Genomic DNA, 114,646 nt, shown 5'->3' on the forward strand with positions numbered 1-114,646 from the left:
ACGTGCCGGGGTCAGTCGGCGTCGCTGAGGCCGATGGAGAAGGCGGAGTCCAGATCGTGGCGGGAGTAGGCGCGGAAGGCGATGTGGGTCTCGGTGTGCAGCACGCCGGGGACCTTGTTCAGCCGCCCCGGGATCACCTCGGCGATCTCCTCGTAGCCCTTCACCCGGACCATGGCCATCAGGTCGTACTCCCCGGTGATCGAGTAGACCTCGCTGACGCCGTCGAGATCGGCGATGGCCTGCGCGACCTCGGGGATCCGAGCGACATCCGCGTTGATGTGCACGATCGCGGTGATCATGTGATCTCTCCCGTTTCTGGCTGACGTGAGATCAACCTATCGCAGCGGCCTGCCCTCCCTCGGGCGGTGCTCCCGCAGGCTCTCGTAGGCGCGGTCGATCCGCCCCTTCAGGCGGCCCGCGCCGTACGCCGGGAGGCTCCAGGTGCCGCCTTCGACGCGGACCAGGCGGACGCCGGGGGTGTCCAGCCAGCGCAGGATGGTCTCGGTCTCCTCGGCGCTGGCCGCCGGGGTGGGGCCGGGGCCGGGGATGACCGTCTCCGCGGTGGCGACCAGGGCCTCCACGTACGGCACCGGGTGGGCGCCGCGGGGCATCACGCCGGCGGCGGTCAGGCGGCCGTGGCGGATGACGTGGATGTCCCAGTCGCCGTCGAAGGCGGGGCTGGCGGCGACCATCTGCTCGATGCGGGTGAGCGAGAGCAGGCGCTGCATGCGGGCGGCCGTCCGCACGTACGCGGCGAGGCGGTCGCGGTCGACGGCGGCCTCCTCGTAGCGCTGTTCGGCGGAGAGCCGGTCCATCCGGGCCTCCACGGCGGAGAAGACGAGGCCGGCGTCGTGCTCCATGGCGTGGCGGGCCTGGGCGACGTGCACGCCGTACGCCGCCTGGGACTGCCTGCCGTCGCAGGGGGCGCCGCATTTGCCCAGCTCGGCCAGGGTGCAGGCACTGCGGAAGACCGTGGCTGATAATCGTTCGCCGCACTGCCGGAGCGGGAGCGCCTCGTGCATGGCGGTGCGCGCGTCGTCGGCGGTACGGCTGCTGCCGAACGGGCCGAGGTAGGTGGCGCCGTCGTCCTTGAGGTCGCGGACGATACTGAGCCGGGGGAACGGCTCGTTGGTCAGTTTCAGCCAGACGACCCGCTCGGGGAAGCGGGAGCGCCGGTTGTAGCGCGGTTTGGTGGCTCCGATCATGCGCAGTTCGCGGATCTCGGCCTCCAGGCCGGTGGCGCAGACGATGGTCCTGACCCGTTCGGCGATGCCGATCATCTCGCGGACGCGGGGCCTGGTCTCGCTGGCGGTGAAGTAGCTGCGGACCCGGTTGCGCAGGTTGGAGCTCTTGCCGACGTAGAGGGCCTCGCCCGCGGCGTCCTCGAAGATGTAGACGCCCGGGCGGCTGGGCACGCCCTCGGAGAGGTGGCGTTTGCGCTGCTGCTCGGGGGTGGGCATGCGGACGAAGCCCCGCAGGTCCTCCAGCGTGTGCACGCCCAGGGAGCCCACGCGGCCGATCAGCCCGTGCAGCACGTCGACGGTGGCGCGGGCGTCGGCCAGGGCCCGGTGGCAGGGCTCGGTGCCGCTCCGGAAGAAGCGTGCCAGCGTGCCGAGCTTGCAGTTGGGCGTCTCGTCGCGGTTGAGCACCCGCCGGGCGAGGTCGGCGGTGTCCACCACCGGGTTCACCGGCGGGGGGTAGCCCTGGGCCGCGCAGGCGGCCTTGATGAAGCCCAGGTCGAAGGGCGCGTTGTGGGCCACCAGCGTGCAGCCCCGGATGAACTCCAGGAAGCTGGGCAGGACCTCGGTCATGCGCGGGGCGGCCACCACCATCGCGTCGGTGATCCCGGTCAGCACCGAGATGAACGGGGGGATCGGGCCGCCCGGGTCCACCAGCGTGGCGAACTCGCCGAGCATCTCGCCGCCGCGCACCTTGACGGCCCCGATCTCGGTGATGCCGTGCTCGGCCGCGGAGGTGCCGGTGGTCTCCAGGTCGAAGACGACGAACGTCACGCCGGCCAGCGGAGTCCCGAGATCATCTAGAGTGCCCTGTTCCACGCCCTAGACCATAGAGACGCGGACCGACACTTCCCGGGATTGCCGCCGCCCCGCGTGTCGTGTCTATACGAGTTCGTCCCATTCGCGACGCAGCATCGCGTAGATGATCTCGTCGGTCCACTCGTCCTTGACCATCTCGTTCTCGACCAGATGCGCCTCCTTGCGCATGCCGAGTCGCGCCATGACCTTCGTGGAGGCGGTGTTGCGACCGTCGCAGCGGGCGGCGATGCGGTGGAGTCCCAGTCCCTCGAAGCCCAGCCTGAGCATCTCCCTGGTCGCCTCGGTGGCGTAGCCCTTGCCGTGGAACGCCGGATGGAGGATGTAGCCGATCTCGCCCTGCCGGTGCTCGCGGCTGTGCCAGAACAGCAGGCACTCGCCCGCCAGCGCGCCGCCCTCCCGCTCGCAGACGGCCAGCGCGAGCGCCTGCCCCTCGTCGGTGAGCTCCGTGACCTGGATCTTCTTCTCCAGGGACTCCCGCACCTCGGCCAGGTCACGCGGACCCCAGTAGAGATACCTGGTCACCTCGGGCAGCGACTGGAAGGCGTGTACGGCGTGCAGGTCGCCGGCCTCGTAAGGCCGCAGGATCAGGCGGGGCGTCTCGATGGGGTACGCGGGCTTGAGCATCCGACCAGACTAAATCACCTGATTCCGCCCAAGCGGCCGTGCGATGGCGGTGCGGTGGCCGTGCGGTGGCCGTGTGCCGGCCGGGTGGCGGGCCTCCGCCGTGGCCGCAGCTGCGCACGACGGAGGCCCTATCTGCACGGTATGTGATAGATCGTCCCTGGTTGCCGGTGGGGTGGTGGTTAAGTAGTGGGGCGGTAGCTGGTGAAATCCACTGATTCGGGCAGTGGAGGCGGGCAAGTCGCGGAAAGTGATGTGGGGGCCCCGCTGAGCCGTACCCTTGAATGAAAGACCAGGACGAGGAGCGACCAGGGATGAGTTCAGCCGGAGAGGGCCTGTCTCGTCCCCTGCCCGAGCAGGTTCGGGCTCACGTCGTCGAACTGGCGGCGCAGGTGCTCGGCGCGATGCCCGCGGGGACGGTTCCGCCGCCGCTGCGCGGCATCGCCAAGTTCGACCCCAGGAAGCGGGCCCGGCTTGGGAGCGCGCCCATCGCGGCGCAGCTGGAGAACGACAAGGAGTTCCGGGAGCTCGTCGCGGAGGCACTGACCGCCGCGTGGCCCGAGCTGGTGGCCGCGCTGGCCGAGGAGACCGTGCCGCCCGCCGCCGAACCCGTGCTGGTGGCCGCGGCGGCGTACCTGACCAGGCCGCCCGGCTGGCCCGAGCTGGTGGAGCGGGCGCGCGAGGACATCGACCGGCAGGCGGCGCTGGGCAGCCAGCGCGAGCAGGCCGAGAGCAAGCTGCGCGAGCAGCTCGCGGCCCAGCGCACGGCGGCCAAGGAGGAGGTCGACCGGGTCAGGGAGCAGCTGCGGGGCGCGCGGGCCGAGAACGCCGAGCTGCGGCGCAAGCTGCACGACGCCAGGGAGCGGGCCAAGGCCGCCGAGCTGCGCGCCCAGGAGCTGGACGCCGCCACCGCCGACGCCCGCAACCGGGTGGCGGGCGCGGGCGCCGCCGCCGAGGCGGAGATCCGCAAGCTGAAGGAGCGGCTGGCCGAGGCGGAGCGCCACCTGGAGGCCAGCCGCCGGGCGGCCCGCGAGGGGCGCAGCGTCGAGGACGCGCGCATCCGGGTGCTCATGGACGCGCTGGAGGACGCCGCGAAGGGGCTGCGCAAGGAGCTGTCGCTGCCGACGTCCATCAGCAGGCCGGCCGACTACGTGACCGCGGTGACGCCGGGGCCGCCGAGCGTGCGGGCGGTGCCCGCGCGGGCGCTGGCCGACGACGACCCGCAGCTGCTCGACCAGCTGCTGGCCATCCCCAACCTGCACCTGGTGGTAGACGGCTACAACGTCACGAAGACGGGATACGGCTCGCTGACCCTGGTGGACCAGCGCAGCCGGCTGCTGACCGGCCTGGGCGGGCTGGCCGTGCAGGTCAAGGTGGAGATCACCTGCGTGTTCGACGGGGCCGAGCTGGACGGTCCCGTCCAGGTCTCCGCGCCGCGCGGGGTGCGGGTGGCCTTCAGCGCCCCCGGGCAGATCGCGGACGACCTGATCCGGCAGCTGGTCAGGATCGAGCCGCCCGGCCGGGCCATCGCGGTGGTCTCCTCCGACCGGGAGGTGGCCGAGTCGGTACGCCGGATGGGCGCCAGGCCGGTGCCGTCCACCCTGCTGCTCAGGCGCCTTGGCCGTTCGTGATCGAGTGATCACGATAGGTGATGAGCAGGGCAAATAGCCCGAATCGGTTGAGCGAGCAAGATCGCTTCACTAGAGTTCCCGACCAGGTCTGTCCGTCTGGAAGGGGTCCTTGTGCGTGGGCGAGTCTCGGTCGCGGCGGGTATGGCCGCAGCCGTCATCCTCCTCCCGGTAGTCGGCGCGCAGGCCGACCCGAAGCCCACGATCGCCGAGGCGCAGGCCAAACTCCGGAAGCTGAACAAGCAGATGGACGACATCGTCGACGACTACAACGGCGCCAACGAGAAGTGGAAGAAGGCGAAGAAGCAGTACGACAAGGTCAACCTCGCCTTCAAGGACAAGGACCGGCAGGTCCAGGCGTTACGGGCGGGCGTCGTCGGCGTCGCGGTGAGCAACTACCAGACGGGCGACTTCCGGACCCTGAGCGGGCTGTTCACCGCCGACAACCCGGACGCCATGCTCAACACGCTGGCGCTGATGGACCAGCTGGCCGTCGGCCGCTCCAAGTCGCTGGCCACGTTCGAGGACGCGATCAAGGGCCTGCGCGACCAGCGGGAAGCCAGGAAGAAGACGTACGAGGACGCGTCCAAGATCAAGGACGAGCTGGTCAAGAAGAAGAAAAAGGCCGACCGGATGGTCGAGGAGCAGGTGAAGCTGCTCCGGGAGCTCGGGGCGTACAACCCGGGCAACACCAACAGCGCCGGGCAGGTCTACACCGGGCCCGCGTCGGGCAACGCGCTGGCGGCCCTTGAGTTCGCGTACGCGCAGATCGGGAAGCCGTACCGGTATGGGGGCACGGGTCCGGGGTCGTGGGACTGTTCTGGGCTCGTACAGGCGGCCTGGCGCAAGGGTGGCGTGAGCCTGCCGCGGACCAGTTACGAGATGTGGGCCTGGGGGGCCAACCGGCGGGTGTCGGTGAGCTCGCTGGAGCCGGGGGACCTGGTGTGGCACAGCGGGTTCGGGCACGTGGGCATCTACGCCGGCGACGGCAAGGTCGTGCACTCGCCGCAGACGGGTGACGTGGTCAAGGTCACGCCTCTCAGCCAGTACAACCCCGACAAGGCTGTACGTCCCTAACCATCCTGGGCGTAGAGCCCGAAATCCCGAAATATCGGTGCTTGGGTAAGCGCTTGCCGTCCGGCGTTGGAACGATCTTGCGTACCCGTGGGGCCGGTGGGGCCCGTGGGACGGCATTCAGCCTCTGATTCCCGATGTGTGACCAGAGTCACATTCATCGGCGAAATACCAGTGTAAGCAGGGGTTTTCTCGCACATTCCGAGTTATCTGATCTTTATCTTTTGGAGAAAGCTTTGCCGAATCAAGGGAAAGCTCGGTAGTTTCTGGCCCGCGACGTGCAAGCCATGCCGTCGCGTCCCTGTCAGCCAAATGTGCTGATGTCTCCATAAAGATCCATGTGTCGCATGTCACAAATGCGGCCGGCCGAGTCCATGCAGTCAGGAGGCATGGAGCCGGGGACCCAATAGGCCCTGTACGCAGGCGCTCAGGGGTGAATCGGTGGCAATTCCACCGTAGGGCGACTTCCCCGCCCGAATCCGTCAGCTAACCCGGTAGGCGCAAGAGGAAGATCATAGGAGCGATCCTGTCCACCACCCCCGCATGCCTGTCCCGTCTTGCCCGTCTCTCCCTGAGCGGCGTCGCTCTCACGGCCTCGGTCGGAGTCTTCGCGGCGCAGCCGGTGGCGGCTGAAACGGCGGCAGTCACCCTCACGAAGATCGGCTCCACCGACCCGGCCATTGCCGGGAACGTTCCCATCAGCGGCGTTCCCGCGCTGGACCTCCCCGCCGGCCACCCCCAGGCCGGCGCCGCGAAGGTCCCGGCGAAGAAGCGCGCCACCGTCACGAAGGCCGCACGCCAGCGGTCCAAGGCCCAGCGGGCCGTCGCGGTGGCCAAGGCGCAGATCGGCGACCCGTACCGGTGGGGAGCCACCGGTCCCGGCTCGTTCGACTGCTCCGGCCTGGTCGTGTACGCCTGGCGCAAAGCAGGCGTGAAGCTTCCGCGAACCACCTACTCCCAGCGCAGGGCGGTGAAGAAGAAGGTGTCCTGGCGCAACCTGCGCCCCGGCGACCTGATCTTCACCAGCGGCGGCGGGCACGTGGGCATCTATGTCGGAAAGGGCAGGATGGTCCACTCCCCACACAGCGGCGCCCGGGTTCGCATCGACAAGCTGAACACCTACCGCAAGCGCACCTTCGTCGGCGCGGTACGACCCGGTCTCTGACCGTGATCTAGATCCATCCCTCATCGGTGCTCCGCCTGGTCCCTGGGCGGAGCACCGATGAGGTCTTTTCGTCCCCCGCGTTCCCCGACCAGCAGGAGGCGCACGAGCGGCCGGGGCAGCCACCAGTTCCCGCGGCCGAACAGCACCACCAGGGCGGGCACGAGCAGGGCCCGGACCACGGTCGCGTCCAGCAGGATGCCCAGCCCGAGCGCCGTCGCGAAGATCTTCACCTCGGTGCCGGGCGTGGCGGCCAGGGACACGAACGCCAGGAACAGGATCAGCGCGGCGCTGGTCACCAGCCGCCCGGTGCGCGCCACCCCGCGGACCGCCGCCTCGGCGGTGGAGCCGGTCGCGTCGTACTCCTCCCGGATGCGGGCCAGGATGAAGACCTCGTAGTCCATGGACAGGCCGAACAGGAACGCGAACACCATCACCGGCACCCATTCGGTGAGGGCGCCGGTGGCCTCGATGCCCCAGAGCGCCTCCGACAGGAGACCCTGCTGCCAGGCCAGCACGACCAGGCCGAAGGTGGCGGCGACGCTGAGCGCGTTGAGCACGACCGCCTTGACCGCCAGCAGGAGCGAGCGGAAGGCGCGGACCAGCAGGACCAGGGTGACCAGGAGGATCATGGCGAGGGGGAGCGGGGCGACGCCGTACACGGCCTCGACGAAGTCGCGCCCCTGAGCGGCGGCTCCGCCGACGCGCGCGCCTGGCACCTCGGCGAGGGCCGCGCGCAGACGCTCGCGGGTTTCGCCCGCCGCGGCCGGTTCGTCCACGAGAACGGCGACGAGGCTCGTCCCCGCCCGTCGCCAGGCGGGGTCGGCCAGGACGGCCCGCACTCCGGGAACTTCTCGCGCCGTCTGTACGGCCCGGGCCGGGTCGCCGCCTTCGACCAGGACGTACTCGGGGCTCAGCACCCCCTGGCCGAAGCCCGCGCGGCCGAGATCGTCCAGCGTGGCCCGGGCCGTACCGGACGAGGCCATGGACGCGGGGACGGGCGCGCCCAGCCGCAGGTCCCCGACGGGCAGGATCAGCGCCCCGAGCGCGACGGCCGCGAGCAGCGCGGCCGCCACCGGCCGCCGGACCACCGCCGCCGCCCACGCCGTCCACCGCCGCGCGGGCCGCGACGGCCGCCGGTTCCGGTACGGCCAGTCCAGCCGCGTCCCGAGGCTCGCCAGCAGGACCGGCAGCAGAGTGACCGTGACGAGCACGCTGAACAGGGGGATCAGCAGTCCGCCGACGCCCATGGCGCGCAGGAACGGCACCGGGAGGACGATCATGGCCGCGAGGGCGACGGCCACGGTGACCCCGCTCAGCACCACGGCCGACCCCGCCGTGGCCATGGCGCGTTCGACGGCGGCCTCGTTCCCGGCTCCCGCGGCGCGCTCCTCCCGCCAGCGGGTGGTGATCAGCAGCGAGTAGTCGATGGCGACGCCGAGCCCGATCAGCCCGACCAGGAACTGCACGACGAAGGACACCTCCATCACCCCGGTCAGCCCCCACACGGCCAGGAACGTCACCAGCACCGCCATGGCGGCCATGACGAGCGGCAGCACCGCCAGCACCGAGCCGAACACGACCGCCAGCACGACCAGGGCCCCGACCCCGGCGATCAGCGTCTCCGCCAGCAGCCCGGGCCCGCTCGCCTCGCTGGACTGGATGAACAGGGCGTCGGTGCCGGTCACCCGGACCGGCGCGCCGGCCACCCGGACGCCGGCCAGGGCCCGCTCCATGCGCGGGATCGCCGCCGCGTACGGCGGGAACTGCGCGCTCGCCGGGGGATAGACCAGGGCGAACGTGGTACGGCCGTCGGCGGAGACCAGGCCCCGGTCGCCGGTGGCGGCGTACGAGACGGCCCGCACCTCGCCGACCGCGCGTTCGACCAGGCCGAGGGCGCGGCCGAGGTCGGCTCCCGCCGCCGGGGTGTCCACCCGGACGCCGGGCGGCGCGGTCACCACCAGCAGGACGGGATCCGCCGCGCCGCCGTTGCCGTAGTCGCGCAGGACGCGCTGGTTGGTCTCGTAGCCCGGCCGTCCCGGCAGGGCCCCGAAGTCGGGGGTCATGGCCTCGGTGGCGGGTGTCACGGCGATCGCTCCGGCGACGGTCAGCAGGAGCCAGGTGAGCGTCACCAGCCGGCGATGCCGGAGGACCCAGCGGGTCAGGGCGCGAAGGATCACGGTGCCTTCCCTGGTAAAATTAGTAAGACCGTAAAATATCTCGACGATCTAAAGGTTAGAGTGTCAAGAGAATATTCGGAACCCCCCGGCGTACGGGACAGTTCGCCCGCGCACCGGGCGCTGGTGTTCGCCACGCTCGACCTGGCCGCCGACGTCGACACCGTCGGCCAGGCCGCCGCGGCGCGGATCGGCATCAACCAGACCGATCTGATCTGCCTGAACGCGCTGTTCCGCGACGGCCCGATGACGGCCGGGCAGCTGGCGGCGGCCATCGGCCTGACCTCGGGCGCCACCACCACCGCCGTCGACCGCCTGGTCCGCGCCGGGTACGTCACCCGCGAAGGCGACCCCGCCGACCGCCGCCGAGTTCTGGTGGTGGCCTCGGAGGAAGGCGCCCGCCACGCGTTCGCCCTCTTCGACGGGCTGCTGGAGGCGGTCGCCCGGCTGGCGACCACCTACACCGACGAGCAGCTCGACCTGCTGCGGAACCTGATCCACGACTTCCGGACGCTCGTCGCCGACTACACGGCCACCCTGCGCGAGAAGCCCGACTGACCGCCGGTTGATATGACGCCCTTGCGGCGAGAGCGCGATGCGAGCCGGCCGGCCGTTCCCCTCGGCCCGTGCCGTGACGCTCTTGTGGTGAGAGCGCTGCCCTCTGCCGAGAGCGCCAGGCGAGCCGGCCGGCCGTTCCGCTCGCCCGGGCCTCGCCCGCGCCATGCCGGAACGCGGCGGTCCCACGCCGCCGTCGCGCATACGATCCCTCCATGCGCCCACGGCTGACCGCCGCCCTCCTGGCGGCCGTGCTGATGGCGTCCGCGTCCGCTCCCGTGGACGACCTGCTGGCCCGCGCGCGTGTGACGGCCCGCGAGCACCCCGGGATCTGGACGGGCGCGACGACGGTCCGGGACGGTGGGTCGCTCCTGCTGATCGCCCCGAGCGCATCGGTCGCCGCGATCGTTCCCGGGACGGCCACGACCGCCTCCGATCAAGAGGGCGGTGCGGAAGCGGGGACCGGGGACGACCTCGCCGTCGCGTTCGCGCGGGAGGTGGAGGCCGCTCGGCGGCACGTGAACCGGGTGTGGCCGATCGCCGGGGTCGTGGTGCTGGTGCCGGGGTCGACCGAGGAGGCGGCGGTGCTGGCGATGCCCGCCGGGGTGCACGGGATGGCGGCCCTGGCGGACGTGGATCACGTGATCGTGGAGCCCGCGGGGTTCGCGCGGCTGTCCGAGGTCGGGCGGCGGGTCGTGCTGGCGCACGAGCTGACGCACGTGGCCACCGGAGCCGCGGTGAGCCCGGACATGCCGATGTGGCTGGTGGAGGGTTTCGCCGACTATGTCGGATACCTCGGCAGCGGGCTCACCGACCGTCGAGTGGCGGCCGAGCTGGCGGCGGAGGTGCGCGCGGGGGTCCTGCCGCGGGAACTGCCCGGCAGGGCGGCGTTCAAGGCCGGGGCCGCCCGGCTGGCGCACGCGTACGAGGAGGCGTGGCTGGCCTGCCGGTACGTCGCCGAGCGGTACGGCCAGGAGCGGCTGATCGCGCTCTACCGGGAGGCGCGGGACGGCGACCCGGAGGAGGCGATGGCGCACGTCCTCGGCCTGAGCACGGCGGAGTTCACCGAGGCGTGGCGGGACTATATGCGGCGGCGGCTTGTCGGGCCGGTGTGATACGAAGGGCAGCGGGTTTCTGGGGGAGGTGACCGGTGGAACGGTCGGGGACACGGGGGGCCGCGATCGCGCTGGCCGGCCTCGGCGTGCTGTTCATCGCCGTGGTCGCGGTGACGACGCCCTGGCGGGAGGCGGTGGGAGCGCCGGCGGCGGAACCGGATCCGGCGCGGGACTTCAGCGCCCGGGAGATCGCCCGCGCCCAGGCGTTCGACACGGCGACCAGCACGCCGGCCTACCTGTCGCTGGGCGTCACCCTGCTGGTGGCGGGCGTCCTGGTGGCCACGCCGCTCGGCGCCGGGCTGCTGGCCCGGCTGCGCGGTCCCTGGTGGGCGCGCACCCTGCTCGGCGTGCTCGCCGTCTACGCCGTCTCGCTGGTGCTCCGCTGGCCGCTCGGCATGTGGCAGGAGACCGTCTTCCGGGAGTACGGGCTGTCCACCCAGACGTGGGCCACCTGGACGGGCGACCGCCTCAAGAACTTCGCCCTCCAGGTCGCCCTGTCCGCGATCATGATCCTGGTGATCGTCGCCCTGGCCAGGAAGTGGCCGGCCCGGTGGTGGATCCCCGCGTCGGCGGGGGCCTTCGTGCTCACCGTCGGGCTGTCGTTCGCCTACCCGGTGCTGGTCGAGCCGGTGTTCAACGACTTCAGGCCGCTCCAGGCCGGGCAGCTCAGGAACGACCTGCTCGCCATGGCGGAGCGGGACGGCGTGCCGGTCGAGGACGTGCTCGTCGCCGACGCCTCCCGGCGCACGACGGCGCTCAACGCGTACGTGTCGGGGTTCGGGGCCACGCGCCGGATCGTCGTGTACGACAACCTGCTCAAGGAGCCCCCGAAGGAGACCGAGCTGATCGTGGCGCACGAGCTCGGCCACGCCAAGAACGACGACGTGCTGCACGGCACCCTGGTGGGCGCGCTCGGCGCCGCCGCCGGCACCTGCCTGCTGTTCCTGGCGGCCCAGGTCCTGCGCCGCCGGGCGGGCGTGCCCGCCCTGGGGGATCCGCGCGCGGCCGGCCTGCTGGTCGGGCTCGTCTCCCTCGGCACGCTCCTGTCCAGCCCCGCGCAGAACCTGGTGAGCAGGCAGATCGAGGCCCGCGCCGACCTGCACGCCCTGGAGCTCACCCGCGACCCGGCCACCTTCACCGCCATGCAGCGCCGCCTGGCCACCCGCAACATCTCCGACCTGTCTCCGGACACCTTCGAATACGTCCTCTACGTATCCCACCCGACGGCTCCGCAGCGCATCGCCATGGCCCGCTCCTGGGCCGTCGCGAACAGCGTGGCGGAGCCGTGACCGGGGCGCCGTGACCGGGCGGGGCGGCGCCGGACGGAGGTCCTCATGGGGCGCACGCTGATCGTCACCAACGACTTCCCGCCCAGGCCCGGCGGCATCCAGTCGTTCGTGCACTCCCTCGCGTCCCGCCGTCCGCCGGGTTCGGTGGTGGTGTACGCGCCGTGCTGGCCGGGGGACGGGGAGTTCGACGCGCGGCAGCCGTACCGGGTGGTCCGGCATCCGGGGAAGCTGATGCTGCCGACCAGGGACGTGGCGCGGCGGGCGGTCCGGCTGGTGGAGCCGGGCGACACGGTGGTGTTCGGGGCCGCCGCCCCGCTCGGGCTGCTCGCCCCGGCGCTGCGGGACGCCGGAGCCGACCGGGTGATCATGCTGACGCACGGCCACGAGGCCTCCTGGGCCCGCCTGCCCGTCGCCCGCGACCTGCTCCGCCGCATCGGGGAGCACGCCGACCTGGTCACCTACCTGGGCGCGTACACGCATGCCCGGCTTAGCACCCGCATCCCGGAGGACAAGCTGGCCCGGCTCGCGCCGGGCGTCGACACCGCGCTCTTCCGTCCCGGCGCGGGCGGCGACCGGGTCAGGGCGGCGCTGGGGCTGACCGGCCGTCCCGTCGTCGTCTGCGTCTCCCGCCTGGTGCCGCGCAAGGGCCAGGACATGCTGATCAAAGCCTGGCCGCGGGTGCTCGCGGAGGTGCCGGACGCGTGCCTGCTGCTCGTCGGCGGGGGTCCGTCCCGCAGGTCGCTGGAGCGCGCCGCCGCCGGGCACCGCGACAGCGTGGTCATCACCGGCCCGGTCCCGTGGTCGGAGCTGCCCGCGCACTACGACGCCGGTGACGTGTTCGCCATGCCGTGCCGTACGCGCCTGGCCGGAATCGACGTGGAGGGGCTCGGCATCGTCTATCTGGAGGCCGCGGCCACCGGGCTGCCCGTCGTGGCGGGCAGTTCAGGCGGCGCGCCCGACGCCGTCCGCCACGGCGACACCGGCCTCGTCGTGGACGGCGGTTCCGCCGCCGCCGTCGCCGAGGCCGTCACCGCCCTGCTCGGGGACCGGGACGCGGCCCGCGCCATGGGCGAGCGCGGGCGCGCCTGGATCGAGGCCGAGTGGACCTGGGACCGGGTCGCCGCCCGCTTCGCCGGCCTCCTCGACCATCCGGGGACGGCCGTCAGGAGCCGTAGAGCTCGTCGATCTGCTTGGCGAAGTCGCGCATGACCACGCCGCGCTTGACCTTCAGGGACGGGGTCAGGTGCCCGGTCTCCTCGGTGATGTCGGACTCCAGGATGACGAACTTCTTGATCTGCTCGGCCTTGGAGACCATGCGGTTGGCGTTGTCGATGGCGCCCTGCACCTCGGCGTGGAGTTCCTCGTCGGTCAGCGTGACCTGGGCCATGGCCTCCGGGTCGAGGGTGACCAGCGCGCCGATGAAGGGCTTGTCGTCGCCGACCACCATGACCTGGCTGATCAGGCGGTGCGCGCGGATGCTGTCCTCCAGGGGCGCGGGCGCGACGTTCTTGCCGGCCGCGGTGACCAGGATCTCCTTCTTCCGGCCGGTGATCTTGAGGTAGCCGTCCTTGTCCAGCTCGCCCACGTCGCCGGTGTGGAACCAGCCGTCGGAGTCGATCACCTCGGCGGTGGCCTTCTCGTTGTTCCAGTAGCCGTCGAAGATGTGCCGGCCCTTGACCAGGATCTCGCCGTCGTCGGCGATGCCGATGCTCACGCCCGGGAAGGGCTTGCCGACCGTGCCGACCTTGTTCGCGCCGGGGATGTTGACCGTGGAGGGCGCGGAGGTCTCGGTGAGGCCCCAGCCCTCGAAGACCTCGATGCCGACGCCGCGGAAGAAGTTGCCGAGGCGCTCGCCCAGCGCGGAGCCGCCGGAGACGGCCGCGGTGAGCTTGCCGCCGGTGGCGGCGCGCAGCTTGGCGTAGACCAGCTTGTCGAACGCGGCGTGCTTGAGCCGCAGGCCGAGACCGGCGCCGCCGGTCGACTCGGCCTTGCTGTACTCGATGGCCACGTTCGCGGCCGTGTGGAAGATCTTGCCCTTGCCGTCGGCGGTGGCCTTCTGCTCGGCGCCGTTGTAGACCTTCTCGAACACGCGCGGCACGCCCAGCAGGAAGGTCGGCTGGAACGACTGCAGGTCGGGGGCGACGTTCTTCATGTTCGGGGTGTGCGCGAGCACCGTCCCGGTCTCCAGCAGCACGATCTGCACCATGCGCGCGAAGCTGTGCGCCAGCGGCAGGAACAGCAGCGCGGCCCGGCCGTCCACGGTGAACATGCTCTCCAGCGGGCCGAGGGCCACGTTCCGCGCGGTGAACAGCAGGTTGTCGTGGGTGATCCGGCAGCCCTTGGGCATGCCGGTGGTGCCCGAGGTGTAGATGATCGTGGCCAGGTCCCGCCCGCCCCGCCCGGTCCTGCGCTCTTCGAGCGTCTCGTCGGTGACGTCCGCGCCGGACTCGGTCAGCGTGCCCAGGCCGCCGTTGTCGATGTTCCACAGCAGCGGCAGGTCGGGCGCGGCCTCCCGTACGGTCTCCTCGTGGGCGGAGGTCTCCACGATGGCGGCCTTGGCGCCGCTGTCGGAGATGATCCACTTGACCTGCTCGGCGGAGCTCGTCTCGTAGATGGGCACGCCGACGCCGCCGGCCGCCCAGATCGCGTAGTCGGCCACGGTCCACTCGTACCGGGTGCGGGACATCAGGGCGATCCGGTCGCCGGGTTCGAGGCCCGCCGCGATGAGGCCCTTGGCCACGCCCGCGACCGCGTCCCGGAACTCCGAGGCGGTGACCGCGATCCATTGGCCGGTCTGGCCGTCCTGGCGCCGGATGCTGACGGCGCCGGGTTCGTCCACCGCCCGCTGGAACACCGTGTCGGTGCAGTTGGCCGACAATGGGACGTCCACCAGCACGGGAACGCTGTACTCGCGCACGGTCACTCCTTCGTGGCACGGCTGGGTAAGTTTGCACCGGACGCTACCGCGAGAAGTTACGCGTTGGTAGATCCGTCACCCAGGCGTTATCCGGGCAATTTCACGCTATCAGCCAGCATGTGGATCAAGGGTCCGCCGCGCTGAGGGCCCAGGCAGGCGCGGGACGGCCGGTAAACGGCACGTAATATGACGGTATGCGGGTGAATGTCGTCAGCGACGTCCACGGGCGGGCCGACGCGCTCGCCCGCGCCGGCGAAGACGCGGACGCCGTGATCTGCCTGGGCGATCTGATCCTCTTCGTCGACTACGCCGACCACTCGCAGGGCATCTTCCCCGACCTGTTCGGCGCGGAGCGGGCCAAGGAGTTCATCGACCTGCGCACGGCCGGGCGGTTCACCGAGGCCCGCGCCATGTCGGCCGACCTGTGGGCCGCGCTCGGCGGCGACCCGCGCGAGCACATCGACAGGGCCGTCCGCGCCCAGTACGCGCAGATCTTCGCCGCCATGCCCACGCCCGCCTACCTCACCTACGGCAACGTGGACCTGCCCGCGCTCTGGCCCGACTACGCCCGCCCCGGCCACCACATCCTGGACGGGCAGACGATCGAGATCGGCGGGCTGACCTTCGGGTTCGTGGGCGGCGGGCTGCGGACGGCCTACCGCACGCCGTACGAGATAGACGACGAGGAGTACGCGCGCAAGGTCGAGGCGCTCGGCCACGTGGACGTGCTGTGCAGCCACATCCCGCCGGCCGTCCCCGACCTGCTGTACGACACCGTGGCCCGGCGGTTCGAGCGGGGGAGCGAGGCCACGCTGGCGGCGATCCGCCGTACCCAGCCGAGGTACGCGCTGTTCGGGCACGTGCACCAGCCGCTGGTGGCCAGGACCAGAATCGGCCGGACCGAATGCATAAATGTCGGCCATTTCAGGGGTCGTGGGACGCCGTTCGCTCTCGAATGGTGAAGTACGGTTAGCCCATGGCTGATCGCACCACGTCGAGCATCATGATCGGGGCCGACGGGCCGACCATCATGTCCGTGATTGCCGACTTCCCGGCGTACCCGGAATGGGCCGGCCAGGTGAAGTCGGCGCGCATCCTGACCGAGGACGCGGAGGGCCGCCCGGCCACCGTCCGCTTCGTCCTGGACGCTGGCGTGATCAGCGATGAGTACACGCTGGCCTACGACTGGGACGACGCCGCCGTGAGCTGGCACATCGTCGACAGCGGGCGGATGGTCTCCGGGCTCACCGGCAGCTACCGCCTCGCCCGGCGCGGCGACGGCACCGAGGTGACCTACGAGCTGGCGGTGGACCTCAAGGTCCCGATGATCGGCATGATCAAGCGCAAGGCCGAGAAGGTCATCATCGACACGGCCCTCAAGGGGCTGCGCAAACGCGCCGAGAGCCCATGAGGGTCCTGCTCTTCACCGGCAAGGGCGGCGTCGGCAAGACGACGGCGGCCGCCGCCACCGCCACGCTCGCGGCCAGGCGCGGCCTGAAGACCCTCGTGGTCTCCACCGACACCGCGCACTCCCTCGCCGACGCGCTGGACGTGGCCGCCGCGCAGGACCCGGTCGAGGCCGCCCCCGGCCTCTACCTCCAGCAGGTCGACACCCAGCGCTCCCTCGAACGGCACTGGGGCGAACTGCGCGACTACGCCAGGGCGGCCTTCCGCGAACTCGGCCTGGACGAGATCACCTCCGAGGAGGTGACCGTGCTGCCCGGCGCCGAGGAGGTCATCGCCCTGCTCGAACTGCGCGAGCAGGCCCGTACCGGCCGGTGGGACGTGATCGTGGTGGACTGCGCGCCCACCGCGGAGACGCTCCGGCTGCTGGCCCTGCCGGAGGCGCTGGACTGGCACGTCAACCGCCTGCTCCCCATCGGCAGGCGGCTGCTGAAGGCGTTCGGCCCGCTGGTCCGGCAGGTCGCCAAGGTCAGCGCCCCCGAGGACAAGGTCATCTCGGCGGGGGAGCGCCTGCACCGCGGCCTGATGGCCGTCCGCGAACTCCTCACCGGCGACAACGCCTCCGTCCGCCTGGTGCTCACCCCCGAGGCCGTCGTCGTCGCCGAGGCCCGCCGCACCCTCACCTCCCTCAGCCTGTACGGCTACCGCGTGGACGCCGTCGTCGCCAACCGCGTCTTCCCCGCCGACGGCGCCGACGAGTGGCGCTCCCGCTGGGTCGAGGCGCAGGCCAGGCAATTGGCCGAGGTGCACGGGTCCTTCGCGCCGCTGCCGATCCTGACCGTGCCGTACCTGCCGGCCGAACCCGTCGGCGTGGACGCCCTGGCCGAGGTCGGCGAGGTCCTGTACGCCGGCCACGACCCCTTCGCCCCGCCGGCCGCCGAACCCCCGATGCGGATCGGCGCCGACGAGCTGACCCTGTGGCTGCCGCTGGCCGACCGGTCCGAGGTGGATCTGGCCCGCAAGGGCGAGGAGCTGATCGTCACCGCCGGCTCCTACCGGCGGATCATCGCGCTGCCCGCGGGGCTGGCCCGCCGTACGGTCGCCTCGGCGGCGCTCCAGGACGGCCACCTCCGGGTAACGTTCGAGATATGACGGAAAGCAATGATCGGCCGGATCCGCTCGGTTCCGCGGCGGAAGAGGCGATGAAGTTCCTCGACTCGCTGCAGCAGCGGGTGGGCCGGGAGATCGGCAAGGGGTTCGTGAAGGGCGCGGGCAGCGGGCTCAGCAGCGGACTCAGCGGTTTCAGCGGCAGTACGGGCCGCAACAGGCGGGAAGATGTGTGGGGGGAGGCGGTTTCCGGGCATGATCATGAGGAGTACATCTGCCGGGCCTGTCCGGTCTGCCGCGTCATCGCCGCCCGCAAGGAGTCCGGTGGCGACGTCACCGACCACCTGATCGCGGCGGGCGGCGAACTGCTGGCCGCCTTCCGGCAGGCGGTCGACGCTCTGCAGCGCCCGGCCACGCCGCGACGGCAGGATGACTCGCGGGTAGAGCACATCGATCTGGGCTGAGCACCCGGGCACCCCCGGGGCTCTACTGCGGGAGGGGCGGCATGACGCTGACCATCGGCATCGACATCGGCGGGACGAAGGTCGCGGCCGGAGTGGTGGACGACGACGGCAAGATCGTCGAAAGCCTGCTCAGGCCCACGCCCGCCGACAACCCGGAGCTGGTGGCCGGCGTCGTGGCGGAGGCGATCAAGGAGCTGGCCTCCCGGCACGAGGTCGAGGCGGTGGGCGTCGGCGCGGCCGGGTTCGTGGACGAGACCCGCTCGGTCGTCCGGTTCGCCCCCAACCTGGCCTGGCGTGAGGAACCACTGCAGAAGAAGGTCGCCGACCTGGTCGGCCTGCCCGTGGTGGTGGAGAACGACGCCAACGCGACGGCCTGGGGCGAGTACCGGTTCGGCGCCGGCCGGGGCGAGACGCACGTCGTCTGCGTCACCGTCGGCACCGGGATCGGCGGCGGCATCGTGCTCGGCGGCGCCCTCTACCGCGGCCGCTGGGGCATGGGCGCCGAACTCGGCCACATCCAGAGCGTGCCCGAGGGCAAGCTCTGCGGCTGCGGCAACCTCGGCTGCTGGGAGCAGTACGCGAGCGGCAACGCCCTGGTCGCCGAGGCCCGCCGCCTGGCCACCGCCGACCCGGGACGCGCCGCCCTGCTGCTGGAGATCGCCGGCGGCACGCCGGAGGAGATCGAGGGCCGCGAGGTCACCGACGCCGCCCGGCAGGGCGACCCGGTCGCCCTGGAGGCCTTCGAGTCGATGGCGGGCTGGCTGGGCCAGGGTCTCGCCGACCTCGCCGCCGTGCTGGACCCCGGCTGCTTCATCATGGGCGGGGGCGTCTCGCAGGCGGCCGACCTGTGGCTCGACCAGGTCAGGGTGGCCTTCGCCGAACGGGTGACCGGGCGCGGCCACCGCCCGCTGGCCGACATCAGGATCGCGGAGCTGGGCGCGTCGGCGGGTCTGGTGGGGGCGGCCGATCTCGCGCGCCTGCCGTGAGCCCGCCGCGCTGGCTAGTGTGGATCGGTGATCAGGGTCGCGTCCTACAACGTGCGCGCGCTGTGGGATGACCGTCAGGCGCTGGCCCGGGTCATCGGCGTGCTCCGCCCCGACGTGCTGTGCGTGCAGGAGGCCCCGCGCGGGCGGCCCCGGGCGCTGCCCGGGGTCACCGGGCTGCGCCTGGCGGCGGGGGCGCGCACCAGCGGCGTCGCCGTGCTGACCGGCCCGCGCGCCGCCGTCGTGCACGCCGAGCACCATCGGCTGCGATGGTTCCCCGGCCTGGAGCGGCGCGCGATCGCCATCGCGGTGGTGGACGTCGACGGGACGCGCCTGGCCGTCGGCTCGGTTCACCTGGACCTGCACGCCGGGGCCCGGCTGTCGCACGTCAGGGAGGTCGCCGCCCGGATCGAGGCCGCCGCCGCGGAGCATGAGGCCGTCCCGGTCGTGGCGGGCGACATCAACGAGGAGCCCGCCGGACCGGCCTGGCGGTACCTGTCCGGCCGTTTCACCGACGGGTACGCCACCGCCCCGCGCGGCGACGGCCACACCTATAGCGCGAAAAATCCGCAGAAGCGGATCGACGGGGTTTTTGTCGGGCACGGGCTGACCGTGCACGCCTGCGGCGATTCCGACGAGGTCCCGAGCCTCGACGACCTGCGTACCGCCACCGATCACCGGCCCGTGGTGGCGGACCTATCCCGGATGGCGTGACGCCGTACGGGAAGGGGTGTCTCGGGCAATGTCACCAGAATTGGGTCTCTCGGCACCTTGCCGGGGTTCCGGCCCGTACGATTTGGTCATGGCCCGCTGCCTGATCCGGCGCGTGGTGCCGTTGTGTGGGCTTCTCGCCGGTCTCCTGACCGGCCAACTCCCCCAGGTCACAGCGGTCGCGCACGCCCAGCCACCACCGTCCCGCCCCAAGGCGGTCGCCGACGAGATCGTCCGGCAGGCGGCTTCGGCGCGCCTCGGCAACGGCAGTTCGCTCGCCGACGTGGCCGCGCTGTCCGAGAACGACGTGTGGGCGGTCGGCCAGGAGGGCATCTGGGACGTCTGGCAGAACCGGGGCGTGGTGACCCGCTGGGACGGCAGGTCCTGGACCGAGGTACGGGCCCGGGGCGACGTGACCGGCGTCGGGCCGCTGCGGTCGATCAGCGCGGTGTCGGCGAACGAGCTGTGGGTGGTCGGGGACGGGCACGACGGCGTGCCGTACATCGGCCGGGGCGGCCCGGGCGGGTTCGACCGGGTGATCGTGCCCGCGGTGCGCGGCGGTGACTGGCTGCGGTCGGTCGCGGCGCAGCCGGGCAAGGTCGTCACGGTCGGCAGCCGGGGCGGACGCAGCCTCATCGCCACCGGCTCGGGCAGCTGGACCGCCGTGATCGGCCCGGCGGGCGCGCTGCACGGGGTCGCGCTGTCCGGCAAGGACGGCTGGGCGGTCGGCGACACCGGTTCGCGGCCGCTGGTGATGCGGCTGACCGGCAGCGGCTGGAAGTCCGTCGCCGCGCCCGCGATCAAGGGCGGGTACCTGCGGGACGTCTACATCCAGAGCGCCAAGAAGGCCGTCGCGGTGGGCGGCGTGTTCCACGGCGACGAGGGCGTCGAACCGCTGATCCTGCGCTGGGACGGCAAACGCTGGTCCCGGGAACGCCTCCCCATCGCCGAGGCCGAGCTGTACGGCGTGACCGGCGACGGCGAGGGCGGCTTCTGGGCCTCCGGCCACGACCCGGCCCGACCCGACGAGGCGTTCCTGTTCAAGTTCACCGGCCGCCGCTGGGAGCCGCTGCGCGGCGAGCCCGCCGCCGAGCCGAGGACGGTACGGCTCCAGTCCGTGACCCGCGTCGGCGACCTGACCATGGCCGTCGGGCACGCCCTGGACGACGCCAACCACTACGGCGACCTGGTCGAGACCTTCGGGCCCGTCGCCAACCGCTGAGCGGGTCGGACCGTTCAGTTGTTCAGACGACGGCGCCGTCGTCCCAGCCCGAGTCGTTGGGCGGGCCGTCGCCCATGCGTACGACCAAGGTGACGAAGCCGCCGATGAAGGCCGCGACCGCGGCGAACACGATCCACGGGTCCATCGGCCAGCTCAGCAGGGCGGCCAGCAGCAGGTAGGCGGGGCCGCCGAACAGGGCCAGCCAGGAGGCCTTGGTGAGGGCGTCGGTCTTGGGGAGCGGGTCGGGCGGGGGCGGGACGTAGTGGTCGTTGTCTTCGTCGGTTCGGGTCTGGCCGGCGCCGTCGCCGTCGCTCTGCTCGGAGTCGTCGATCTCGGCGGGCTCGGGGTCGGCCGTCTCGGTCGCCGGAACGGCCGCGACGTTCTCCCGGTCCGGCCATGGCTGATCGGCCGAGCCGTTGTCGGGTGTCTCGTTGTAGGAGGCGACGATCTGACGCCAGACCTCGTCCTCATCACTCTGTGGCGTCACATCGATCCCAGGTCAAGAGTCCTTAGTCAAGGGTACAGACGCGTAACGGCGGATGAAGTCGAGGCTCCCCGAGAAGATGGCCGGAGCGTCGTTGTCCAGGGTCGCGACGTGGTAACTGTCCACGCACTCCCGGACCTCCAGATTTCCCCCCATTCGCGTCCGGAGTAGTTCCACGTTAGCCGGTTTCAGGACATGGTCCTCCGGGCTCCAGAAGACCAGCACCGGTTGCGTGATCTTGTCCAGCTCGGACTGGACCAGTCTCCACAGCCGGGGCAGGGTCGCGGCGGCCCGCACCGGCGTCCGGTCGTACGCGAGTTCGACGATGCCCGGCTTCTTGATGTCGCTGCCGAGCCCCGGGACGGACGGCATCACCCACTTCAGCAGCGGCGCCAGCACCAGGAGGGGATTGTCGTTGACCACGGACGGGTTGACGATCACCACGCCCCGGATGGACTGCCCGTGCACCTCGGCCAGGCGCAGCGCCATGCAGCCGCCCATGGACAGGCCCATCACGAAGACGTCGGCGCAGGTCGCCTTGAGCTCGGCGTACGCGCGGTCGAGCTCCGCGTACCAGTCCTCCCACCGGGTGCGGTTCATCTCCTGCCAGGTGGTGCCGTGGCCGGGCAGCCGGGGCAGCGACACGGTGATCCCGGCCTCGGCCAGGAACTCCCCCCATGGCCGCAGGGACTGCGGCGTCCCGGTGAAGCCATGACAGAGCAACACCCCGATCTGTCCGCCTTCGTGGTGGTACGGCTCAGCGCCCGGCAGCAGCGGCATGTCCCCTCCAAAATTGGAAAGATTGCCCGATAGTCGCACGTTACGCCTCAGTCGTGCGAGGGGGTCAGGCGTGCGAAGATGACTCCACTGGAAACAACCGAAGGAGAGCCCCGAGTGTTCTACTGGGTGGTGAAGGCCATCCTCTGGCCGTTCCTCCATTTCGTGTTCCGTCCGTGGGCGGAGGGAGTGGAGAACGTGCCGAAGGAGGGGCCGGTCATCCTGGCCGGCAACCACCTGTCCTTCGCCGACCACTTCTTCGGTGCCCTGTTCCTGCCGCGCAAGGTGATCTCGCTCGGCAAGTCCGACTACTTCACGGGCAGCGGCATCAAGGGCCTGGTCAGCAGGGCCTTCTTCTCCGGCGTCGGCACGGTGCCGATCGACCGCTCCGGCGGCAAGGCCAGCGAGGCGGCGCTCCGCACCGGCCTGCGCGTGCTCGGCGAGGGCAGCGTCCTCGGCATCTACCCGGAGGGCACCCGCTCCCCGGACGGCCGCCTCTACAAGGGCAAGACGGGCGTCGCCCGCCTGGCCCTGGAGTCGCGCGCGCCGGTCATCCCCTGGGCGATGATCAACACCTTCGAGATGATGCCCCCGGGCCGTCCCATCCCCAAGTTCGGCATCCGCCCCGGCGTCAAGTACGGCAAGCCCCTCGACTTCTCCCGCTACTACGGCATGGAGAACGACTTCCTGGTCCTGCGCGCGGTCACCGACGAGATCATGTACGCGCTGATGGAACTCTCCGGCCAGGAGTACGTCGACAAGTACGCGGCCAGCGCCAAGGTCGAAATGGTCCGCGCGGCACGCGAGGCCCGCGGCTCCTCGGCGGTATCGGGCAACTGACACCCGGGCAGGGAAGGCTGTGGCCGGACACCGACCTCCGGGCCGAGAAGCCTGCGGCCAGGCCCCGTCCGGAAACTGGCCCCCGGCTGGGAAGGGCGCGGCCGGGCCGTATCGGGGAACTGATTCCCGGGCTGCCACCAGGGGCGCGGTTCGGCCGGCAGGCCGTACCCGTGACCCCTGGTGCGCCTTCGTCATGATCGCAGTCTATGTGCGCTTCCAGAACGGGCGGCGGGTGCGGCCGGTTTCCGGCTCGGCGGGAGTGTCGGGAGCGCCCGCCGTGAGCCGGGCCAGCAGGTCGGTGGCCCGCTGCCAGAGCCCGGCCAGGTCCGCGTCCGGGCGCTCGGCCCTCTCCAGATCGGCCGCCAGCGCCGCCAGTTCGGCGTGTCCGCCGGCCATCTGGTCGATCACGCGCAGCCGGCTGGCCAGGTCGGCCAGGTAGCGGCGGCGTTCCTGGTCGGGACGTCCGGCCGCGGCGCGCAGCCGTACCAGCTCCTCGGTGAGGAGAGCGCGCACGCCGTCCAGGTTGGTCTGCGGGGGCCGCTGGTCCTTGCCGGGGTGCGGCCGCATCATGTCGGGGATGTACCCCTCCGGTGTGCGGCGACGGCTCGGCGGGACCGGCGCCGCGCTGGGCGGCAGGTTGAAGGGCGCGGCGGGCCGGGGCGCGACCGGCATGCGCGGCCCGGCGGCGGGCGGCGGCGGGGGAGGGGGCGAGCCGGGCGCACGGCCGGAGGCCTCGTCCGTCGCGAAGGAGGCCAGGGAGGCCATCCGCATCTTCGGGGCGGCCGCGACGGGCATGCCCGCCGGCATCTCCCAGCCGCTGGGCTGCTCGACCGGCTGGATCACGTGGTGCTCCGGCTCGCCGTCGGCGACCACCCGCGTGTCCACGGCGACGAACGCGGTGAACCGGCAGAGCACGCCGAACCTGAGCGACGTCGCCACGATCCGCGGCTCCAGCTGCCGTTCGCCGATCGTGTACCGGTCCTCCAGGCGGCGCACCTCGGCCCTGGCCCAGACCGCCCGAGCCGCGGGCGCGTCCGTCTCGCGTCCGTCGATCCTGCTCTCCCACGGCTTGCCGTCCGCGGTTCCCCGTACGGTGATCGCCGGGCGCTCGCCACGACACCGGTACCGGCCCGACACCACCAGCGGGACGCCGCTGAAGAGCGAGCCCACGTGGGTGAGCGTGTCCTCGACCAGGTCGAGGCCGGCGGCGTCCAGGGTGAGGTCGGTGACCAGCGGGGAGCCGATGCGGCGGTGGATGTGCTCCATCGCCTCGTCCAGCCGGTCCTCCGACTCGACCAGCTCGCACCGGCCGGAGCCGAGCAGCGCCAGCCGCCCGAGGAACCCGGCGTTCACGGCCCGGTCGATGCCGACCGCGTGGATGCGGATGCCGGAGGCGGCGTCGATCCGCGCCCCGACGCGCTCGACGATCTGGTCCTCGTTGCCGACCTGCCCGTCGGTCACCAGCACCATGACACGGTCCCGGGAGGTGTCTCCGAGCAGTCCCAGCGCCTCCTCCATGGGCGCGAGAATCTCGGTGCCACCGCGGGCGTCCAGCCGGGACAGGTGCTCGACCGCCCGGTACCTGTTCCGGTCACTCGCCTCGACCAGGCCGGACGGGAAGGCCCGCATGACGTCGTGGTCGAAGCAGAGCACGGCCAGCCGGTCGTGCGCGGTCAGCGTGTCCACGATCCGGGCGGCGGCGCGCCGGGCGGCGACCATCTTCCAGCCGCCCATGCTGCCGGAACGGTCGAGCAGCAGCACCACGTCCCGGGGGACCGGCACGGCGGCGACGTCGGCCGGAGGCGTCATGGTCAGCGTGAACGTGCCTTCCTCTCCCTCGTCGTCGGGCGTCAGCGTCAGCGACGTGGACGCGTCGAAGGCCAGGCGCAGAAGGAAGTCCCGGTCCAGCCGCTCGCCCGGCCGCAGCTCCACGATGACCGTCTCGCCGCCGCCGCCATCCGCAGCGATGCCCCCGCTGGTGTCCCCGCTGGTGTCCGCAGTGGCGTCCGCATTGGTGTCTGCGGCGGTGTCCGCGGCGGTGTCCCCGCTGGCGTCCGCAGTGGCGTCCGCATTGGCGTCCGCATTGGTGTTCACGGTGATGTCCGCGCTGGTGTCCGCGCTGGTGTCCGCGCTGGTGTCCGCGCTGGTGTCCGTGCTGGTGTCCGTGCTGGTGTCCGCGCTGGTGTCCGTGGTGGTGTTCACGGTGTGCAGGCTGGAGCGGATCTCGCGCAGGTCCAGGCCGGCGGGGTCGATGGTGGCGGACAGGGAGAGCCGTACCGGATTGGGGAAGCCGGGGAGCAGGACGGGCGGGGTGATGCGGGAGGCGTCGGGCACGGCGTCGGTGTCCTCGGCCACGCCCCCGCCCGCCGAGGCGCCTTGGAGGGGTACGCCGGGGATGTAGCGCGGGGCCACGACCAGCGGGAACCGGAACTCGGCCGCGCCGTCCCCGTACGGCAACGGCTGGCTGAGCGTCAGCCGGACGGTGACCCGCTCGCCGGGCAGGATGTTGCCGACCCGGATGGTGAACACGTCCGGCCGGTCCTCCTCGGCGATCGCGGCCCGGCGGCCCTGGGCCAGCGCCAGGTCGTAGTCCGCTCTGGCCTGGCCGCGCTCCTTGAGCACGCCCTCCACGACGCGGTCGTCGGCCTCCATGGTGAACGCGGTGACCGCGGCCCTGGGCGGCAGCGGGAAGACGTAGGTGGCCTCCAGGGACACCTCGTGCGGGTTGCGGAAGCCCTGGGCCATGCGCACACCCGCGGTCAGACCGCTGATCCGCGCGGTCACGTCCACGCTCTCCAGCGGGAGGTTGCCCTTCTCGGTCTCCAGGGCGCCGAATCCGGATTCGGGCACCGGCGCGTACTCCTCCGGGCGAAGCGGAGTGATGGGAACGGTCATAGCGGTGTCCCTTCGGAATTCGTGTCAGGGCGGCCCGGGTCGGTGAGGCCAGGATCGATGTGGCTCGGATCCAAAGGGCTCGGATCCTTGTGGCTCGGGTCGATGTGACTCGGGTCGTTGTGGCTCGGATCCAAAGGGTTCGGATCCTTGTGGCTCGGGTCGTTGTGGCTCGGGTCGTTGCGGCTCGGATGGCTGGGGCTCGGAGCGATGTAGCTCGGGCCGATCAGGCCGAGGTCGGTCAGTGCGGTCAGGAGCGGGCGGGCCGCAGCCGCGAGGGCGGTCAGGTCATCGTCCGACGGTGTCCGGCTCACGCCGTCCAGCACCAGGGCCACTCCGGGAGCGATCTTCACGCCGTGCACCCGCGCGGCCGGAAGCACTGGAGCCGTTGGGGCCACTGGTGCCGCCGCGGTTATGGGGGCTGCCGGAGCTGCCGGAGTTGCAGGGATTGCGGGAGCCGTGGGGGTTGCTGGAGGCGCGGGGGTTACGGAAGGTGCCGGAACTGGCGCGGTTGTCGGAGAGGTCGGGGTTTCGGGAGCTGCCGGGGTTGCCGGGGCTGCGGGAGCTGCCGGGGTTGCCGGGGCTGCGGGAGACGACGGGGTCACGGCCTGGGCGGCCCAGAAGCGGGGGCGTGCGGGTTCAGAGGCCGGTTGCTCGAAAACCGGTGGTTCGGGGACCGGTTCGGAAGCCGGTGGCTTGGGGGCGGGTGGTGCGGGGGTCGGTGGTGTGGAGGCTGGTGGCGTGGGGACTGGTGGCGTGGGGACTGGTGGCTTGGCGACCGGTGGCTTGGGGACCGGTGGCTTGGGAGTCGGTGATGCGGGGGGCCGTGGGTCGGGGTGGGTCGGGTAGGGGGAGGTGCGGGCGATGGTCTGGAGGGCCGAGTCGGGGGCTCCGGCCAGCCGGACCTGGATCTCCGCGATCGAGTGGCCGGCCGCTTGAAGGCGTTTGACGGAGATGAGTTGCAGCAGGTGGCGTGGGCCGTACACGGCGACCCGGCCGCGCCGGGCGAGGGGCGGGTCGAGCAGCCCGATCGTCACGTACCACCGGATGAGCCGCTCGTTGGGGACCTCTCTGACCCGCCCGTTGAGGCGTCCGTCGGAGCCCAGCGCCTCCGCCGCGTGCTCGGCCAGTTCGCCGATGGTCCAGGTCTCGCTCATACCTCCACAGTGACACTGTCACGATGACAGTGTCAACTTCGGAACAGGGTCCGTCTGTTTCGGGTTGTCCGTATTAGGTCCATCTCGATGGAAGGAACAAGCATGGCTCCGATTACCAGCCTTCTGACCGCCGAGAACAAGAAGATCACCGGAAATGCGCTGCAGGGCGCCCTGGTCGACCTGATCGATCTGGCGCTGATCGGCAAGCAGGCGCACTGGAACCTCACGGGGCGGTTCTTCCGCCCGATCCACCTCCAGCTCGACGACATCGTCAAGCTGGCCAGGAAGAAGGCCGACTCCGTGGCCGAGCGCGCCGTCGCCATCGGCGTCAACCCGGACGGCCGCGCGAGCACGATCGTCCACGACAGCCAGCTGTCCCACATGGACGCGGGGCCGATCGAGGACGGCAAGGTCATCGCCGTGATGACCGACATCCTGGAGTCGATCATCCGCAGGATGCGGGAACGCATCGACGCGACCGAGCGTGCCGACCCGGTCAGCCAGGATCTGCTCATCGGTCTCACCAGAGACCTGGAGATGCACCACTGGATGATCCAGGCCCAGCGTTAGAGCAGGCGCCGGGCCAGCCCCGCGACCGGGGGGCCGGAGGCGAGCAGCGCCCGCAGCGGGCCGCTCGCCTCCGCCGGCACCCCGGCCATCCGCGCCGCCTCCACCCACCCTTCCGCGCGTGCCACGTCCAGCCGCCCCTTGGCCGCAGCCATGTCCGGGCAGCCATTAATCACCGTCGTGCCCCCATGGCCGTGGGCCGCTGCCGTGTCCGGGCGGCCATTGGTCACTGTCGTGTCCGCGCGGTCGTCGGCCGCTGCCTTATCCCAGTGCCCATTGGGCAACGTCGTGTCCGCGCGGCCGTCGGCCGCTGCCGTATCCCGGTGACCATTGGGCGACGTCGTGTACGTGTGATCATTGGGCAACCTCGTGCCCTCATGGCCGTCGGCCGTTGCCGAATCCACCCCGCCGACCGACCGTGCCGCGCGTTCCAGCAACTCCAGGGCCGTCTCCCCCCGCTCCGGGCAGTCCCGCGTGAGCGTCGACAGCAGTTGCGGCCAGCGCACGGTGAGCGCGGCCAGCTTGGCCACCTCGGCGTCCCCGGCCGGCGGTTCCCCGGCCAGACGCCGCCGATACGTGACGAAGGAGTAGAAGCGGAACACGTTGACGTACCGCTTCAGTTCGCGTGGATTGGTGGCCGACAGAGCGGGGAGCGCGACCTCGATGGCCCGGCAGGCGTTCTCGTCGCTGTACAGGTCGTCGAAGACCCGGTCGGCCGCGGCGCGGGTCTCCAGCCAGAGGCCGCCCAGCATGCCCGCCTCCCCGGCAGGCGCGTCGACCACACGCTGGGTGGCGCGCGCGATCGAGTCGAGCGTGTCCGCCCGCGGCCGCCGCGCGCGGATGGCCTGCTCGATCCGGGCGACGAGCTCCTGATCGAGCGGCCGGTCCGGGGGACGATGCGCCGGAGCCTGGGTTTCGGTCATGCCTGGACTGTCCGGAAATCCCATCAGCGTACGGACGTAGCCGGGCAGGCGGGCGCCGTCGTCCAGGAGCGGCACCGACAGCGGCAGCTGCACGATCTTCTCCAGGAACCGCCAGCCGATGCCGTGCCGGAGGCTCTCCGGCATCGAGTCGGCAAGCTCGCGGTAGGCCAGCTCCACGTGCGCGGCCACCACGTCCGGCTCCATCGCCAGCACGAAGACGCAGTTCGGGAACTCCCCGGCCAGGAACAGGTTGATCGCCTCGATCACCTGGGCCACCGTGCCGGAGGAGCAGCGGTCCAGGTCGTCCACGAACACCAGCAGCGGGCGCTCCTCCGTCGCCACCAGGCCGAGCACGTGCCGCATGTCGGTCTGCACCAGGTGCAGGAAGCCGGTCCGCGCGCCGTACCCGGGTTCGGCGACGAGGTCGCCCGGGTCGGGGGCGGGGGCGAACATGTCCGGAGGGCGGACCAGGCCGGCGAAGGCGGTGTCGGCGGATTCGGTGAGAAAACGCGCGAGCCGTACCCAGCCGGCGGCGACGGCGGCCAGCGCGCCCGCCGAGGAGATCGCGGCCGCGGTGCCCTCCAGGGCCGGCAGCAGCGGCGTCGCCAGCTGCGACGCGCCCGCCACCACCAGCGCCATGACCAGGCCGAGCGCAGCCGGCGCCAGCCGCAGCGCCGCCAGCCGGTACGCCCTGCGCCGCACCGCCTCCCGGTCGATCCTGGCCAGGTTGAGCCGCAGCCAGAAACGTTCCCGCTCCGCCCGGGGCAGCCGGCCGGTCACCTGCGTGATGATCTCGTGCGCGAGTCCGGCCCAGACCTGCTCGCCGTTCTGGTACATCCACGGGTTGAACCACACCGTCGGCCGCCACCCGCTCAGCCCGGCCGCCGCCTCGGGCAGCGGCTCCGGCGGCCGTTTCGCCCAGGTACGGACCTCCGCGATGGTCACCCGATCGGACCCGCCCAGCACGCCCGGCCACATCCGCCCCGCGATCCCGAGCAGCCGGGACGGCGGCCGGGCCGGCAGCGGCCGGGGCAGCGTGATCGGCCCCGGCTCCCCGGTCGCCGCCCCCGGATCCAGCTCGTTCTGGATCATCCGCATCAGCGAGGTCTTGCCGGCGCCCCACGGGCCTTTGATCCCGATCGTCAGCGGCGGCCTGGTCTCCGGATGGCGGACGAACGCGGCGATGGCCTCCGCGTACACCCGGTGCCCCAGGTCGTCGTCGATGGTCCAGCGGTCGGGGGTGAGCCTGGCCCGCGGCGGCACGGTCCTGCGGCCGGCCCGCCAGCGGCGCAACACCCCGGGCACCTCGTCCAGTTCCGTCGCCGTGAGCCGGGCCCGGCCGGTCTCGGCCACGCTCGGATGGGCGAAGGGCGTGCCGCGACCAAGGAGGCCCCACTCCGCCAGCTCCGCGCGCCCGTCGGTCCGCCCGGCCAGCAGCTGGGCCACCTCCGGCGTCAGCTCCTCGTCGTCGGCCAGAAGCGAGGCCCGCCGCAGCAGCGTCTGCGCCTCCGCGCCGAGGTACTCGTCGTAGACCGTGCCGGCCAGCCGCTCCGCCGACGGCGCCCGGCCGCCCAGCCGCTCGTGCGCGTACGCGAGTTCGGCCGGGACGCCGGGCTCCGCGGCCGGGGCGGTGACCGCGACCGCGATGTCCAGGCCCTCGGCCGAGGTGAGCAGGTGCGGCTGGAACTCGGCGTCCGCGCCGAACACGGCCAGCGCGTGGCCGAGCAGGTCGGCGGCGGTGATCACGCCGTCCCCGTCCAGGTCGGCCGCGCCGTCGAGCAGGCCGCCGGCCACCACCTCGGTCAGCGAGAGGCTGCCGGGCCGTACCTCCTCGCCGATGGTGAGGCCGGTGGTGAGGGCGGCGGCGGCCACGCCCGGCGGGGTGAGCAGGGCGCTGACCGTGGGCTCGTCCACGGTCGCGCTGCCGATCCACCCGAAGTCGACCACCATCAGCAGCGCCGCCGCGGCGGAGTCCCCGGCCCCCGCCCCGAAGCGGCGGATCAGCGCGGTGAACTCGCCGCCGCTCCACCGGGCCGTGCGCGGCCAGCGCACCAGCAGCAGGTCGCCGGGCCGCCCGGAGTCCAGGAACGCGGTCAGCCGTTCGTGGTCCCGGCTGTCCAGGCTCTGCTGCGCGTCCACCTCGAAGCCGCGGGCGCGCAGCGCGCCGACCAGCCGCCGTGCCGGTTCCGGGGCACGCCGTCCGGGTTCGTCCGGATCGAGGAAGATCAGCGCCCGGCGTCGCGTGATCGTGGGCGAGCTGATCTTTTCGGAAACTGCGCTGGTCATCGAAGTGCTCCGCGGGAAGGCCTGGAGTCGATCACGATAAACGGCGTTCACCTGGGAGGAGACCATGGTTTGCGCAAAGTTTGAGCGCAAGAACCGTGCGGATTCCCCGGGCGTTCACGCGGATTCGATCGACTGGCGGGACCCGCCGCGCGTAGCGTGCCCAGTGGGAGGAGAATATGTTGCGCCGCACGTTCGTCCGTTCCGGGGCCCTGGCCGCGCTCACCGGGTCGCTCTGGCGCTCGGCCTGCGCCGCGCCCGCCGCCCCCGGTGCCTCCGGCGCCCCCAGCGTCCCGGCCTCGCCGATGCCGGCCGGCGACGCCGTCCGCGGCAAGGGGCCGTACGGCGCGCTGGGCAAACCGGACCGAAACTCGATCGCCCTGGCCGAGGGTTTCACCAGCCGGGTGGTCGGCCGCTCCGGGCAGCGGGTCGGCGGCCTGACCTGGCATCCCGCCCCCGACGGCGGCGCCTGCTTCGCCGACGGCGACGGCTGGATCTACGTCTCCAACTCCGAGGTGCCCGTGGTCGGCGGCGTCTCCGCGCTCCGCTTCGGCCCGGACGGCTCGATCAAGACGGGCTACCGCATCCTGTCCGGCACCGACCGCAACTGCGCCGGCGGCGCGACCCCCTGGAACACCTGGCTGTCCTGCGAGGAGACGGTCCGCGGCCGCGTCTTCGAATGCGACCCGTACGGCTACCGCGCCGCGGCCCCCCGCCTCGCCATGGGCCGCTTCAAGCACGAGGCCGCCGCCTGCGACCCCGACCGCGAGGTCGTCTACCTGACCGAGGACGAGCCGGACGGCTGCTTCTACCGGTTCCGCCCGCAGGACTGGGGCGACCTCACCACGGGCGTCCTGGAGGTCATGGTCGGCGACGGCGACGACCCTACCGGCCAAGTGCGCTGGCGGCGTATCCCGAACCCCTCCGCCACGTACGAGCCGACCCGCGACCAGGTCGAGGGCGCGATCCGCTTCAACGGCGGCGAAGGCTGCTACTACTCGGGCGGCTTCTGCTACTTCACCACCAAGGGCGACAACCGCGTCTGGGCCTACGACGCCGCCAACCGCGAACTCTCCGTCCTGTACGACGCCAACGCCCCGCTCAAGGGCGTGGACAACGTCTTCGTCTCCCGTTCCGGCGACCTGTTCGTGGCCGAGGACGGCGGCAACATGGAGATCAACATCATCACCGCCGACGGCGAGGTGGCGCCCTTCCTCCGCCTGGTCGGCCACCAGAAGTCCGAGATCACGGGCCTGGCCTTCGCCCCCGACGGGGACCGCCTCTACTTCTCCTCCCAGCGCGGCACCACCGGCTCCAACCGCTCCGGCGTCACCTACGAGGTGATGGGGCCGTTCCGCAGCTGAGCGGCAGCCCGTACCACTTCGGTGAGCCGGGAACAGGCGCACCGCCGCTCAGAGGGGGCGTTCCCAGAACTGTTCGTTGAAGGCGGCGGCGGGTTCCTCGGCCACGAGCTTGAAGCCGGCGGCCTCGTAGATCTTGCGGGCCGACACGAGGACGTCGCGGGTCCACAGCATGATCGTCTGGTAGCCGGAGTCCCGGGCGAAGCGCAGGCACTCCTCGACCAGCCGGGCGCCGATGCCGAGCCCGCGGGCGGACGGATCCACCAGGAGCAGGCGAAGCTGGGCGGTGGTGGCGTCCTTGCGCACGCAGAACACGCAGCCCACCCGGCGGCCGTCCACCTCGGCGATCCACCCCGCCTGCCCGGGGCTGCCCTGCGCGTCCAGGAAGTCGGCGCAGATGCGGGCCACCAGGGCCTCGAAGTCGGGTCCCCAGCCGTACTCGCGGGAGTACAGGGCGCCGTGGCGGCCGATCGCCCACCCCAGGTCCCCGGGGCGCGGCGGCCGGATCACGAAAGGCACCCGGTCGCGCTTCTCGCCCAGGACGTCCCGGATGACGCCCATGCTCGCGACCAGCCGGGACCGCTCCTCCTCCGGCAGCGCGTCCAGCAGGCCCCTGACCTCGGCGTCCGACTGTTCGTCCAGCTTCGCGAAGGTGGCCCGGCCGTCGTCGGTGAGCCCCACCACCTGCCGCCGGCCGTCGACGGCCGACCGCTCCCGCCGGACCAGACCATCCCCTTCGAGCCTGGCCAGAACCCGGCTGAGATAACCCGCGTCCAGCCCGAGCAGCCGCTTGACCTCCCCGACCTCCACGTCCCCCGCCGTTCGGTCGAGTTCGAACAGCACCCGCGCCTCGGTCAGCGAGTAGGGCGAGTCATGCATCCCGGCCCGGAGCATCCCGATCACCGCCGTGTAGAAGCGGTTGAAGGCCCGGACCTCTGCCACCATATCCATTGCTCTCCTCAACGAATCCGTTGACTGAGGCAACAATACTCCGCGCTGGCTTCCGGGGTGATCGAACCGTAGAGTCTGCTATCGGCCAACGGCAGGGGAGCTAAGCGTGGGTCTTTACGTCGGCGGCTACGAGCCGAAGGTCACCGTGGCGGACGACGCGCTGGCCGTCGTGGGGGAGATCCCCGTGACCGCGCCCTCGTTCCTCGCCGCGCATCCGAAACTTTCAGTCCTGTACGTGGTGAGCGAGATCGACGACGGCCGCATCTCGGTCGTCCGGGACGGCGAGGTCATCGAGTCGAGGTCCAGCGGCGGGGCCTCCCCGTGCCACGCGGCCGTGGACCCGTCCGGCGCCTGGCTGGCCGTGACCAACTACATGGACGGCGTGCTCAGTCTGCACCGCCTCGACGCGGAAGGCCGCTTCGACGGCCCGGCGCTGGAGTTCCCGCACCGGGGCTCGGGCCCGGACCGGGACCGGCAGCTCGGCCCGCACGCCCACCAGGCGGTCTTCGACCCCGACGACATCCTGCACGTCAGCGACCTCGGCACGGACGAGATCCGCCGCTACCGGCTGGACGCCGCCGCCGAAGGGGTCGAGATCCTGCCGCCGGTGAAGCTGACCCCCGGCTCCGGCCCCCGGCACATGGACCGCAGGGACGACCGCTGGTACCTGGTGGGCGAGCTGGACGGCCTGGTCAGGGCGTACGACACGGACTGGAAGGAGCTGGCCCGCGCGGCGGCGAGCGGGACGGGCGGCCAGAACCACCCGTCGCATCTGGAGCTGCACGGGGAGCATCTCTACGTGGGCAACCGGGGGCCCGACACGATCGCGGTGTTCGACCCGGAGACGCTGGAGCTGATCGCCGAGGTGCCGAGCGGGGGAGCCTGGCCGCGGCACTTCGCGTTCGCCGGCGGGAGGCTCGCCGATGGGAGGCTCGCCGATGGGAGGCTCTACGTGGCGAACCAGAACTCCGGCGAGGTCGCCGAGTTCCGGCTGGCCGGCGGCGTGCCCGAACCGACCGGCGCGGTCCTGCGGCTCACCTCGCCGAGCTGTGTGGTGGGGTCAGGCCCAGGCGCGTGAGCGCTCCACGGCGCGCTGCCAGCGGTCGTAGGCCGCGCCGTCCCCCTGGCCGGGGTCGAAGCGGCGGTCCAGGTGCCAGGTCTTGCGGAGCTCCTCGACCGAGGACCAGACGCCGGTCCCCAGCCCGGCCAGGAAGGCCGCGCCCAGCGCGGTCGTCTCCTGGATCACCGGGCGTTCCACCGGGATGCCCAGCTGGTCGGCCTGCAACTGCATGAGCAGGTCGTTGGCGCTCCCGCCGCCGTCCGCCTTCAGGACGGTGACCTCCATGGTCTCCACGATGTCGCGGACCTCGAAGGCGATCGCCTCCAGGGTGGCGCGGACCAGGTGCGCCCGCGTCGTCCCCCGGGTCAGGCCGAGGATGGTGCCGCGCGCCTCCGGGTCCCAGTGCGGCGCGCCGAGGCCGGTCAGCGCGGGCACGAACACCACCCCGCCCGAGTCGGGCACCGACCGGGCCACGGCCTCGGACTCGGCCGCCGTGTCCAGGATGCCCAGCCCGTCCCTGAGCCACTGCACGGCCGCGCCGGTGACGAAGATCGCGCCCTCCAGCGCGTACGTGCGGGTGCCGGCGGGGTCCTGCCAGGCCACCGTGGTGAGCAGGCCCGCGTCCGAGCGTGTGATCTGGTCGCCGGTGTTGACCAGGATGAAGGAGCCCGTGCCGTACGTGCACTTCACGTCGCCGGGGGAGAAGCAGGTCTGGCCGAACAGGGCCGCCTGCTGGTCGCCCGCCAGGCCGCTGATCGGCAGGTCCAGGCCGAGGAAGGCGTCCGGGTCGGTACGGCCGATCTCCCCCCAGTTGGGGACCAGCTCCGGCAGGGCGTCCATCGGCACGCCGAACAGGTCGCACAGCTCTTCGGACCAGGTGCCGGCGACGATGTCGTACAGGAGGGTCCTGGACGCGTTGGACGGGTCGGTCACATGCCGCGCGCCCCCCGTGAGCCGGGCGACCAGGTACGAATCCACCGTCCCGATCGCCGGGTTCCCGGGCACCGGGTCGTTCTCGGCGAGCCAGGTGAGCTTGGTGCCGGTAAAGTAGGGATCGAGCCGCAGGCCCGTGAGTTCGGTCACACGCGGCTCGTGCCCCGCCTCCCGCAGGCGGGCGCAGACACCTGAAGATCGCCGGTCCTGCCAGACGACGGCCCGTCGCGGCGCGGCCAGCGAACGCCGGTCCCAGAGCACCGCGGTCTCCCGCTGGTTGGTCAGGCCGACGCACCGGGGCGGGGTGCTTGCCTGGTCAAGCGCGGTTTGGCAGGCTGCCAGGGTCGCCTGCCAGATGTCCTCGGGGGCGTGTTCCACCCACCCGGGTTCCGGGAAGTGCTGGGCGAACTCCGCGTACCCGCGGGCCTCGATCCGCCCGTCCTCGGTCACCACGAGGGCGGTGACCCCGGTCGTACCAGCGTCTATCGCCAAAACACCCACGGAGCCTCACTTTTTGGTCTAGACCATTGTTGTCACGAGGAGGCAGAATGCCTCCCGTCAGCGTCCCGACTCAGTCTGGCCGCGTTATCCCATATGGAGGAACCCGACATGCGTATTGGAGTGCTCACCGGTGGTGGGGACTGTCCCGGACTGAACGCGGTCATCCGCGCGGTGGTGCGGAAGGGCGCCGGCGTCTACGGCCACGAGTTCGTCGGATTCCGGGACGGCTGGAGAGGCCCCCTGGAAGGGGACACGATGCCGCTGGACGTCCAGGCGGTGCGTGGCATCCTGCCGCGCGGTGGCACCATCCTGGGCTCGTCGCGCACCAACCCGATGAAGATCGACGGTGGCGTGGAGAGGATCAAGGAGAACCTTGAGACCCACGGTGTGGACGCGCTGATCGCGATCGGCGGTGAGGACACGCTGGGTGTCGCCAAGCAGCTGTACGACCGGGGCGTGAAGGTCGTCGGCGTGCCCAAGACCATCGACAACGACCTCAACGCGACCGACTACACCTTCGGCTTCGACACGGCCGTCAACATCGCGATGGAGGCCATCGACCGCCTGCACACCACCGCCGAGTCCCACCACCGCGCGCTGATCTGCGAGGTCATGGGCCGGCACGCGGGCTGGATCGCGCTGCACGCCGGCATGGCCGCCGGGGCCAACGTGATCCTCATCCCGGAGAAGCCGTTCGACATCGACAAGGTCTGCGAGTACGTCGAGTCCCGCTTCAAGACCCGCTACTCCCCGATCATCGTGGTGGCCGAGGGCGCGCACCCGATCGAGGGCCAGATGGAGGTCCAGACCGGCGAGCTGGACGCGTTCGGGCACGTCCGCCTGGGCGGCGTCGGCGAGCGCCTCGCGCAGGAGATCGAGCGCCGCACCGGCAAGGAGGCCAGGACCACCGTGCTCGGCCACATCCAGCGCGGCGGCACCCCCACCGCGTACGACCGGGTGCTGGCCACCCGCTTCGGCCTGGCCGCGATCACCGCCGTGCACGACGGCGACTTCGGCAAGATGGTCGGCCTGCAGGGCACCGAGATCGTCCGGGTCGGCCTCGACGCGGCGACCGCCGAACTCAAAACGGTCCCGCCGTACCGTTACGAGGAGTCCGAGGTCTTCTTCGGCTAGATCGAATACCTGGACCGAATACAGCGAGGCCTGCGCTCCGGAGAGCGCAGGCCTTTCCGTTTTTCCCTGTTGGTTTGGCGGTTATTGGTTTCGCGGCGTGAAAAGCGAGCCGTTCTGGCTGGGCTCCGGAGCCGGGGGCGTGGGGGGCGCGACCGGCATTCCGCCGTTCTGGCGGCGGCTCTCCAGCCGGGCCAGGATGGCGGCGTCCTCGCGCAGCTCCGCCGAGGACGGGGAGAGCAGCACCGCGAGCAGCAGGCCCACGGTCAGCAGGCTGATCCCGACCAGCAGCGGCAGCAGGAAGTCGATGGCCTCGGCCCCGGTCAGGTCCGGTCCGTCCTGGAGTTGCACGCTCATCGCGAACATGCCGGTGAAGTGCATGCCGCAGACCGCGACGCCCATCATCAGGGCGGCGCCCGTGGTGGCCAGCGCGCCCTCGACGCGGAGGGTGAACCAGAGGGCGACGGTGGCGGCCACGATGGCGATCAGCACGGAGATGGCCACGACCACCGGGTCGTAGCTGACCTGGCCGGACATGTTCATCGCGAACATGCCGAGGTAGTGCATGCCGGCCACGCCGACGCCGGTGATCAGGCCGCCCAGCAGCAGCGGGCGGAGCTTGGCGCCGCCGCGCGAGACCACCAGCAGGCCGCAGCCGACGACGGCGACGGCGACCACGAAGGACAGGACCGTGAGCGGCACGTCGTACCGGATGAGGGTGCCGGGCACGTCGAAGCCCATCATGGCGATGAAGTGCATGACCCAGATGGCGGTCCCGCCGATGGAGAATGCGCCGCCGATGAGCCAGCGCACCCGCGCCGCGCCCTCGGCGGAACGTGCCCGCGCCGTCAGCAGGAGTCCCAGGAGTGACCCGACCACGGACATCAGGTAGGCGAGCACGGGTGTCACCCAACCATGCGCAAAGTGGTTGATGTGGGACATAAGTGCTCCTTTTCTCGCTTGCTCTCGGGGATTATGGCAGGCCAAAGTCCTCGTTATCGCCGCGGTTGATTACGGTTTGTCATACTTCCGGATGACACGAGGTTTCCAGGTTTTATGTGATCTTTTTCGATTTGTTTGGATGATCTGTCGGAGTCGTAGATAGAGGACTGAGGGGGTGGCCATGGGGATCGAGAGCCCGTTCTGGCGCGCCATCGCGGTCTTCCGGATCGCGTCGCTGGGCTACGCGGCCGTGCTGCTGCTCCAGGCCGGCGGGTACGCCTATCCGGTGACCGGGTGGACCGTCGTCGGGGTGATGGCGGTCTGGACCGCCGCCGCGACGTACGCGTACTCGGTCGCCGCCTGGCGGGGCTGGCCGCTGCTCGCCCTCGACCTGCTGGTCAGCACCGGCTGCCTGCTGGCCACCCCCTTCGTCCAGGGTCCCCAGGCGGCGGTGGGCACCATGCCGATCACCGCGACCTGGGTGGCCGCCCCCGTCCTGGCCTGGGGCGTGTACGGCGGGCGGCGCGCCGGTGGCGTCGCGGCCGCCGTGATGTCGGTGGCCGACCTGTGGCTGCGCGGCGTACGCGGCTTCGACCTGTCCGCCGTGCCCGTCAACGGCGCCGTGCTGCTCTTCCTGGCCGGGATCGTCATCGGCCACGTGGCCCGGCTGGCCAAGCAGGCCGAGGCGCGCATGCAGCGGGCCGTCGAGATCGAGGCCGCCGGGCGGGAGCGGGAACGGCTGGCCAGGGACATCCACGACTCCGTGCTCCAGGTTCTGGCGCTGGTCCAGCGGCGCGGCGCGGAGATCGGCGGCGAGGCGGCCGAGCTGGGCCGCCTGGCGGGGGAGCAGGAGGCGGTCCTGCGCGAACTCGTGCGCTCGGCCCCCCGCCCGGCCCGCACCCTCGGCCCCCGCCGCCGCTTCATCCCGGCCCGCCGCCCCCGCGCCGAGAGCGCCGACCTGTGCGCCTCCCTCCGCCGGTACGGCTCCGCCCAGGTCACCGTGGCCACGCCCGCCGACCCGGTGCCCCTGGCTCCCCGTACGGTGGAGGAGCTCTCGGCCGCCGTCGGCAACGCGCTGGACAACGTGCGGCGCCACTGCGGGGAGCACGCCCGCGCTTGGATCCTGGTGGAGAGCGAGTCCGGCCGTGTCATCGTGACCGTACGGGACGACGGCCCCGGCATCCCCGAGGGCCGGCTGGAGGAGGCCGCGGCCGGCGGACGGCTCGGGGTCTCGCAGTCGATCCGCGGCCGGGTGGCGGATCTGGGCGGGAAGGTCACGATCCTGTCCTCCCCGGACGGCACGGAGATCGAGATGTCGGTGCCGACGGCGTTATCGTGACGGGCATGAGGGTCGCATGAGGGTCATGGTGGTGGACGACCATCCGATGTGGCGCGAGGGCGTGGCGCGCGACCTCGCCGAGGCCGGGTACGAGATCGTCGCGACGGCGGGCGAGGGGCGGCAGGCGCTGCGCATCGCGGCGGCGGTCCGGCCCGAGCTGGTGATCCTCGATCTGCAGCTGCCGGATCTGCCGGGGGTCGAGGTGGCGCGCGGGCTGGGAGCCTCCGAGAATCCGCCCCGGGTGCTGGTGCTGTCGGCCAGCGGCGAACAGGACGACGTCCTCGAAGCCGTCAAAGCAGGCGCATCCGGATATTTGGTGAAATCGGCGAGTCGGGAGGAGTTCCTGGAGGCGGTCAAGCGGACCGCCGACGGGGACGCGGTGTTCACCCCCGGCCTGGCCGGGCTGGTGCTGGGGGAGTACCGGCGGCTCGCCGCCCAGCCCAAGGCCGCCGAGGACGACGGGCCGCGCCTCACCGAGCGGGAGACCGAGATCCTGCGCCTGGTCGCCAAGGGCCTGTCCTACCGCCAGATCGCCGAACGCCTGGTGCTCTCCCACCGGACCGTGCAGAACCACGTGCAGAACACGCTGAGCAAACTCCAGCTGCACAACCGGGTGGAGCTCGTCCGGTACGCGATCGAGAAGGGCTTGGCGGACCTCGACTAAAGTAGGGAGGTCGCACCCCTCCGGAGGAACCCCGCAATGACCATGACCGCCCTGGGCGAGCCCTGCGTGCTCCTCAAACTCGGCGAAATCATCCTCAAGGGCCGGAACCGTGAGGTCTTCGAGCATCGGCTGCGGGCCAACATCAAGCATGCCCTGAAAGACTTCCCGGTGGACGTGCGCCAGCGGCACGGCGTCGTCGCGCTCTACCTGCCGGAGGGCACCGCCGTCGAGATCGCCGAAGCGGTGGCGGCCCGGGTCAGCGAGGTGCCCGGCATCGTCCTGGTGCACCTGGCCTGGCGCGTCGCCAAGGACCCCTCCGTGGTCACCAAGGCCGCCCTCGAACTGGTCAGGGACACCCCCGAGGTGGCCCGCAAGGCCCGCTTCGCCGTGCGCTCCCGCCGCCGCGACAAGCGCTTCCCGCTGCGCTCCAACGAGATCGACCGCCTCGTCGGCGGCGAACTCCACGACGCGTACGGGCTGCCCGTGGACCTGCGCAACCCCGAATTGACCGTCTCCATCGAGGTCGACAGGGACGAGGTCTTCCTCTACACCGGCGGCCGTCCCGGCCAGGGCGGCCTTCCGGTCGGCTCCAGCGGGCGCGGCCTGGTCCTCATGTCCGGCGGCATCGACTCCCCGGTCGCCGCGTACCGCATGATGCGCCGCGGCCTGCGCGTGGACTTCCTGCACTTCTCCGGCATCCCGTTCACCACCTCCGAGTCCATCTACAAGGCGTACGCGCTGGTCCGCCGCCTCGACGCGTTCCAGGGCAAGTCCCGCCTCTGGGTGGTCCCCTTCGGCAAGGCCCAGCAGTCCATCCGCGCCTCCGGCCAGGATCGCCTCGCCGTCATCGCCCAGCGCCGCCTCATGCTCAAGACCGCCGCCGAGGTGGCCCGCCGCCACAAGGCCAGCGCCCTGGTCACCGGCGACTCCCTCGGCCAGGTCTCCTCCCAGACCATGGCCAACATCGCCGCCCAGGAGAGCGCCGTCGACCTGCCGATCCTGCGCCCCCTCATCGGCCTCGACAAATCCGAGGTGATCGCCGAGGCCCGCCGCATCGGCACCCTCGAAATCTCCGAACTCCCCGACGAGGACTGCTGCACCCTCCTCTCCTCCCGCAACCCCGAACTCGCCGCCAAGATCGAGGACCTCAAACTCATCGAACGCCGCCTCGACGCCGAGGAACTCGCCTCCCAACTCGCCGACTCCATCCAGGCCTACAAACTGGACGCCTAGCCCCAGCCGTACACGTCCGCCAGGTCGAGCAGGACGACCTCGTCCGATGACGCGGCCGCCTCGTGGAGGTGGTCGGAGAAGCCGTACATGGAGACGATCAGGAGCTTGGCGTCGGCGGCCTGGTGATGAGCGGCGAGCAGGGACCGGATGTGCCTGAGGCGTTCCAGGTCCTTCAGCCCGCGGGGGCGGATGGTGGCCTTCGCCTCGCCGATCACGGTGATGGTCGCCCCACGCCGACCGGTTCTCGAATCCCGGCCCAGTCCGATGAAGTCGACCTCGTGTTTCTTGCCGGATTCCCGATCGGAGACGCAGGTCCAGCCTTGGCGGGAGATGTCCACGCCTCGGCGGATGAGGATTCGGAACGCGCTCTCGGCCGCGGCCTCCTCGAAGGCCGGGCCCAACACCTGGGATCCGAAGCGAGGGGTCGCTCTCGTCCAGATCTGCTGAGGCGAGATCTCGCCCAGGCGCAGTACGTCCATGTCCGGTTCCACCACGGCATGGTGGAACCGGAGCAACGGATCCCGCAGCCGCAGCATGGGATCGCCGACCTCGAAGAGGGGGCGGCGTTCGTCGACATAACCCATCGCGATCAGCCGGTCGACCACCGGTTCGACCGTTTTCTTGGTCTCGCCCAGAACGCCTCCGACTTGGGTGGCGGTGGTGGCTCCGTCGGCGATCGCCTTCATCGCCTGCTGGTAGATGATTTTGCCGCCCGCGCGGGGATCCTCTCTCAGCAGGTGCCTGGCCTCGGCGGCCGTGAAGAAGTCGTCACTGGACGTCAGCATCGTCGCCATGACCCAGGCGTCGAACTGGGCCGTGTCCTGCGGTGGGGGCAGTTCGGTGAGCTCTCCCAGCGCGTTCCGGTAGCCGGGAGAGCCGCCCAGAACCGCGTAGAGCTTCATCGCGGTCACGAGATCATCGACACCCCAGTAGCGGGCCATGTCGATGTGGTTGAACGGTGCGACCGTCAGCGTCCTGCTGATCCTCCCGAATAGCGGGCGTGATCCGTGGCCCAGCTCGTGCATGATCGACATGGCCGAGCCGCAGACGATCAGCTTGCCCTGGACCAGGCGTTTGTAGTAGCCGACCATGATCCCGGGAGGGGCGGTCTCCCCGGGCTTGAAGTGGCGGGAGTCGTAGATCGATTTGAGGATGGACTGGAGGTGGGGCGTGTCCCGCAGGAGGTAGGGGAACTCGTCCAGGACGACGGGTGGGATTCGCCCCTCGGAGCTCCTGGCGACGGTCGCGTCCATGGCGACCTGGAGCAACCGGTCCCAGCTGCCGCCCTCCCCGAGCGGAATCGCCGAGACTTCGCCCCTCCGCGCCGGGTCGTAGTCAATGATCACGTTTCGGAACCGCTCCTGGGACTGGACCAGCTCCTCCTCCAGAAAAGCCTCGAAGTAGATGCCTTCCGTCAGGGCGGTGAACCGCTCCAGGAGATGCGACTTCCCCGTCCTGCGCCGCCCGGAGAGCGCGATGAGGGAAGCTCCGTGGTCGATGTGGCGGCGGTCGCGCACGAACATCGACAGGACGTTCCACTCGTCCTCTCGGTCGATGATGTCCGCGGGTTTGGGCAGCACGACGGCAATGGTAGTTGGCAGGTCAGTGACGTGTCCGTCGAAATATCCGTACGGCCGCGCCTGGCGGGGCGGCCGTACGGAGGGGCGGTCAGGGGGTGGGGAGGGCGGTGGTGACCTGGGTGCGGCCGAGGAGGGGCGGGAAGAGGCGCATGATCTCGGCGAGGTCGTGGAGGTCGCCGTCCACGAGGGCCTGGGGGCCGTCGACGAGGGCCTGTTCCGGGTGCGGGTGCACGTCGATGATGACGCCGTCGGCGCCGGCCGCGATGGCCGCCCGGGTGAGCGGGAGGACCAGGTCGCGGCGTCCGCCGGAGTGGGACGGGTCGACGACGACCGGCAGGTGGGAGAGGCGCTGGGCGACCGGGACGGCGGAGACGTCGAGGGTGTTGCGGGTGGCGGACTCGAAGGTGCGGATGCCGCGCTCGCAGAGCACGATGTCCAGGTTGCCGCGCTGGGCGATGTACTCGGCCGACATCAGCCACTCCTCGATGGTGCCGCTCATGCCGCGCTTGAGCATGACCGGCTTGCCGGCCTTGCCGACGGCCTGGAGCAGCGCGAAGTTCTGCGTGTTGCGGGTGCCGACCTGGAGCATGTCCGCGTAGGAGGCGACCAGCGGCACGTCGTGCGCGTCCATGACCTCGGTCACGATCGGCAGCCCGGTCTGCTCGCGGGCCTCCGCCAGGATGCGCAGGCCCGCCTCGCCCAGCCCCTGGAACGCGTACGGCGAGGTCCGCGGCTTGTACGCGCCGCCGCGCAGCAGGGTCGCGCCCGCCGCCTTCGCCATCTCGGCCGCCTCAATCGTCTGCTCACGCGTCTCCACCGCGCACGGCCCGGCGATCAGCGTGACCGTGTCCGGCCCGATCGGCACCCCGCCCACCCGGATGGTCGACCGTTCCGGATGGTTCTCCCGGCTCACCAGCTTGTACGGCGTCGACACCCGCATGACTTCCCCGACGCCGCGTTGCCCGCCCAGATTGAGCGCCGCGAACCGCTCCACGTCCCCGATGAGCCCGATGATGGTACGGCTAACGCCGCGCGACACGAACGCCTCACCCCCGGCCGTGCCGACCAGCGTGACGATCTCCTCGATGTCCTCGGCGGTGGCCGTCGGGGCCATGACGATAACCATGATTTCTCTCCTCATACGCAGAAAGCCCCGGGTCCCATATGGACCCGGGGCTTTCGTTCGCCGTTGGCTGCTAGCGCACCACGCGGAGGCGAACGGTCCTCACGGGTCCGTCGCCATACCAAAACGAGAAAGCGCCACGCATGCCACGAAATATATCGCACCGCCTCCGGCCCCGGCCACCATGTTGATCAACAACCGGTCCTTGTTCACACAACGTTCCCCGAAGCGGTGCGGCGGGATGACCCAGTGGGCCGCGGGTTTCCGCCGGATGGCAGGATGGGCGGGTGCCGGAGTTTCCTGAGGAGGAGGATCGCCTGCCCCCCGGGCAGTACATCCCGCGCGGGCGGCCCGTCATCCATTACGGGAGAGTGCCGACATTCCGCCCGCAGACCTGGCGGTTCCAGGTGTTCGGGGCCACGGCCGGCGGCGAGACGTACATGTACACGTGGGAGGAGTTCTCGGCCCTGCCGCGCACCAGCGTGGTCGCCGACTTCCACTGCGTCACCAAGTTCTCGATCATGGGCAACGAGTGGGGCGGCATCCCCGCCCGCGCCCTCCTGGAAGCCGCGCCCCCCGCCGACAACGTCCGCCACGTCATGATCTGGGCCGAGTACGGCTTCAGCGCCAACCTCCGCATGAGCGACTTCGACCGCGACACCACCCTGTTCGCCACCGAACTCGACGACAAACCCCTCTCCCCGGAACGCGGCTTCCCCGTCCGCGTGGTCGTCCCCCACCTGTACGCCTGGAAGAGCGTCAAATGGGTCCGCGGCATCGAGTACCTGACCGAGGACCGCCGCGGCTTCTGGGAGGAACGCGGCTACCACAACATCGCCGACCCCTGGCGCGAACAGCGCTACTCATACCAGGAGGAGCCGGGCGAGGGCCCGCCCTGACGTGCCGTCAGGCGTTACGGTGGCGCGGGTGTCCGTCACCGTGTGGTTGCTCGTGTGCGCGCTCTGTGGTCTTTCGGGGTTCTGGGTGTCGCGGCGGCGGCCGCGGACCGGGGAGCCGGCCACGTTCGCCGCGTTCCGGCTGGCCGGGCGGGCGGCGCCGGCGTTGCGTACCGGGCTGAACCGGGATTCGGCGCGGCGGAGCGTACGGCATCTGCGGTGTCTGCTGGGGACGGCGTCGCTGGTGGTGACCTCGACCGACCAGGTGCTGGCGGGGGCGGGGGACGGGCGGCCGGGGGACGCGGAGGCGCTGGCGGGGGCGCGGGCGGTGGCGGCCAGCGGGCGGCCGTACCTGGCGGACGGGGTGGTGGCGGTGCCGCTGGTGGTGGACGGGCGCGTGGTGGGGGCCCTGCTGGCCTGCGACGCCGAGGTGACCGGGGGCCTGGTGCGTACGGTGGCCGAGGTGGGGCGGTGGGTGTCGGGGCAGCTGGAGCTGGCCGAGCTGGAGGTGTCGCGGCGGCGGGCGGTGGACGCGGAGACCAGGGCGCTGCGGGCGCAGATATCACCGCATTTCGTCTACAACTCGTTGACCACGATCGCGTCGTTCGTGCGTACCGATCCGGAGCGGGCGCGGGAGCTGCTGGTGGACTTCGCCGACTTCACCCGGTACTCGCTGCGCAGGGCCCGGGATTTCACCACCCTGGCCGACGAGCTGACCTGCGTGGACCGGTATCTGCTGCTGGAGCGGGCCAGGTTCGGCGACCGGCTGCGGTTCAGCGTGCAGGTCGCGCCGGAGGTGCTGGCGGTGCCGGTGCCGTTCCTCTGCCTCCAGCCGCTGGTGGAGAACGCCATCAAGCACGGCATGCCGGGCGAGGTCCGGGTCGTGATCAGGGACGCCGGGCCGGAGGCGCACATCTCGATCGAGGACGACGGCGTCGGCATGGAGCCCGCCCGGGTGCGGGACGTGCTGGGGGACGACCACGAGGGCGGCATCGGGCTCAGCAACGTCGACTCCCGGCTGCGCCAGATCTACGGCCAGGACTACGGGCTGGTGGTGGAGACCGCGCCCGGGAAGGGCACCCGGATCCGGCTGCGGGTGCCCAAGTACCGGCCGGAGCCTAGCCCGTTGTAGTCAAATGATTACCGAATGCTGGCGTGTCGCTTGCGGCCGGCTCGCGCGCGCGGCACGGTGTGCCCATGCTGCGAGTCCTGGCCGTTGACGACGAGGCGCCGGCGCTGTCGGAGCTGTCCTACCTGCTGCGCGAGGACGCCCGGGTCGAGCACGTGGCCACCGCCCCCGACGGCGTCAAAGCCCTGCAGGACATGGTCCAGATGATCGGCGCGGGGGAGCGGCTGGACGGCGTCTTCCTCGACATCCGCATGTCCGGCCTGAACGGCCTGGACCTGGCCCGGCTGATCGGCGGATTCCCCGCGCCGCCCAAACTGGTCTTCGTGACCGCGCACGACGACTGCGCGGTGCAGGCGTTCGAGCTCGAAGCCGTCGACTACCTGCTCAAACCGGTCCGCCCCGAACGCCTCGCCGAGGCCGTACGGCGGCTGTCGACGGCCATCGCCGCGCCCGCCGACGAGGGCGGCGGCGAAAAGGACGTCATCCCGGTCGAACTGGGCGGCCGGACCCGGTTCATCCCCCAGCAGGCGGTCTGGTACGCCGAGGCCCAGGGCGACTACGTGCGCCTGCACACCGCCGACGGCGGCTTCCTGGTCCGGATGTCGCTGAGCGCGCTGGAACGCCGCTGGGCCGGCTCCGGCTTCATCCGCGCCCACCGCAGCACGCTGGTCAACGCCCGGCACGTCAGCGAACTCCGCTTCGACGCCGGCCGCGCCCTCCTCAAGGTCGCCGCCGTGACCCTCCCGGTCAGCCGCCGCCACACCCGCCAGGTCCGCGAACAGCTCGTCCACCAGTTCCGCGGCCCGGCAGAGGGCCGCCCGTGAGCATGTCCGAGTCCGGGTACGGCCTGGCGAAGGGCATCGCCTCGGGTCAGGTCGCCTCAAGTCAGGTCGCCTCGGCTCACGTCGCTTCGGGCCAGGTCGCCTCGGGAGAACTCGCGCCCGAACGGCTCGCGCGGGGGCGTGCCGCGCTGGAAGATGCCGGGCCGGGATACGTCGCGAATGAGGACATCGGCGCGCTGACAGCCTCGATCATGCGCCGTCAGCTCCGCGAGGCCCTGCGCACGCTGGCGGTGATCGCAGCCGTCTTCGCCTGCATCCCGGCGCTGCTCACGATGATCCCGCCGGGATCGAAGGCCACCTGGGCGATCCTCGGGCTGGGCGTGCAGCCGGTATGGGTGGCCGTAGCCGTCTGGCACGTCCGCCGGGCGGAACGCGAGGAGCGCGTCCCGAAGGGGGTTGGGCAGGACTCGGGGCCGGGACCCGGCGCGGGAGTCAGCCGGGATCCGGTCCAGGAGGCTGCGCGGGGAGCAGGGCGGGGAATCGCGCAGGGATCGGGGCTGGCATCAGGCCAGAGACCAGGGCGGGGGGCTGCCGGCCCGGGAGCTGGGCGGGGGATCGTGCGGGAATCAAGGCGGGGGCCGGGCGAGAGCTGGTCCGGCCGGGAGGGCTGATGGGGACCGCGGTGGTGGCGACGCTCGCGGGTGTGGTGTTCGTGCTGCTGGGTTCCGCGCTGGCGGGCACGTTACGGCCCCGCCGCTACTCCACCCCGGCGGACTTCTACGTCGCCGCCCGCGCGGTCCGCCCCTGGTGGAACGCCTCGGCGATCAGCTCCGAGTACACCTCGGCCGCCGCGTACTTCGGCCTGGTCGGCCTGATCGCGGCGCACGGCGCGAAGATGCTCTGGTACTCGGTCGGGGCCGCCGCGGGATTCCTCGTCCTGCTGGTCCTCGTGGTGGCGCCGCTGCGCCGCTCCGGCACGTACACGCTCTCCGACTTCGCCCAGTGGCGGCTCGGTTCCGTGGTGGTACGGCGGGTGGTGACCGTACTCGTCCTGTTCGTCGGCCTGGTCTACCTGGTCGCCCAGCTGCACGCGGCCGGGATCGTGCTGCGCCTGCTGACCGGTTTCCCGCCGTGGGCCGGCTGGCTGGCCGTGGCCTTCGTCGTGCTGGCGGTGGCCCTGGCGGGCGGCATGGGCAGCAGCACCCGCGTGCAGTCGCTCCAGTTCTGGTTCAAGCTCGCCTCCCTCGCCGCCGTGGCGGGAGTGCTGGTGGCGATCTGGTGGAGACACCCGGCGCATCCGCCGTCCGGCCCGGTGTACACGACCCAGGTCCTCGCGGGGGCCGGCGATCCGTCCACGCTCGGGGTGGTGACGGTGCTGATCGCGTCCGCGCTCGGTGTGATGGGGCTGCCGCAGATCGTGGTTCGGTTCTACACCAACCCGGACGGGCGGGCGGCCCGCCGTACGGTGGTGGCGGTGCTGGGCATGCTGAGCGTGTTCTACGTGCTCCCCGCCGTGTTCGGGCTGCTCGCCCGCTGGTACGCCCCGCCCAGGACCCCGGTCGACCAGGTGCTCCTGCTGCTGCCGTCGCTGATGGCCCCGGGGTGGCTGGGCGACGTGCTGACCGGCCTGCTGGCGGCGGGGGCGTTCGCGGCCTTCCTGGCGACCTCCTGCGGCGTGCTGGTGGCGGTCGGCGGCACGCTCTCGACCTCCCTGTTCGGGGGCGGCGTGGGCGGGTTCCGGCGCGGGGCGCTGCTGGTGGTCGCGGGCGCGCTCGCCCTGGTCTGGTCCACCCCGCCGGGCGCCTCGATCCTGCTCGTGCTGCTCGCGTTCGGGCTGTCGGCGGCCACCCTGTGCCCGCTGCTGGTCCTCGGCGTGTGGTGGCGGGGCCTGTCGGTGCCCGGCGCGGTGGCCGGGCTGGTCACCGGGGCCGGGGTGACGGCCCTCCTGGTGGGGGTGCGATTCGCGGGCGGGGGTTTCACGCCCCTCCTGCGGTACCCGGCCCTGGTCGCGGTGCCCGCCGCGTTCGCGGTCATGGTGGCGATCTCGCTGGTCACGCGGCATCGGGTGCCCCCGGGGACGGACGCGCTGCTGGCCAGGATGCACCTGCCGGAAGAGCTCACCACTCCGGAAATCGACCGCTCGTCGCTCGGCGGCAGCCGCTCGTCGTGGTGACCGGACCCGCAGAGCGCGAACTACCGACCACTCGTCGGAAGCGGGTTTCACCGCTCCGATCACCCACCGTAATGTTTGGGCTCGTTCCGCTGGTGCGAGTCCGCGCCGCCGGCCCCGCTCGGGGGGGTGGGCCGGCGAGCGGCACGTGACGGGAGCGCCCGCGGCGGCAACCGCGATCCGGCCATACGGGGGGAGGCCGGATCCGGGCCGCGGGCCTCCCGTCACCACCCGTCTCAGCCGCGCAGCTTCTTCAGCACCTCGATGTCCTCACGGTGTTTGTCGGCCTTGCCGGGCGTCTCGATGCACAACGGCACGCCGTCGGCGACGGGATGCCGCATCAGGTCGGCGAACGGCTGGCTGCCGATGTGACCGGCGCCGATGCTCTCGTGCCGGTCCTTCTTCGAGCCGCACACGTCCTTGCAGTCGTTGGCGTGGATCAGCTTCAACCGGCCGGGCGCGACCCGGTTCAGCTCCTCCAGCATCTTCGCCATCCCGCCGGGCGCGGCCAGATCGTGCCCGGCCGCGAACATGTGGCAGGTGTCCAGGCAGATGCACGCCCGCGGATGGAACTCCAGCGCGGTCAGGTAGGGCTCCAGGTCCTGGACGGTCGCGCACAACATCTGCCCCTGCCCGGCCATCGGCTCCAGCAGCAGGTCGGGGCCGTCGTCCGGGATCTCGTCCAGGAGCGGCAGCAGGTTCTCCCGCACCTGCCGCAGCGCGGACTCCCGCGACTGGCTGACCGCCGACCCGGTGTGCACGACCACGCCGCGCGCGCCGATCTCGGCCCCGCGCCGCAGCGTGTGCCGGACCAGCGCGATCGATCCGGTCAGCGTCGCCTCGGTCGGCGAGCCGAAGTTCACCATGTACGGCGTGTGCGCGAAGACCGGCAGCCCGGCCTCCCTGAGCTTCGCGTCCTCGGCGGGCACGCCCCCGGTCACCGCCCACGCGCGTGGATTGGTGACGAAGACCTGGACCATCTCGGCGCCGATCTCGGCCGCGTACCGCAGCCCGCCGGTGGCCAGCCCGCCCGCGACGGACACGTGCCCGCCAATGGGATTGTTGGTCATAGTGCGCTCCAGCGTAGTTGGAGCAAGCTACAAAACCGGCCAGGTGACAGGCACGCAGGATCGGAGTTCCGGTTCCTGGCACCGGCCGCCGGTCGGGTGTCTACTTGCTCACATGCGCGAACCCGGCCGTCCCGACCTGCTCGCCTGCTGCGCGTCCACCCGGTGGGCGGACGCGGTGGAGGCGCTCGCGCCGTACCCGACGCTTGGTGAGCTGACGGCGGCGGGGGAGTCGGCGCTGGCCGGGCTGGGCTGGGACGACGTCCTGGAGGCGCTGGCCGCCCACCCCCGGATCGGGGACCGCGCCGCCGGTTCGGACCGGGAGTCGTCGTGGTCCCGCGCCGAGCAGTCCGGTACGGCTCACGCCGACCCCGCCCTGCTGGAGGCGCTCCGCCAGGGCAACGAGGCGTACGAGCGGCGGTTCGGGCATGTGTACCTGATCTGCGCGACCGGCCGTCCCGCCGGGGAGATGCTGGACCTGCTGCTGGCCCGCCTGGCCAACGACCCCGAGGTGGAACGGAAGATCGTCAGGGACGAGCTGGGCAAGATCGTCAAGCTCCGGCTGGCCAAGCTGTGGGAGGGCCGATGACACTCTCGACGCACGTGCTCGACACCGCGCGCGGCTGTCCCGCCGCGGACGTGTTCGTCCGGCTGTCCTGCCGGGCGGCGCACGGGTTCGTGCCGCTGGCCGAAGGCCGTACGGACAAGGACGGGCGGATCAGGGAGTGGTCGCCGCTCGGCCGGGAGTGGACCGGCAAGCTGGACGCGGCCACCTACCGGCTGGTCTTCGACACGGCCGGCTACCTCGGCGAGGACGCCTTCTTCCCCGAGGTCAGCATCGTCTTCACCGTCGGCGACGCCGGCGCCCACCACCACGTCCCGCTGCTGCTGAGCCCCTTCGGCTACTCGACATATCGGGGGAGTTAGTTTTGTTCGTCCTGGGCCCGAACCGGTACGGCAAGGCCGAGACCAGGGTGGTCCGCGTCACCAAGCACGGCGACGCCCACCACATCAAGGACCTCAACGTCAGCACGGCGCTCTCCGGCGACATGGCCGACGTGCACCTGTCCGGCGACAACGCGGCCGTGCTGGCCACCGACACGCAGAAGAACACCGTCTTCGCCTTCGCCAAGAAACACGGCATCGGCGCGGCCGAGGACTTCGCGCTGCTGCTGGCCCGCCACTTCGTCGACTCCCAGCCCACCATCCACCGGGCCAGGGTGGCCATCGACGAGTACGGCTGGGACCGCCGCGGCGGCCACTCCTTCGCCCGCAACGGCCGCGAGACCCGCACCTGCGTCGTGCACTACGACGGCGAGCGGTCCTGGGTGGTGTCCGGCCTGAAGGACCTGGTCCTGCTCAACACCACCGACTCCGAGTTCTGGGGTTTCGTCCGGGACGAGTACACGACGCTCAACGAGACCAGGGACCGCGTCCTGGCCACCGCCGTGACCGCGACGTGGCGGCACGCGGGCGTCTCCGACTGGGACAAGTCCTACGAGAAGGCGCGTGAGGCGCTGCTGACCGCCTTCGCCGACACCTACAGCCTCTCCCTCCAGCAGACCCTGTACGCGATGGGCTCCCGCGTCCTCACCGACTGCCCCGAGATCGTGGAAGTCCGGCTGGCGCTGCCGAACAAGCACCACTTCCTGGTGGACCTGTCCCCGTTCGGGCTGGACAACGACGGCGAGGTGTTCTTCGCGGCCGACCGTCCGTACGGGCTGATCGAGGGCACGGTGCTGCGCGAGGGCGCGCCCGGCGCCGGACCGGCCTGGGAGTGACGATGGACTTCCTGAGACCCGCCACCTGGGCCGAGGCGCTGGCCCTCAAGGCCGAACGCCCCGAGGCCACGCCCATCCAGGGCGGCACCGACGTCATGGTCGAGATCAACCTGGACAAGGGCCGCCCGGCCGCCCTGCTCGACCTCAACCCGGTCGCCGAACTGCGCGACTGGTCCGTCGGCGACGACGGCCGGCTGCGCGTCGGCGCCGGGGTCAGCTACACCCGGCTCATCGAGGAACTCGGCGATCGGCTGCCGGGCCTGGCCCAGGCGTCCAGGACGGTCGGCTCGCCGCAGATCCGCAACCGGGGCACGGTCGCCGGGAACCTGGGGGCGGCCTCCCCGGCGGGGGACAGCCATCCGCCGCTGCTGGCCACCGGCGCCGTCGTCGAGGCCGCGTCGGTCCGGGGCGTACGGATGATCCCGATCGGCGAGTTCTACACGGGCGTCAAGCGGAACGCCCTCGAACCCGACGAGCTGATCCGCGCCGTACGGGTGCCCCCGGCGGACGGACCCCAGTACTTCTCCAAGATCGGCACGCGGAACGCGATGGTCATCGCGGTCTGCTCGTTCTCGCTCGCCCTGCACCCGTCCCGGCGGGCGGTCGGCACCGGCATCGGCTCGGCCGCGCCGACCCCGCGCCGCGCGCCCGAGGCCGAGGAGTTTCTGGCCGGGGAGCTGGACTGGGACGGGCGCGCGCCCGTCTCCGAGGACACGGCACGGCGCTTCGGCGAACTGGTCGCGCGGGCCGCCGCGCCGATCGACGACGTGCGCGGCACCCGCGACTACCGGGTGCACGCGCTGGCCGTCATGGCGCGGCGCACCCTCGGCTGGGCCTGGCGGGACTACGGGAGGGCGATCTGATGCGGGTGAACTTGACCGTCAACGGCGAGAAGATGTCCGCCGACGACGTCTGGGAAGGCGAGAGCCTGCTGTACGCGCTGCGCGAGCGGCTCGGCCTGCCCGGCGCGAAGAACGCCTGCGAACAGGGCGAATGCGGTTCCTGCACGGTCTACCTGGACGACGTTCCGGTGTGCGCCTGCCTGGTCGCCGTCGGCCAGGCGGAAGGCCGCTCGGTGGTCACCGTCGAAGGGCTGGCCGAGGGGGAGACCCTCGACGAGGTCCAGCAGGCCTTCGTGGAGTGCGGGGCCGTGCAGTGCGGCTTCTGCACACCGGGACTGATCGTCCAGGCCCACTCCCTGATCGCGTCCAGCCCGGGAATCCCCGAGGACGCCGAGATCCGCGAGGCCCTGGCGGGGAACCTGTGCCGGTGCACGGGCTACGAGAAGATCCTCGACGCCGTACGGCTGGCCGCCGCCAGGAAGGCCGCCTCGTGATCGTCATCGAGAACGTGTACGTGGCCACGGTCGCCGGGCCCGAGATCCCGTCCGGGCACCTCGCCTTCGACGGGGACCGGATCGTGGCGGTGGGCCCAGGGGCGTACGAGGGCGAGGGGGAGCGGATCGACGGGCGTGGCTGCCTGGCGACGCCCGGGCTGGTCAACACGCACCACCACCTGTACCAGTGGGCGTCCCAGGGAGTGACGCCGGACGGCACGCTGTTCGAGTGGCTGACCGCGAGCTACCGGCTGTGGGCGCGGATGGACGCCGAGGTCGTGCACGGCGCGGCGACCGCGGCGCTCGGCTGGCTGGCCAAGTCGGGCTGTACGACCGCGTCCGACCACCACTACATCTTCCCGAAGGGGCGCGGCGACCTGTTCGACGCGGAGATCCAGGCGGCCCGGGAGGTCGGGCTGCGGTTCCACCCCGGGCGGGGGTCGATGGACCGCGGGCAGTCCCAGGGCGGGCTGCCGCCGGACGAGGTCGTCGAGTCCGGCGACGAGATCCTGGCCGAGACCGAAGCCGCCGTCCGGAAATATCATGATCCGTCGTTCGGGTCGATGCTGCGGATCGCGGTCGCGCCCTGCTCGCCGTTCTCGGTGAGCGGACGCCTGATGACCGAGTCGGCCGCCCTCGCCCGCTCACTCGGGGTACGGCTGCACACGCACGGCGCGGAGACGCTCGACGAGGACGAGCACTGCCGGGAGCAGTTCGGCATGCTGCCCGTGGAGTACCTGGAGTCGCTCGGCTGGCTCGGGCCGGACGTGTGGCTGGCCCACTGCGTGCACCTCACCGACACGGACATCCGCCGCTTCGCGGACACGGGGACGGGGACCGCGCACTGCCCCTCGTCCAACGGGCGGCTCGGCGCGGGCATCGCGCGGGTCAGCGAGCTGCTGCGGGCGGGCGCGCCCGTCGGCCTCGGCGTGGACGGCGCGGCCTCCAGCGAGATGACCCCGCTGGCCGGGGAGATCCGGATGGCCATGCTGCTCCAGCGCGCCCGGTACGGGCCGGACGCGCTGACCGCGCGGCAGGCGCTGGAGATGGCCACCATGGGCGGCGCCCGCTGCCTCGGGCGCGAGGCGGAGATCGGCTCGCTGGAACCGGGCAAACTCGCCGACATCGCGCTGTGGCGGGTGGACGGCTTCTACTCGGCGATCGACGATCCGGTGGTCGCCTTCGCCTACGGGCAGACCCCGCCGCTGGCGCGGCTGATCGTCGGGGGGCGGACCGTGGTCGAGGACGGGGAACTGCGCACCGTGACCGACCAGGCCGCCGCCGAGGGCGGGGCGATGGCGCATCGGCGATTGCGGCGAAGCTGATCGTGGCCGGCGGGACGGTGGATGGCCGGATGGGGCGACGGCGCGCTGACGGCGGCAGGGCCGGCAGCGCCGTGTCCGTGAACGTTCACCGGCTCGATCGTGCCGAGCGACCTCGAACCTCACGTGCCGTGAACCCCGCAGAGGTTCGCGGTCACCGCGAGAGCGGGGCCGCCGGCGGCGGGGCCGCCGCGGTGGGCTGGGTGAGGGCTTTCCCGGTGGGGGCGGGATGATGGGGGATCACCAGCCGCCGAGTCTGAGGTCGCCGTCATGAGAGATCACGTCGTCATCGCGCCGGACAAGTTCAAGGGGTCGCTGACCGCGCCGGAGGTGGCGGAGCACCTCGCCGCCGGGCTGGGGGTGCCGGCGGTGTCGCTGCCGGTCGCGGACGGGGGCGACGGGACCGTGGACGCCGTCGTGGCGTGCGGGTTCGAGCGGGTGTCCGTCGAGGTCACCGGGCCGACGGGGGAGCGGGTCCTGGCCTCGTACGCGGTGCGGGGGGAGACGGCGGTCGTCGAGATGGCCGAGGCGTCGGGGCTGCGCCGGCTGTCCGGGGGACTGGCGGCGCTGACGGCGACGAGTTACGGGACGGGAGAGCTGATCGCGGACGCGGTCCGGGGCGGCGCGCGGCGGATCGTGCTCGGGCTCGGGGGGAGCGCGTGCACGGACGGCGGAGCCGGACTGGCGCAGGCACTCGGCGCCCGATTCCTGGACGCTTCGGGCAACGAACTCCCCTCGGGGGGCGGGGCGCTCCGCGACCTAGCCCAAATCGACATTTCAGAATTTATGGCGGGGATTCGCGAAATTTCGGGACATGGGCATGGTCATGGGGACGGGCATCGGCATGCGAGTGACGCCGTCGCCGGGCTGGAGTTCGTGGTCGCCAGCGATGTGGACAACCCGCTCCTCGGGCCGTACGGGGCGGCCGCCGTCTACGGGCCGCAGAAGGGCGCGGACCCGGACCAGGTGAAGACGCTGGAGGCGGGTCTGGCCAGGCTGGCGGCCGTCGCCGCGCACACGCACGGGCTCGCCGGGTCCGTGGAACACGACGGGGTCGTGCGTAGCATGGGCGTGGCCGGGCAGCCCGGGGCGGGAGCCGCCGGCGGCGTCGGGTTCGCGGCGCTCGCCTTCCTGCACGCGGAGATCCGGCCGGGCATCGAGTACCTGCTCGATCTGCTCGACTTCGACCGGCATGTCCAGGGGGCCCGGCTGGTGATCACCGGGGAGGGTTCGCTGGACGAGCAGTCCCTGCGCGGCAAGGCGCCCATCGGGGTCGCCAACGCCGCCGCCCGGCACGGCGTCCCCGTCGTCGCCGTCTGCGGCCGGCGCACCATCGGCGACGAGGAACTGCGCAAGGCCGGCATCGACGAGGCGTACGCGCTGACGGATCTCGAATCCGACGTCCAGGTGTGCATGACCGAGGCGGGCGCGCTGCTGGAGCGTCTCGCCGTACGGATAGCGGCTACCAGGCTGGGGGACGTCGGTGAGTGAGTTCGACCTGGTCGTACGGTCGCGGCGGACGGTGGCCGAGGGCGGGGAGCGGGCGCTGGCGGTAGCCGTACGGGATGGGCGGGTCGCGGGGGTTTTCGACTACGGCGAGACGCTGGACGCGCGGGAGAGCGTCGATCTGGGCGAGGTGGCCTTGCTGCCCGGATTGGTGGACACGCACGTGCACGTGAACGAGCCGGGGCGTACGCACTGGGAGGGGTTCGCGTCGGCGACCCGGGCGGCGGCGGCCGGGGGAGTGACCACGATCGTGGACATGCCGCTCAATTCGCTGCCGCCGACGACCACGGTGTCCGCGCTGGAGATCAAGAAGAAGGCCGCTCTGGGGCAGTGCCACGTGGACGTCGGCTTCTGGGGCGGGGCCGTTCCCGCGAACATCGACGACCTCGAGCCGCTCTTCGACGCCGGGGTCTTCGGGGTCAAATGCTTCCTTTCCCCCTCGGGAGTGGACGAGTTCCCCGCCCTCGACTCCGATCAGCTCATCGAGGTCATGCGCCGGTTGGCGGCCATCGACGGCCTGCTGATCGTCCACGCGGAAGACCCGGCCACCCTCACCGACCCCATTGGCCCGACATATCCGGAATTTCTTGATTCGCGTACGCAGGATGCGGAGCTCAGGGCGGTCGAGCGGGTCATCGACGCCGCCGCGCTGACCGGTGGCCGCGCCCACATCGTGCACATCTCCGCCGGTTCCTGCGTCGAGCCGCTCCGCCGAGCCCAGGAGTCCGGCATCCGCGTCACCGCCGAGACCTGCCCCCACTACCTCACGCTCACCGCCGAAGAGGTCACCAGCCCGGCCTTCAAGTGCTGCCCGCCGATCAGGGAGTCCGCCAACCGCGACGCCCTCTGGTACGGCCTCGCCACCGGCACCCTCATGGGCATCGTCTCCGACCACAGCCCCTGCCCCGCCGACCTCAAGGGCCTGGCCGCCCACGACTACAGCTCCGCCTGGGGCGGCATCGCCTCCCTGCAACTCGGCCTCCCCGTCATCTGGACCGAGGCCCGCCGGCGCGGCCACACCCTCCCCGACGTCGCCACCTGGATGGCCTCCGGCCCCGCCGACCTCGTCGGCCTCTCCCACAAGGGCAGAATCGCCATCGGCTCCGACGCCGACCTGGTCGCCTTCGACCCCACCGCCGACTTCACCGTCACCGCCACCGACCTTCACCACAAAAACCCCATCACGCCGTACGACGGCCGCACCCTGACCGGCGTCGTCCACACCACCTGGCTACGCGGCACCCCCATCCAGGACACTCCGCACGGCACGTTCCTCAGATCCTCGGCCGCCCGCCCGTGACCAGTACCTCTGGACATGATCACGCAAACGAGGGCGATCTCGGCCAATCCGCGCGAGGGACATTGCGGCGTGTTCAACGCGTCAACGCGATGTCCGTGACAGGCGACAAATCCGGACGTTCCGGCCGTGAGTTCGCCGGCTGTCCGTTCGCGAGGCGTGGTTCGGGTGAGTGCGGGCCGGTTCGGCGTGGGTTCATCAGGCGTGGGTTCATCAGGCGTGGGTCGGCCAGATGCAGCCGGGCGGGTGTGGCGGGCGTGCGAGCACGTGTCGTGGGCTTGTGGGATGTGGGTTCGCCAGGCCATGTACCGCTGGGGACGGTGTCCGGTTTGGTGGGGCTGAATACGCTTGGAGGTAGCTGTGGCTGATTTCACGAAATTTCCGGATTTGGCGTTGCGGACCCATGGGGGTGCCGTCATCGCCGCCAATGACGAGTCCTTCGCCGAGCGGGAGGCGTTGATCCGTCCGGGGTCGCCTGCCTTCCGTACCCACACATTCGGGCCCAAAGGCCAGGTCTACGACGGCTGGGAGACCCGCCGCCGCCGCGCCCCCGGCTACGACTGGGCGATCATCCGTCTCGGCCTGCCCGGCGTGATCAGGGGAGTCGTGATCGACACCGCCTGGTTCAAGGGCAACTACCCGCCGTACGCCTCAGTGGAGGCCTGCGCGGCCGAGGGCCACCTGGCGCCCGTCGAGCTGACCGACTGGGTGGAGATCGTCCCGAAGACTCCGCTGGACGGCGACGCCGTACACGAACTGGAAGTCAGCAATCCCCGCCGCTTCACGCACGTCCGCCTCAACATCTTCCCCGACGGCGGCGTGGCCCGCCTCCGCGTCCACGGCGAAGTCGTCCCCGACCCGCGCTTCCTCACCGGTCTCACCGTCGACCTCGCCGCCCTCCAGAACGGCGCCTCCGTCGTCGCCTGCTCCAACGACTTCTACTCCACGCCCACCAACGTCATCGCCCCCGGCCTCTCCCGCAACCAGTCTGAAGGCTGGGAGACCGCCCGCCGCCGCGACGGCGGCAACGACTGGCTCATCGTCCGCCTCCCCGCCCCCGGCCGCGTCGCCATCGCCGAACTCGACACCACCAACCTGCTCTTCAATGCCCCCGGCTGGGCCTCCATCAGCGCCACCGACTCCCGCGCCGAACTCCCCCCGCCCACCGCCAAGTGGTTCCCCCTCCTCCCCAAAACCCGCCTCCAGCCCGACACCCCCCACCGCTTCCGCCTCGACAGCACCCGCAAAATCACCCACGCCCGCCTCGACATCTACCCCGACGGCGGCCTCGCCCGCCTCCGCCTCCTCGGCACCCTCACCGAAAAAGCCGAACGCGACCTGACCACCCGCTACACCGCCCTAACCCGCACCCCCCAACCCCGCAATCGCCCCTGACGCCGGTAGCGGAAAGTTCGGTCGGACGGAGTGGCAGCGCCGAGACGCTAGTCGGCTGACGCTCCTGACGAGCCGCTCTTGGCACTGGTCGTGGCGAGTGGTGTCACCTGCGCTACCGGCCCGGCTTTCATCGTTCTGATGTTTCTCGCCCAATCGGAAGGGGTCGAAGCCAGGCGGCCGAGTGCGGCAGGCGCGGGAAGCGGCGGGCTTGAATCAGCGCGAGCTCGCTCGGGCGGCAGGGTTGTCCCAGCCGACCCTGGCTCGTATCGAACTCGGCACCCGGCCCCGCCTGGCCGTCGCCGAACTCGACCGCATCGCCGCCGTCCTGCAGATTCAGCTCAGCGATCTGACCACCGGCAGCCGCGTGCGCGACCGTGTCCGCGTCGCGGCCCGAATGGCCGCCCGAATGGCCGCCCGAATGGCCGCCCGAATGGCCGCCCGAATGGCCGCCCGAATGGCCGAGGGCACGGCGGACCTGTGGGAAGCCGCCCTGCAACAAGCCATCGGCATTCTGATACTCGACGACCGGCTCGACCGCCTGGTGGGAAAGCGGCTCAGCAGGACGGTCCGGCTCGTCGCGAACCCGGCATCGGACGACCCGGGAATGCCCGCCGAGGAACAGGGCCGCGCGATGGCGAACGTCGCGCGGCGAACGCTGGACCTGGGCGGCGCCCCCCTGGCGGATCCGGCCGAGGCCGCCGAGTGGCTGACCGGCGCCGACACCGCCGCTCTGGACTTTCCCAGCGGAATCGACGGCCTCACCCTGACTGATCCCGCCCGCGACGTCACCCTGATCGCGGTCGGCTCGGGCAGCGTCAGCGAACGGCAGCGCTTCACCCTCGCCCACGAACTGGGCCACCTGCTGTCCGGCGACGGCGGGCACTGCGACACCGTCGACGGCAAGCGAACCGCCGCGGAGAAGCGTTGCGATTCCTTCGCCCGCCACCTGCTCGCTCCCCAGCGCGGGATCCGGGCCTGGCTCGGCGCCGACACCCGTCCGGACGAGCGTTCCACCGCCCTGCTCGCCCACCATTTCGGCGTCAGCCTCATGGTCATCCTCATCCAACTGGAACGCATGGGTCTCCTCACCCGAGACGAGAGCGAATCCATGCGCGGCTTGACCGGCGCCCAACTCGCGCGCCGCTACGGCTGGGGCCGCTCGTACGAACGTGAACAGGAGATCAGCCGAACCCGGCGGCCTCCCCGCTGCATTGTGGAACGGGCGACGACCGCCTATCGCGACGGCCGGCTCGGCATCGGCGTCCTGGCCGGCCTCGAAGGCCGCGACCCAGGCGAAACCGAAGCCGCCCTCGCCGACGCTGGCATCACCCCCACTCCCGTACGGCACGCCGACCTGAACCGGCTCCTCCAGCGCGCTCGGGGGGACAACCAGACGTGAACCCTCCGCCGGCCCCCGACGACGAGATATGCGTGCTGGACGCGGTCGTCCGCGATGACGCCTGGCGCTCTCCGGCGCCCGACCTTCAGGCGCGGTTGGTGGTCCAGGTGGCTTTGGTTAGGGCGTATTCGACGTCGCCGTGTTCGGAGCCTTCGATCTGGTACGGCCAGTCTTGGTGGAAGGTGCGTACGAGAGTGAGGCCGCATTTCTCCATTACGCGGCGGGAGGCGAGGTTGACCGCCATGGTCTCGGCGTAGACGCGGTCTACTTCTAGTTCGGTGAAACCTTTGTGGATCAAGGCGTGGGAGCCTTCGGTGGCGTAGCCCTTGCCCCAGGAGGAGGCTCGCAGGCGGTAGCCGAGTTCGATGTTCTCGGGGTCGTGGTTCTCGTCTGGGCGGAAGTGGAACCAGCCGATGAAGCGGCCGGTGGGTTTCTCGAGTGCGGCCCAGAAGCCGAATCGGTCGCCGTCGGTGTAGTAGTCGAGCCAGGCCGGGAGGATGTCGTCGCGGATCTCCTCGCGGGGAGTGGGGAGGCCGCCGGTGAGGAAGCGCATCACGGCTGGGTCGCTGTCCAGTTCGACGAGGGCGTCCTCGTCGTCGGGGGTGAAACGGCGCAGCGTGAGGCGCTGTGTTTCCAGATAGATGTGCATGTGGGGTGTTCCTCGGGCGCGTGGGTGTGGTGTGGGGGACGTCAGAAGCCGACGATAGGGTAAGGAAGATCCGGCGTTATCGGTCGCAGCCTGCTCGATTCTCGATCGTCGTCGAAGGGGGCCGCAGGTGAAGATCTCGGAAGACGGGTTTCATCGCATCCTGCATCAGGTGCGGAGTGGGTCGCTGTCGGGGCAGACGGCGCAGACGCACGGCATGCGGCGGCTGGAGGCGGTCTCCGGGCGTACGGTCGGGTCGGAGAACCTGTGGATGGGGCAGACTCATGTCGCGCCCGCCACCGCCTCCGCCGATCACCATCATGGTCGCTCCGAGACCGGGATTTACGTGGTCAGCGGTCATCCGCGGTTCGTCTTCCTCGATGAGAGCGGGGACGGGGAACCACGCGAGATCGTGCTGCAGGCTGGTCCCGGCGACTACATCTACGTTCCGCCCTGGGTACCGCACCGCGAGGAGAACCCCGACCCCGACGAGGAGGCCGTGGTCGTCATCGCGCGTACCACGCAGGAGGCGATCGTCGTCAACCTGCCGGATCTGCGCTGGACCGGCGCCACCGGCACCCCGTCCTCGGAGGGTTAAGAGCGCCCAACAGAACGACCCGAGACAACCGCTTCTCGCCGTCGTCCGGCGCCGTTAACGCAGGTACCCAGTTCGCGCCGTACCGGCGCCAAGAGTGACTGGTTCTGTCCGTCAGGGGGCTACGAAGGCGCCCGCCAGAATGACCCGAGGCAGCCGCTTCTCGCGCTATTCGGTGCCGTTGACGCAGGTGGCCAGTTCGCGCCGGGTCGGTGCCAAGGAGTGACTGGATCAGTCAGTCAGGCCCCCAGCGAGCGACTATCAGGATGGGGCCAGATGCCAGGTCTCGTTCCTTTCGGCGCGGCTGACCCAGGTGGTGCCGCTCGTCGCGCCAGCCACAAGATCAGTCGGCGCATTCATTTCCGTTGGTGGCCCTGGAGGCATCTTCCTGGATCTCCGGGATCGGCGTTCCACCGGTACGCGGTGTGGTGGCGGCGTGCTGCCGGAACCCGACGTGGGGTGGCGGGTAGCCGCCGGAGGCCGGCGTGGTGGGCGGGGAGCCGCCGTAGGTGGCGTGTCGGCGCGTTGTGAGGAGGGCGGTCGTCCACGCCGAACGAAAGAAGCAGGGAGGTCTGTGCTCCCTGCCACTTTCAACGTATAGCGCGGTGGGGGGCTTGCCGCAAGACCGGGGGCTTGTTGCAGAATCTCCGACCGGAGCCAGAGCCTGCGGAAATCAGCGATTTGTCCGTGCGTGTGCTGGGTTTCGACGGTGAGCATCGCTGAGCGTCGAAACCGATGGTGGGTCTCGCGGTGTGGGCGCGGGAACTTGGCGCGGAGGTGCGGGTGCGCGCTGCCGGACTGTGCGGGCGGCTGGCTGAAGCGACTTCGTTGGATGGGGGTCTTCGTGATTGACGTGATCATCGCTGGTGGCGGGCCGGCTGGCTTGATGCTGGCCGGGGAGTTGCGGCTGCGTGGCGTGGATGCGCTCGTGCTGGAGAAGGACGCGGAGCCGCCCAAGTATGTTCGTTCGCTCGGGCTGCACGTGCGCAGTATCGAGGTGATGGACCAGCGCGGTCTGCTGGAGCGGTTTCTCGCGCACGGCAAGCAGCACCCGCTCGGCGGCTTCTTCGCCGGCATCGACAAGCCCGCGCCCGAACGGATGGACACCGCGCATCCCTACGTCCTCGGTATCCCGCAGCCCGTCACCGAGCGTCTGCTGGCCGAGCGCGCAGTCGAGCTCGGTACCGATATCCGGCGTGGCCGCGAACTGGTCGGGCTGAGCCAGAACCAGGACGGGGTGACCGTCGACCTGGCCGACGGCACACAGATGCGCTCGCGCTACCTCGTCGGCTGTGACGGCGGGCGCAGTACGGTACGCAAGCTGCTCGGGGTCGGCTTCCCCGGTGAGCCGACCAAAGTCGAGACGCTGCTGGGCGAGATGGAGGCGACCGAGGATCCGGGGACGATCGCCGCCGTCGTCGCGGAAGTTCGTAAGACACAACTGCGGTTCGGAGCCATTCCCCTCGGGGGCGGGGTGTACCGAATCGGCGCGCCCGCCGCGGGGGTGGCCGAGGACCGTGCGATCGCGCCGACCTTGGAGGAGTTCAAGCAACAACTGCAGGCCTGCGCGGGCACCGACTTCGGCGTGCACTCACCGCGCTGGCTCTCCCGCTTCGGCGACGCCACCCGGCAGGCCGAGCGCTACCGGACCGGCCGGGTGCTACTGGCCGGTGACGCCGCGCACATCCATCCGCCGACCGGCGGGCAGGGGCTCAACCTCGGTATCCAGGACGCCTTCAACCTCGGCTGGAAACTGGCCGCCGAGATCGTCGGGTGGGCGCCGGAAGGGCTGCTGGACACCTACCACACCGAACGCCACCCGGTCGGCGCCGACGTGCTGAACAACACCCGCGCGCAGATGGAACTGCTGTCCCTCGAACCAGGTTCCCAGTCAGTACGCCGGCTGCTTTCGCAATTGATGGACTTCGAGGAGGTGAACCGCTTCCTCATCGAGAAGATCACCGCGATCGGAGTACGGTACGACTTCGGCGAGGGCCACCAACTGCTCGGCCGACGCCTGCGGGACATCCAGCTGAAGCGCGGCCGCCTCTACGAACTGATGCACAACGGCCGCGGCCTGCTCCTCGACCAGACCGGCCGGCTTTCGGTCGCCGGCTGGGCGGATCGGATCGACCACGTCATCGACACCAGCGAGGAACTGGACGTACCCGCGGCACTGCTGCGACCGGACGGCCACGTAGCGTGGACCGGCGAAGACCAGACGGACCTGCTCACCCGGATTCCCCAGTGGTTCGGCACCCCCACCGGCTGAATGCCCAATCCGCCGAAGGGCAGCCGGACCCGGCGGGACGCCCACTCCATCGCCGCCGCCATGGCGGCCATGAGCCGCAGCCCTGCTTCCATCTCCGCCGTCAGGGTCGCCGGGACCAGCAGCCCCCGCGTCAGCGCCGTGTGGCATCTTCAACGCCACACGGCCCGGGACCAGCGCCTTTCGCGTCAGCGCCATGCGGCATCGGCTGCATCGCCGTGCCTGGTCCACCAGTCCCGCTGGCACCGTGCAGCACTCGTGGCCCCGCCACGGCCTGCGACCAGCACCCCCCGTGTCAGCGCCATGCGGCACCCGCTGCATGGCCACGCCCAGGACCAGCAGTCCCGCTGGCACCGTGCAGCACTCGTGGCCCCGCCACGGCCCGGGACTAACAGCCCCGCCGGGCGCCATGCTGCACCCGCAGGACCCCAGCACGTACCGACGCGGGATGGGATTCCAGGAGGGTGGCGGCGATCCGGTCCTCGGCGGTCTGCCCCCGGACCGTTGTGACGGGACACGCGACGTCGTGGCGGGCCAGACCGTCCTGGGCTCCGGCAGCACTCCTTGACGAGTGGCAGGCGGTGGGACGTGGCTACCGGGTTGGTATCGGGTCGGTGGTGGTGGGGACGAAGCCGGTGCCGGCGCGGTAGTTGGGGGATTGGTGGCGGAAGTAGGTGTTGTAGACCTGGCAGTAGCGGCCGCCACGGGCCAGGAGCGTGGTGTGGTCGCCCTCTTCGACGATCTGGCCGTGGTCCAGGACGATGATGCGGTCGACGTGTTCGATGGTCGACAGCCGGTGGGCGATGACGATCGAGGTACGGCCCGCCAGGACCAGGTCGAGGCCTTCCTGGATCTGGGCCTCGGTCAGGGGGTCGACGCTGGCCGTGGCTTCGTCGAGGACCACGATGGCGGGGTCCTGGATGAGGAGGCGGGCGAGGGCGACGAGCTGGCGCTGGCCCATGGAGAGGGCGCGGCCGTGTTCGCCGACGTCGGTGTCCAGGCCGTGCGGGAGGGCGTCGAGCCAGTCGCCCCCGCCGACCGCCGCCGCCGCGGCGAGCACCTCGTCGTCACCGGCTTCCGGTCTCGGGTAGCGGATGTTGTCGGCGACGGTGCCGCTGAACAGGAACGGGACCTGGGGGACGGCGCCGATCTGCTTGCGGTACCCGGCGAGTTCCAGGGTGCGGATGTCGCGGTCGTCGATGAGCAGCCGCCCTTCCTGGAACTCGTAGAAGCGGGTGATCAGCTTGCTGAGGGTGGACTTGCCCGCGCCGGTGTGGCCGACGAGCGCCACCGTCTCGCCGGCTTCGATGGTGAGGTTGAAGCCTTGGAGCACCGGGTTGGCGGGGTTGTAGCCGAAGGTGACGTCCTGGAATTCGATGCGGCCCGCCAGTTTGCCGGGGGGTTCCGCGGCCGTCTGCACCACGCGCGGCGGGGCGTCGATCAGGGCGAAGACGCGTTCCGAGGCGGACAGGCCCTGCTGGAACTGGGACCAGAAGGCGGCGATGGACGTCAGCGGGAACCAGAAGAGGGCGACCACCTGGAGGAAGAGGTACCAGTCGCCGGCGGACAGGCCGTCCGACAGGACCGCCGTGCCGCCCAGCTGGACGAGCGCGACCGTGCCCAGGCCGGCCACCATGAAGAGCACGGGGAAGATGGCGGAGAAGACGAAGCCCTGCCGGAGCGTCACCTGGTAGCTCTGCCGGTTGATGGGCCGGAACTCGTCGTAGACCTGCTGCTCCTGGCGGAAGTTCTTGGCGATCGCGATGCCGCCCATGGTCTCCTGCAGGTTGGCGTTGACGCGGCTCAGCGAACGCTGCGCCCGGCGGGTGCTGGTTCTGGCGAGGCGGCGGAAGAGCAGCGCGAGGCCGATCACGACCGGTACCACCAGCAGGGTCAGCAGGGCGAGCTGGATGCTGCGCAGGAACAGCAGGACCGTGACGAAACCCACCATGAGCACCTGGCTGATCAGGTCCATCGTCAGGGTGGAGACGGTGGCGAAGTCGTCGGTGTCGGAGGTGACCCGGCTGACGATCCGGCCCGACGGCGTCTCGTCGTAGAAGGAGAGGTCGCGTTCCAGCACGGCGTCGAAGGCGTCTTCACGCAGCTGGAGCACCACATCGCCGGTGACCCTCGCGCTGTACGCCTGCCGCACGTAGTTGAACACCCATCCGAGCGCCCCGGCCGCCAGAAGCGCCGCGGTGAGCTGCCAGCCCACGGTCGCGATCGTGCCGCCCTCGATCGCGTCCACGCCCCAGCTGGCCACCAGCGGCATGGCCGCCTGGCTCGTCGAGGACAGCACGATCATGACGGCCACCAGCGACATCGCGCCCAGTTTGGGCCGGAAGTAGGACACGATCCGCCGGAGCAGGGCCCGGTCGCTGTACGTCCGGTCGTAGTCCTCGGCGTCGAGGCCGTCCATAAGAAAGCCCATCAGCGTGCCTCCCCCTGCTCAGCCGCCAAGACCTCGACCCCGGCAACCCTCGGACCTGTGACCTCGCCTGGGCTCGTGCCATCGACGCCCGTGACCTCGTCGTAGTGCGCGAAGATGCGCCGGTAGAGGCGGCTGCGCGCGAGCAGTTCGTCGTGGGTGCCGTAATCCACCAGTTCGCCCCGCCTGAGCAGCAGGACCTTGTCCGCCCAGCGGATCTGCGACAGTCGATGAGTGATCATCAGCGTGGTACGCCCCTCCAGCACCCGGCCGATCGCCTGCTGGATCAGGTCCTCGGTCGCGGAGTCGATGGCGCTGGTCGAGTCGTCGAGCACGAGGATGGCCGGATCGGTCAGCAGCGCCCGCGCGATGGCCAGGCGCTGCCGCTGGCCGCCGGAGAGGGTGACGCCGCGCTCGCCGATGACCGTGTCGTAGCCGTCCTCGAGTTCGGCGATGAACTCGGCGGCCTGGGCGTCCTCCGCCGCCCTGGCCACGGCCTCGTGGTCGGCCCGCTGGCCCTGGCTGAAGGCGATGTTCTCGGCCACGGAGCGGGAGAAGAGCACGATGTCCTGCTCGATGGTGGAGATCTGGGAGCGCAGCGAGTCGAGGTCCCAGTCGCGTACGTCGACGCCGTCCACGAGGATGCGGCCCGAGGTGACGTCGTAGATCCGGGGGACCAGCTTGGTCAGCGTGCTCTTGCCCGAACCGGTTTCGCCGACGATCGCCACCGTCTCGCCGGAGCGCACGGTGAAGGAGAGTTTGCGCAGGACTGGGTCGCCCTCGTCGTGGCCGAACGTCACGTCCTCGAAGACGATCTCCCCGCTGATCGGGGCGGCGTGGCCGTCCGGCCGCTGCTCCAGTTCGGTCTCGGTGTTGACGATGCTCAGGATGCGGCCGGCGGACACGATGCCGATCTGGAGCAGCGAGAAGGTGAAGATCGAGATCTGGGTGGGGAAGCCCAGCATGCCCATCAGGCCCATGAAGGCGACCAGTTCGCCGACCGTGATGCCGCCCGCGCCGTACAGGTAGATGGCGTGCCAGAGGGCCGCGGCCATGGCGAAGGCGAACAGGAGGGTCGGCAGGTAGCGGGCCTGGACGAGGCCGTTGCGGACGAACGAGTCGCGGTAGAGCCGGGCCTGGGACCGGAAGCGCAGCCGCTCCTGACCCTCCTGCGCGGTGACCTTGATGACCTCGATGCCGCGCACTGCCTGGCTGAGCCCCGCGTTCAGGTCGCCGAACTGCTCGCGCATCCGGGTCGCCACCGGGTTGAGCTGCCGCATGTAGTGCCAGAGCGCGACGGCGAACACCACCACGAAGACGCCGGGCACGAGCAGGAGCCGCGGGTCGATGGCGGCGATGAAGAAGATGGGCACCAGGCCGGTGAGGCCGGAGTCGACGATCAGGTCGGCGCCCGGCGTGACCATGATGGACAGCTGCCGGATGTCGTTGGCGGCGCGGGCCATGAGATCGCCGACCCGCTGCCGGTTGTGGAAGGTCTGGCTCTTGCCGAGCAGGCTCACGTAGAGCTCGTCGCGGGCGTCCCGCTCCAGCCGTTTGGCCAGGACCTCGCTCGACATCCTGGCGACGAGGTCGAACCCGCCGCGGACCGTCACGATCGCCAGCAGCGCCAGCGTGATCAGCCCCAGCGCCGCCGCCGCGCCGTCCTTCCCGCCCAGCACGGCGTCGAACGCCATCCCGGTGAGCTGCGGCACCGCCGCGTTGAGCACCGTCATGACCAGCGACCCGCCCAGGAACCCGGCCACGTACAGCGGATGACGGCGCAGATGCGACCAGAGCCAGCGCACCGGCCCGCGCCGGTCATAGCGCGGACCGGACACGGTGAACTCCGAGTTACTGCTGCTCACGGCAAGGCCCCCCGCCCGAGTAGGGCTTACGTCGAACCCGCTTTCTATCACCGGGGTCCGACAATCCGCCAACGAAATTTCCACGCGCCGCGCCTCCCCGCGAGACGCGGGAGCTGACGCCGGCACCGGACCCACCACGATCGATATGGCGCGACGGTGCTCCACGTCGCCTCGGACTACGAGCGCATCGCCGCGGTGACCGGCCGGCCGATGCGCAGGCTCGCGACGACCGGCCCGGGGCCATCCTGATCCAGGACGGCCCCGGCGGCTTGGGTGTGGCCGCGATTTGTTCGGAGATCCGGGACGAAATGTCCCGAACGGGAGGTGATCAGGGCCTCGTGACGCCAGGACACCCCCACGAGATCGTTGATCTCGTCACTGTCCCCGCACCCATGGAAGATCATGAGAAGATCACTTCGAGCATTGCTGGCCGTGACCACGGCAGCGGTCACGCTCACCTCTGTCGCCGTGTCACCCGCCCAGGCAGACCCGTACGGCTCCCTCACGCTGTACTTCCACACCAATTTCCGCGGCGACTACCCCATGCGCTACTACGACACCAGAGCCACGCTGTGGAGTGGCGAGTCGGACGAGGCCAGCTCCGTCCGGAACTCCTCCGACTACGCCTTCGTCCTCTTCGACGACACCCGCTTCGGCGATCGCGCCTTCTGCATCAGGCCGGACCATGAGGAGGACTGGCTGGGCAACCCGGCGCTGGGGTTCAACGACAAGATCTCGTCCATCAAGCGCATGCCCAACCACTACTGCCATGGGTACCCGGAGATCGGGATCAGATACCGCTGGCCCTGACCGGATGGCGCCGGTCCCATCGGCTCGAGAACGGCGCCCGCCGAGGCGGGCGCCGTGATCTCTGAGTAGATCAGTGCCAGAGGGTGATACGCGTACCCTGGGGGACCTGGCCCACGGGGTTCTGGGAGATGACCCGGCGGCCGCCGACGACCTCGCGGACGCGGACCTGGAAGCCCGCTGCCTGGAGCTCCTTGCGGGCGTCGTTGATGTCCTTGAAGCGGACGTCGGGGACGGTCACGAAGTCGGGCTGGGCGATGGACGGGTCGCGCTCCCAGGGCCAGAACGGCTGGTCCGGGCCCTTCGAGACGGTCATGCAGATCTTGGTGGTGGGTTCCATCTCGGCGCCGCCCGGGGGCTCCTGGGCGATGACCGTGCCGGGGGCGGTGTCATCGGTGACCTCGTTGACGCAGTCGGTCGGGTAGCCCTTTTCGGCCAGGAACTGCTGGGCCTGGTCGCGCATCATCCCGGTCACGTCGGGCGTGAGCAGCCCCACGCTGATGACCAGCACGACCGAGGAGCCCTTGCGTACGCGCTTGCCGACGACCGGGTCGGTGCGCACCGCGAGGCCGCGGTCGATCTTGTCGCTGGCGGTCTTGCGGACCCGGGACACGGTCAGCCCGGCCTCGGTGACCTTGAGGCGGGCGTCGGCCTCGCTGAGGTTCTCGACCTTCGGCACGACGGCCATCTCCGGCCCGGCCGAGGCGATGATGGTCAGGACCGAGCCCTTCTCGACCTCCTGGCCCCGGGCCGGCTGGGTCTCCAGCACGATGTCCTTGCCGACCTTGCCGTCGAACCTGGCCTCGCCGATCTTGACCTGGAAGCCGAGCTTGCGGGCCTGCTCCTCGGCCAGTTTCACGTTCTGCTTCACCAGGTCCGGCACCTTCAGGTACCGCTCCTGCGAGAAGTACCACCCGCTGAACGCGATCCCGGCCACCATCACCAGCGCGAGCGCGGCGATGAACCAGACCGGCCTGAGGTTCCGCTTGGCGCGCGGCCCGGCGTCGAACGAGGACGGGTCGAAGGCGGGCTGCACGGTGGTGTGCTGGGCCGGCCCCGGCAGGACGGGGGAGGTGTGCGGGCCGGTGGCGCGGGCCAGGCCGCGGTGCGCCTCCACGGCCGCGACCAGCATGGCGGCCGCGTCGGCGGGGCGCTGGTCGGGGTCCTTGGAGGTGGCGGAAAGGACCAGGGCGTCCAGCGCGGCGGGCGTCTCGGGCGCGAGCAGTGACGGCGCCGGCACACTGTCGTGCACATGCCGGTACGCCACCGACATGGGCGACTCGCCCTCGTACGGCTGGCGCCCGGTCAGCAGCTCGTACAGCACGATGCCGGCCGCGTACACGTCGGCCCGCACGTCCGCGACACCCGCGGTGACCTGCTCGGGCGACATGTACGCGATGGTGCCGATCATGATGCCGGACTTGGTCTGGTTGCTCGCCTCGATCGCGCGGGCCAGCCCGAAGTCGACGACCTTGACCCGGCCGTCGTCGGTCAGCAGCACGTTCTCGGGCTTGACGTCGCGGTGGATCAGCCCGGCCTGGTGGGCCGCGCCGAGCGCGGCCAGCACCGGGATCATGATCTCCAGGGCTTCCCTGGCGGGCACCCGCCCGCGGTCCCTGAGCACGTCGCGCAGCGTCTTGCCCGGGAAGTACTCCATCGACAGGTAGACGTGGTCCCCGTCGGTGCCCTGGTCGAAGACCTGCACCACGTTCGGGTGCGACAGGGACGCCACCGACTTCGCCTCGCCGATGAAGCGCCGCACGAACTGCGGGTCCTCGGCCAGGGATCGGTGCATCACCTTTACGGCCACCATGCGGTCGAGCCGGACGTCCAGAGCCAGGTAAACGGAGGCCATCCCGCCCCGGGCGATCCGGGACTCGACGCGGTAACGCCCGTCGAGCGTCTGCCCGAGGAGCGGGTCGGTTAGCGTCGTGTCCACGGGCAGAGTTTACGGGTGATTTGCCACCCACAGAGCGTGGGAATCCCAAACCGAGATGCTTAAAAAGCTTTACTGAGTCTTCACCCGCCCATTGGATCGCTCCTGTCACGCGCGGGTGACGACGCCTCAGCGTAGCGGCGGCGGGGGATGCGGCCCGCGAGGCGCGCCCGGCGGCCCGCGCCGACCGCGTCGCGCATGGCGGCGGCCATCAGCTCGGGCCGCCGCGCCCGGGTGACCGCCGTGGCCAGCAGTACGGCGTCACAGCCGAGCTCCATGGCCAGCGCGGCGTCGCTGGCGGTGCCGATCCCGGCGTCCAGGATGACCGGCACCTGGGCGGACTCCACGATCAGTTCGATGTTGTGCGGGTTGCGCACGCCCAGGCCAGAGCCGATCGGCGCGCCCAGCGGCATCACGGCCGCGCAGCCGGCCTGTTCCAGCCGCCGGGCCAGGATCGGGTCGTCGCCGATGTAGGGCAGCACCGTGAAACCGTCCGCGACCAGCCGTTCGGCCGCGTCGAAGGTCTCGATGGGGTCCGGGAGCAGGGTGCGCTCGTCGGCGATGACCTCCAGCTTGACCCAGTCCGTGCCGAGCGCCTCGCGGGCCAGCCGGGCCGTCAGCACCGCCTCCCCGGCCGTGTAGCAGCCCGCCGTGTTGGGCAGCACCCGGATGTCCCTGGCGCGCAGCACGTCCAGCACGGAGCCCTGGGAGGCCGGGTCGAGCCGCCGCATGGCGACCGTGGTCAGCTCGGTCCCGGACGCGGCCAGCGCCTGGTCCAGCACCTCCAGCGAGGGCGCCCCGCCGGTTCCCATGATCAGCCGGGACGCGAACTTCTCCCCGCCCAGCACAAAAACGTCATCCACCGCGTTACCCTCCCTGAACCGCTGTTAACACCTCGACGCGGTCGCCCTCGGCCAGGGCCGTCGAATCCCAGGCCCCCCGTCGCACCACCTCGTCGTTGACGGCCACCGCCACGCCTCTCGTGGCCTCCGTCAGCGCCCGTACGGCCTGCGCCACCGAGGTCCCCTCCGGCAGTTCGTGACCGTTGCCGTTGATCATCACTCGCATCTGTTCCCTCAATCGAATCGGGACGGATCGCACGCGGCCAGGAGCGGCGGGGCCGCCGAGCCGGTCAGCATCGCGGCGATCGCGTCGGCCGTCACGGGCGACAGCAGCACGCCCGCCCGGTGGTGCCCGGTCGCCACGTACACGCCCGGCAGGCCGGTGGGGCCGATCAGGGGCAGGTTGTCGGGCGTGCCGGGGCGGAAGCCGGCCCTGGTCTCGGCGAGCTCCAGTTCGGCGATGCCGGGCACCAGCTCGCGGGCGTCCCTGAGCAGCTGGTAGACCCCGCCGGCCGTGACCCGCGGGTCGAAGCCCTGCTCCTCCATGGTCGCGCCGAGGGTGATCTCGCCGTTCTCACGCGGCACCAGGTAGACGGGCACGCCGTGCACCCAGCCGCGTACGCACGCCGACAGGAAGCCGCGCGGGCCGTGCAGGCGCAGGATCTGGCCCTTGACCGGCCGGACCGGCAGCCCGGGCAGCAGCGCCGCCGACCGGGCCCCCGAGGCGACCACGATCTGCTCGGCCGGTACGGCGCCCGCCGCGAGCCGTACCAGACCGGACTGGACCTTCACCGCCGGTTCGGACACGAACGTGGCGCGCGCCCGCGCGAGGGCCGCGCACAGGGCGGGGGCGAGCAGCCGCGGGTCCACCCAGGCGTCGTCGCGGGCCAGCAGGCCGCCGCGGACCGAGGGCGACAGCATGGGCTCGCGCTGGCGGCACTCGCGGCCGGTCAGCCGCTCCACCCGCAGGCCCAGCGTCTCCTCGAACCCCGCCAGGTCCTCCAGCTGGGCCAGGTCGTCGGCGTCGAAGGCGAGCTCCAGCGTGCCGTCGGTGCGGTAGTCCAGCGTGCGCCCGCTGGCCTCCTCCAGCTCGGTACGGAAGGACGGCCACCGGGCCAGCGAGGCCAGCCCCAGCCGGAGCAGCGGCTCCTCGGTGAAGGTGGTCTCGCTGACGGGGGCCAGCATGCCCGCGGAGGCGTACGTCGCGCCACGCCCGGGATCCGGGTCGACGACCGCGACCCGCAGCCCTCTCAGCGCGGCCCGCCACGCGATGGACAGGCCCACCACGCCGGCGCCCACGACGGCCACGTCGAAAACGGAATTCGGAGTCGGGCTTTCCGAAATTGCGGATTCAGGCACCGCGCTCCCTTCGCCGGCATTACCCGGATCAGGTGTCATAGCGGTCGAGAACCTGGAGAGTTCTCCTCTCAGCCCGGTCAGCCGGACTCCCGCGCGTCTTACGCCACCAGCCTAGTCGTGTTCGGCGCCGCAACGCACAACACGCAATTCACATACTGTGCGCGCTACTTACCCAATTTGTTACCCAATCTCCATTGGCGAGTGCCCCGCTCCGCAATCTAAGGTCAGGGCGTGGATCACGTCGTGGTGGTGGGAGCCGGTCTGGCCGGCATCAGGAGCATCGAGGCGTTGCGGGCCCACGGGTTCGCCGGCCGCATCACGCTCGTCGGGGAGGAGCCCCATCGGCCCTACGACCGTCCCCCGCTCTCCAAGGCGGTGCTGCTCGGGGCCGCCGACTCCTCGGTGGTCGACTCCGACCTGGACGCGCTGGACGTCACCCTGCGGCTCGGCACGGCCGCCAAGGGCCTGCGCGAGGGCGTGCTGGAGACGACCGACGGAGAGCTCCAGTTCGACGGTCTCGTGGTCGCGACCGGCGCCACGCCGATCCGGCTGCGCGGCGAGGGCCACCAGCACGTGCTGCGCACCATCGACGACGCCCTCGCCCTGCGCGCCAAGCTCCTCCCGGAGACCCGGGTGGTGGTCATCGGCGCGGGCTGGATCGGCGCCGAGGTGGCCACCGCCGCCGCCCGCGCGGGCTGCCAGGTGACCGTCGTCGAGGCCGCCGACGCGCCGCTGGCCGGCGCGCTCCCGGTCGGTGCCTACACGATCCCCTGGTACGCGGAGGCCGGCGTGGAGCTCCGGCTCGGCACCAAGGTCGGCACCGTCGATCCGGACGGCCTGACCCTGCTCACGGGCGAGCGCATCCCGGCCGACGTGGTCGTCACCGGCGTCGGCGTACGGCCCGCGGTGGCCTGGCTGGAGGGCTCCGACGTGGAGCTGGACAACGGCGTCCTGGTGGACGAGCACCTGCGCACCTTCGCCCCCAACGTGGTCGCCGTCGGCGACTGCGCCAACTGGTGGTCGCGCCGGTTCGGCCGCCGGATGCGGATCGAGCACTGGGACAACGCGCTCAACGGCCCCGACGTCGCCGCCGCCACCCTCATGGGCGAGCAGGCCGTCTTCGACCCGGTGCCGTACTTCTGGTCCGAGCAGTTCAACCACATGGTCCAGTACGCCGGGCACCACGCCGGGGCCCGCATGGTGCTGCGCGGCGACCCGGAGCGGGACGCCGGCTGGTCGGTCTGCTGGCTGACCGACGGGCATCGCCTCAGCGCCATCCTCACCGTCGACCGGCCCCGTGATTTACTTCAGGGCCGCAGGCTCGTCGAAAGCCGCCAGAGAGTCGACGTGGCACGGCTCGCCGACCCCGGCGTGACCCTGCGTGACTGCACTGTTGCGTAATCGAGGTGTTTCATGGCCGGTGGCATGTGGTAATGCTGGTTTCGTGACGCTTACTGTTGCGCAGATCGACCGAGAGACCGACCAGCTGGTGGGGGAGTGGCTCCCGCTGTCCGCGGTCGCGGAGAAGCTGCACCTGAGCATCGGCCGGGCCAAGCAGCTCATCAAGGACAAGAAGCTCGTCGGAGTCCGCCGGGGCGGCGGCGAGCCCCAGATCCCGGCGGTGTTCCTCGCCGGTGACGATGTCATCAAGGGGCTGCCCGGCACCCTGACGGTGCTGGCCGACGCCGGCTACGGCGAGGTGGAGTCGATCCGCTGGCTGTTCACCAGCGACGACTCGCTTCCCGGCGCGCCCATCGACGCGATCGTGGCGGGCCGCCACACGGAGGTCAAGAGGCGGGCCCAGGCACTCGGCTTCTGAGCGCATGGCATCGTTGGCCGGGTGACTGAAGAGAATGCCCGGCAGCGTCTTTCGCGCGCCCTGCTCTACCTGTGCACCGACTCCCGGCGGGACCGCGGCGACCTCGACGAGTTCCTGGACGCCGCGCTCGCGGGCGGGGTCGACATCCTCCAGCTCCGGGAGAAGGGGCTGGAGGCGCGGGAGGAGCTCGCGCTGCTCGAACGGTTCCGTGCGGCCTGCGACCGGCACGGGGCGCTGCTGGCGGTCAACGACCGGGCCGACCTGGCGTACGCGGCCGGGCTGGCGGGGTTCGCCCCCGACGTGCTGCACCTGGGTCAGGACGACCTGCCCGTCGCGGCCGCGCGGGCGATCCTCGGCTCCGGCGTGCTGATCGGCAGGTCCACGCACGCCGACGCGGAGGCTTCGGCGGCGGACGTGGAACCCGGTGTGGACTACTTCTGCTGCGGTCCGATCTGGCCGACCCCGACCAAACCGGGCCGCCCCGCCCCGGGCCCCGGCCTGCTCCGCCACGCGGCGACCTTGAGCCGCCCGTGGTTCGGCATCGGTGGCATCGACCTCGCCAACCTCGACGAGGTCCTGTCGTACGGCGCCCGGCGCGTGGTCGTCGTGCGTGCGATCACGGAGGCGAGCGACCCGAAGGCCGCCGCCGCCGAGTTCAAGCGCCGGCTGAATCAGGCCGGGCCGCTCAGTCCTCCCCTCGGAGGGCTTTGAGCACCTGGTCGGGTGCCAGCGCGAAGACGACCACGACGTCGCGTTCGTCCGGCTTCTTGGGCACGTGCAGCACGCAGGGGCAGTTCTTGACGGCTTTGAGTCCGTCCAGGGCCGTTTCCGCGTTGGCTTGGGTGAGCTGTCCCGTAGTGTCGCGGCAGTCGCCCGCGCCTGCGATCAGGCTGACGCAGGGCGGTGCCTCGGCTCCGTGGAGGGGTGCGGCGATGGCCGCGAGCGCCTGGGCCAGGATCACCGGTGACACGGTGGAGCACTTACTCGAGTCGTCTTCGCAGTTCTTAACGGAAGTGACGCTCGTTTCGAGAAGCCCGATCTGGTTCAGGTGGGATTCGTCGCCGGTCAGTCCGAGCTTGGCCCGGTACTCCTGATGCCACCATTTCTCGTCGGTCTCGCTGAGCGGGCACGTGTAGGGGTGGTACTGCCCGTATCCGCCGTAGCACGTGTTCGGGGTGCTCTCCACCAGGCGGTCGATCAGCTTTCTCAGGTGGCTGACCGGCTGTGGCAGGAACGGGTCGGCGTTTCCGGCCAGTGCCGTGATGTCGCCCGTCCGCCAGTTGACCGTCACCACGAGGCCGTCGGCGCCGCCGAGCGCTTGTTCGGCGGCGGTCTGCGTGGCCGGGTCGATGGTGAGCCGGTGCGGGACGGGCCGGCACCACCAGGTGACGGCCGGAATCCGGCAGTCGGCCGCTGACGGCCTGGCCTGGTCGAGGGTGGTGGCCAGGGGCTCGTTTCCGGCGCGGTCGAGTTCCGTTCCGTCGGCCGCGAGCAGGGCGCGCGGTGGGATCGGGGACGGGGGAGCCGTTCCGACGGCGATGGTGCCGGCCGCGATCGCGGGGACGAGGATCAGGACCGGGATGAGGGGCAGGCCACGCCGGGGGCGGTCCGCTCGGGCCGCGCCCATGGCCAGGCCGAGGGCGGCGAAGACGGTGAGCAGGGCCACCGGTTGGGCGGTCGGCAGGAACGGGGTGACCGAGCGGGGGAGGGAGGGCAGCCAGAGCGCCGCCAGGCCGTACAGGCAGGAGGCGGTGAACGACCAGGCGATGCCGGCCGACCAGAGTCCGGCCAGGGAGGTGTTCATGGAGATGGTCCGGCCGATCACCGTGGCGGCGACCAGCGTGGACAGCGCCAGCACGAGCGCCACTCCGGCCAGGCCGAAGTCGAGTTCGAGCTGGGCGAGGACCCCGCCGGGACCGAAGTCACCCACCGGGGCGACGCCGGATCCAGGCCCCGAGCCGAAGTCGCCGCCGAGGCGGGTGGCCGTTTCCGCCGTGGTGGCCAGCCGGTCCAGGCCGAGGAAAGGTACGGCGGTGAGGCCCCACAGTCCGGCCAGGGCCGTGACGAGGACCCCGAACGTGCTCAGGGCGAGCCAGACGGCCCGGCCGCGTCTGGCGGCGGCGTACATCGGTACCGCGCCCGCCAGGGCGCTCACCGCCAGGCCCAGGTCCCGGGTGAAACCGGCCACGCACCAGACCGCCACCACGATCACGGCCGCTCCGAAGACCGGTTCGCGGGCGGCTCCCGCGCCGAGCCAGCCGGCCAGCAGGCCCAGCAGGCCGGCCACCAGGAACAGTTCGGCTCCGGTGCTCCTGCCGTCGGGGATCCAGGAGGCGATCGCGGCCACCAGGACGGCGAAGGCCAGCGCGGCGGCGAAACCCGGTCGCCAGGTGAGGTGGCCGGCGGCGTCGGCGGCTCCCAGGAGCAGCAGGATCGCGCCCGCGTACACCAGGACGGCCAGGGCCACCGGGACGGGTGTGCGCGCCATCGTGGTGAGGTAGCCGAGCGCGGCCAGCACGGTCAGCGGCCCGGCGACGCCGAGCAGCGGCGCACGTCCCGGCTCGCGGTCCCGGCGGGCGACGGCCAGCAGCGCGGGCAGCACGAGCAGCGCGCCCGCCGCTCCGGCCAGCAGGGGACCGGGGGTCTCCACGTCCGGGCGGAAGCCTTCCACTGAGGCGACGTACCAGGCCAGGAGCGCGCCGGACAGCACCGCCCAGAGCAGCGCCGGGCCGACCCGCATGGCTGGGGCGGCCGAGGGCGGAGAGGGACGCCGGACCTGGATGGTGCGGTCCGGGTCGATCTCGGCTGTGGAGGCTGCGGAGCTCGTGGCCGCCATGGAGCCGGTAGAGCCGGTGGAGCCGGTGGAGCCGGTAGAGCCGGTGGGGGCCGTGGCGCGGGTGGCGGAGGTAGCGGGGACGGCGGAGGTGGAGGCCGTGGCGGGGTTGGCGGGGCGGCGCCGGGAGCGGCCGTTCATCGCGCCGCTCCCAGCAGGACGGAGAGGACGATCAGCGCGCCCGCGCCCAGGCACATGACCAGCGCGTAGCGTACGTGGCCGTACTCCTCGCGGAGGCGTTGCCGCAGGCCGGGCCTGGTGGCCGGTGGTGGCCGGTAGTCGATCGGGATGCCTTGCTCGGCGCACCACCGACGACCGAGCGCGCCCATGAAGTCGTCCCCGGCGATCTCCTGATTGAGCGTTCGCATCAGCTCCCGCACCCGGTCCAGCGGCGTGTCCGGGTCCGCGATCTCCGCGAGGCCCGCCTCCGGCGACGTCCGGCCCGCTTTGGCGACCCGCGGCGAGAGCTGCCGCACGGTCGGATCCGCCGGGTCAGACGGCCCGAGCGGCCCGAGCGGCCCGAGCGGCCCGAGCGGCCCGAGCGGCCCGAGCGGCCCGAGCGGACTGTGGGGACTGAGCGCGTTGGCCGAATCGCCAGAACTGGCCGAACCGGCGAATCCGGGGGAACCACCCGAACTGAGCAAACCGGCAGATCCGCCCGAGCCGGCCGGGCCGCCTGAACCGGCAGATCCGCCCGAACCGCCCGAGCCGCCTGAACCGCCTGAACCGGCCGAACCGCTCAAGACGGCCGAACCGCTCAAGCCGCCCGAACCGGCCGAGCCGGCCGAACCGCTCAAGCCGGCAGATCCGCCCGATCCGCCCGGGCCGCCCGAGCTGGCCGAACCGGCAGATCCGCTCAAGCCGCTCGAATCGGCGGAACCGGTGGAGTGGGCTGGATTGAGTGAATGGATTGGCCTGGGAGGGCGGGGCGATTGCCAGGCTTCGAGGAGTTTTCGTGCCGGCTGCGCGCCTTCCGCCTGGTAGCACTCCAGCAGTTCGTCCACGTCCACGGCACCGGGCGGCTCGTCCGGCTCGGCGGCGGTCAGATCCACCACGGTCCGGTCCCCGACCGGCCCATACGGCAGCCGCGGCATGAACATCACATTCGGCAGCCGGATATTTCGCAATCCGCCCGGAAAACTCTCGTAAGTCGAGAACGTCCACCGCCAGTGCGGCTGCTCCCACTTCAGGATGTCGAGCATGCCCCACAGCAGCGGCAGGCAGTCCGCCACCCCCAGCCGATCCGACAGCACCATCAGCGGCGTGGCCGGACGCGCCAGCGCCGACCTGATCAATGGACGCAGCCCGGCGGGCAGGTCCCGCGCCGCCCGGCTCAGGCGCTCACGGCCCACCGCGACCTGATCCCGCAGCCCTTCGGCCGGCACCGCCCACAACTGCGGCCGTGGATCGGCCCCGGGCCCGATCCACGACCACCCGTGCAAGCTCAGCGCGAGCCGGGCGCTGACCTGCGACTCCGGACCCACCAGCACGTGCGTGACGTCCTCGCGCGAGTTCGTGTTCGGCCCCCTGGCCCGGTGCAGGATCGCCCCCCGCGACTCGAACACCAGGTAGGCCACACTGCTGTCCGGCCGGTCCCGCTCACCGTCGTCCTGCATCATCACGTACGGATCGAGCTGCCCGGTCCACCAGTCCAGCGGGTCACGCTGGGGCAGCGAGGTGGCCACCGGGCCGACCCCGGCGTACCCGACCAGATCCCGGGAGCTGGTCGCGAACACGATCTGGTCCAGTACGTCCATCAGGATTCCCCCTGGTCGCCGCGCTCGAAGCCGGGCAGCAGCCCGGTCATGGCGAGGATGGACAGCAGCGGCAGGAGCACCCGCTGCGGGCTGGCTCCGCGGGGCAGCTGGTCGCCGCGCGGGTTGGTGCCGGTGGCCGACACGAAGTGCAGCGTGCTGTGCGCGGAGGCGTGGAAGGGGCCCAGCCAGGCTTCCGCGCCGTGCTGGTAGAGGAACGCGTACGCGTCCCGGCTCTCGGCCGCGATGGTCTCGGCCGAGAAGCGCTCAGGTGTGACCGGCGAGCGCCACCAGCGGTCCACCGGCGGCTGGAAGCGCAGCAGGTCGGCCTTGGCGATGGCGACCGTGGTCGGGATGGACAGCAGGTTGCGCTCGGAGCGCAGCTGGTCCAGGACCACGCCGAAGGCGTCGTCGCCCAGCTGGGCCGCCTGCCCGGCGGCGTCGCCGAAGGGGACCAGCGCGGGGGTGGCCCTGACCGGGTCCACCACGAAGATCAGCGCGTCCGCCGCCATCAGGAAGCGGGCGCCCTTCTCGGTCTTCTGCAGGTCCTCCCCGGCCACGTCGAAGAAGGCGACCGTACGGGTCCGCGCGTCGGCGGCGGAGGCCGAGCCGATCACGAACGCGTCCGCGAAGCCGACGACCGCCGGGGGAGTCTGCGGCAGCACCTGCCCCTTCTCCAGCAGCCGGCGTACGCCCTCCAGGAACCGTTTGTGCAGCCCGATGTCGAGCGCGCTCACGTTCAGCCCGAACGGCTGCAGCCCGCCCCTGACCAGGGCGCCGACGATGGCCGCCAGCAGGTGCGTCTTGCCCGTCGCGTACGTGCCGACCAGCCCGATGATCAGCGGGTTGGGGTCGGTGCCGTACGTGGAGGCCATGTAGTGCGCGTCGGTGTCCCCCGACGGATTGGGGCACTTCTTGTACGCCGTGCGCAGCAGGTGGTTCCGTTTGACCCGGTCCCCGATCCTGCTCAGATCCAGCGGCTGGTACTGCCCGTTCACCATCTCGTACATGTCCTGCTCGTCCCAGACGAACTGGTCCAGGCAGATCGGGCAGCGGATCAGCCGCACCGTGACACTGCCGTTCTTCTTGGCCACGACGGCTCCTCACAGCTCGGCGATCAGACCGGCGGCCACCAGGCCGCCGATGACGAGGACCAGCCCGATCAGCGCCCAGCGCAGCGGGAACCGCCTCGCGGGCGGCGGGGGCGGCTGCGGCGGACCGGTCCTGCGCGCGACCTCGGCGTCGTAGCGGCGCAGCCCTTCGGCGAACCGCTGGTCGGTGCCGTCCTGGGCGGCCAGCACCAGCGGCTCGGCCCGCAGCCGGGCCAGCATCGCCGCCGCGGTCGGCCGGGACCGCTCCTCGGGATCGAACGCCTGCTGGAGCAGGTTGCGCAGGGCGGGGCCGCCCACGTCCAGGTCGGGGCCGTGGTCCATGGCCTCCACCCGCTTCCCCGTCGCGATCATGAACACCAGCAGGGCGGCCGACCAGATGTCGGAGCCCGGATGGGCCGGATGGCCGCTGCCCCGCCGCTCGGGCGCCCCCCACGGCGCCGGGAGCGGCGGGGCGGCCTCGCCGCGCAGGGTGGCCCGGCCGAAGCCGCCCATGCGGACGCGGTCCCCGTCCCAGGTCACGGCAGCCCCGTCGGCGTGGCCGTCAAGGCCGCCGATGCCGCCGATGCCGCCGTGCACCACGCCGGCCCGGTGCAGCGCGTCCAGGCCGCGGAACAGGCTCACCTGGAAGGCGCGCTGCTGGTCCAGCAGGAGCTGCCCGGCGAACGCGGCCGCGGGCTCGTCGGAGTAGGCGGGGAAGACCACGCACGGCTCCTCGCCGTCCGCGTCGTACGCGACCAGCCTGGCCAGTTCGTCCGGGTACGTCTGCGCGCCCAGCCGCCTGGTCAGCCGGACCCCGATCCTGATCTCGTTCTCCAGCAGCGCGTACAGGCCCGGGTCGGACGCGCCGGCCGCGCGGGGCACGTAGCGCATGGTGAAGCGCTCGCCCGTGGTCCTCCGGACCAGGGTGCGCTCCGCGAACGGCCCGGTACCGGGCTCCAGGGGCGGGGAGTCGAGCGCGGTCAGCGACAGCGGCTTGCCGTACGGGTCGAGGAGGAAGATGCGCTCGGTGGTGTGGTCGGTGGGCTTCACCGTTGGGTCTCCCTGTCGACGGGGGTGATCAGCCGGACCACGCCCGGCCGGAGGGGCACCAGGCGGAGCGTTCCCGCGGCGTGCGGCGAGCGGGTCCAGACCAGGTCGCCGACGCCGTGCCCCAGGCCCTGGACGGCGCGCGGCGCGAACCGCACCACCTGGGCCAGTTCGGCGGAGACCTGGAGGAAGTGCAGGTCGGCGTCGGCGCAGAACTGGAGCATGAGCCCGCCGGCCGGAGCGTTCACGGCGGAGCGCACGTGCTCCGGCGTGCCCCAGACGTTGTGGATCAGCACTTCCCTGGCGGGGGAGCCGCTGCGCGCGAACGCCGGCGGCTGGTGCACGCCGGTCCGCCGGAGGTGGTCGTCGTAGTCCCTGAGGATCTCGGCCAGGCCGTGCGAGACCGAGTCGCCCAGGCCCTGGAAGGTGCCGTCGCCGAGGCGCGACCAGGCCGGCTCCAGCGCCTTCTCCACCGCGTCGACCAGGTCGCCGGTGACCACGTCGGCCAGCCCGCCGCCGTGGCCCTGCACGCCCCGGGCGCCGCCGGACCTGCCGCGCAGCGGGCGCAGCCCGGCCGCGTGCTCGGTCAGCCTGGCCGCGCACTGGTCGAGCACCCAGGAGACGGTCCTGGCGGCGTCCGAGGCGTACCTGCGGGCCTCGCGCATGGCCCACTCGTCGTAGGCGACCTGGGCGGCCAGCGCCAGCAGGGCGGCGGCGGCCCGTTCCGCGGCGCCGGTCTCGACCCGGCGGGCCCAATCCCTGGCGGCCTTGGCCCACCACAGGGCGGGGATGACCGTCAGGAGCAGCGCGGCCAGGCCGGCCGGGACGTACCAGAGCAGGGCGGGCAGTCCGGCGGCGAGGAACACGCCCGCGGCGGCTCCGGCGGCGCTCGCGGCCAGGTGGGCGAGGAGCCACGGGCCGGCCGCGCGGGCCAGGCCGGTACGCCCGCGGGGGACCGGCACGCGGGCCCGCAGCAACCAGACGGCCAGCAGCCACACCGCGGCCGCCGCGCCGCCGGCCACCGGGCCGAACGGGAAGGCGGTCAGCAGGGGGACGAGGAGGCCCGCGGTGAGCATGGCCGGCCAGAGCGGGCGGAGCGGGAAGGCGGCGGGCCGGGCGAGTTCGTCGAGCACCCGGTCCGGGCAGACCGCCTCGACCCTGGGCAGGAAGGTGGCGCTGCCCACCGGCACCGCCCGGTCGGCGAACTCGCGCAGCTGCTCGGCGATGGCGGGCAGCGACTGCCGCCGCTCCAGCGCCTCCGTGACCGCCGCCTCCAGCTGCCGGGACACCTGCGCGCGCTCGGCCTGGGCGCTGCCCGCCTCGACGCCGAGCCGCTCCAGCAGGCCCAGGTCGGGGCGGGCCAGCCGGGTGCCGTGCAGCGCGTCGAAGGCCGAGCGCAGGGTGGCGCGCAGCGTCGCCAGGGTCTGGCGCAGCTCGGCGAGGCGGCCGTGCAGGGTCCGTACGGCCAGGCCCCGGCGGCGGAACCCGGCCAGCTGCCGCAGCGCGGTGTCCGCCGCCGCCACCTGGGTGGCCGCCAGGTCGCTGAGCGTCCTGATCTGCCCGGTGGAGCGCAGCACCAGCTCCGGCCTGATCCGGGCGCCCGCCTCGGCCGTGTAGACGGACAGCGCCTCCGGGCGGGTGGTGGGCAGCGCGACGTCCGTGAGCTGGGCGATCACCTGGAGCCTGGTCTCGGTCAGCAGCTCCCCGCCGACGTCCCCGGTGACGGTGAGCAGGCCGGGGCTGGCGACGCCGTCGGGGACGCGCCGGGCCAGCTCCTGCACCCGCGCGTACACCTCGGGCACGCAGAGCACGTCGATCAGGCCGTTCAGGTCCAGGCCGTCCTGGCGGAACGCCTCGGCCCCGCCGATGCCGTCCATCCGCCAGCCCACCCCGGACGGGTCGCCCGCCCACAGGATGGCCAGGCTCGCGGAGGCGGGCGCCACGCTGTCCAGGGCGTGGCGCCGGTCGCCGGTGGGGGACGGGCCCACGGCCAGGCACATCATCTGGTCGAACCAGGTGGAGCCGCTGATCCTGGCGTACACGGCCTGGCGTTCCGGCAGCCGGACCGTGTCGTCGATCACCAGGGCGGAGGCCCGGCCCGCGCCCTGCGCGCGGAAGCGCTCCACCCGCGCGGCCACCAGGCCCTCCACCTTCGCCTCCTCGGCGCCGCGCAGGTCCAGCACCAGGATCGTGCCGGCGTCCGGGTTCCCCGTCCTCATCGGCGCCACTCCTCCAGCGTGAGCAGGTCGGGCCTGATCGCCTGGTGCAGCGACGGGAACGGCGTGCGCAGCGCGGCCGGGAGGGTGTCCCGCCACAGCTGCAGCAGGTGGTCGGCCCAGCCGCGGCCGGACTCGGGCAGCTTCGGGATCATCTCGGTGAGCAGCTTGATCTCCTCCCGGGCCATGCCCACGAACTGGTGGTAGAGCTCGTCCGGCGCCTTCGGCTCCGAGGTCGCGCCGATCGGGGTGCTCTTCATGAGCTCCTCGCAGAACTGGCGGCGGGTGGGCTGGTCGTCGCGTACGGTCCACAGCTCGTACGCGCGCAGGATGTTGCCCCACGAGGAGGCCCGCTCGTAGCGGGACAGCGGCAGGGTCATCGTGGTGGCGTTGTCGGCGGGCAGCCTGATCCGGATCTTGGAGGGCGAGTTGGCCGGCCCCTCGACCACGCTGACCTGGCCGTTCCACAGCGCGCAGAGCAGGTGGTGGAGCACCCGCACCCGGTCGTCCGGGGTGCTGGTGAGGTAGCCGTAGTCGTAGCCGAGGCGCTGCCGCCAGCGCAGGAAGTCCTGCGGCTCCTCGCGTTCGGTGGCGTCCGCCCAGTGTTTGAGCACCTGCCGTACCTCCGGCACCTCGGTGACGCTCATGGAGGTGCGGAACAGCACGACCGCGATCGACTCGGTGTTGGTGGCGGTGAACTCCGGCTCCAGGCCCTGCCCCTTCGGCAGGTGCAGCTTCTCCTTCAGGAACCGCTCCAGGTCCGGGTTGGGGGCCGGCGCCGGATAGGAGATGAGGATCTTCAGCCGTCCGTTGCCCTCCGGGGAGAACCCGCCGGGCAGCAGGGCGGCCAGCTTCTGCTGGAACTGGACCAGGTCGGCGTCGGAGACCTTGGGGCCGTCCTTGCGGGCGGCCCTGGCCAGCAGCCCCGACAGCGGCGGCAGCAGCGGGTGCTCCGCGTGCTCGTCCTGGATCAGGTCCTTGACCTCGGTCTTCACCAGGGTCAGCAGCTCCTGCACGGAACGTTCCGCGTCGGCGGACTTGCCCTTCACGTACGCGTCGCGCCAGCCCTTGTCGATCCGGGTCACCGCGTACACGATCTCGGCCTCGTCGGCGGTGTTGCGCAGCTGCTCCCGGTAGCGGGGGCTGGTCACGAACAGCACCCGGACGTTCTCGTAGAACACGGCCAGGTCCTTGCCGTGCGGCGGCAGCAGGTAGCTGACGGCGGTGCGCGGCTTGTACAGGTCGCCCACCCGCCGCTCGAACCGCTCGGGCTCGTCCCTGGCGTGCCGGAGGAACGCGCCGGTCTGCTCCTCCAGCTGGCGTTTGACCCGGTTGAGCGGATCGCTCCAGACCTGGCGCTTGATCCCCCAGTGGGAGTGCCAGATCACCCGGGTACGCCACTCGTACCACCGATCCTGGAGCTCCAGCTGTGCCTGTACGGCGGGATCGCTCCACGACGCCCGCCGGAACGGCCCGGCCTGCGGGCGTCTGGGCTGCGGCGGGGCCATCGTGACGCCGGGCGGCGGGGGCGGCTCGGCGCTGAGCCGGTCCAGCATCCCGCTGACGCCCTGCTGGCTGAGCACGCTCTGGAGCAGCGGGTGCCCGTTGACGACCCGGCTCAGCCGGAACGGGTCGACCTCGCCGAGCAGCTCCTCCACCGCGCGCGCCGGGTCGAACGCCCGCGCCATCTCGTGGCTGCCCGCGCTCAGCTGCTGGTCCAGGGAGCGCAGGTTGGCGTCCATGTACTTGAGCCGCTCCTGGAGGGCGACGAAGACGGCCTCGGCGCCCTTGGGCGGCTCGGGCGGCGGGTTGACCACCCTGGGGGCGCGGCGCAGCACCTGGGAGATGTGCGCGGCCTCGAAGAAACGTTCCACCAGCTTGTCGTTGCTCTCGCCGCCGCCCGGCGGGGGCGACATGAGGGTGTTCACGGCGTTGGCGACGATCCGGGAGCTGACGATGTCGGCCAGGTCGTCCCGCGGCACGGTCATCGAGGCGACCAGGCCGGTGGACACGCCACGGCTGCCGATCCCGGTCGGGGCGGGCACCTCCCGCTCCACGCCCAGGTTGATGAAGCTGTCGGCGAAGGACTGGGCCAGCGTGTCGCTGACCCTGGCCCGCTCCTGCTGGACCTGGCCGTCGGTGCCGATGAGCGACAGGATCAGGGAGACCGCCGAGCGGTGCAGGTCCTCCCGGTCCATGCCGGGCGTACGGCTGAACAGGAACGCGGTCTGGATGGTGGAGGCGCGCAGCCGTACGTCCCCGAGCTCGGGGTAGCGGATGGAGAGCACGCCGTCGGCGGGCGCGGCGTCCGGGTCGGTCTGCGCGCCCTGCCCGTTCTGGTCGTCCACCAGGCGGAACAGGTCGAGCAGGCCGCGGCCGGAGTTGAGGATGGCCCGCCGCCCGCCGCCGAGGCCCTCCGGGAACGCCGACGGCATGATGACCAGCGGGAAGATCCTGGCCGTGTGCCGGGAGCCCTTGATCACATGGCCGAGCAGGTGGAGGAAGTCGTAGAAGATGCCGGAGCCGGTGCCGCCCGCCATGGAGAACGCCACGTAGACGTCGACCGAGTCGGTCTGCCGGCCGCCGAGCCGCTGGAGCTCGCCGCCGGACTGGCTGATCCGGTCCAGCGCCCGGCTGATCGGCCCCTCGACCGAGCCGGGGCTGTTCCTGACGGTCTCGAACAGGGCCGCCCTGGCCGCCGTCGGGAGCTGGCCCGCGCCCCGGTGGAGCGGGGCCACGAGCGGTTCGTGGCGCGGTGGCGGCAGCCAGCCCTCGACGTACTGGGGGATGCTGGTGCGCAGGCTGCGGGCCACCTCCGGATAGGTGTCCAGCTGGGGCACCAGGTCGGTGACCAGGTGCATGGTCCGGCGGGCCGCCAGCGCGTGCGCGTCCGACGGGACCACCGCGCCCTCCAGGCGGCGCAGCTCGGCGTCGTTGAGGTCGGCGTAGACGAACTGCACGCAGGCGGGCAGCTGGAACGGCAGGTACTCCTGGTTGGCGAGGTCGTCGCGGAGCTTGGTGCCGTTGGGACCGCAGAGCTCCTCGCGGAGCCGCCGCTCGAGCGACGCGCCGATGGCGCAGCCGGTCCCTCCGAGCCCGACGAACAGCATGGGTTGATAGATGTTCATACCCGGTTGGGGTCCTCTCAGCGGATCTGCGGTCAGTACAGAAGGTCGTCCCAGGGGTCGGCCGGGCGCGGCGGATCGGGGTCGGGCCCGGAATAGGGCCCGGAGTACGGCACCGTCTGCGGCTGCGGGGAGCGTCCGCGGGCGTCGCGGAACTCCAGGGCCAGGTCGCCCTGGATGATCCCGGGCTCATTGAGGCCGAGCCTGAGCACGTCGCCCATGGGCGTGCGCAGCACGATCCGGCCGCGCTCGCCCCGGCGCGCGACATAGGTGTCCGCCGGCCCGGTCGGCGTGTCCAGCCGGGCCGCGCCGTCGGTCCGCACCGCGAACCGGAACTCGTCGGAGCCCTTCCTGCCGTTCAGCTCGAAGACCGCCGTCTCGCCCTGGAGCAGGACCGCGGTCAGCCCGCCCACGTCCCGGTCGGCGGCCCGGCGGCGGGCCAGCAGGAGCAGGAGCGCCCCGAGCGCGGCCAGCGCCACGGCGAGGCCGGTCCACAGCCACCACAGGCGGGCCAGCAGGCTGGGCGGCTCGGTCACGGTGAGCGGGAAACCGCCCTCGAAGTGCACCACCTCGTCCTGGCCCTCGCCCTGCACCAGCTTGATCCGCCCGGCCCAGGAGCCCAGCTCGGAGCCCTCCCCGACCACGATCTCGAACTCGGTACGGCTCCGCCCCGCCGCGGGCACCGCCACGACCGGCGGCCGTACCGACACCGCCGCCCCGGACGGCAGGCCGGACACGGTGAGCCGGAGCGAGAGCGGCGTGGTCAGCGTGTTCTCCACCTCGACGGCGCCCTTGACCGCCCCGCCGGGGGAGACGGGGGCGGGATCCACGGTCAGCTGCGTCTTCACGGGCTTCCCGCCGGTGGAGACGTTCATCGGGAACGGCACGCTGTCCCCGACCAGGCCGGGCCCGCCGACCTCGCCGACCAGGGTGATGGTGCCCGTGGCGGCCTCTGGCACCTGGAAGGTCCCGGAGAACAGCCCGTCCCCGCCCGCGGCGTCGGGCGCCTGGCCGGAGTCGTTGAGCGGCACCTTCATGTCCTTGAGGCCGGGTCCGCTCGCCGCCGCGCTGAACGAGATGCCTTCGACCTCGGCGAGGTCCTCGGGGGCGAGCTCGTCGCGGGTGACCAGTTTGAGCTGGACGGTCACACTCTGGCCGGGCTCGGGCGCGGCGTCGCTCACCGAGATCTCGGAGTCCAGCTGGCCCTGCCAGGTCACCCGGGCGCTCACGTTCTGGCTCCCGCCGCCCGCGGGGGCGGTCAGGTGCACCGTCCATTCGCCCGGTTTGGGGTTGTTGACGCGCAGCGACTCGACCGCGGCGTTCTGCCCGCTGAGCACGAACGTGGAGCCGTCCATCGGCACGGCCGGGTTGACCAGCCGCCCGTCGGGGTCGGTGTAGGAGACCTGGATCCGGGGGTCGCGCTTGATGACCTCGATCGAACCCGCGCTGGCGATCTTGGGGATGGTGACCTGGAGCTCGTCCCGGCCGCCCGGGTCCAGCACCGTGTCGTCGGTGTCGGTGATGACCGAGCACTGGGCGGCGGCGATGGCCTCGCTCACGGCGTTGTCCATCTCGGCGGCGGTGGCCCGCACGATCGCCTTCGGCGTGGGGGCGTCGGCGTTGCAGCGGCCCTGCGCGCCGCCCACGGCGTAGCTCCTCAGCGCGTCCGGGTCCACCTCGCCGAAGCCGAGCGGCCAGACCTGGATGCCGCGCGCCTCCAGGTCCGGCAGCACGCGCTCGGTCAGCCGGGCGGCGGCCACGGCGTCGCGGTCGCCGTCGCCGAAGGAGGGGTCGTCGCCCACGTGGAGCTTCCCGTCGGTGAGCAGGAAGATGATCCTGGCCGTACGGTCCCCCGAGTCGCTGAACGCCGAGCCGGCCGTGCTCAGGGCGTTCACGAAGTCGGTGTGGTAGCCCTCCTCGGCGGTGCGGAGCTTGAGCCCGCCGACGCACTGGGTGAGGTCCTGGCGGCCGGTCTCGTTCAACTCGGTCATCGGGCAGACCTTGGCCACGCGGCCCCGGGAGCCCTGGCTGCCGAAGCCGAAGATCGCCACCTTGGCGTCCTCGGCCAGCACGGCCAGCGGGATGCGGGCGGCGGCCTGCCGCTCCTGGGCGACGCCCTCCGCGCTCAGGCTGCCCGACTCGTCCACTAGGACGACGATCTCCACGCGGCGGGGTTCCGCCTGCTCAGCGGTGGGTCCTGGGCTGGGCTGAGGGGAGGGCGGCGCCGGGGACGCGGCCAGCAGCAGCGCCGTGATCAGCGAAACGATCTGTGACACGCGAGCTCACCTGACATCCGGCCGAAGGGGCAGTACCCCCGAAGATGGACGGAGTCAGGCGCTCAAACATCCTAAAAAGATGGGATTTAGGTACGTCGTGCGGTCGCCGCGACGGCCAGCGCCGCCAGGGACTCCCGAGCCGCGGCCGTGATCCCCGCCGTCTCCAGCGACGCCAGCGCGTCGTCCAGGTAGCGCCGGATCATGTCCTCGCAGTAGGCCAGCGCCCCGGTCTCCTCGATCACCCCGCGCAGCCGGGCCACCCCTTCGGCGTCCAGCTTCGGATCGCCCAGCAGGTTCCGCACCTCCTGCGCCTGCGCCCGGGACGCCGCCGCGAGCGTACGCGCGATCAGCATGGTGCGCTTGCCCTCGCGCAGGTCGTCCCCGGCCGGTTTGCCGGTCTCCACCGGGTCGCCGAAGACGCCCAGCACGTCGTCGCGGAGCTGGAAGGCGATGCCCACCTTCTGGCCGTACTCGGCGCAGAAGCGGTCGATCCACGGCTCGCGCGACCGGGCGGCCAGCACCATGCCGAGGCGCAACGGCTGCTCGACCGAGTATTTGCCGCTCTTGTAGAGGGCCACCCGCAGCGCGCTGTCGAAGGTGCTCTCGCCGTGCGCCTGCTCCAGCAGGTCCAGGTACTGCCCGCTCATCAGCTCGGTCAGCATGTGGTCGAAGACCGGCTGGGCGGCGGTCAGCGACTCGGCCGGCAGGCCGCTGGTGCGCCACATCTCGCCGCACCAGATCAGCATCAGGTTGCCGAGCAGGATGGCCGCGCCCTCGCCGAACTGCAGGGCCGAGCCGCGCCACTCCGCGTCCAGGTGCAGCTTCTCGAACCGGCGGTGCGCCGACGGCATGCCCCGGCGCATGTCGCTGGAGTCCATCACGTCGTCGTGCACGAGCGCGCTGGCCTGGAGCAGCTCCAGCGAGGCCGCCGCGGTGTAGACGCCGGGGTCGGCGCCGCCGCCCGCCGCCCGCCAGCCCCAGTAGCAGAAGGCCGGGCGCAGCCGCTTGCCCCCCGCGAGGAAGTCCTCGGCCGCCGACAGCACCGCGATCAGGTCGGGGTCGTCGAACGCGGGACGCTGGCGGTCGAGGAAGCGCAGCAGGGCGCGGTCCACTTCCGGCCGGATGAGCTCCAGCGGGCCCGGGGCATTTGTCATAAATGAGAGGGTATCTTCCGTTGATCCTTATCCCCTTCACGCGGGGTGGATGAGGCTAATGATCATGAATGGGGATTTGCGATCTCCAGCGGGCCGGGAAGCTACCTGTAACCTGTGGGGTATGTCTCTGGGACTTCCGTCGCGTTTTCCTGACCGTGCCCCGACGGTCAAGGACCTGCTGGCCGCCGGCGAGCGATCCTTCTCCTTCGAGTTCTTCCCGCCGAAGAGCGACGAGGGGGAACGGCAGCTGTGGCGGGCCATCCGGGAACTGGAGGCCCTGCGCCCGACCTTCGTCTCCGTCACGTACGGCGCGGGCGGCGGAACCCGGGACCGCACGGTCGACATCGTCGAACGCATCGCCCACGGCACCACGCTCACGCCGGTGGCGCACTTCACGGCGGTCAACCACTCCATCAGGGAGCTGCGGCACCTGGTGGGCCGGTTCGCCGACGCCGGGGTCCGCAACATCCTGGCCGTGCGGGGCGACCCGCCGGGGGATCCGATGGGCGCCTGGGTGAAGCACCCGGAGGGCGTGGAGTTCGCGGAGGACCTCGTCCGGCTGATCCGGCAGTCGGGGGAGTTCTGCGTGGGGGTGGCGGCTTTTCCGTACAAGCACCCCAGGTCGGCGACGATCGAGTCGGACACCGAGCAGTTCGTGCGCAAATGCCGGGCGGGCGCGGACTACGCGATCACCCAGATGTTCTTCAAGGCCGACGACTACCTGCGGCTGCGGGACCGGGTGGCCGCCAGGGGCTGTGACACGCCGATCATCCCCGGCATCATGCCGGTCACCCAGCTGAGCACGATCGCCCGCTCCGAGCAGCTGTCCGGCGCGCCGTTCCCGCCCGAGGTGGCGGCCCGGTTCGAGGCCGTGGCCCACGACCCCGAGGCCGTGCGGCAGCTGGGCATCGAGCACGCCGCCGAGCTCTGCCAGACCCTGCTGGACGAGGGCGCGCCCGGCATCCACTTCATCACCTTCAACCGGTCCAGCGCGACCAGGGAAGTGTTCCAGGCGCTGGTCCCGGCGGCGGTCGTCTAGGGCGTCTGGGGGAGCGGGAGTCTGGCCCCGGCGATCGCGTACGACTCGTAGCCGCCGGGGAAGACGAACTCGGTCATCAGGTCCAGGAAGCCGATGCTGCGGTAGAGGTGCCGGGCGGCCGTGGGCGCGTCGTGCGTGGAGAGGACGGCGGTCCGCTCGGTCCGGCCCTCGCAGATGGCTCTGATCATGCCGCGTCCGACGCCCTTGCCCTGGTAGTCGGGGCGCACGTGGATCTCGGCGAGTTCCAGCGCGTGGCCGAACCAGTCGTCCGCGATCACCGGTCCGGCCCGCTCGAACAGGGCCCGGCGGACCACGTCGTGCCACCACTGGCCCTGCGCGCCGCGGAAGCCGTACGCGAATCCGACGATCTCCGGATTGCCGGCGAACACGCAGACGAATTCCGGATATGTCGCGTGATTTCGCATGATGGCCATGCGGCCGGAGAGCTGGTCGGGCGGCGGCCGCATCGCGGCCGTGTAAATGTCGAGTACGGTCTCAAGCGAGCCGACGAACGTCTCCGCTCCACCCCGCCGCAATTCGATCACGCGTTGCACACTAGCAAATGCGCCCGCCCGAAGCCCGTTCGGTTGTCAGGAAAGCACCTCTCGTGAAACTTCTGTAGGCGTCTGCCCTTTTTGTGCCCTGTTCCGCCTGGGCATGGCGGCTATTCGACGTCGGCCGGGGTGCCGTCGGTGAGCTTCAGCAGCTCCTCGAACGTGGTCGGGAAGATCGTGTACGGATGACCCGCGGCGGCCCAGACCACCGGATGCCGGGCGAGCCAGGTGTCGACCAGCGTGCGCACCGGCGCCGGGTGGCCGATGGGGGCGACGCCGCCGATGGGCTGACCGGTGTGGGCGCGGACGAACTCCGCGGTGGCCCGGCGCACCCGGCTCGCGCCGACCAGGCCGGCGACCAGGCCGGTGTCCACGCGGTGCGCGCCGCTGGTGAGGACCAGGAGCGGCGCGCCGTCCGCGTCGAAGATCAGGCTGTTGGCGATCGCCCCGACGTCGCAGCCCAGCCGCGCGGCGGCCGCCGCCGCGGTCGGCATCGACTCGTCGAAGACGACGATTTCGCCGGTTACACCCCGTTCGTTCAAGATTGAGGCGACATGAGCGACATTGGGATGCAACTTTTCCGGCACGCGCCAACTCTAACCAGAACAGGAGGGTACGAGATTCGATAACGACCTCATTGCCCCCACAAGGGACCGAGCACACCGTGCGCTAGGTTCCTTGGTCTACGCATGGTGTATTTGAGGGGGTTGATGTAGATGAGGGCTCGACGCCGTCATCTCGCCGCCGCGGCGCTGTTATCGGCGGTGGCCGTGGCGCTGTCCGGTTGCGCTGTGACGGGTGCTGAGCAGGCACGTCCGGCCGCGGCGGGCACCGCGGCGGTGACTGAGGCCGGTTCGGACCTTGGAGCGGTCCGATTGGTGTCGGCCTGGGAGCCGGCGCCGTTCACGGCACCGGGCAAGACGCTCAAACTGGGTGCCAAGGGGGCGGCGGTCAAGGCGCTCCAGACGCGGCTCAAGGAACTCCGGTACCTGCCGGGGAAGATCGACGGCAAGTACGGCGGCGCCACCCAGTCCGCCGTCTGGGCCTTCCAGAAGGTCCAGGGCCTCAAGCCGTCCAGCACGATCGCGGCCAGGACGTGGCGGGCGCTGGAGCAGCCGGCGCAGCCCCGGGTCCTGGTGCCGAACGGCAAGCCGGACCGGGCCGAGGTCAACCTGACCAAGCAGGTCATGGTCCTCTACCGGGGCGGGCAGATCCGCCTGATCACCCACATCTCGTCCGGCAGCGGCATCCCGTACGTCGAGTACGCGGTGTGGAACGGCAAGCGCACGAAGTTCACCGGCGACGCGCGCACGCCCACCGGGAACTACAAGACGACCTGGCGGCGCGACGGCTGGCACAAGTCCTACCTGGGCCAGCTGTACAACCCGATCTTCTTCAACGGCGGCATCGCCTTCCACGGCGCGCTGTCGGTGCCGCTCTACCCGGCCTCCCACGGCTGCGTACGGCTCCCGATGCACGTCGCCGAGATCCTCCCCGGCCAGCTGGGCACGGGCGTTCCCGTGCACGTAAGGGGCAAGTTCGCCCGCTGACCAAAGCCGGGCCAGGCCCTATCGGCCCGGCCATGTTCGGCAAGGCCCAGGCCGTATCGGATTCGATCGGGTCTGTCGGCTGGGCCGCTTGAACGGTCCCGCGCCCTCCCAGGCGTGGGGCCGTTTTCGTGTGCGGAGAGTGCCGGAGAGCGTCATTGATCGAACCCTTGTTCGGCGAATCGCTTGACTTTGACCTTGGTCGAATCTATGTTCGAGGTGTGAGAGTGGGACTCGCGGCCTGCTCTCACTCCCAAGAGGGGCCTGCGCTCCCCGTCGTCGGCGGCGTCGAGCGGGAGCGCGGCCCCGGAACTTGGGCCGGACGGGGAGAGGGGAAGCTCCTCGTCCGGCCACGCAGGCACCGGACCGACAGCACGCGAAGCGGAAGGCGGAACCACAGGCGGAATTGTCGGTGGCGTCTGCGAGTGTGATTCCACCGGCGGAGACCGCCGGAGGCCACCAAGCCCTAGGAGGCTGGCATGACCGGACCGCAGAACGGGCCCGCCGGGCCCAAAGTGTCGCGGACCGTTCTCGCACACCTGACCGACGCCCGCACCTGCCTCGCGGACGCCACCATCGCCACGTCCCCGGCCGAGCGCTACATCAACGCCCACCTCGCGGCCCTGCGCGCGGCCGCGGCGATCCTGGCCGCCCGCCCCCAGCCCATCGACGGCCGCCGCCGGCGGCTGCGCAGCGCCTGGGAGCTCCTGCCCGAGGCCCAGCCCGAACTCTCCCAGTGGGCCGCCTACTTCGCGGTCAGCGCCAAGAAGCGCGCCGCCGCCGAGGCCGGCCTGGTGCACCTGGTCAGCGCCCACGACGCCGACGAACTCATCGCCGAGGCCGAGGGCTTCGTCACCATCATCGAGTCCACCCTGGGCGTCGTCACCCAGCGCACCCTCCCCATGGCCGGTTGAAGAGAACCCCGGCAGGCCGGCTGAACGAATCCCCGCCCCCGCCCGCCCGGTTCCGCTGCGCGAATCGCGCCTCCGGGACAACCCGTCCCGTTCCGCCGTGCGAATGTTGTCTCTGGAGCAACCCGTCCGGTTCCGCTGCGTGAATGGTGTCTTCGCGGCAACCCGCCCGGTTCCGCTGTGCGAATCGCGACTGCGGGACAGCCCGCGCGGTCCCGCTGTGCGCATACCGCCTGGATAGTGTCGCCTGGTTTCCCTTAGATCCTGCCGTTTAGATCCCGCCGCGTTCGAGTGGGCAGCTCATGCAGCGCGGGCCGCCCCGCCCCCGGCCCAGTTCGCTGCCCCGGATGGTGATGACCTCGATGCCGTGGGAGCGCAGGAAGTTGTTGGTCGTGGTGTTGCGCTCGTAGGCGACCACCACCCCCGGCTCCACGGCCAGCACGTTGCAGCCGTCGTCCCACTGCTCCCGCTCCGCCGCGTGCACGTCCTGGACCGCGGTGAGCACCGTGATGTCGTCCACGTCCAGCGCCCGCGCGATGGCCCGGTGCATGTCCTCGGCCGGATGGTCGGTGACCTTCAGCTCCTTGTCGGTGTCCCCGGGCTCGATCGTGTACGACGGCAGCATGCCCAGCCCGGCGTACTTGGTGAACACCCCCACGTCCACGTTGGTCATCACCGTGTCCAGGTGCATGAACGCCCGCGTCTTCGGCAGGCTCAGCGCGACGATGCGCTGGGCCGAGCCGGCCCGGAAGAGCTTCTGGGCGAGCATCTCGACGGCCTGCGGCTGGGTGCGCTCGCTCATCCCGACCAGCACCGCGCCCCGCCCGATGACCAGCACGTCGCCGCCCTCGATGGTGGCGGGGGCCATCGGGGTGCCCTCGTTCCAGAGGTGGAAGTCGATGCCGTACCCGCCCGCGAACTTGGGGTGGTACTTGTAGATCGCCTCCATGTTGACGGTCTCGCGGCGGCGGGCCTTCTTGCGCATCGCGTTGATGGAGACGCCGTCGTAGACCCAGCACGAGGTGTCCCGGGTGAACAGGTGGTTGGGCAGCGGCGGCAGCACGAAGTCGTCCGGGCCGAGCGTGTGGAAGGCAAGGGACTTGGGGTCGCAGCCCAGCTCCATGATCTCGCGTTTGGTGATCCCGCCGGTCAGGTACGGCGCGAGCTCGGCGGAGTCCAGCGCGTCGAGGGCGTTGCGCACGGCGTCGGTGGCCAGCGGCCCGAACCAGCGCTCGTCGATGCTGCGGTCCAGGATGTGCTTCCTGGCCTCGGGCAGTTCGACCGTCTCCCGGAGCAGATCGATCAGCATGGTCACCTTGATGCCGCGGTCCCGCAGCACCTGCTGGAACTCCTGGTGCTCCTCCATGGCCCGGTGCACCCAGAGCACGTCGTCGAAGAGCAGGTCCCCCATGTTGGTGGGGGTCAGCCGCTTGAGCGCGAGGTCCGGCATGTGCAGCAGCACCTGCCGCAGCGGCCCCACTTCGGAATCGACGTGGAAAGCCATGATCCCCCCGTGCTCGGCGCGTGCGACAAACGGTGACGTGCCCGGCACCTGGGGTGGTGAACCGCAGTTTTAAAAGGTGATTTTTTCTACTTTGGGGTGCTGATGGCGTAGAGGAACGCGCAGCCGGCGAGCAGCACGGCGAGGGTGATCAGGGGCCAGGCCTGCGGCCGGGACGGCAGCATCTCGGCGTGGACGGCGCCGGTGCCGTGCGCGGACAGGCGGTCGGCGAGCGCCGGGTCCTCGGCGCGCGTCCGGCGCGCGATGTCGTCGAGCGTGCGGCGTTCACGCGTGGATAGGCCCATTGTCTACTTCCTCCCGCTAAATCTCCTGGAAGGAAGTTTTATCGCCCTTTGCCCTGTTTTTCCAAGGTGGCGCGGGTAGATCTTCGCGCTCCCCCTCAGGCGGGAGGGGGAGCCGCGATCATGCCGGATTCAGCGAAGGGCCAAGAGAATCAGAAGGATTCGACCGCCCGGCGGGCCTCAGCGTCCAGCACACCCCAGCTGATGAACTCCTCCGTCAGCTCGGACGGCGACTTGTCGTAGATCACGGCAAGCGAGCGCAGGTCCTCCTGGCGGATGCTCAGCACCTTGCCGTTGTAGTCGCCGCGCTGCGACTGGATGGTCGCGGCGTAGCGGGCCAGCGGACCGGCCTTGTCCTTCGGCAACTGGGAGAGCCGCTCCAGGTCGATGACCAGCTTGGGTGTCGGCAGCAGCGGAGAGGGCGCGGCCCCGCCCGGCAACAGTTCCGAGACGGGCACCCCGTAGAAGTCCGCCAGCTCGGCCAGCTTCTGCACCGTGACCGCACGATCCCCACGCTCGTACGACCCGACGACGACGGCCTTCCACCGGCCCCGGGACTTCTCTTCGACCCCATGCAAGGACAGTCCCTGTTGGGTGCGGATGGCGCGCAGGCGCGCGCCAAGGGACTTCGCGTAGTCAGACGGCATCGTATGGCCCCCGGCTTTCTATGTCTGTTCTTAGGTTGATTGTGCGTCCTTGTACCGAATGCACTAACCACCGGGGCTGTACCTGGGGGCAGGCACCTTCGGTGACCACTGCGTCGGGTTTTACCCAGGAAGGTCGCGAGTTGTGGTTACGGACAGTGACGGTAAAGCCGTGACAGGCAAAGGTCAAGTCGATTGGGAAAAGATGGCCAAACAGTGCTCTCCCCGACAACCGAGCCATCCTCTGGTTTCGGGCGGGGCCGGTTCGATGCCTGCTGGGAGGTATCGTCCCTGGCCAACGGCGGGGGCCTGGTAGTGTTCTATGGCCTGACACCCTTTTAAGACCCGTCCCGTGAGGCGGGAAAGGCGGTGATTTTTTCATGTCCGATGCCCAAAATCCCCCTGTTTCCGGCGGGGATCCGGCTCAGCGGAACCACTCCCGCGCGGTCCTGGAAGCCCCCGACATCCACCGGGCCCTGACCCGCATCGCGCACGAGATCCTGGAGCGCACCAAGGGCGCGGAAAGCGTCGTCCTGCTCGGCATCCCCACCCGAGGCGCCACCCTGGCCCGCCGCATCGCCGAGCGCGTCGCCCAGTTCGAGGGCCGCAAGGTGCCCGTCGGGGCCGTGGACATCACGATGTACCGCGACGACCTCCGGCTCAAGCCCGCCCGGCCGCTCGGCCACACCGACCTGCCGCCCGGCGGCATCGACGACAAGATCGTGGTCCTGGTGGACGACGTGCTCTTCTCCGGCCGTACGGTGCGGGCCGCCCTGGACGCGCTGAACGACCTGGGCCGCCCCCGCGCGGTGCAGCTGGCCACCCTGGTCGACCGGGGCCACCGGGAGCTGCCCATCAGGGCCGACTACGTCGGCAAGAACCTGCCCACCGCGAAGAGCGAGAAGGTCAGGGTCTACCTGGAGGAGACCGACGGCAGGGACGCCGTGCTGCTGGTCAAGGAGGTGGCGCGGTGAAGCACCTCATCTCGGCGGGCGACCTCGGCCGCGACGACGCCCTGCTCATCCTGGACACCGCGGAGGAGCTGGCCCGGGTCTCCGAGCGCTCCATCAAGAAGCTGCCGACGCTGCGCGGCCGCACCGTGGTCAACCTCTTCTTCGAGGACTCCACCCGCACCCGCATCTCCTTCGAGGCGGCGGCCAAGCGGCTCTCCGCCGACGTCATCAACTTCTCCGCGAAGGGGTCCAGCGTCTCCAAGGGCGAGTCGCTCAAGGACACCGCGCTCACCCTGGAGGCCATGGGCGCCGACGCCGTGGTGATCCGGCACAGCGCCTCCGGCGCCCCGCACCGGCTGGCCACCTGGGTCCGCGGCAGCGTGGTCAACGCCGGGGACGGCACCCACGAGCACCCCACCCAGGCGTTGCTGGACGCCTTCAGCATGCGCCGCAGGATGGGCCGCCTGGAGGGCCTCAAGGTGGCCGTGGTCGGCGACGTCCTGCACAGCAGGGTGGCCAGGTCCAACGTGCTCCTGCTGTCCACCCTCGGCGCCGAGGTGACCCTGGTCGCCCCGCCCACCCTCCTCCCCGTGGCCGTGGAGAACTGGCCCTGCCAGGTCTCGTACGACCTGGACGCGGTGCTCCCCAAGTCGGACGTGGTGATGATGCTCCGCGTCCAGCTGGAGCGCCAGAACGCGGCGTTCTTCCCGTCCGCCCGCGAGTACAGCCGCCGGTACGGCCTGGACCGGCAGCGTTTCGCCAAGCTGCACGACGACGCCATCGTCATGCACCCGGGCCCGATGAACCGCGGGATGGAGATCTCCGCCGAGGTCGCCGACTCGCCGCGCTCGACCATCGTGGAGCAGGTCGGCAACGGCGTGACCGTCCGGATGGCCGTGCTGTACCTGCTGCTCGGCGGCGCGATCGGGGGAGAGGTCAAATGATCATCAGGAACGCCCGCATCCTCGGCGGGGACCCCGTCGACCTCAGGATCGACAACGGCCTGATCGCCGAGATCGGCCCGGGGCTCGGCGGCGAGACCGTGTTCGACGCCGACGGGCTGCTCGCCCTGCCCGGCCTGGTGGACCTCCACACCCACCTGCGCGAGCCCGGCCGGGAGGACGCCGAGACCGTCGAGACCGGCACCCAGGCCGCCGCCCGGGGCGGCTACACCGCCGTGCACGCGATGGCCAACACCTCACCGGTGGCCGACACCGCCGGCGTGGTCGAGCAGGTCTGGCGGCTCGGCCAGGAGTACGGCCACTGCGACGTGCAGCCGGTCGGCGCGGTCACCAGCGGCCTGGAGGGCAGGCAGCTGGCCGAGCTGGGCGCGATGGCCGACTCCGCGGCCCGGGTCCGGGTCTTCTCCGACGACGGCAAGTGCGTCTCCGACGCGGTGCTGATGCGCCGGGCGCTGGAGTACGTGAAGGCGTTCGACGGCGTCGTCGCCCAGCACGCCCAGGAGCCCCGCCTCACCGAGGGCGCCCAGCTGAACGAGGGCGAGGTCTCCGGGCGGCTCGGCCTGGCCGGCTGGCCCGCCGTGGCGGAGGAGGCGATCATCGCGCGGGACTGCCTGCTGGCCGCGCACGTCGGCTCCCGGCTGCACGTCTGCCACGTCTCCACGGCCGGCTCCGTGGAGATCATCCGCTGGGCCAAGTCCAAGGGCTGGGACGTCACCGCCGAGGTCACCCCGCACCACCTGCTGCTCACCGACGCGTGCGCGGAGAGCTCGCCGGTCGGGCCGTACAACCCGATCTACAAGGTGAACCCGCCGCTGCGCACCGCGGAGGACGTGCGGGCGCTGCGCGAGGCCCTGGCCGACGGCACGATCGACTGCGTCGCCACCGACCACGCGCCCCACCCGGTCGAGGACAAGGAGACCGAGTGGGCGGCCGCCGCGATGGGCATGATCGGCCTGGAGACGGCGCTGAGCGCGGTGCAGGAGGCCATGGTGGAGACCGGCCTGCTCGACTGGGCGGCGGTGGCGGACCGGATGTCCTGCCGGCCCGCGCGGATCGGCCGGCTGTCCGGGCACGGGCAGCCGCTGCGGGTCGGCTCGGCCGCCAACGTCACGCTCTACGACCCGTCCGTCCGCGCCCCGGTGGACCCCGGCGCGATGGTCTCCAAGAGCAGAAACACCCCGTACGAGGGGATGACCCTGCCCGGCCGGGTGGTGGCGACCTTCCTGCGGGGCAGGCCGACCGTTCTGGAAGGAAAAGTCGTATGAGTGCGCTCCTGGTCCTCGAAGACGGCCGCGTCTTCGAGGGCGTCCCCTACGGAGCCGTGGGCGAGACGTTCGGCGAGATGGTCTTCAACACCGGCATGACCGGCTACCAGGAGACCCTCACCGACCCCTCCTACCACCGGCAGATCGTGGCGATGACCGCGCCGCACATCGGCAACACCGGCGTCAACGAGGAGGACCCCGAGTCCGGCCGCGTCTGGGTGGCCGGCTACGTGGTCCGCGAGCCCGCCCGGGTCACCAGCAACTGGCGCGCCACCAAGTCCCTGGACGAGTACCTGCGGGAGCAGGGCGTGGTCGGGATCGCCGTGCGCGGCACCCGCGCGCTCACCCGCCATCTGCGCGAACGCGGCGCGATGCGGGCCGGGGTGTTCTCCGGCGCGGCGCTCGCCCCCGTCGCGGAACTGGTCGATCGGGTCCGGCGCTCACCGGGCATGCTCGGCGCCGACCTGGCCGCCGAGGTCTCCACCAGGGAGCCCTACGTCGTCCCCGCGGTCGGCGAGCGGCGCTTCACCGTCGCCGCCGTGGACCTGGGCATCAAGGCGATGACCCCGCAGCGGCTGGCCCAGCGCGGCTGCGAGGTGCGGGTGCTGCCCGCCACCGTGACCGCCGCCGAGATCCTCGCCCTCGACCCCGACGGCGTGTTCTTCTCCAACGGCCCCGGCGACCCGGCCACCGCCGACGGCGCGGTGGCCGCGCTGCGCGGCGTGCTCGACGCGGGCAAGCCGTTCTTCGGCATCTGCTTCGGCAACCAGATCCTCGGGCGGGCGCTCGGGCTCGGCACGTACAAGCTCAGGTACGGCCACCGCGGCGTCAACCAGCCCGTCCAGGACCGCCGCACCGGCAAGGTGGAGATCTCCGCCCACAACCACGGCTTCGCCGTACGGGCGCCGCTGGACGGGCCCTTCGACACGCCGTACGGGCGGGCCGAGGTGAGCCACGTGAACCTCAACGACGGCTGCGTGGAGGGCCTGCGGCTGCTCGACCGGCCGGCGTTCAGCGTGCAGTACCACCCCGAGGCGGCCGCGGGTCCCCACGACGCCGCCTATCTCTTCGACGAGTTCTGTGAGGTCATGGGTGCCTAAGCGGACGGATATCGAGTCGATCATGGTGATCGGCTCCGGGCCGATCGTGATCGGGCAGGCCTGCGAGTTCGACTACTCCGGCACCCAGGCCTGCCGGGTGCTGCGGGCGGAGGGCTTCCGGGTCATCCTGGTCAACAGCAACCCGGCGACGATCATGACGGACCCGGAGTTCGCCGACGCCACCTACGTCGAGCCGATCACCCCGGACATCATCGAGCAGATCATCGCCAAGGAGCGCCCCGACGCGCTGCTGCCCACCCTGGGCGGCCAGACCGCGCTCAACGCGGCCGTCGCCCTGCACGAGGCGGGCGTGCTGGCCAAGTACGACGTGGAGCTGATCGGCGCCAACTTCGAGGCCATCCAGGCCGGCGAGAACCGGGAACGGTTCAAGGGCATCGTGGCCAAGGTGGCCGCCGAGCGCGGCCTGAACGCCGAGTCGGCGCGCAGCGTCATCTGCCACAGCATGGACGACTGCCTGGCGGCGGCCGCGACCCTCGGCTACCCGCTGGTCGTGCGGCCCTCCTTCACCATGGGCGGGGTCGGCTCCGGCTTCGCCCACGACGAGGCCGACCTGCGCCGGATCGCGGGCGCGGGCCTGGACGCCTCGCCGACCACCGAGGTGCTCCTGGAGGAGTCCATCCTCGGCTGGAAGGAGTACGAGCTGGAGGTCATGCGGGACCGGCACGACAACGTGGTCATCGTCTGCTCCATCGAGAACGTGGACCCGATGGGCGTGCACACCGGCGACAGCGTGACCGTCGCCCCGGCCATGACGCTGACCGACCGCGAGTACCAGAACATGCGGGACGTGGCCATCGCGGTCATCCGCGAGGTCGGCGTGGACACCGGCGGCTGCAACATCCAGTTCGCGGTGGACCCGGTCACCGGGCGCATGATCGTCATCGAGATGAACCCCCGCGTGTCACGCTCCAGCGCGCTGGCCTCCAAGGCCACCGGCTTCCCGATCGCCAAGATCGCCGCCAAGCTGGCCATCGGCTACACCCTCGACGAGGTGCCCAACGACATCACCAAGGAGACCCCGGCCTCCTTCGAGCCCTCGCTGGACTACGTCGTCGTCAAGGTGCCCAGGTTCGCCTTCGAGAAGTTCGCCGGCGCCGACCAGACGCTGACCACGCACATGAAGTCGGTCGGCGAGGCCATGGCCATCGGCAGATCGTTCCCGGAAGCCCTCCAGAAGGCGCTGAGATCGCTGGAGAAGAAGGCGTCCTCCTTCAGCTGGTCGGGGGAGCCGGGCGACAAGCGGGAGCTCCTGGCGGCCTGCCGGACCCCGCACGACGGGCGGCTGCGCACCATGCAGCAGGCCATCCGGGCCGGCGCGGGCATCGAGGAGCTGTTCGAGGCCACCAAGATCGACCCCTGGTTCCTGGACCAGCTGATGCTGCTGCACGAGGTCGCCACCGGGATCGCCGATCTCGACGAGCCCACCCTGCTGCGGGCCAAGCGCCACGGGTTCAGCGACGCGCAGATCGCCGAGATCCTCGGCATCGACGAGATCCGGGTGCGCGACCTGCGGCACGCGCTCGGGCTGCGGCCGGTCTACAACACGGTGGACACCTGCGCGGCCGAGTTCGAGGCGCGCACGCCGTACCTCTACTCGACCTACGACGAGGAGAGCGAGGTCCCGGAGGGGGACCGGCCCAAGGTGATCATCCTGGGCAGCGGGCCGAACCGGATCGGGCAGGGCATCGAGTTCGACTACGCGTGCGTGCACGCCTCCTTCGAGCTCAGCCGGGCCGGCTTCGAGACCGTCATGGTCAACTGCAACCCGGAGACGGTCTCCACCGACTACGACACCTCCGACCGGCTCTACTTCGAGCCGCTCACCCTGGAGGACGTGCTGGAGGTCGTCCATGCCGAGCAGCGCACCGGGCCGGTGGCCGGGGTGATCGTGCAGCTCGGCGGGCAGACGCCGCTCGGGCTCGCCCAGGCGCTCAAGGACGCGGGCGTGCCCGTCGTGGGCACCTCGCCCGAGTCCATCCACCTGGCCGAGGAGCGCGGCGCGTTCGGGCGGGTGCTGGCCGAGGCCGGGCTGCCCGCGCCCCGGCACGGCACCGCGCTCACCGTCGGGCAGGCCCGGGACATCGCCGGCGAGATCGGCTACCCGGTGCTGGTCCGGCCGTCGTACGTGCTGGGCGGGGCCGGCATGGCCATCGTGTACGAGGACGAGACCCTGGCCTCCTACATGTCCAAGGCCGCGAGCGACCACCCGGTGCTGATCGACAAGTTCCTGGACGACGCCATCGAGATCGACGTGGACGCGCTCTACGACGGCGCCGAGCTCTACCTCGGCGGCGTCATGGAGCACATCGAGGAGGCCGGCATCCACTCCGGCGACTCGGCCTGCGCGCTGCCGCCGATCACCCTCGGCGGGCACGACATCAAGCGCATCAGGGCGGCCACCGAGGCCATCGCCCGCGGCGTCGGCGTGCGCGGCCTGCTCAACGTGCAGTACGCGCTGGCCGCCAACGTGCTCTACGTGCTGGAGGCCAACCCGCGCGCCAGCCGTACGGTGCCGTTCGTGTCCAAGGCCACGGCGGTGCCGCTGGCCAAGGCGGCGGCCCGGATCATGATGGGCGCCACCCTGGCCGAGCTGCGCGCCGAGGGCATGCTCCCGGCCGAGGGGGACGGCGGCACGCTGCCGCTGGACGCGCCCATCGCGGTCAAGGAGGCCGTGCTGCCGTTCGACCGGTTCCGGGGCGTGGACATCGTGCTCGGGCCCGAGATGCGCTCCACCGGCGAGGTGATGGGCATCGACGAGTTCTTCGGCACCGCGTACGCGAAGTCCCAGGCCGCCGCGTACGGCGGGCTGCCCACCACCGGGCGGGCCTTCGTGTCCGTGGCGAACAAGGACAAACGCGCCATGATCTTCCCGGTGAAGGCGCTCGCCGACCTCGGTTTCGAGATCCTGGCCACGGAGGGTACGGCGGAGGTGCTGCGCCGTAACGGCGTCCATGCCAAGATCGTGCGAAAGCAGAGCGAAGGCGCGGGCCCCGGAGGTGAGCCGACGATCGTGCGGCGCATCCTGGACGGCGAGGTGGATCTCATCGTCAACACCCCGTTCGGCAGCCCCGGCCAGTCCGGGCCGCGGCTGGACGGCTACGAGATCCGCACCGCCGCCGTGCTGCGCGGCATCGCCTGCATCACCACGGTGCAGGGGCTGGCGGCCGCCGTACAGGGCATCCAGCACATCCTGAGGGGAGACGTGGGCGTACGGTCGCTGCAAGAGCACGCGCGGCGGCTGCGAGGCTGATCCGAGGAGTTAACGAGTGGCCGGGACGCCGGTGCAGGTGACGGGGACGGTGCTGACGACGCGCCGGGTCGACGCGTACCACGCGCTGACCGTGGTCGCGCCGGGCATCGCCGACCGGTTCCGCCCCGGCCACTTCGTCACCGTGGCCGTCGGCGGCCCGCACACCTCCATGCTGACCCGGCGGGCCTTCGCCGTCCACGACGTCAAGTCCGACTACGGCGGCACGGTGGAGTTCGTCTTCGCCGTGCGCGGCCCCGGCACGGCCTGGCTGGCCGACCGCAAGGCGCGCGACGCGCTCGACATGGTCGGCCCGCTCGGCCGCCCCTTCCCGCTCCCGCGCGACCCCGCCACCTGCCTCCTGGTCGGCGGCGAGTACGGCTCCGCCCCGCTGTTCGCCCTGGCCGACGCGCTGCACCAGCGCAACTGCCGGGTCGACTTCGTGCTCGGCGCGGCCAGCTCCGACCGGGTGTTCGGCGCGCTCCGGGCCCGCCGCATGGGCGAGACCACCACGCTGACCACCCAGGACGGCTCGCTCGGCATGCGCGGCTCGGTCGTGGACGTGCTGCCCGAGGTGATCGCCGACACGCGGGCCGACGTGGTCTACGCGTGCGGGCCGATGCCGATGCTGCGCGGGGTGACCGCGGTCTGCGTGCAGTTCGACATCCCCGTGCAGGTGTCGGTCGAGGAGGCCATGGCCTGCGGGACCGGCGTCTGCATGACCTGCGTGGTGCCGGTGATCGGCGACGACGGCGCGACCAGGATGGTCAGGGTCTGCGTCGAGGGGCCGGTGTTCCGGGGCGAGCGGGTGCGCTTCGACGACGTGGGCACGATCCCGTTCGACGCGCTGGGCGCGCCGGGGGGAGATCGGGGCGGCGATCGGGGCGGCGATCGTGGCCGTTGACATGCGCGCGTACCTGGCGCACGTCGAGCTGCCCAACCCCATCCTGGCGGCGGCCGGCTGCGCCGGGACCGGGCGGGAGCTGGCGCCGTTCGCCGACGTGACCCGCCTCGGCGCGCTCACCACCCGCTCCATCACGATGGCCCCCCGGGCGGGCCGCCCGACCCCCAGGATGGCCGAGACGCCCTCCGGCATGCTCAACGCCGTCGGGCTCCAGGGACCCGGCGTGGACGCGTTCCTGGCCCGCGAACTGCCCTGGCTGGCCGAGCGCGGCACCCGCACGGTGGTCTCCATCGGCGGCGGCAGCGTGGCCGAGTACACGGCGCTGGCCCGGCGGCTGGCCGACGCGCCCGGGGTCACCGCCGTCGAGATCAACCTGTCCTGCCCCAACGTGGAGGACCGCGGCCGGGTCTTCGCCCGCGACGCCGCCACCGCCGCCGAGGTCGTCGCCTCGGTGCGCGCCGCGATGCGCTACGACGTGCCCGTGGTGGCCAAGCTCGCCCCCGACGTGGCCGACGTGGTCGCCATCGCCCGCGCCTGCGTGGACAGCGGCGCCGACGCGCTCTCCATGATCAACACGCCGATCGGGATGAGCATCGACGTGGACAGCATGCGCCCGGCCCTCGCCGCCGGCGCGGGCGGCCTCTCCGGGCCCGCCATCCGGCCGCTGGCGGTCCGCTGCGTCTGGCAGGTGCACGCGGCCCTGCCCGGGGTGCCGCTGATCGGCATGGGCGGCGTCACGTCCGGCCGGGACGCCCTTGAGCTCGTCCTGGCGGGCGCCTGCGCGGTCGCCGTGGGCACCACCCTGTTCCATGACCCGTACGCCTGCCCGCGCATCCTGCGGGAGCTGGAGGAGCTCCTGCACGAGCGCGGCTTCGACCGGCTGGCCGACGCCGTCGGCCTGGCCCACCGCCCCGCCCATAGAAACGATCTTGAGGAGAGCTCGCTGTGACGCCCGCACCCATCGCCGTCGCCCTGGACGCACCCAACCTGGAGACGGCGGCCCGCTGGGCGAGCCTGGTCACCCCGCACGTCTCGACCGTCAAGGTCGGCCTCGAGCTCTACCTGCGCTACGGCCCCGACGTGCTCGCCACGGTTCGCGGAGCCAGCGGCGTCCGGATCTTCCTGGACCTCAAGCTGCACGACATCCCGAACACCGTGGCCGGCGCCGCCCGCGCGGTGGCCCGGCTCAAGCCCGCCATCCTGACCGTGCACGCCACCGGCGGTCCCGACATGATCAAGGCCGCGGTGGAGTCCGCGCCGCAGACCCAGATCGCCGCCGTCACGCTGCTCACCTCGCTGTCGGAGGCCGACCTGGCCGCGGTCGGCATCCAGGGCCCGGCCGGGGACGCGGTGCGGCGGCTGGCCGCGCTGGCCGTCGGCGCGGGCGCCCAGGCCCTCGTCTGCTCGCCCCGCGAGGTCGCCGCGGTGCGCGCCGAGGTCGGTCCCGGCGTGACGTTGATCACCCCGGGCGTACGGCCGGCCGGAGCCGACACCCAGGACCAGGCAAGGGTAGCGACTCCGGAGGCCGCCATCGCCGACGGGGCCGATCTTCTCGTCATCGGGCGCCCGATCACCGGCTCGCCGGACCCCGGCGCGGCGGCCGCCGGCATCGCCGCCGCACTGCGCAGGACGGCGCTTTCCCGGCCCTGACGGCTTCTCCGGGCCGGTCCGGCTTCCGTGGCTGATAGGGCCGTTTTCGTAGACGTTCCGTTAGATCGCGATTACCCAGAGTAGTTTATTTGACTTTGTGAGGACAGAAATAGGTCTTGACGTTGCCTGATGGGGCAAAGACCAGCTACTTTCCCATCCCGTCCGAGTACATCGACAGAAATTCGAGGTGACCCGGCGTGGCTCTTCCTCCCCTGACCCCCGAGCAGCGCGCCGCAGCACTTGAGAAGGCTGCCAAGGCCCGCAAGGAGCGTGCTGAGGTCAAGAACCGGCTCAAGCATGGCGCGGTTTCTCTGGCCGAGGTGCTGAAGGATGGGCAGACCGACGACGTCATCGGCAAGATGAAGGTCTCGGCTCTGCTGGAGTCGCTCCCTGGCGTGGGCAAGGTCCGCGCCAAGCAGCTGATGGAACGTCTTGGTATCGCCGAATCCCGCCGCGTGCGGGGCCTCGGCGCCAACCAGCGCGCCTCCCTGGAGCGCGAGTTCGGCGGCGCCGAAGGCTAGGCGTACGCTGTCGGTCATCCTGCGGGCATGATCCTCAGGGTGACCGAACTTGCGACACGGGGGGCATTGAGTGACCGGCTCGTCCTGGCCTGAAGGCAGTCAGGCCCACAAGGCCGCCACATCCGGCGGGTCCGGGACACGTTACGGTGACTCCATGCCTCAAACCCGCCTGACGGTCCTGTCGGGACCGTCCGGTGTGGGCAAGTCCACGGTCGTCGCCGAGCTCCGGCGGGCACACCCCGAGGTGTGGCTGTCGGTCTCGGTGACCACCAGGAAGCCCCGCCCCGGCGAGACCCACGGCGTCGAGTACTTCTTCGCCGACGACGCCGAGTTCGACCGCCTGATCGAGTCGGGCGAACTCCTGGAGTGGGCCGAGTTCGCGGGCAACCGGTACGGCACGCCGCGCGCCGCCGTCCTGGACCGCCTCGCCGCCGGCACCCCCACCCTGCTGGAGATCGACCTCCAGGGCGCCCGCCAGGTCCGGGCCAGCATGGCCGAGGCCCTGCTCGTCTTCCTCGCCCCGCCCTCCTGGGAGGAACTCGAACGCCGCCTGCGCGGCCGGGGCACCGAACCCCCGGACGTCATCGCCCGCCGCCTCGAGGCCGGGCTGATCGAGATGGCCGCCGAGAAGGAGTTCGACCTCACCCTGGTCAACACATCGGTCCAGGACGTGTGCCAGGCACTGATAGCCTTGATGGCTGAAGCTGACAACTAGCCAGGGGAATCACGACGTGACCACCAGCGCGGCCTACTCCGAAGGCATCACCAACCCGTCCATCGACGCGCTCCTCGACGTGGTCGACAGCAAGTACAGCCTCGTCATCATGGGCGCCAAGCGGGCCCGCCAGATCAACGCGTACTACTCCCAGCTGGGCGAGGGCCTGCTGGAGTACGTCGGGCCGCTCGTCGAGACCCACGCCCAGGAGAAGCCCCTCTCCATCGCCCTCCGCGAGGTCAGCGAGGGCCTGCTCACCTCCGAGCCGATCGAGGGCTGACCAAGGGCGATCCACGGCCGATCGAGGGCCGATCGAGGGCCGGACGCGCCTCTCCCGATGTCGCTGTCGCGCACGCGGGGGAGGCTTTCGTCATGCCTGGGCCGATCCCGCGCCGCTCCGGTGCCGGCCGGCTCCGGGACCGTGGTGGCGTCTCCGCGTCATGAGGTCCGGTCGTCCGGCCGGGGACGGGATTGCCGGGGTGAGTGAGTCGTGTGAGAGCGTTCGGTCTATGACGAAGTCTCTCGGCGGGCGGGCGGAATGAAACCGCGGGTTGTTCTCGGGGTCGGCGGGGGGATCGCCGCGTACAAGGCGTGCGAGCTGTTGCGGCTGTTCACCGAGTCGGGCCACGACGTCCGGGTGGTGCCGACCCGGGAGGCGCTGAAGTTCGTGGGGGAGCCGACCTGGGCAGCGCTGTCCGGGAAGCCGGTGAGCGCCGAGGTCTGGGACGCGGTCGAAGAGGTCCCGCACGTCCGCATCGGGAAGCAGGCCGATCTCGTGGTCGTGGCGCCCGCCACGGCGGACCTCCTCGCCAGGGCCGCGCACGGCCTGGCCAACGACCTGCTGACGAACACCCTGCTGACGGCCCGCTGCCCGGTGGTGTTCGCGCCGGCCATGCACACCGAGATGTGGGAGCACCCGGCCACCCAGGCCAACGTGGCCACCCTGCGGGAACGCGGGACGATCGTGATCGAGCCCGCCGAGGGCCGCCTGACCGGGGCCGACACCGGCAAGGGACGGCTGCCCGACCCCGCCGACATCTTCAGGACCTGCCAGGACGTCCTCCGGGGCGCGAAGGGCGATCTCGCCGGGCGACGGGTGGTGATCTCGGCCGGTGGGACGCGCGAGGCCATCGACCCGGTCCGCTTCATCGGGAACCGCTCGTCCGGCTTGCAGGGGTACGCGCTGGCCCGTACCGCGCTGGCGCGCGGCGCGGAGGTCACGCTGGTGGCCGCCAACGTCGGGCTGCCCGACCCCGCCGGGGCGCGCGTGGTCCGGGTCGAGTCCGCGGTCCAGCTGCGGGACGCGGTGCTGGCGGCGGCCGGGGAGGCGGACGTCGTGGTGATGGCCGCGGCGGTGGCGGACTTCCGCCCGGTCAGCCGGGCCACCACGAAGATCAAGAAGACGTCGGACGACCCCGACCCCATCTATCTCACGAAAAATCCGGACATTCTTGCGGAACTGGGGGAGGTCCGCAGGGAGCGGCGGCAGGACGGCAAGCCGTACGCGGAGGTGCTCGTCGGGTTCGCGGCGGAGACCGACGACGTGCTCGCCAACGGGCGGGCGAAGCTCGCCCGCAAGGGCTGTGACCTGCTGGTCGTCAACCAGGTCGGAGAGAATCTGGCGTTCGGCCGCCCCGACAACGCCGCGACCGTTCTGATCGCGGACGGTGACCCGGTCGAGATCCCGCGTGGGCCAAAAGAGGATCTGGCGGGCATAGTGTGGGATCTGGTAGCGGCGCGCCTGGTGTAACGGCGGCCTCGCCGGGACAAACAGGGATTAGGCCCCCGGTTCGGACGCACCGGCCGCTCCGGACGGGCCACGTGCACCGCTGGATTCCCCCCGCCGGGTGATTCCAGGCCGACCCCGGGCAAGCGAACCGCAGAGGGCACGCGAAGGAGCAGACGACCATGCCGGTGACCGCAGCGGTCCGAGCGCGCTGCCGGGCTTTGCTGCCGATCGGCGAGGACCTCCGTTACGTCTTCCCGGCCCAGTCGGTGAGCGCCCCGGGCGTGGCCGGATTCATGATCGTCATCACGGACCGGTCCATCACCGTGCTGGCCACCAAGATGTTCGACCGCTCCGAGCCCGCGTCGGTGTGGGCGGTCCACCCGCGCCGTACGCGCCTGGGCCCGGTCGAGTTCTCGGGCGGCCCCACGATCGAGTTCGGCGGCATGGTCTTCGAAGTGGACGAGGAGTACGTCGCGGTCGTCGGCGCGGCCGACGCGGAGGCGTTCGCGCCCGGTGATCTGCCGCGCGACCCCCTCCCCGACTTGTAGATTTGAGTCAGTTTCGCGACGCCAAGCCCGGTAGGGCTACACTCGGCGAAGCCAATTTCAGACGCCAGCAGCCGCTGCATAGGAGCCACGAGTTGTCCCGTCGCCTGTTCACCTCCGAGTCGGTGACCGAGGGTCACCCCGACAAGATCGCCGACCAGATCAGTGACGCGATCCTCGACGCAATGCTCAAGGACGATCCCAAGAGCCGTGTCGCCGTCGAGACGATGATCACCACCGGTCAGGTCCACGTCGCGGGTGAGGTGACGACCGAGACCTATGTCGACATCCCCGGCGTCATCCGCGAGAAGATCCTCGAGATCGGCTACGACGCCTCGCACAAGGGCTTCGACGGCGCCTCCTGCGGCGTCTCGGTGTCCATCGGCGCGCAGTCGCCCGACATCGCCCAGGGCGTCGACGACGCGTACGAGGCGCGCGAGGGCGAGACGGCCGACGAGCTCGACCGTCAGGGCGCGGGCGACCAGGGCCTCATGTTCGGCTACGCCTGCCGCGAGACCCCCGAGCTGATGCCGCTGCCGATCACGCTCGCGCACAAGATGGCCAAGCGCCTGTCCGAGGTCCGCAAGAACGGCACCGTGCCCTACCTGCGCCCCGACGGCAAGACCCAGGTCACCATCGAGTACGACGGGGACCGCCCGGTCCGCCTCGACACGGTCGTGGTCTCCACCCAGCACGCCCCGGAGATCGACCTCAAGGAGATGCTGACCCCGGACATCCGCGAGCACGTGGTCGAGCCGGTCCTGGCCGACCTGGAGCTGGACGTCACGGGCTACCGCCTGCTGGTCAACCCGACCGGCCGGTTCGAGATCGGCGGCCCGATGGGCGACGCCGGCCTCACCGGACGGAAGATCATCGTCGACACCTACGGCGGCATGGCCCGCCACGGCGGCGGCGCCTTCTCCGGCAAGGACCCGTCCAAGGTGGACCGCTCCGCGGCCTACGCGATGCGCTGGGTGGCCAAGAACATCGTCGCCGCCGGCCTGGCCGACCGCGCCGAGGTCCAGGTGGCGTACGCGATCGGCAAGGCTCAGCCGGTCGGCGTCTTCGTGGAGACCTTCGGCACCGAGAAGGCCGCCGTGGACAAGATCCAGGAAGCCGTGCTCCAGGTCTTCGACCTCCGCCCGGCCGCGATCATCCGCGACCTGGACCTGCTCCGCCCGATCTACTCCGAGACCGCCGCGTACGGCCACTTCGGCCGCGAGGGCGTCTCCTGGGAGTCGACCGACCGCGCCGACGCCCTGCGCCAGGCCGCCGGCCTGTCCTGACCGGACATCCGGGATCCATGAGCGGACGGCGTCCCGCGCGAGTTGGGCGCCGTCCCCGTGATCTGGTAGGACGGGGGCGTGACTGAGCCCCGGGGGGCCTCGCAGGAGGCGCTGATCGCGCTGCCCGAGAAGCGCAGGAGTCCCGCGAAGGGCGCCCCCGAACAGGCGGGCGACCGGCCGGTCGCCCGGATCCTGGTGGATTCCCCGCTGCCGCACCTGGACCGCCCGTTCGACTACCTGGTCCCGGCGTCGATGCACGAGGACGCGGTGGCCGGGTGCCGGGTGCGGGTGCGCTTCGCCGGGAAGCTCACCGACGGGTTCCTGCTGGAGCGGGCCGCCGCGAGCGAGCACGAGGGCACGCTGCTCTTCCTGGACCGGGTGGTCTCGCCGGAGCCCGTGCTGACCCCGGAGATCGCCGCCCTCGCCCGCGCGGTCGCCGACCGGTACGCGGGAACCATGTCCGACGTGCTCCGCCTGGCCGTGCCGCCGCGCCACGCCAAGGCCGAGGCGGAACCGCCCGCGGAGCGTGTACCCGGGCTTGAGACGCCCCCGGCGGGGCACGCGTGGGCCGGCTACCCGATCGGCGAATCCTTCCTCACCGCGCTGCGCGAGGGCCGTTCTCCCCGCGCCGTCTGGTGCGCGCTGCCCGGCACCGGCGAGGACGGCCCGTCCTGGCCCGCCGCCGTCGCCGAGGCCGTCCGGGCCGCCCTGGCGGGCGGCAGGGGCGCGCTGGTGGTGCTGCCCGACGGCAAGGACGTGGCGCTGCTCGACCGCGCGCTCACCGGCGTCGAGAGCGCGGGCGTCAGGAAGCGCGGCACCTCCGACGGCACGGCGGGCGAGCATGTGGCGCTCACCGCCGACCTGGGCCCGGCGGAGCGGTACCGGCGCTGGCTCCGGGTGCTGCGCGGCGAGGTCCGCGCGGTGATCGGCACCCGGGCGGTGGCGTTCGCGCCGCTGCGGGACCTGGGCCTGGCCGTGCTCTGGGACGACGGGGACGATCTGCACGCCGAGCGGCTCGCGCCGTACCCGCACGCGAGGGAGATCCTGGCGCTGCGCGCGCACCACGCCGAGGCGGGCCTGCTGATCGGCGGGTACGCGATGACCGCCGAGGCCGCGCAGCTCATCGCGAGCGGCTGGGCCAAACCCCTCATCGCCGGCCGGGACACCGTCCGCGCCCGCGCCCCCCGGGTGCGCCCCGCGGGCGAGGACGCGGAACTCGCCAGGGACGAGGCCGCGCGCGCCGCCCGGCTCCCCAGCCTGGCCTGGCGGGCGCTCAAGCAGGGCCTGGCGCACGGGCCCGTGCTCGTCCAGGTGCCGCGCCGGGGCTACCTCCCGGCGCTCGCCTGCCAGCACTGCCGCGCCGCCGCCCGGTGCGCCGCGGCGACGCCGCCGGGGCCGTGCTCGGGGCCGCTGGCGCTGCGCGGGGGGCACGCGATGCCGTACTGCCGGTGGTGCGGCCGGATCGCGGGGGAGTGGCGCTGCCCGGCCTGCGGCGGCGTCCGGGTCCGGGCCAGCGTGGTCGGCTCCCGCCGTACGGCCGAGGAACTGGGGCGCGCCTTCGCCTCGGTCCGCGTCACCACCTCGGGCCGGGACGGCGTGCAGGCCACGGTCGGCTCCGCCCCCGCCCTGGTGGTGGCCACGCCCGGCGCGGAGCCGGTGCCGGACGGCGGCTACGCGGCGGCCGTGCTGCTGGACGGCTGGGCCCTGCTCGGCCGCCCCGACCTGCGCGCCGCCGAGGAGACCCTGCGCCGCTGGCTGAACGCCGCCGCCCTGGTCCGGCCGGGCGCCGAGGTGGTGGTGCTGGCCGACGGCGGCCTGCCGGTCGTCCAGGCGCTGCTGCGCTGGGACCCGGTCACCCACGCCGAACGCGAGCTGGGCGACCGCGCCGAGCTCGGCTTCCCCCCGGCCACCCGGATGGCCACCCTCACCGGGTCGCCCGCGGCCGTCCGCGAGATGCTCGGCACCCTGGTCCTGCCGGCCCAGGCGGGCGTGCTCGGCCCGGTCCCGGTGGAGGGCGAGCAGGAACGTGCCATGATCCGCGTCCCGCGCGCGGGCGGCGCGGAACTGGCCCGGCTGCTCAAGGGCGCCGAGGGCGTGCGCTCGGCCCGCAAGGCCGACCTGGTGCGGGTGCAGGTGGACCCGCTGGAGCTGATCTGAGGGACCAGCAGGCCCATCGGTCACACGCCGCGCAGGAGGTTCGCGCCGATTCGCGATGCGGTCAGTAACCCGTTAGCGTCTCCCTGTGTCGATCGAATGGGTGAACCGGGCCATCGACGGTCTCCGCGCGTGGGGCAGTGCGAACAGCGTCGACGTCGACGTCGACGAGGTGCGGTTGCTGTGCGACTACGCCAGCGACTACCTGGAGGTCAACGAGCTCGGCGACTTCAGGCCGGGCACGTTCGAGGAACTCCTGCTGGAGATCTACCCGCGCAAGGTGATCGCCCCGCCGGAGACCGCCCCCGAGACCGTGGCCGCCGCCAGGACCCTGGTCGAGTTCCTGGTCGGGACCGGCGAGATCGCCACCAAGGTGGCCGCCCGGATGCGCGCCACCATCGACCGCATCGGCCCCGAGATGCCCGCCGCCCTCGCCGACACCAGCAAGTACGGCATGGCCAAGAGCATCTTCAGCGCCATCGGCGCCGACTCCCTGGAGCTGGGCCACCCGCTCCCGGTGCAGGGCGCCACCGCCGAGACGGTCAGGGACACGGCCACCCTCGACGAGGAGTGCGACTGCCCCGGCTGCGCCCCCCTCCCGGCCGTGCGCCTGGCCCCGGTCGCCGAGGTCGTGGCCGCCGCCCGCGAGGTGCCGCTGCTCCGCGACGCGCACACGGTCACCGCCTGGCTGGCCGACCACGGCGGCACCACCACGGTCCGCAAGGCGCTGCGGGTCAAGGACGCCCGCCGGATCACGCAGGAGCTGGGCGTCGCCAGGCCCGCGCTGGCCTGGCGGCTGGCCCTGGAGCTCGGCCTGGCCGACCTGGCCGGCACCGCCGTCGTCAAGGAGGAGGCCTTCCGGGTCCTGGCCGACCGGGCCCCCGAAGAGGTGCTCGACCTGTGGATCGGCACCGTCGAGTTCCTCGGCGAGGAGGCCCGCGAGGTCACCGGCGAGGCCGCCGTGGACAACTCCATCTACTCCATCCACGACCTGCTCTACCGGGTCCGGGAGCCGGTCCCGCTCGACCAGGTGGCCGACTACCTGCGCGAGGTGGCCGACGGCGGCCTGGTGGAGGACCTGCCGGCCGCGCTGGCCGCCCTGTCCTACGCGGGCACCGTCCGGCTCACCCCCGGCGGCCTGGCCCTCACCGAGCACGGCCAGTGGGGCCTGCGCGAGATGTACGACGAACTCGGCCTGGACGCCCCCGTCGCCGCCGACCTGGCCGCCGGGGACGCCGGCGCGCTGATCGCCGGGCTGCTCCAGGAGGGGCTCGCCGACGAGGCCGCCGAGCGGGACGTGGACCGCTGGCTGGACGCGCGCAGCCCCGCCGACGCGGCCGGGGAGCTGCTGTCCGCCGTCGCCGGCGCGCCCGCCCAGGTGCGCGGCGTCGCGGTGACCATCGTGGACCGGCTCGGCCGGGACGCGGAGTCGTCCGTGCGCGGCCGGCTCGGCGATCCGGAGCTGCGCCCGCACGCCATCCACTGGCTCTCCTCGCGCGGCCTGGAGGCGCCGCCGCTGACCGAGGCCGAGATGTTGTGGGTGACCGTGGACATGCTCGCCCTGGCCATCCCGGCGGCCGAGGCCGACCCGGAGCGCTTCGCCGAGAACATGGGCGCGTCCGGGCCCGCGCCCGAGGTGATCGAGGACCTGTGGCGGGTGGAGCACCCCGATCTGGTCGAGGTGCTGGAGCTGCTCGGGCAGACCCTGCCGGACGAGACGGCCGCGA

Annotated in this window: 99 protein-coding genes, 1 pseudogene and 2 riboswitches (1 of these 102 cut by a window edge); of the genes and pseudogenes, 62 read left to right on the forward strand and 38 right to left on the reverse strand. The window is 71.6% G+C overall.

What is annotated here, in order from left to right; translation table 11 throughout:
• Positions 1-11: 11 nt before the first annotated feature.
• The 3 genes from Aph01nite_RS06615 to Aph01nite_RS06625 form a co-directional block, all read right to left on the reverse strand.
• Positions 12-299 (reverse strand): Lrp/AsnC family transcriptional regulator, encoded by a 288-nt coding sequence (locus tag Aph01nite_RS06615; protein WP_204039864.1) that lies wholly within the window; start codon positions 297-299, stop codon positions 12-14.
• Positions 300-335: 36 nt separating this feature from the next.
• Positions 336-2,057, reverse strand: coding sequence for a DEDD exonuclease domain-containing protein (locus tag Aph01nite_RS06620; RefSeq protein WP_204039865.1), 1,722 nt, complete (start codon positions 2,055-2,057; stop codon positions 336-338).
• Positions 2,058-2,120: 63 nt separating this feature from the next.
• The gene (locus tag Aph01nite_RS06625; RefSeq protein ID WP_204039866.1) at positions 2,121-2,681 is read right to left on the reverse strand and encodes a GNAT family N-acetyltransferase; all 561 of its coding nucleotides are present in this window, start codon (positions 2,679-2,681) and stop codon (positions 2,121-2,123) included.
• Between the two features lie 311 nt (positions 2,682-2,992).
• Between Aph01nite_RS06625 and Aph01nite_RS06630 the strand changes: the two genes are divergently transcribed.
• The 3 genes from Aph01nite_RS06630 to Aph01nite_RS06640 all read left to right on the forward strand — a co-directional run bounded on the left by Aph01nite_RS06630 (position 2,993) and on the right by Aph01nite_RS06640 (position 6,545).
• A complete protein-coding gene (locus Aph01nite_RS06630; protein ID WP_204039867.1) occupies positions 2,993-4,309 on the forward strand; it encodes an NYN domain-containing protein in 1,317 nt (438 codons plus the stop codon).
• Between the two features lie 111 nt (positions 4,310-4,420).
• Entirely contained in the window at positions 4,421-5,383 is a 963-nt protein-coding gene (locus tag Aph01nite_RS06635; protein WP_239161436.1) for a C40 family peptidase, read from the forward strand.
• Positions 5,384-5,734: 351 nt separating this feature from the next.
• Positions 5,735-5,896: riboswitch (cyclic di-AMP (ydaO/yuaA leader) on the forward strand.
• 106 nt (positions 5,897-6,002) lie between these two features.
• Positions 6,003-6,545, forward strand: a complete 543-nt coding sequence (locus Aph01nite_RS06640) for a C40 family peptidase (RefSeq protein WP_239161437.1) — start codon at positions 6,003-6,005, stop codon at positions 6,543-6,545.
• Between the two features lie 20 nt (positions 6,546-6,565).
• On the opposite strand, the gene Aph01nite_RS06645 is transcribed toward Aph01nite_RS06640, so the two are convergent.
• Positions 6,566-8,722 (reverse strand): MMPL family transporter, encoded by a 2,157-nt coding sequence (locus Aph01nite_RS06645; protein WP_204039868.1) that lies wholly within the window; start codon positions 8,720-8,722, stop codon positions 6,566-6,568.
• Positions 8,723-8,782: 60 nt separating this feature from the next.
• On the opposite strand from Aph01nite_RS06645, the gene Aph01nite_RS06650 reads away from it, so the two are divergent.
• The 4 genes from Aph01nite_RS06650 (at position 8,783) to Aph01nite_RS06665 (ending at position 12,887) form a co-directional block, all read left to right on the forward strand.
• Positions 8,783-9,277, forward strand: a complete 495-nt coding sequence (locus Aph01nite_RS06650) for a MarR family winged helix-turn-helix transcriptional regulator (protein ID WP_239161438.1) — start codon at positions 8,783-8,785, stop codon at positions 9,275-9,277.
• 212 nt (positions 9,278-9,489) lie between these two features.
• Positions 9,490-10,389 (forward strand): peptidase MA family metallohydrolase, encoded by a 900-nt coding sequence (locus Aph01nite_RS06655; RefSeq protein ID WP_204039870.1) that lies wholly within the window; start codon positions 9,490-9,492, stop codon positions 10,387-10,389.
• 35 nt (positions 10,390-10,424) lie between these two features.
• Positions 10,425-11,678: a M48 family metallopeptidase gene (locus Aph01nite_RS06660; RefSeq protein ID WP_204039871.1), complete on the forward strand. Its 1,254-nt coding sequence runs from the start codon at positions 10,425-10,427 to the stop codon at positions 11,676-11,678.
• A 45-nt stretch (positions 11,679-11,723) separates the two neighbouring features.
• Positions 11,724-12,887: a glycosyltransferase family 4 protein gene (locus tag Aph01nite_RS06665; protein WP_204039872.1), complete on the forward strand. Its 1,164-nt coding sequence runs from the start codon at positions 11,724-11,726 to the stop codon at positions 12,885-12,887.
• Here the strand turns inward: Aph01nite_RS06665 and Aph01nite_RS06670 are convergent.
• Positions 12,841-14,595 carry an AMP-dependent synthetase/ligase gene (locus tag Aph01nite_RS06670; protein WP_204039873.1) on the reverse strand — a complete coding sequence of 585 codons (1,755 nt, stop codon included), beginning with the start codon at positions 14,593-14,595 and terminating at the stop codon, positions 12,841-12,843. The two genes, Aph01nite_RS06665 and Aph01nite_RS06670, sit on opposite strands and share 47 nt — an antisense overlap.
• A 194-nt stretch (positions 14,596-14,789) precedes the next feature.
• On the opposite strand from Aph01nite_RS06670, the gene Aph01nite_RS06675 reads away from it, so the two are divergent.
• The 7 genes from Aph01nite_RS06675 (at position 14,790) to Aph01nite_RS06705 (ending at position 20,486) form a co-directional block, all read left to right on the forward strand.
• Complete coding sequence (locus Aph01nite_RS06675; protein ID WP_204039874.1) at positions 14,790-15,557, forward strand: metallophosphoesterase family protein; 768 nt, start codon at positions 14,790-14,792, stop codon at positions 15,555-15,557.
• Between the two features lie 14 nt (positions 15,558-15,571).
• Positions 15,572-16,006 (forward strand): SRPBCC family protein, encoded by a 435-nt coding sequence (locus Aph01nite_RS06680; protein ID WP_204039875.1) that lies wholly within the window; start codon positions 15,572-15,574, stop codon positions 16,004-16,006.
• On the forward strand, positions 16,003-17,151 hold the full coding sequence (locus tag Aph01nite_RS06685) for an ArsA family ATPase (protein ID WP_204039876.1): 1,149 nt from the start codon (positions 16,003-16,005) through the stop codon (positions 17,149-17,151). The genes Aph01nite_RS06680 and Aph01nite_RS06685 overlap by 4 nt, the downstream gene beginning before the upstream one ends.
• On the forward strand, positions 17,148-17,570 hold the full coding sequence (locus Aph01nite_RS06690) for a DUF5304 family protein (RefSeq protein ID WP_204039877.1): 423 nt from the start codon (positions 17,148-17,150) through the stop codon (positions 17,568-17,570). The genes Aph01nite_RS06685 and Aph01nite_RS06690 overlap by 4 nt, the downstream gene beginning before the upstream one ends.
• A gap of 41 nt (positions 17,571-17,611) precedes the next feature.
• Positions 17,612-18,556 carry an ROK family glucokinase gene (locus Aph01nite_RS06695; RefSeq protein ID WP_204039878.1) on the forward strand — a complete coding sequence of 315 codons (945 nt, stop codon included), beginning with the start codon at positions 17,612-17,614 and terminating at the stop codon, positions 18,554-18,556.
• Positions 18,557-18,583: 27 nt separating this feature from the next.
• Positions 18,584-19,267 carry an endonuclease/exonuclease/phosphatase family protein gene (locus tag Aph01nite_RS06700; protein WP_204039879.1) on the forward strand — a complete coding sequence of 228 codons (684 nt, stop codon included), beginning with the start codon at positions 18,584-18,586 and terminating at the stop codon, positions 19,265-19,267.
• Positions 19,268-19,355: 88 nt separating this feature from the next.
• The gene (locus tag Aph01nite_RS06705; protein ID WP_204039880.1) at positions 19,356-20,486 is read left to right on the forward strand and encodes a hypothetical protein; all 1,131 of its coding nucleotides are present in this window, start codon (positions 19,356-19,358) and stop codon (positions 20,484-20,486) included.
• Positions 20,487-20,508: 22 nt separating this feature from the next.
• Here the strand turns inward: Aph01nite_RS06705 and Aph01nite_RS06710 are convergent, their stop codons facing one another.
• Both Aph01nite_RS06710 and Aph01nite_RS06715 read right to left on the reverse strand, forming a co-directional pair.
• On the reverse strand, positions 20,509-20,973 hold the full coding sequence (locus tag Aph01nite_RS06710; RefSeq protein ID WP_204039881.1) for a hypothetical protein: 465 nt from the start codon (positions 20,971-20,973) through the stop codon (positions 20,509-20,511).
• Positions 20,974-20,985: 12 nt separating this feature from the next.
• Positions 20,986-21,750: an alpha/beta hydrolase gene (locus Aph01nite_RS06715; RefSeq protein WP_204039882.1), complete on the reverse strand. Its 765-nt coding sequence runs from the start codon at positions 21,748-21,750 to the stop codon at positions 20,986-20,988.
• 114 nt (positions 21,751-21,864) lie between these two features.
• Between Aph01nite_RS06715 and Aph01nite_RS06720 the strand changes: the two genes are divergently transcribed.
• Positions 21,865-22,587: a lysophospholipid acyltransferase family protein gene (locus Aph01nite_RS06720; RefSeq protein WP_204039883.1), complete on the forward strand. Its 723-nt coding sequence runs from the start codon at positions 21,865-21,867 to the stop codon at positions 22,585-22,587.
• A gap of 204 nt (positions 22,588-22,791) precedes the next feature.
• Here Aph01nite_RS06720 and Aph01nite_RS06725 read toward each other — a convergent pair whose 3' ends face one another.
• The 3 genes and pseudogenes from Aph01nite_RS06725 to Aph01nite_RS06735 form a co-directional block, all read right to left on the reverse strand.
• The gene (locus Aph01nite_RS06725) at positions 22,792-25,482 is read right to left on the reverse strand and encodes a VIT domain-containing protein (protein ID WP_239161439.1); all 2,691 of its coding nucleotides are present in this window, start codon (positions 25,480-25,482) and stop codon (positions 22,792-22,794) included.
• Entirely contained in the window at positions 25,479-25,814 is a 336-nt protein-coding gene (locus tag Aph01nite_RS06730; RefSeq protein ID WP_204040016.1) for a hypothetical protein, read from the reverse strand. The genes Aph01nite_RS06725 and Aph01nite_RS06730 overlap by 4 nt, the downstream gene beginning before the upstream one ends.
• Before the next feature lie 621 nt (positions 25,815-26,435).
• Positions 26,436-26,636, reverse strand: a pseudogene (locus Aph01nite_RS06735) (MerR family transcriptional regulator); the annotation flags it as partial.
• A 102-nt stretch (positions 26,637-26,738) separates the two neighbouring features.
• Here Aph01nite_RS06735 and Aph01nite_RS06740 point away from each other — a divergent pair.
• The gene (locus Aph01nite_RS06740; RefSeq protein WP_204039884.1) at positions 26,739-27,206 is read left to right on the forward strand and encodes a Dps family protein; all 468 of its coding nucleotides are present in this window, start codon (positions 26,739-26,741) and stop codon (positions 27,204-27,206) included.
• On the opposite strand, the gene Aph01nite_RS06745 is transcribed toward Aph01nite_RS06740, so the two are convergent.
• Positions 27,203-30,412 (reverse strand): P-loop NTPase fold protein, encoded by a 3,210-nt coding sequence (locus Aph01nite_RS06745; RefSeq protein WP_204039885.1) that lies wholly within the window; start codon positions 30,410-30,412, stop codon positions 27,203-27,205. The two genes, Aph01nite_RS06740 and Aph01nite_RS06745, sit on opposite strands and share 4 nt — an antisense overlap.
• 176 nt (positions 30,413-30,588) lie before the next feature.
• Between Aph01nite_RS06745 and Aph01nite_RS06750 the strand changes: the two genes are divergently transcribed.
• Positions 30,589-31,773, forward strand: a complete 1,185-nt coding sequence (locus tag Aph01nite_RS06750; RefSeq protein WP_204039886.1) for an alkaline phosphatase PhoX — start codon at positions 30,589-30,591, stop codon at positions 31,771-31,773.
• A gap of 48 nt (positions 31,774-31,821) precedes the next feature.
• Here Aph01nite_RS06750 and Aph01nite_RS06755 read toward each other — a convergent pair whose 3' ends face one another.
• Positions 31,822-32,721, reverse strand: coding sequence for a bifunctional helix-turn-helix transcriptional regulator/GNAT family N-acetyltransferase (locus tag Aph01nite_RS06755; RefSeq protein ID WP_204039887.1), 900 nt, complete (start codon positions 32,719-32,721; stop codon positions 31,822-31,824).
• A gap of 106 nt (positions 32,722-32,827) precedes the next feature.
• On the opposite strand from Aph01nite_RS06755, the gene Aph01nite_RS06760 reads away from it, so the two are divergent.
• Positions 32,828-33,799, forward strand: coding sequence for a lactonase family protein (locus tag Aph01nite_RS06760; RefSeq protein ID WP_204039888.1), 972 nt, complete (start codon positions 32,828-32,830; stop codon positions 33,797-33,799).
• Here the strand turns inward: Aph01nite_RS06760 and Aph01nite_RS06765 are convergent.
• Entirely contained in the window at positions 33,782-35,215 is a 1,434-nt protein-coding gene (locus Aph01nite_RS06765; RefSeq protein ID WP_204039889.1) for an FGGY family carbohydrate kinase, read from the reverse strand. The genes Aph01nite_RS06760 and Aph01nite_RS06765 overlap by 18 nt on opposite strands.
• 108 nt (positions 35,216-35,323) lie before the next feature.
• Here Aph01nite_RS06765 and Aph01nite_RS06770 point away from each other — a divergent pair, with 108 nt between their 5' ends.
• The gene (locus Aph01nite_RS06770) at positions 35,324-36,349 is read left to right on the forward strand and encodes a 6-phosphofructokinase (RefSeq protein ID WP_204039890.1); all 1,026 of its coding nucleotides are present in this window, start codon (positions 35,324-35,326) and stop codon (positions 36,347-36,349) included.
• A gap of 81 nt (positions 36,350-36,430) precedes the next feature.
• On the opposite strand, the gene Aph01nite_RS06775 is transcribed toward Aph01nite_RS06770, so the two are convergent.
• Positions 36,431-37,255, reverse strand: a complete 825-nt coding sequence (locus tag Aph01nite_RS06775; protein WP_239161440.1) for an MHYT domain-containing protein — start codon at positions 37,253-37,255, stop codon at positions 36,431-36,433.
• A 214-nt stretch (positions 37,256-37,469) separates the two neighbouring features.
• Here Aph01nite_RS06775 and macS point away from each other — a divergent pair, with 214 nt between their 5' ends.
• Genes macS through thiI form a run of 3 tightly spaced genes read left to right on the forward strand, consistent with a single transcriptional unit; the run spans position 37,470 to position 40,524 of the window.
• Entirely contained in the window at positions 37,470-38,627 is a 1,158-nt protein-coding gene (macS, locus tag Aph01nite_RS06780) for a MacS family sensor histidine kinase (protein WP_204039892.1), read from the forward strand.
• 16 nt (positions 38,628-38,643) lie between these two features.
• Positions 38,644-39,291: a response regulator gene (locus tag Aph01nite_RS06785; RefSeq protein WP_204039893.1), complete on the forward strand. Its 648-nt coding sequence runs from the start codon at positions 38,644-38,646 to the stop codon at positions 39,289-39,291.
• Between the two features lie 36 nt (positions 39,292-39,327).
• Positions 39,328-40,524, forward strand: a complete 1,197-nt coding sequence (gene thiI, locus Aph01nite_RS06790; protein WP_204039894.1) for a tRNA uracil 4-sulfurtransferase ThiI — start codon at positions 39,328-39,330, stop codon at positions 40,522-40,524.
• Here the strand turns inward: thiI and Aph01nite_RS06795 are convergent.
• Both Aph01nite_RS06795 and aroF read right to left on the reverse strand, forming a co-directional pair.
• On the reverse strand, positions 40,521-42,104 hold the full coding sequence (locus tag Aph01nite_RS06795; RefSeq protein WP_204039895.1) for an AAA family ATPase: 1,584 nt from the start codon (positions 42,102-42,104) through the stop codon (positions 40,521-40,523). The two genes, thiI and Aph01nite_RS06795, sit on opposite strands and share 4 nt — an antisense overlap.
• A gap of 88 nt (positions 42,105-42,192) precedes the next feature.
• Positions 42,193-43,230: a 3-deoxy-7-phosphoheptulonate synthase gene (gene aroF / locus Aph01nite_RS06800; protein WP_204039896.1), complete on the reverse strand. Its 1,038-nt coding sequence runs from the start codon at positions 43,228-43,230 to the stop codon at positions 42,193-42,195.
• A 284-nt stretch (positions 43,231-43,514) separates the two neighbouring features.
• Between aroF and Aph01nite_RS06805 the strand changes: the two genes are divergently transcribed.
• The 5 genes from Aph01nite_RS06805 (at position 43,515) to Aph01nite_RS06825 (ending at position 48,207) form a co-directional block, all read left to right on the forward strand.
• Entirely contained in the window at positions 43,515-44,126 is a 612-nt protein-coding gene (locus Aph01nite_RS06805) for a sulfite oxidase-like oxidoreductase (protein WP_204039897.1), read from the forward strand.
• Positions 44,127-44,154: 28 nt separating this feature from the next.
• Entirely contained in the window at positions 44,155-45,255 is a 1,101-nt protein-coding gene (locus Aph01nite_RS06810) for a sensor histidine kinase (RefSeq protein ID WP_204039898.1), read from the forward strand.
• Positions 45,256-45,320: 65 nt separating this feature from the next.
• Positions 45,321-46,076: a LytR/AlgR family response regulator transcription factor gene (locus Aph01nite_RS06815; RefSeq protein WP_204039899.1), complete on the forward strand. Its 756-nt coding sequence runs from the start codon at positions 45,321-45,323 to the stop codon at positions 46,074-46,076.
• Positions 46,073-46,705, forward strand: coding sequence for a hypothetical protein (locus Aph01nite_RS06820; RefSeq protein WP_204039900.1), 633 nt, complete (start codon positions 46,073-46,075; stop codon positions 46,703-46,705). The genes Aph01nite_RS06815 and Aph01nite_RS06820 overlap by 4 nt, the downstream gene beginning before the upstream one ends.
• Positions 46,705-48,207, forward strand: a complete 1,503-nt coding sequence (locus tag Aph01nite_RS06825; RefSeq protein ID WP_204039901.1) for a sodium:solute symporter family transporter — start codon at positions 46,705-46,707, stop codon at positions 48,205-48,207. Before Aph01nite_RS06820 ends, Aph01nite_RS06825 begins: the two co-directional genes overlap by 1 nt.
• A gap of 233 nt (positions 48,208-48,440) precedes the next feature.
• Here the strand turns inward: Aph01nite_RS06825 and Aph01nite_RS06830 are convergent, their stop codons facing one another.
• A complete protein-coding gene (locus Aph01nite_RS06830) occupies positions 48,441-49,274 on the reverse strand; it encodes a deoxyribonuclease IV (RefSeq protein WP_204039902.1) in 834 nt (277 codons plus the stop codon).
• A gap of 112 nt (positions 49,275-49,386) precedes the next feature.
• On the opposite strand from Aph01nite_RS06830, the gene uraD reads away from it, so the two are divergent.
• From uraD to Aph01nite_RS06875, 10 genes are all read left to right on the forward strand, one after another.
• Positions 49,387-49,860, forward strand: a complete 474-nt coding sequence (gene uraD, locus Aph01nite_RS06835) for a 2-oxo-4-hydroxy-4-carboxy-5-ureidoimidazoline decarboxylase (protein ID WP_204039903.1) — start codon at positions 49,387-49,389, stop codon at positions 49,858-49,860.
• Positions 49,857-50,198: a hydroxyisourate hydrolase gene (uraH, locus tag Aph01nite_RS06840; protein ID WP_204039904.1), complete on the forward strand. Its 342-nt coding sequence runs from the start codon at positions 49,857-49,859 to the stop codon at positions 50,196-50,198. Before uraD ends, uraH begins: the two co-directional genes overlap by 4 nt.
• Positions 50,199-50,200: 2 nt before the next feature.
• Complete coding sequence (gene pucL / locus Aph01nite_RS06845; protein WP_239161441.1) at positions 50,201-51,052, forward strand: factor-independent urate hydroxylase; 852 nt, start codon at positions 50,201-50,203, stop codon at positions 51,050-51,052.
• Positions 51,053-51,054: 2 nt separating this feature from the next.
• On the forward strand, positions 51,055-51,915 hold the full coding sequence (locus tag Aph01nite_RS06850; protein WP_204039905.1) for an FAD binding domain-containing protein: 861 nt from the start codon (positions 51,055-51,057) through the stop codon (positions 51,913-51,915).
• A complete protein-coding gene (locus tag Aph01nite_RS41170; protein WP_239161442.1) occupies positions 51,915-52,388 on the forward strand; it encodes a (2Fe-2S)-binding protein in 474 nt (157 codons plus the stop codon). Before Aph01nite_RS06850 ends, Aph01nite_RS41170 begins: the two co-directional genes overlap by 1 nt.
• The gene (locus Aph01nite_RS06855; RefSeq protein WP_239161443.1) at positions 52,385-53,713 is read left to right on the forward strand and encodes an 8-oxoguanine deaminase; all 1,329 of its coding nucleotides are present in this window, start codon (positions 52,385-52,387) and stop codon (positions 53,711-53,713) included. The genes Aph01nite_RS41170 and Aph01nite_RS06855 overlap by 4 nt, the downstream gene beginning before the upstream one ends.
• Before the next feature lie 267 nt (positions 53,714-53,980).
• Positions 53,981-55,201 carry a glycerate kinase gene (locus tag Aph01nite_RS06860; RefSeq protein ID WP_204039907.1) on the forward strand — a complete coding sequence of 407 codons (1,221 nt, stop codon included), beginning with the start codon at positions 53,981-53,983 and terminating at the stop codon, positions 55,199-55,201.
• Complete coding sequence (allB, locus tag Aph01nite_RS06865) at positions 55,194-56,516, forward strand: allantoinase AllB (RefSeq protein ID WP_204039908.1); 1,323 nt, start codon at positions 55,194-55,196, stop codon at positions 56,514-56,516. Before Aph01nite_RS06860 ends, allB begins: the two co-directional genes overlap by 8 nt.
• Positions 56,517-56,873: 357 nt before the next feature.
• Entirely contained in the window at positions 56,874-57,908 is a 1,035-nt protein-coding gene (gene alc, locus Aph01nite_RS06870) for an allantoicase (RefSeq protein ID WP_204039909.1), read from the forward strand.
• 181 nt (positions 57,909-58,089) lie between these two features.
• The gene (locus Aph01nite_RS06875; protein WP_239161444.1) at positions 58,090-59,307 is read left to right on the forward strand and encodes a helix-turn-helix domain-containing protein; all 1,218 of its coding nucleotides are present in this window, start codon (positions 58,090-58,092) and stop codon (positions 59,305-59,307) included.
• Positions 59,308-59,392: 85 nt separating this feature from the next.
• On the opposite strand, the gene Aph01nite_RS06880 is transcribed toward Aph01nite_RS06875, so the two are convergent.
• The gene (locus Aph01nite_RS06880; RefSeq protein WP_204039911.1) at positions 59,393-59,956 is read right to left on the reverse strand and encodes a GNAT family N-acetyltransferase; all 564 of its coding nucleotides are present in this window, start codon (positions 59,954-59,956) and stop codon (positions 59,393-59,395) included.
• A 127-nt stretch (positions 59,957-60,083) separates the two neighbouring features.
• Here Aph01nite_RS06880 and Aph01nite_RS06885 point away from each other — a divergent pair, with 127 nt between their 5' ends.
• Both Aph01nite_RS06885 and rox read left to right on the forward strand, forming a co-directional pair.
• The gene (locus tag Aph01nite_RS06885) at positions 60,084-60,551 is read left to right on the forward strand and encodes a cupin domain-containing protein (protein ID WP_239161445.1); all 468 of its coding nucleotides are present in this window, start codon (positions 60,084-60,086) and stop codon (positions 60,549-60,551) included.
• An 841-nt stretch (positions 60,552-61,392) separates the two neighbouring features.
• Positions 61,393-62,820, forward strand: coding sequence for a rifampin monooxygenase (rox, locus tag Aph01nite_RS06890; RefSeq protein ID WP_204039912.1), 1,428 nt, complete (start codon positions 61,393-61,395; stop codon positions 62,818-62,820).
• 589 nt (positions 62,821-63,409) lie between these two features.
• On the opposite strand, the gene Aph01nite_RS06895 is transcribed toward rox, so the two are convergent.
• The 3 genes from Aph01nite_RS06895 to Aph01nite_RS06905 all read right to left on the reverse strand — a co-directional run bounded on the left by Aph01nite_RS06895 (position 63,410) and on the right by Aph01nite_RS06905 (position 67,514).
• Positions 63,410-65,248 carry an ABC transporter ATP-binding protein gene (locus Aph01nite_RS06895; RefSeq protein ID WP_204039913.1) on the reverse strand — a complete coding sequence of 613 codons (1,839 nt, stop codon included), beginning with the start codon at positions 65,246-65,248 and terminating at the stop codon, positions 63,410-63,412.
• Entirely contained in the window at positions 65,248-67,110 is a 1,863-nt protein-coding gene (locus Aph01nite_RS06900) for an ABC transporter ATP-binding protein (protein ID WP_239161446.1), read from the reverse strand. The genes Aph01nite_RS06895 and Aph01nite_RS06900 overlap by 1 nt, the downstream gene beginning before the upstream one ends.
• A 176-nt stretch (positions 67,111-67,286) precedes the next feature.
• Positions 67,287-67,514 (reverse strand): hypothetical protein, encoded by a 228-nt coding sequence (locus tag Aph01nite_RS06905; RefSeq protein ID WP_204039914.1) that lies wholly within the window; start codon positions 67,512-67,514, stop codon positions 67,287-67,289.
• Between Aph01nite_RS06905 and Aph01nite_RS06910 the strand changes: the two genes are divergently transcribed.
• Positions 67,513-67,920 (forward strand): hypothetical protein, encoded by a 408-nt coding sequence (locus tag Aph01nite_RS06910; RefSeq protein WP_204039915.1) that lies wholly within the window; start codon positions 67,513-67,515, stop codon positions 67,918-67,920. The two genes, Aph01nite_RS06905 and Aph01nite_RS06910, sit on opposite strands and share 2 nt — an antisense overlap.
• 70 nt (positions 67,921-67,990) lie before the next feature.
• Here Aph01nite_RS06910 and pknB read toward each other — a convergent pair whose 3' ends face one another.
• From pknB to thiO, 4 genes are all read right to left on the reverse strand, one after another.
• A complete protein-coding gene (pknB, locus tag Aph01nite_RS06915; RefSeq protein ID WP_204039916.1) occupies positions 67,991-69,856 on the reverse strand; it encodes a Stk1 family PASTA domain-containing Ser/Thr kinase in 1,866 nt (621 codons plus the stop codon).
• Positions 69,857-69,936: 80 nt separating this feature from the next.
• Positions 69,937-70,716, reverse strand: coding sequence for a thiazole synthase (locus tag Aph01nite_RS06920; protein ID WP_204039917.1), 780 nt, complete (start codon positions 70,714-70,716; stop codon positions 69,937-69,939).
• A 4-nt stretch (positions 70,717-70,720) separates the two neighbouring features.
• The gene (thiS, locus tag Aph01nite_RS06925; protein WP_204039918.1) at positions 70,721-70,921 is read right to left on the reverse strand and encodes a sulfur carrier protein ThiS; all 201 of its coding nucleotides are present in this window, start codon (positions 70,919-70,921) and stop codon (positions 70,721-70,723) included.
• An 8-nt stretch (positions 70,922-70,929) separates the two neighbouring features.
• On the reverse strand, positions 70,930-72,003 hold the full coding sequence (gene thiO, locus Aph01nite_RS06930) for a glycine oxidase ThiO (RefSeq protein ID WP_239161447.1): 1,074 nt from the start codon (positions 72,001-72,003) through the stop codon (positions 70,930-70,932).
• Positions 72,004-72,042: 39 nt separating this feature from the next.
• A riboswitch (TPP riboswitch) is annotated at positions 72,043-72,157 on the reverse strand.
• Between the two features lie 128 nt (positions 72,158-72,285).
• On the opposite strand from thiO, the gene Aph01nite_RS06935 reads away from it, so the two are divergent.
• The 3 genes from Aph01nite_RS06935 to thiE are packed head-to-tail and all read left to right on the forward strand — an operon-like array spanning position 72,286 to position 74,584.
• Positions 72,286-73,455 (forward strand): NAD(P)/FAD-dependent oxidoreductase, encoded by a 1,170-nt coding sequence (locus Aph01nite_RS06935; protein WP_204039919.1) that lies wholly within the window; start codon positions 72,286-72,288, stop codon positions 73,453-73,455.
• 43 nt (positions 73,456-73,498) lie between these two features.
• Entirely contained in the window at positions 73,499-73,873 is a 375-nt protein-coding gene (locus tag Aph01nite_RS06940) for an Rv2175c family DNA-binding protein (RefSeq protein ID WP_204039920.1), read from the forward strand.
• Between the two features lie 21 nt (positions 73,874-73,894).
• Entirely contained in the window at positions 73,895-74,584 is a 690-nt protein-coding gene (gene thiE / locus Aph01nite_RS06945) for a thiamine phosphate synthase (protein WP_204039921.1), read from the forward strand.
• Here thiE and Aph01nite_RS06950 read toward each other — a convergent pair.
• The 8 genes from Aph01nite_RS06950 to Aph01nite_RS06985 all read right to left on the reverse strand — a co-directional run bounded on the left by Aph01nite_RS06950 (position 74,559) and on the right by Aph01nite_RS06985 (position 89,369).
• On the reverse strand, positions 74,559-76,847 hold the full coding sequence (locus Aph01nite_RS06950; protein ID WP_204039922.1) for a penicillin-binding protein 2: 2,289 nt from the start codon (positions 76,845-76,847) through the stop codon (positions 74,559-74,561). The genes thiE and Aph01nite_RS06950 overlap by 26 nt on opposite strands.
• Positions 76,844-78,463: a hypothetical protein gene (locus Aph01nite_RS06955; protein WP_204039923.1), complete on the reverse strand. Its 1,620-nt coding sequence runs from the start codon at positions 78,461-78,463 to the stop codon at positions 76,844-76,846. Before Aph01nite_RS06955 ends, Aph01nite_RS06950 begins: the two co-directional genes overlap by 4 nt.
• Positions 78,463-79,554: a TRAFAC clade GTPase domain-containing protein gene (locus Aph01nite_RS06960; protein WP_204039924.1), complete on the reverse strand. Its 1,092-nt coding sequence runs from the start codon at positions 79,552-79,554 to the stop codon at positions 78,463-78,465. Before Aph01nite_RS06960 ends, Aph01nite_RS06955 begins: the two co-directional genes overlap by 1 nt.
• Positions 79,555-79,563: 9 nt before the next feature.
• A complete protein-coding gene (locus Aph01nite_RS06965; protein ID WP_204039925.1) occupies positions 79,564-80,601 on the reverse strand; it encodes a hypothetical protein in 1,038 nt (345 codons plus the stop codon).
• Positions 80,598-82,817, reverse strand: coding sequence for a hypothetical protein (locus tag Aph01nite_RS06970; protein WP_204039926.1), 2,220 nt, complete (start codon positions 82,815-82,817; stop codon positions 80,598-80,600). The genes Aph01nite_RS06965 and Aph01nite_RS06970 overlap by 4 nt, the downstream gene beginning before the upstream one ends.
• Entirely contained in the window at positions 82,814-85,942 is a 3,129-nt protein-coding gene (locus Aph01nite_RS06975; RefSeq protein ID WP_204039927.1) for a tubulin-like doman-containing protein, read from the reverse strand. The genes Aph01nite_RS06970 and Aph01nite_RS06975 overlap by 4 nt, the downstream gene beginning before the upstream one ends.
• A 32-nt stretch (positions 85,943-85,974) precedes the next feature.
• Entirely contained in the window at positions 85,975-88,215 is a 2,241-nt protein-coding gene (locus Aph01nite_RS06980) for a vWA domain-containing protein (protein ID WP_204039928.1), read from the reverse strand.
• An 86-nt stretch (positions 88,216-88,301) separates the two neighbouring features.
• Positions 88,302-89,369 carry a polyprenyl synthetase family protein gene (locus Aph01nite_RS06985; protein WP_204039929.1) on the reverse strand — a complete coding sequence of 356 codons (1,068 nt, stop codon included), beginning with the start codon at positions 89,367-89,369 and terminating at the stop codon, positions 88,302-88,304.
• A gap of 121 nt (positions 89,370-89,490) precedes the next feature.
• Between Aph01nite_RS06985 and metF the strand changes: the two genes are divergently transcribed.
• Positions 89,491-90,408, forward strand: coding sequence for a methylenetetrahydrofolate reductase [NAD(P)H] (gene metF / locus Aph01nite_RS06990; protein WP_204039930.1), 918 nt, complete (start codon positions 89,491-89,493; stop codon positions 90,406-90,408).
• On the opposite strand, the gene Aph01nite_RS06995 is transcribed toward metF, so the two are convergent.
• Together Aph01nite_RS06995 and Aph01nite_RS07000 are read right to left on the reverse strand one after the other, a co-directional pair.
• Entirely contained in the window at positions 90,405-90,953 is a 549-nt protein-coding gene (locus Aph01nite_RS06995; protein ID WP_239161448.1) for a GNAT family N-acetyltransferase, read from the reverse strand. The genes metF and Aph01nite_RS06995 overlap by 4 nt on opposite strands.
• 119 nt (positions 90,954-91,072) lie before the next feature.
• The gene (locus Aph01nite_RS07000; RefSeq protein WP_204040004.1) at positions 91,073-91,537 is read right to left on the reverse strand and encodes a YbaK/EbsC family protein; all 465 of its coding nucleotides are present in this window, start codon (positions 91,535-91,537) and stop codon (positions 91,073-91,075) included.
• Between the two features lie 141 nt (positions 91,538-91,678).
• Between Aph01nite_RS07000 and Aph01nite_RS07005 the strand changes: the two genes are divergently transcribed.
• Complete coding sequence (locus tag Aph01nite_RS07005) at positions 91,679-92,512, forward strand: L,D-transpeptidase family protein (protein ID WP_204039931.1); 834 nt, start codon at positions 91,679-91,681, stop codon at positions 92,510-92,512.
• A 476-nt stretch (positions 92,513-92,988) separates the two neighbouring features.
• Positions 92,989-93,423 carry an SAV_6107 family HEPN domain-containing protein gene (locus Aph01nite_RS07010; RefSeq protein ID WP_204039932.1) on the forward strand — a complete coding sequence of 145 codons (435 nt, stop codon included), beginning with the start codon at positions 92,989-92,991 and terminating at the stop codon, positions 93,421-93,423.
• Between the two features lie 268 nt (positions 93,424-93,691).
• Here Aph01nite_RS07010 and Aph01nite_RS07015 read toward each other — a convergent pair whose 3' ends face one another.
• From Aph01nite_RS07015 to bldD, 3 genes are all read right to left on the reverse strand, one after another.
• The gene (locus tag Aph01nite_RS07015; protein WP_204039933.1) at positions 93,692-94,924 is read right to left on the reverse strand and encodes an arginine deiminase; all 1,233 of its coding nucleotides are present in this window, start codon (positions 94,922-94,924) and stop codon (positions 93,692-93,694) included.
• Between the two features lie 86 nt (positions 94,925-95,010).
• Positions 95,011-95,226, reverse strand: a complete 216-nt coding sequence (locus Aph01nite_RS07020; RefSeq protein WP_204039934.1) for a DUF3040 domain-containing protein — start codon at positions 95,224-95,226, stop codon at positions 95,011-95,013.
• Between the two features lie 149 nt (positions 95,227-95,375).
• Positions 95,376-95,870, reverse strand: a complete 495-nt coding sequence (gene bldD / locus Aph01nite_RS07025) for a transcriptional regulator BldD (protein ID WP_155352052.1) — start codon at positions 95,868-95,870, stop codon at positions 95,376-95,378.
• A 377-nt stretch (positions 95,871-96,247) separates the two neighbouring features.
• Between bldD and pyrR the strand changes: the two genes are divergently transcribed.
• The 16 genes from pyrR to Aph01nite_RS07105 all read left to right on the forward strand — a co-directional run.
• On the forward strand, positions 96,248-96,841 hold the full coding sequence (pyrR, locus tag Aph01nite_RS07030) for a bifunctional pyr operon transcriptional regulator/uracil phosphoribosyltransferase PyrR (protein ID WP_204039935.1): 594 nt from the start codon (positions 96,248-96,250) through the stop codon (positions 96,839-96,841).
• Positions 96,838-97,764, forward strand: coding sequence for an aspartate carbamoyltransferase catalytic subunit (locus Aph01nite_RS07035; RefSeq protein ID WP_204039936.1), 927 nt, complete (start codon positions 96,838-96,840; stop codon positions 97,762-97,764). Before pyrR ends, Aph01nite_RS07035 begins: the two co-directional genes overlap by 4 nt.
• Positions 97,761-99,047: a dihydroorotase gene (locus Aph01nite_RS07040; protein ID WP_204039937.1), complete on the forward strand. Its 1,287-nt coding sequence runs from the start codon at positions 97,761-97,763 to the stop codon at positions 99,045-99,047. The genes Aph01nite_RS07035 and Aph01nite_RS07040 overlap by 4 nt, the downstream gene beginning before the upstream one ends.
• Positions 99,044-100,147, forward strand: coding sequence for a glutamine-hydrolyzing carbamoyl-phosphate synthase small subunit (carA, locus tag Aph01nite_RS07045; RefSeq protein WP_204039938.1), 1,104 nt, complete (start codon positions 99,044-99,046; stop codon positions 100,145-100,147). Before Aph01nite_RS07040 ends, carA begins: the two co-directional genes overlap by 4 nt.
• The gene (gene carB, locus Aph01nite_RS07050) at positions 100,140-103,418 is read left to right on the forward strand and encodes a carbamoyl-phosphate synthase large subunit (RefSeq protein WP_204039939.1); all 3,279 of its coding nucleotides are present in this window, start codon (positions 100,140-100,142) and stop codon (positions 103,416-103,418) included. The genes carA and carB overlap by 8 nt, the downstream gene beginning before the upstream one ends.
• Positions 103,419-103,434: 16 nt before the next feature.
• On the forward strand, positions 103,435-104,319 hold the full coding sequence (locus Aph01nite_RS07055) for a dihydroorotate dehydrogenase electron transfer subunit (RefSeq protein ID WP_239161449.1): 885 nt from the start codon (positions 103,435-103,437) through the stop codon (positions 104,317-104,319).
• Positions 104,309-105,268: a dihydroorotate dehydrogenase gene (locus Aph01nite_RS07060; RefSeq protein WP_204039940.1), complete on the forward strand. Its 960-nt coding sequence runs from the start codon at positions 104,309-104,311 to the stop codon at positions 105,266-105,268. The genes Aph01nite_RS07055 and Aph01nite_RS07060 overlap by 11 nt, the downstream gene beginning before the upstream one ends.
• The gene (gene pyrF, locus Aph01nite_RS07065) at positions 105,265-105,969 is read left to right on the forward strand and encodes an orotidine-5'-phosphate decarboxylase (protein ID WP_204039941.1); all 705 of its coding nucleotides are present in this window, start codon (positions 105,265-105,267) and stop codon (positions 105,967-105,969) included. The genes Aph01nite_RS07060 and pyrF overlap by 4 nt, the downstream gene beginning before the upstream one ends.
• Positions 105,970-106,166: 197 nt before the next feature.
• Positions 106,167-106,490 (forward strand): integration host factor, actinobacterial type, encoded by a 324-nt coding sequence (mihF, locus tag Aph01nite_RS07070; RefSeq protein ID WP_155335391.1) that lies wholly within the window; start codon positions 106,167-106,169, stop codon positions 106,488-106,490.
• 154 nt (positions 106,491-106,644) lie between these two features.
• Positions 106,645-107,205 carry a guanylate kinase gene (gmk, locus tag Aph01nite_RS07075; protein ID WP_204039942.1) on the forward strand — a complete coding sequence of 187 codons (561 nt, stop codon included), beginning with the start codon at positions 106,645-106,647 and terminating at the stop codon, positions 107,203-107,205.
• Positions 107,206-107,221: 16 nt separating this feature from the next.
• On the forward strand, positions 107,222-107,485 hold the full coding sequence (gene rpoZ / locus Aph01nite_RS07080; RefSeq protein WP_155335393.1) for a DNA-directed RNA polymerase subunit omega: 264 nt from the start codon (positions 107,222-107,224) through the stop codon (positions 107,483-107,485).
• Positions 107,486-107,743: 258 nt separating this feature from the next.
• A complete protein-coding gene (coaBC, locus tag Aph01nite_RS07085) occupies positions 107,744-108,955 on the forward strand; it encodes a bifunctional phosphopantothenoylcysteine decarboxylase/phosphopantothenate--cysteine ligase CoaBC (protein ID WP_204039943.1) in 1,212 nt (403 codons plus the stop codon).
• A gap of 158 nt (positions 108,956-109,113) precedes the next feature.
• Positions 109,114-109,482, forward strand: coding sequence for a hypothetical protein (locus Aph01nite_RS07090; RefSeq protein WP_204039944.1), 369 nt, complete (start codon positions 109,114-109,116; stop codon positions 109,480-109,482).
• Between the two features lie 92 nt (positions 109,483-109,574).
• Positions 109,575-110,765 (forward strand): methionine adenosyltransferase, encoded by a 1,191-nt coding sequence (gene metK, locus Aph01nite_RS07095; RefSeq protein WP_204039945.1) that lies wholly within the window; start codon positions 109,575-109,577, stop codon positions 110,763-110,765.
• A 78-nt stretch (positions 110,766-110,843) separates the two neighbouring features.
• Entirely contained in the window at positions 110,844-112,922 is a 2,079-nt protein-coding gene (locus Aph01nite_RS07100; protein ID WP_204039946.1) for a primosomal protein N', read from the forward strand.
• An 85-nt stretch (positions 112,923-113,007) separates the two neighbouring features.
• Positions 113,008-114,646: the 5' portion of a hypothetical protein gene (locus Aph01nite_RS07105; RefSeq protein WP_239161450.1), read on the forward strand. Its footprint extends 50 nt past the window's final position; 1,639 of the gene's 1,689 nt are visible here — the first part of the coding sequence; the start codon lies at positions 113,008-113,010; the stop codon falls past the right edge of the window.

Source organism: Acrocarpospora phusangensis (genome assembly GCF_016862995.1).
Lineage (GTDB): Bacteria > Actinomycetota > Actinomycetes > Streptosporangiales > Streptosporangiaceae > Acrocarpospora > Acrocarpospora phusangensis.

What these genes read in the sequence shown, in the direction of transcription:
- Aph01nite_RS06615 (WP_204039864.1), bottom strand. Translation starts at nt 299, where the DNA reads ATGATCACCGCGATCGTGCACATCAACGCGGATGTCGCTCGGATCCCC.
- Aph01nite_RS06625 (WP_204039866.1), bottom strand. Translation starts at nt 2,681, where the DNA reads ATGCTCAAGCCCGCGTACCCCATCGAGACGCCCCGCCTGATCCTGCGG.
- Aph01nite_RS06630 (WP_204039867.1), top strand. Translation starts at nt 2,993, where the DNA reads ATGAGTTCAGCCGGAGAGGGCCTGTCTCGTCCCCTGCCCGAGCAGGTT.
- Aph01nite_RS06655 (WP_204039870.1), top strand. Translation starts at nt 9,490, where the DNA reads ATGCGCCCACGGCTGACCGCCGCCCTCCTGGCGGCCGTGCTGATGGCG.
- Aph01nite_RS06665 (WP_204039872.1), top strand. Translation starts at nt 11,724, where the DNA reads ATGGGGCGCACGCTGATCGTCACCAACGACTTCCCGCCCAGGCCCGGC.
- Aph01nite_RS06675 (WP_204039874.1), top strand. Translation starts at nt 14,790, where the DNA reads ATGCGGGTGAATGTCGTCAGCGACGTCCACGGGCGGGCCGACGCGCTC.
- Aph01nite_RS06680 (WP_204039875.1), top strand. Translation starts at nt 15,572, where the DNA reads ATGGCTGATCGCACCACGTCGAGCATCATGATCGGGGCCGACGGGCCG.
- Aph01nite_RS06685 (WP_204039876.1), top strand. Translation starts at nt 16,003, where the DNA reads ATGAGGGTCCTGCTCTTCACCGGCAAGGGCGGCGTCGGCAAGACGACG.
- Aph01nite_RS06690 (WP_204039877.1), top strand. Translation starts at nt 17,148, where the DNA reads ATGACGGAAAGCAATGATCGGCCGGATCCGCTCGGTTCCGCGGCGGAA.
- Aph01nite_RS06695 (WP_204039878.1), top strand. Translation starts at nt 17,612, where the DNA reads ATGACGCTGACCATCGGCATCGACATCGGCGGGACGAAGGTCGCGGCC.
- Aph01nite_RS06705 (WP_204039880.1), top strand. Translation starts at nt 19,356, where the DNA reads ATGGCCCGCTGCCTGATCCGGCGCGTGGTGCCGTTGTGTGGGCTTCTC.
- Aph01nite_RS06715 (WP_204039882.1), bottom strand. Translation starts at nt 21,750, where the DNA reads ATGCCGCTGCTGCCGGGCGCTGAGCCGTACCACCACGAAGGCGGACAG.
- Aph01nite_RS06725 (WP_239161439.1), bottom strand. Translation starts at nt 25,482, where the DNA reads ATGACCGTTCCCATCACTCCGCTTCGCCCGGAGGAGTACGCGCCGGTG.
- Aph01nite_RS06740 (WP_204039884.1), top strand. Translation starts at nt 26,739, where the DNA reads ATGGCTCCGATTACCAGCCTTCTGACCGCCGAGAACAAGAAGATCACC.
- Aph01nite_RS06745 (WP_204039885.1), bottom strand. Translation starts at nt 30,412, where the DNA reads ATGACCAGCGCAGTTTCCGAAAAGATCAGCTCGCCCACGATCACGCGA.
- Aph01nite_RS06750 (WP_204039886.1), top strand. Translation starts at nt 30,589, where the DNA reads ATGTTGCGCCGCACGTTCGTCCGTTCCGGGGCCCTGGCCGCGCTCACC.
- Aph01nite_RS06755 (WP_204039887.1), bottom strand. Translation starts at nt 32,721, where the DNA reads ATGGATATGGTGGCAGAGGTCCGGGCCTTCAACCGCTTCTACACGGCG.
- Aph01nite_RS06770 (WP_204039890.1), top strand. Translation starts at nt 35,324, where the DNA reads ATGCGTATTGGAGTGCTCACCGGTGGTGGGGACTGTCCCGGACTGAAC.
- macS (WP_204039892.1), top strand. Translation starts at nt 37,470, where the DNA reads ATGGGGATCGAGAGCCCGTTCTGGCGCGCCATCGCGGTCTTCCGGATC.
- Aph01nite_RS06785 (WP_204039893.1), top strand. Translation starts at nt 38,644, where the DNA reads ATGAGGGTCATGGTGGTGGACGACCATCCGATGTGGCGCGAGGGCGTG.
- thiI (WP_204039894.1), top strand. Translation starts at nt 39,328, where the DNA reads ATGACCATGACCGCCCTGGGCGAGCCCTGCGTGCTCCTCAAACTCGGC.
- aroF (WP_204039896.1), bottom strand. Translation starts at nt 43,230, where the DNA reads ATGGTTATCGTCATGGCCCCGACGGCCACCGCCGAGGACATCGAGGAG.
- Aph01nite_RS06815 (WP_204039899.1), top strand. Translation starts at nt 45,321, where the DNA reads ATGCTGCGAGTCCTGGCCGTTGACGACGAGGCGCCGGCGCTGTCGGAG.
- Aph01nite_RS06825 (WP_204039901.1), top strand. Translation starts at nt 46,705, where the DNA reads ATGGGGACCGCGGTGGTGGCGACGCTCGCGGGTGTGGTGTTCGTGCTG.
- Aph01nite_RS06830 (WP_204039902.1), bottom strand. Translation starts at nt 49,274, where the DNA reads ATGACCAACAATCCCATTGGCGGGCACGTGTCCGTCGCGGGCGGGCTG.
- uraD (WP_204039903.1), top strand. Translation starts at nt 49,387, where the DNA reads ATGCGCGAACCCGGCCGTCCCGACCTGCTCGCCTGCTGCGCGTCCACC.
- uraH (WP_204039904.1), top strand. Translation starts at nt 49,857, where the DNA reads ATGACACTCTCGACGCACGTGCTCGACACCGCGCGCGGCTGTCCCGCC.
- Aph01nite_RS06850 (WP_204039905.1), top strand. Translation starts at nt 51,055, where the DNA reads ATGGACTTCCTGAGACCCGCCACCTGGGCCGAGGCGCTGGCCCTCAAG.
- Aph01nite_RS41170 (WP_239161442.1), top strand. Translation starts at nt 51,915, where the DNA reads ATGCGGGTGAACTTGACCGTCAACGGCGAGAAGATGTCCGCCGACGAC.
- Aph01nite_RS06860 (WP_204039907.1), top strand. Translation starts at nt 53,981, where the DNA reads ATGAGAGATCACGTCGTCATCGCGCCGGACAAGTTCAAGGGGTCGCTG.
- Aph01nite_RS06880 (WP_204039911.1), bottom strand. Translation starts at nt 59,956, where the DNA reads ATGCACATCTATCTGGAAACACAGCGCCTCACGCTGCGCCGTTTCACC.
- Aph01nite_RS06895 (WP_204039913.1), bottom strand. Translation starts at nt 65,248, where the DNA reads ATGGGCTTTCTTATGGACGGCCTCGACGCCGAGGACTACGACCGGACG.
- Aph01nite_RS06910 (WP_204039915.1), top strand. Translation starts at nt 67,513, where the DNA reads ATGAGAAGATCACTTCGAGCATTGCTGGCCGTGACCACGGCAGCGGTC.
- Aph01nite_RS06905 (WP_204039914.1), bottom strand. Translation starts at nt 67,514, where the DNA reads ATGATCTTCCATGGGTGCGGGGACAGTGACGAGATCAACGATCTCGTG.
- thiS (WP_204039918.1), bottom strand. Translation starts at nt 70,921, where the DNA reads ATGCGAGTGATGATCAACGGCAACGGTCACGAACTGCCGGAGGGGACC.
- Aph01nite_RS06950 (WP_204039922.1), bottom strand. Translation starts at nt 76,847, where the DNA reads ATGAACGGCCGCTCCCGGCGCCGCCCCGCCAACCCCGCCACGGCCTCC.
- Aph01nite_RS06955 (WP_204039923.1), bottom strand. Translation starts at nt 78,463, where the DNA reads ATGGACGTACTGGACCAGATCGTGTTCGCGACCAGCTCCCGGGATCTG.
- Aph01nite_RS06970 (WP_204039926.1), bottom strand. Translation starts at nt 82,817, where the DNA reads ATGAGGACGGGGAACCCGGACGCCGGCACGATCCTGGTGCTGGACCTG.
- Aph01nite_RS06975 (WP_204039927.1), bottom strand. Translation starts at nt 85,942, where the DNA reads ATGAACATCTATCAACCCATGCTGTTCGTCGGGCTCGGAGGGACCGGC.
- Aph01nite_RS06985 (WP_204039929.1), bottom strand. Translation starts at nt 89,369, where the DNA reads ATGACAAATGCCCCGGGCCCGCTGGAGCTCATCCGGCCGGAAGTGGAC.
- metF (WP_204039930.1), top strand. Translation starts at nt 89,491, where the DNA reads ATGTCTCTGGGACTTCCGTCGCGTTTTCCTGACCGTGCCCCGACGGTC.
- Aph01nite_RS07005 (WP_204039931.1), top strand. Translation starts at nt 91,679, where the DNA reads ATGAGGGCTCGACGCCGTCATCTCGCCGCCGCGGCGCTGTTATCGGCG.
- Aph01nite_RS07010 (WP_204039932.1), top strand. Translation starts at nt 92,989, where the DNA reads ATGACCGGACCGCAGAACGGGCCCGCCGGGCCCAAAGTGTCGCGGACC.
- Aph01nite_RS07015 (WP_204039933.1), bottom strand. Translation starts at nt 94,924, where the DNA reads ATGGCTTTCCACGTCGATTCCGAAGTGGGGCCGCTGCGGCAGGTGCTG.
- Aph01nite_RS07020 (WP_204039934.1), bottom strand. Translation starts at nt 95,226, where the DNA reads ATGGGCCTATCCACGCGTGAACGCCGCACGCTCGACGACATCGCGCGC.
- bldD (WP_155352052.1), bottom strand. Translation starts at nt 95,870, where the DNA reads ATGCCGTCTGACTACGCGAAGTCCCTTGGCGCGCGCCTGCGCGCCATC.
- pyrR (WP_204039935.1), top strand. Translation starts at nt 96,248, where the DNA reads ATGTCCGATGCCCAAAATCCCCCTGTTTCCGGCGGGGATCCGGCTCAG.
- Aph01nite_RS07040 (WP_204039937.1), top strand. Translation starts at nt 97,761, where the DNA reads ATGATCATCAGGAACGCCCGCATCCTCGGCGGGGACCCCGTCGACCTC.
- carA (WP_204039938.1), top strand. Translation starts at nt 99,044, where the DNA reads ATGAGTGCGCTCCTGGTCCTCGAAGACGGCCGCGTCTTCGAGGGCGTC.
- gmk (WP_204039942.1), top strand. Translation starts at nt 106,645, where the DNA reads ATGCCTCAAACCCGCCTGACGGTCCTGTCGGGACCGTCCGGTGTGGGC.
- coaBC (WP_204039943.1), top strand. Translation starts at nt 107,744, where the DNA reads ATGAAACCGCGGGTTGTTCTCGGGGTCGGCGGGGGGATCGCCGCGTAC.
- Aph01nite_RS07090 (WP_204039944.1), top strand. Translation starts at nt 109,114, where the DNA reads ATGCCGGTGACCGCAGCGGTCCGAGCGCGCTGCCGGGCTTTGCTGCCG.